Source organism: Candidatus Flexifilum breve, assembly GCF_016713355.1.
On the sequence record NZ_JADJPI010000007.1, the window covers coordinates 115,343 to 227,872 of the forward strand.

General features: G+C 60.4%; 111 protein-coding genes and 1 tRNA gene (1 of these 112 running past the window's edge). 55 read left to right on the forward strand and 57 right to left on the reverse strand.

Annotated features, from left to right (window positions below):
- Positions 1-107: 107 nt before the first annotated feature.
- The 3 genes from IPK17_RS05890 to IPK17_RS05900 form a co-directional block, all read right to left on the reverse strand.
- On the reverse strand, positions 108-1,895 hold the full coding sequence (locus IPK17_RS05890) for a glycoside hydrolase family 13 protein (protein ID WP_343416750.1): 1,788 nt from the start codon (positions 1,893-1,895) through the stop codon (positions 108-110).
- On the reverse strand, positions 1,892-3,046 hold the full coding sequence (gene galK / locus IPK17_RS05895) for a galactokinase (protein WP_343416751.1): 1,155 nt from the start codon (positions 3,044-3,046) through the stop codon (positions 1,892-1,894). The genes IPK17_RS05890 and galK overlap by 4 nt, the downstream gene beginning before the upstream one ends.
- Positions 3,047-3,142: 96 nt before the next feature.
- The gene (locus IPK17_RS05900; RefSeq protein WP_343416752.1) at positions 3,143-4,180 is read right to left on the reverse strand and encodes a UDP-glucose--hexose-1-phosphate uridylyltransferase; all 1,038 of its coding nucleotides are present in this window, start codon (positions 4,178-4,180) and stop codon (positions 3,143-3,145) included.
- 187 nt (positions 4,181-4,367) lie between these two features.
- Here IPK17_RS05900 and can point away from each other — a divergent pair, with 187 nt between their 5' ends.
- The 4 genes from can (at position 4,368) to IPK17_RS05920 (ending at position 7,701) form a co-directional block, all read left to right on the forward strand.
- On the forward strand, positions 4,368-5,015 hold the full coding sequence (can, locus tag IPK17_RS05905; protein WP_343416753.1) for a carbonate dehydratase: 648 nt from the start codon (positions 4,368-4,370) through the stop codon (positions 5,013-5,015).
- A 335-nt stretch (positions 5,016-5,350) separates the two neighbouring features.
- Positions 5,351-6,154 (forward strand): threonine/serine exporter family protein, encoded by an 804-nt coding sequence (locus tag IPK17_RS05910; protein ID WP_343416754.1) that lies wholly within the window; start codon positions 5,351-5,353, stop codon positions 6,152-6,154.
- The gene (locus IPK17_RS05915) at positions 6,151-6,618 is read left to right on the forward strand and encodes a threonine/serine exporter family protein (RefSeq protein WP_343416755.1); all 468 of its coding nucleotides are present in this window, start codon (positions 6,151-6,153) and stop codon (positions 6,616-6,618) included. The genes IPK17_RS05910 and IPK17_RS05915 overlap by 4 nt, the downstream gene beginning before the upstream one ends.
- A gap of 216 nt (positions 6,619-6,834) precedes the next feature.
- Positions 6,835-7,701, forward strand: a complete 867-nt coding sequence (locus tag IPK17_RS05920) for a hypothetical protein (RefSeq protein WP_343416756.1) — start codon at positions 6,835-6,837, stop codon at positions 7,699-7,701.
- Positions 7,702-7,790: 89 nt separating this feature from the next.
- Here IPK17_RS05920 and IPK17_RS05925 read toward each other — a convergent pair whose 3' ends face one another.
- Positions 7,791-9,239: an LCP family protein gene (locus IPK17_RS05925; RefSeq protein ID WP_343416757.1), complete on the reverse strand. Its 1,449-nt coding sequence runs from the start codon at positions 9,237-9,239 to the stop codon at positions 7,791-7,793.
- Positions 9,240-9,668: 429 nt separating this feature from the next.
- On the opposite strand from IPK17_RS05925, the gene msrA reads away from it, so the two are divergent.
- Positions 9,669-10,205: a peptide-methionine (S)-S-oxide reductase MsrA gene (gene msrA, locus IPK17_RS05930; RefSeq protein ID WP_343416758.1), complete on the forward strand. Its 537-nt coding sequence runs from the start codon at positions 9,669-9,671 to the stop codon at positions 10,203-10,205.
- A 174-nt stretch (positions 10,206-10,379) separates the two neighbouring features.
- Here the strand turns inward: msrA and IPK17_RS05935 are convergent, their stop codons facing one another.
- Positions 10,380-11,207: a DUF1295 domain-containing protein gene (locus IPK17_RS05935; protein WP_343416759.1), complete on the reverse strand. Its 828-nt coding sequence runs from the start codon at positions 11,205-11,207 to the stop codon at positions 10,380-10,382.
- A gap of 111 nt (positions 11,208-11,318) precedes the next feature.
- Positions 11,319-12,149, reverse strand: a complete 831-nt coding sequence (locus IPK17_RS05940; protein ID WP_343416760.1) for a DUF1295 domain-containing protein — start codon at positions 12,147-12,149, stop codon at positions 11,319-11,321.
- A gap of 149 nt (positions 12,150-12,298) precedes the next feature.
- Between IPK17_RS05940 and IPK17_RS05945 the strand changes: the two genes are divergently transcribed.
- The gene (locus IPK17_RS05945; RefSeq protein ID WP_343416761.1) at positions 12,299-13,699 is read left to right on the forward strand and encodes a LutB/LldF family L-lactate oxidation iron-sulfur protein; all 1,401 of its coding nucleotides are present in this window, start codon (positions 12,299-12,301) and stop codon (positions 13,697-13,699) included.
- Positions 13,700-13,800: 101 nt separating this feature from the next.
- Here the strand turns inward: IPK17_RS05945 and IPK17_RS05950 are convergent, their stop codons facing one another.
- From IPK17_RS05950 to IPK17_RS05970, 5 genes are all read right to left on the reverse strand, one after another.
- On the reverse strand, positions 13,801-14,343 hold the full coding sequence (locus IPK17_RS05950; RefSeq protein ID WP_343416762.1) for a hypothetical protein: 543 nt from the start codon (positions 14,341-14,343) through the stop codon (positions 13,801-13,803).
- Between the two features lie 152 nt (positions 14,344-14,495).
- Positions 14,496-14,906, reverse strand: a complete 411-nt coding sequence (locus IPK17_RS05955; protein WP_343416763.1) for an arsenate reductase ArsC — start codon at positions 14,904-14,906, stop codon at positions 14,496-14,498.
- 3 nt (positions 14,907-14,909) lie between these two features.
- Complete coding sequence (arsM, locus tag IPK17_RS05960; RefSeq protein WP_343416764.1) at positions 14,910-15,656, reverse strand: arsenite methyltransferase; 747 nt, start codon at positions 15,654-15,656, stop codon at positions 14,910-14,912.
- A gap of 233 nt (positions 15,657-15,889) precedes the next feature.
- Positions 15,890-16,456, reverse strand: a complete 567-nt coding sequence (gene sigZ / locus IPK17_RS05965) for an RNA polymerase sigma factor SigZ (RefSeq protein ID WP_343416765.1) — start codon at positions 16,454-16,456, stop codon at positions 15,890-15,892.
- A 15-nt stretch (positions 16,457-16,471) separates the two neighbouring features.
- On the reverse strand, positions 16,472-16,666 hold the full coding sequence (locus IPK17_RS05970) for a hypothetical protein (protein ID WP_343416766.1): 195 nt from the start codon (positions 16,664-16,666) through the stop codon (positions 16,472-16,474).
- Between the two features lie 150 nt (positions 16,667-16,816).
- Between IPK17_RS05970 and IPK17_RS05975 the strand changes: the two genes are divergently transcribed.
- The 9 genes from IPK17_RS05975 to IPK17_RS06015 all read left to right on the forward strand — a co-directional run bounded on the left by IPK17_RS05975 (position 16,817) and on the right by IPK17_RS06015 (position 25,615).
- Complete coding sequence (locus IPK17_RS05975; protein ID WP_343416767.1) at positions 16,817-17,221, forward strand: hypothetical protein; 405 nt, start codon at positions 16,817-16,819, stop codon at positions 17,219-17,221.
- 144 nt (positions 17,222-17,365) lie between these two features.
- On the forward strand, positions 17,366-18,055 hold the full coding sequence (locus IPK17_RS05980; RefSeq protein WP_343416768.1) for a LutC/YkgG family protein: 690 nt from the start codon (positions 17,366-17,368) through the stop codon (positions 18,053-18,055).
- 393 nt (positions 18,056-18,448) lie between these two features.
- Complete coding sequence (locus IPK17_RS05985) at positions 18,449-19,714, forward strand: MFS transporter (protein WP_343416769.1); 1,266 nt, start codon at positions 18,449-18,451, stop codon at positions 19,712-19,714.
- 136 nt (positions 19,715-19,850) lie between these two features.
- Positions 19,851-20,954: a hypothetical protein gene (locus IPK17_RS05990; protein WP_343416770.1), complete on the forward strand. Its 1,104-nt coding sequence runs from the start codon at positions 19,851-19,853 to the stop codon at positions 20,952-20,954.
- 113 nt (positions 20,955-21,067) lie between these two features.
- The gene (locus IPK17_RS05995; protein WP_343416771.1) at positions 21,068-21,631 is read left to right on the forward strand and encodes an elongation factor P; all 564 of its coding nucleotides are present in this window, start codon (positions 21,068-21,070) and stop codon (positions 21,629-21,631) included.
- Between the two features lie 100 nt (positions 21,632-21,731).
- Positions 21,732-22,217 (forward strand): maleylpyruvate isomerase N-terminal domain-containing protein, encoded by a 486-nt coding sequence (locus IPK17_RS06000; RefSeq protein WP_343416772.1) that lies wholly within the window; start codon positions 21,732-21,734, stop codon positions 22,215-22,217.
- Complete coding sequence (locus IPK17_RS06005; RefSeq protein ID WP_343416773.1) at positions 22,214-23,044, forward strand: UbiA family prenyltransferase; 831 nt, start codon at positions 22,214-22,216, stop codon at positions 23,042-23,044. The genes IPK17_RS06000 and IPK17_RS06005 overlap by 4 nt, the downstream gene beginning before the upstream one ends.
- A 92-nt stretch (positions 23,045-23,136) precedes the next feature.
- Complete coding sequence (locus IPK17_RS06010; RefSeq protein ID WP_343416774.1) at positions 23,137-24,108, forward strand: DNA topoisomerase IB; 972 nt, start codon at positions 23,137-23,139, stop codon at positions 24,106-24,108.
- 481 nt (positions 24,109-24,589) lie between these two features.
- Positions 24,590-25,615 (forward strand): fasciclin domain-containing protein, encoded by a 1,026-nt coding sequence (locus IPK17_RS06015; protein ID WP_343416775.1) that lies wholly within the window; start codon positions 24,590-24,592, stop codon positions 25,613-25,615.
- 103 nt (positions 25,616-25,718) lie between these two features.
- Here the strand turns inward: IPK17_RS06015 and IPK17_RS06020 are convergent, their stop codons facing one another.
- The 5 genes from IPK17_RS06020 to IPK17_RS06040 form a co-directional block, all read right to left on the reverse strand.
- A complete protein-coding gene (locus tag IPK17_RS06020) occupies positions 25,719-26,087 on the reverse strand; it encodes a hypothetical protein (protein ID WP_343416776.1) in 369 nt (122 codons plus the stop codon).
- Between the two features lie 20 nt (positions 26,088-26,107).
- Complete coding sequence (locus tag IPK17_RS06025) at positions 26,108-27,085, reverse strand: NAD(P)-dependent alcohol dehydrogenase (protein ID WP_343416777.1); 978 nt, start codon at positions 27,083-27,085, stop codon at positions 26,108-26,110.
- A 14-nt stretch (positions 27,086-27,099) separates the two neighbouring features.
- On the reverse strand, positions 27,100-28,047 hold the full coding sequence (locus tag IPK17_RS06030; protein ID WP_343416778.1) for an HAAS signaling domain-containing protein: 948 nt from the start codon (positions 28,045-28,047) through the stop codon (positions 27,100-27,102).
- Positions 28,040-28,387, reverse strand: a complete 348-nt coding sequence (locus tag IPK17_RS06035; RefSeq protein ID WP_343416779.1) for a PadR family transcriptional regulator — start codon at positions 28,385-28,387, stop codon at positions 28,040-28,042. Before IPK17_RS06035 ends, IPK17_RS06030 begins: the two co-directional genes overlap by 8 nt.
- Positions 28,388-28,775: 388 nt before the next feature.
- The gene (locus IPK17_RS06040) at positions 28,776-29,756 is read right to left on the reverse strand and encodes an Ldh family oxidoreductase (RefSeq protein ID WP_343416780.1); all 981 of its coding nucleotides are present in this window, start codon (positions 29,754-29,756) and stop codon (positions 28,776-28,778) included.
- A gap of 117 nt (positions 29,757-29,873) precedes the next feature.
- Here IPK17_RS06040 and IPK17_RS06045 point away from each other — a divergent pair, with 117 nt between their 5' ends.
- Both IPK17_RS06045 and IPK17_RS06050 read left to right on the forward strand, forming a co-directional pair.
- Positions 29,874-30,200 (forward strand): nitroreductase/quinone reductase family protein, encoded by a 327-nt coding sequence (locus IPK17_RS06045; protein ID WP_343416781.1) that lies wholly within the window; start codon positions 29,874-29,876, stop codon positions 30,198-30,200.
- 66 nt (positions 30,201-30,266) lie between these two features.
- Complete coding sequence (locus IPK17_RS06050) at positions 30,267-30,980, forward strand: SDR family NAD(P)-dependent oxidoreductase (protein ID WP_343416782.1); 714 nt, start codon at positions 30,267-30,269, stop codon at positions 30,978-30,980.
- A 269-nt stretch (positions 30,981-31,249) separates the two neighbouring features.
- On the opposite strand, the gene IPK17_RS06055 is transcribed toward IPK17_RS06050, so the two are convergent.
- Positions 31,250-31,657, reverse strand: coding sequence for a thermonuclease family protein (locus tag IPK17_RS06055; protein ID WP_343416783.1), 408 nt, complete (start codon positions 31,655-31,657; stop codon positions 31,250-31,252).
- A gap of 214 nt (positions 31,658-31,871) precedes the next feature.
- On the opposite strand from IPK17_RS06055, the gene IPK17_RS06060 reads away from it, so the two are divergent.
- Positions 31,872-32,450, forward strand: a complete 579-nt coding sequence (locus tag IPK17_RS06060; protein WP_343416784.1) for a TetR/AcrR family transcriptional regulator — start codon at positions 31,872-31,874, stop codon at positions 32,448-32,450.
- On the opposite strand, the gene IPK17_RS06065 is transcribed toward IPK17_RS06060, so the two are convergent.
- Positions 32,447-32,692: a DUF7669 domain-containing protein gene (locus IPK17_RS06065; protein WP_343416785.1), complete on the reverse strand. Its 246-nt coding sequence runs from the start codon at positions 32,690-32,692 to the stop codon at positions 32,447-32,449. The two genes, IPK17_RS06060 and IPK17_RS06065, sit on opposite strands and share 4 nt — an antisense overlap.
- Positions 32,693-32,902: 210 nt before the next feature.
- Here IPK17_RS06065 and IPK17_RS06070 point away from each other — a divergent pair, with 210 nt between their 5' ends.
- The 6 genes from IPK17_RS06070 to IPK17_RS06095 all read left to right on the forward strand — a co-directional run bounded on the left by IPK17_RS06070 (position 32,903) and on the right by IPK17_RS06095 (position 37,914).
- On the forward strand, positions 32,903-33,448 hold the full coding sequence (locus IPK17_RS06070; RefSeq protein ID WP_343416786.1) for a YceI family protein: 546 nt from the start codon (positions 32,903-32,905) through the stop codon (positions 33,446-33,448).
- Positions 33,449-33,820: 372 nt separating this feature from the next.
- Positions 33,821-34,561, forward strand: a complete 741-nt coding sequence (locus IPK17_RS06075; protein WP_343416787.1) for an SAM-dependent methyltransferase — start codon at positions 33,821-33,823, stop codon at positions 34,559-34,561.
- An 89-nt stretch (positions 34,562-34,650) separates the two neighbouring features.
- A complete protein-coding gene (locus IPK17_RS06080; protein WP_343416788.1) occupies positions 34,651-35,460 on the forward strand; it encodes a class I SAM-dependent methyltransferase in 810 nt (269 codons plus the stop codon).
- On the forward strand, positions 35,450-36,562 hold the full coding sequence (locus IPK17_RS06085; protein ID WP_343416789.1) for a sortase: 1,113 nt from the start codon (positions 35,450-35,452) through the stop codon (positions 36,560-36,562). The genes IPK17_RS06080 and IPK17_RS06085 overlap by 11 nt, the downstream gene beginning before the upstream one ends.
- A 33-nt stretch (positions 36,563-36,595) precedes the next feature.
- Complete coding sequence (locus IPK17_RS06090) at positions 36,596-36,961, forward strand: hypothetical protein (RefSeq protein ID WP_343416790.1); 366 nt, start codon at positions 36,596-36,598, stop codon at positions 36,959-36,961.
- 11 nt (positions 36,962-36,972) lie between these two features.
- Positions 36,973-37,914 carry a PfkB family carbohydrate kinase gene (locus IPK17_RS06095; RefSeq protein WP_343416791.1) on the forward strand — a complete coding sequence of 314 codons (942 nt, stop codon included), beginning with the start codon at positions 36,973-36,975 and terminating at the stop codon, positions 37,912-37,914.
- 270 nt (positions 37,915-38,184) lie between these two features.
- Here the strand turns inward: IPK17_RS06095 and IPK17_RS06100 are convergent, their stop codons facing one another.
- Positions 38,185-38,589 carry a hypothetical protein gene (locus IPK17_RS06100; protein ID WP_343416792.1) on the reverse strand — a complete coding sequence of 135 codons (405 nt, stop codon included), beginning with the start codon at positions 38,587-38,589 and terminating at the stop codon, positions 38,185-38,187.
- A 153-nt stretch (positions 38,590-38,742) separates the two neighbouring features.
- Positions 38,743-39,315 carry a GNAT family N-acetyltransferase gene (locus IPK17_RS06105; protein ID WP_343416793.1) on the reverse strand — a complete coding sequence of 191 codons (573 nt, stop codon included), beginning with the start codon at positions 39,313-39,315 and terminating at the stop codon, positions 38,743-38,745.
- Between the two features lie 347 nt (positions 39,316-39,662).
- Between IPK17_RS06105 and IPK17_RS06110 the strand changes: the two genes are divergently transcribed.
- Complete coding sequence (locus IPK17_RS06110; RefSeq protein ID WP_343416794.1) at positions 39,663-41,117, forward strand: hypothetical protein; 1,455 nt, start codon at positions 39,663-39,665, stop codon at positions 41,115-41,117.
- Here the strand turns inward: IPK17_RS06110 and IPK17_RS06115 are convergent, their stop codons facing one another.
- From IPK17_RS06115 to IPK17_RS06135, 5 genes are all read right to left on the reverse strand, one after another.
- Complete coding sequence (locus IPK17_RS06115; RefSeq protein ID WP_343416795.1) at positions 41,118-41,948, reverse strand: maleylpyruvate isomerase family mycothiol-dependent enzyme; 831 nt, start codon at positions 41,946-41,948, stop codon at positions 41,118-41,120.
- Between the two features lie 73 nt (positions 41,949-42,021).
- Positions 42,022-42,900: an EamA family transporter gene (locus IPK17_RS06120; protein ID WP_343416796.1), complete on the reverse strand. Its 879-nt coding sequence runs from the start codon at positions 42,898-42,900 to the stop codon at positions 42,022-42,024.
- Between the two features lie 37 nt (positions 42,901-42,937).
- Positions 42,938-43,023: transfer RNA gene (locus IPK17_RS06125), tRNA-Ser, on the reverse strand.
- Between the two features lie 15 nt (positions 43,024-43,038).
- The gene (locus IPK17_RS06130; RefSeq protein ID WP_343416797.1) at positions 43,039-43,437 is read right to left on the reverse strand and encodes a glutaredoxin family protein; all 399 of its coding nucleotides are present in this window, start codon (positions 43,435-43,437) and stop codon (positions 43,039-43,041) included.
- A 382-nt stretch (positions 43,438-43,819) separates the two neighbouring features.
- Positions 43,820-44,569: an N-acetylmuramoyl-L-alanine amidase family protein gene (locus IPK17_RS06135; RefSeq protein WP_343416798.1), complete on the reverse strand. Its 750-nt coding sequence runs from the start codon at positions 44,567-44,569 to the stop codon at positions 43,820-43,822.
- A gap of 77 nt (positions 44,570-44,646) precedes the next feature.
- Between IPK17_RS06135 and IPK17_RS06140 the strand changes: the two genes are divergently transcribed.
- Positions 44,647-44,901 (forward strand): hypothetical protein, encoded by a 255-nt coding sequence (locus IPK17_RS06140; protein WP_343416799.1) that lies wholly within the window; start codon positions 44,647-44,649, stop codon positions 44,899-44,901.
- Between the two features lie 166 nt (positions 44,902-45,067).
- Here the strand turns inward: IPK17_RS06140 and IPK17_RS06145 are convergent, their stop codons facing one another.
- Both IPK17_RS06145 and IPK17_RS06150 read right to left on the reverse strand, forming a co-directional pair.
- Complete coding sequence (locus IPK17_RS06145; RefSeq protein ID WP_343416800.1) at positions 45,068-45,553, reverse strand: nitroreductase family deazaflavin-dependent oxidoreductase; 486 nt, start codon at positions 45,551-45,553, stop codon at positions 45,068-45,070.
- Between the two features lie 304 nt (positions 45,554-45,857).
- Positions 45,858-47,753, reverse strand: a complete 1,896-nt coding sequence (locus tag IPK17_RS06150; protein WP_343416801.1) for a hypothetical protein — start codon at positions 47,751-47,753, stop codon at positions 45,858-45,860.
- A gap of 255 nt (positions 47,754-48,008) precedes the next feature.
- Between IPK17_RS06150 and IPK17_RS06155 the strand changes: the two genes are divergently transcribed.
- Complete coding sequence (locus IPK17_RS06155) at positions 48,009-49,187, forward strand: S1C family serine protease (RefSeq protein WP_343416802.1); 1,179 nt, start codon at positions 48,009-48,011, stop codon at positions 49,185-49,187.
- 176 nt (positions 49,188-49,363) lie between these two features.
- Here the strand turns inward: IPK17_RS06155 and IPK17_RS06160 are convergent, their stop codons facing one another.
- Complete coding sequence (locus tag IPK17_RS06160; RefSeq protein WP_502748551.1) at positions 49,364-51,868, reverse strand: ATP-dependent Clp protease ATP-binding subunit; 2,505 nt, start codon at positions 51,866-51,868, stop codon at positions 49,364-49,366.
- A 240-nt stretch (positions 51,869-52,108) separates the two neighbouring features.
- A complete protein-coding gene (locus tag IPK17_RS06165) occupies positions 52,109-53,458 on the reverse strand; it encodes a 30S ribosomal protein S1 (RefSeq protein WP_343416804.1) in 1,350 nt (449 codons plus the stop codon).
- 180 nt (positions 53,459-53,638) lie between these two features.
- On the opposite strand from IPK17_RS06165, the gene IPK17_RS06170 reads away from it, so the two are divergent.
- On the forward strand, positions 53,639-54,460 hold the full coding sequence (locus tag IPK17_RS06170; protein ID WP_343416805.1) for an MBL fold metallo-hydrolase: 822 nt from the start codon (positions 53,639-53,641) through the stop codon (positions 54,458-54,460).
- Positions 54,461-54,626: 166 nt separating this feature from the next.
- Positions 54,627-55,394: a metallophosphoesterase family protein gene (locus IPK17_RS06175; RefSeq protein WP_343416806.1), complete on the forward strand. Its 768-nt coding sequence runs from the start codon at positions 54,627-54,629 to the stop codon at positions 55,392-55,394.
- Positions 55,395-55,614: 220 nt separating this feature from the next.
- Here IPK17_RS06175 and IPK17_RS06180 read toward each other — a convergent pair whose 3' ends face one another.
- The 4 genes from IPK17_RS06180 to IPK17_RS06195 all read right to left on the reverse strand — a co-directional run bounded on the left by IPK17_RS06180 (position 55,615) and on the right by IPK17_RS06195 (position 60,489).
- Positions 55,615-56,454, reverse strand: coding sequence for an ester cyclase (locus IPK17_RS06180; RefSeq protein WP_343416807.1), 840 nt, complete (start codon positions 56,452-56,454; stop codon positions 55,615-55,617).
- 18 nt (positions 56,455-56,472) lie between these two features.
- A complete protein-coding gene (locus IPK17_RS06185; RefSeq protein WP_343416808.1) occupies positions 56,473-56,913 on the reverse strand; it encodes an ester cyclase in 441 nt (146 codons plus the stop codon).
- Between the two features lie 17 nt (positions 56,914-56,930).
- On the reverse strand, positions 56,931-57,452 hold the full coding sequence (locus tag IPK17_RS06190) for an ester cyclase (protein WP_343416809.1): 522 nt from the start codon (positions 57,450-57,452) through the stop codon (positions 56,931-56,933).
- A 559-nt stretch (positions 57,453-58,011) separates the two neighbouring features.
- Positions 58,012-60,489 (reverse strand): ATP-dependent Clp protease ATP-binding subunit, encoded by a 2,478-nt coding sequence (locus IPK17_RS06195; RefSeq protein WP_343417289.1) that lies wholly within the window; start codon positions 60,487-60,489, stop codon positions 58,012-58,014.
- 264 nt (positions 60,490-60,753) lie between these two features.
- On the opposite strand from IPK17_RS06195, the gene IPK17_RS06200 reads away from it, so the two are divergent.
- Positions 60,754-61,593 carry a hypothetical protein gene (locus tag IPK17_RS06200; RefSeq protein WP_343416810.1) on the forward strand — a complete coding sequence of 280 codons (840 nt, stop codon included), beginning with the start codon at positions 60,754-60,756 and terminating at the stop codon, positions 61,591-61,593.
- 44 nt (positions 61,594-61,637) lie between these two features.
- Here IPK17_RS06200 and IPK17_RS06205 read toward each other — a convergent pair whose 3' ends face one another.
- Positions 61,638-62,921, reverse strand: coding sequence for a hypothetical protein (locus IPK17_RS06205; RefSeq protein WP_343416811.1), 1,284 nt, complete (start codon positions 62,919-62,921; stop codon positions 61,638-61,640).
- Between the two features lie 2 nt (positions 62,922-62,923).
- Positions 62,924-64,261, reverse strand: a complete 1,338-nt coding sequence (locus IPK17_RS06210) for a hypothetical protein (protein WP_343416812.1) — start codon at positions 64,259-64,261, stop codon at positions 62,924-62,926.
- A 243-nt stretch (positions 64,262-64,504) separates the two neighbouring features.
- Between IPK17_RS06210 and IPK17_RS06215 the strand changes: the two genes are divergently transcribed.
- Entirely contained in the window at positions 64,505-65,569 is a 1,065-nt protein-coding gene (locus IPK17_RS06215) for a hypothetical protein (RefSeq protein ID WP_343416813.1), read from the forward strand.
- Positions 65,570-65,787: 218 nt separating this feature from the next.
- On the opposite strand, the gene IPK17_RS06220 is transcribed toward IPK17_RS06215, so the two are convergent.
- Positions 65,788-67,359 carry an amidohydrolase gene (locus IPK17_RS06220; RefSeq protein WP_343416814.1) on the reverse strand — a complete coding sequence of 524 codons (1,572 nt, stop codon included), beginning with the start codon at positions 67,357-67,359 and terminating at the stop codon, positions 65,788-65,790.
- A gap of 158 nt (positions 67,360-67,517) precedes the next feature.
- On the reverse strand, positions 67,518-69,317 hold the full coding sequence (gene metG / locus IPK17_RS06225; RefSeq protein WP_343416815.1) for a methionine--tRNA ligase: 1,800 nt from the start codon (positions 69,315-69,317) through the stop codon (positions 67,518-67,520).
- Between the two features lie 319 nt (positions 69,318-69,636).
- Between metG and IPK17_RS06230 the strand changes: the two genes are divergently transcribed.
- The 3 genes from IPK17_RS06230 to IPK17_RS06240 are packed head-to-tail and all read left to right on the forward strand — an operon-like array spanning position 69,637 to position 71,570.
- Positions 69,637-70,014 carry a hypothetical protein gene (locus IPK17_RS06230; protein ID WP_343416816.1) on the forward strand — a complete coding sequence of 126 codons (378 nt, stop codon included), beginning with the start codon at positions 69,637-69,639 and terminating at the stop codon, positions 70,012-70,014.
- Positions 70,015-70,041: 27 nt separating this feature from the next.
- A complete protein-coding gene (locus IPK17_RS06235; protein WP_343416817.1) occupies positions 70,042-70,791 on the forward strand; it encodes a tyrosine-protein phosphatase in 750 nt (249 codons plus the stop codon).
- Positions 70,788-71,570 (forward strand): class I SAM-dependent methyltransferase, encoded by a 783-nt coding sequence (locus IPK17_RS06240; RefSeq protein WP_343416818.1) that lies wholly within the window; start codon positions 70,788-70,790, stop codon positions 71,568-71,570. Before IPK17_RS06235 ends, IPK17_RS06240 begins: the two co-directional genes overlap by 4 nt.
- 269 nt (positions 71,571-71,839) lie before the next feature.
- Here IPK17_RS06240 and IPK17_RS06245 read toward each other — a convergent pair whose 3' ends face one another.
- The 3 genes from IPK17_RS06245 to IPK17_RS06255 all read right to left on the reverse strand — a co-directional run bounded on the left by IPK17_RS06245 (position 71,840) and on the right by IPK17_RS06255 (position 77,585).
- Positions 71,840-72,403: a hypothetical protein gene (locus IPK17_RS06245; protein ID WP_343416819.1), complete on the reverse strand. Its 564-nt coding sequence runs from the start codon at positions 72,401-72,403 to the stop codon at positions 71,840-71,842.
- Between the two features lie 25 nt (positions 72,404-72,428).
- On the reverse strand, positions 72,429-75,485 hold the full coding sequence (locus IPK17_RS06250) for a serine/threonine-protein kinase (protein ID WP_343416820.1): 3,057 nt from the start codon (positions 75,483-75,485) through the stop codon (positions 72,429-72,431).
- A 111-nt stretch (positions 75,486-75,596) separates the two neighbouring features.
- Complete coding sequence (locus IPK17_RS06255) at positions 75,597-77,585, reverse strand: PAS domain S-box protein (RefSeq protein ID WP_343416821.1); 1,989 nt, start codon at positions 77,583-77,585, stop codon at positions 75,597-75,599.
- A gap of 772 nt (positions 77,586-78,357) precedes the next feature.
- Between IPK17_RS06255 and IPK17_RS06260 the strand changes: the two genes are divergently transcribed.
- On the forward strand, positions 78,358-78,771 hold the full coding sequence (locus tag IPK17_RS06260; protein ID WP_343416822.1) for a BON domain-containing protein: 414 nt from the start codon (positions 78,358-78,360) through the stop codon (positions 78,769-78,771).
- A 65-nt stretch (positions 78,772-78,836) separates the two neighbouring features.
- Here the strand turns inward: IPK17_RS06260 and IPK17_RS06265 are convergent, their stop codons facing one another.
- Positions 78,837-79,478: a hypothetical protein gene (locus IPK17_RS06265; RefSeq protein WP_343416823.1), complete on the reverse strand. Its 642-nt coding sequence runs from the start codon at positions 79,476-79,478 to the stop codon at positions 78,837-78,839.
- A 70-nt stretch (positions 79,479-79,548) separates the two neighbouring features.
- Positions 79,549-80,304 (reverse strand): polyprenol monophosphomannose synthase, encoded by a 756-nt coding sequence (locus IPK17_RS06270; protein WP_343416824.1) that lies wholly within the window; start codon positions 80,302-80,304, stop codon positions 79,549-79,551.
- Between the two features lie 231 nt (positions 80,305-80,535).
- On the opposite strand from IPK17_RS06270, the gene IPK17_RS06275 reads away from it, so the two are divergent.
- Positions 80,536-81,765: an MFS transporter gene (locus IPK17_RS06275; RefSeq protein ID WP_343416825.1), complete on the forward strand. Its 1,230-nt coding sequence runs from the start codon at positions 80,536-80,538 to the stop codon at positions 81,763-81,765.
- Positions 81,766-82,147: 382 nt separating this feature from the next.
- The gene (locus IPK17_RS06280; protein WP_343416826.1) at positions 82,148-82,480 is read left to right on the forward strand and encodes a type II toxin-antitoxin system VapC family toxin; all 333 of its coding nucleotides are present in this window, start codon (positions 82,148-82,150) and stop codon (positions 82,478-82,480) included.
- A gap of 50 nt (positions 82,481-82,530) precedes the next feature.
- Here IPK17_RS06280 and iolB read toward each other — a convergent pair whose 3' ends face one another.
- The 4 genes from iolB to IPK17_RS06300 all read right to left on the reverse strand — a co-directional run bounded on the left by iolB (position 82,531) and on the right by IPK17_RS06300 (position 85,419).
- Complete coding sequence (gene iolB, locus IPK17_RS06285; RefSeq protein WP_343416827.1) at positions 82,531-83,418, reverse strand: 5-deoxy-glucuronate isomerase; 888 nt, start codon at positions 83,416-83,418, stop codon at positions 82,531-82,533.
- Between the two features lie 3 nt (positions 83,419-83,421).
- Positions 83,422-84,234, reverse strand: a complete 813-nt coding sequence (locus IPK17_RS06290; protein ID WP_343416828.1) for a sugar phosphate isomerase/epimerase family protein — start codon at positions 84,232-84,234, stop codon at positions 83,422-83,424.
- Positions 84,235-84,308: 74 nt separating this feature from the next.
- Positions 84,309-84,785: a GNAT family N-acetyltransferase gene (locus tag IPK17_RS06295; protein ID WP_343416829.1), complete on the reverse strand. Its 477-nt coding sequence runs from the start codon at positions 84,783-84,785 to the stop codon at positions 84,309-84,311.
- Position 84,786: 1 nt separating this feature from the next.
- The gene (locus IPK17_RS06300; RefSeq protein WP_343416830.1) at positions 84,787-85,419 is read right to left on the reverse strand and encodes an NUDIX hydrolase; all 633 of its coding nucleotides are present in this window, start codon (positions 85,417-85,419) and stop codon (positions 84,787-84,789) included.
- A gap of 440 nt (positions 85,420-85,859) precedes the next feature.
- On the opposite strand from IPK17_RS06300, the gene IPK17_RS06305 reads away from it, so the two are divergent.
- Positions 85,860-87,116, forward strand: a complete 1,257-nt coding sequence (locus IPK17_RS06305; protein WP_343416831.1) for an MFS transporter — start codon at positions 85,860-85,862, stop codon at positions 87,114-87,116.
- Positions 87,117-87,256: 140 nt separating this feature from the next.
- Here IPK17_RS06305 and IPK17_RS06310 read toward each other — a convergent pair whose 3' ends face one another.
- Positions 87,257-87,475 (reverse strand): hypothetical protein, encoded by a 219-nt coding sequence (locus IPK17_RS06310; protein ID WP_343416832.1) that lies wholly within the window; start codon positions 87,473-87,475, stop codon positions 87,257-87,259.
- Between the two features lie 137 nt (positions 87,476-87,612).
- Here IPK17_RS06310 and IPK17_RS06315 point away from each other — a divergent pair, with 137 nt between their 5' ends.
- From IPK17_RS06315 to dusB, 3 genes are all read left to right on the forward strand, one after another.
- Positions 87,613-88,596 (forward strand): MBL fold metallo-hydrolase, encoded by a 984-nt coding sequence (locus tag IPK17_RS06315; RefSeq protein WP_343416833.1) that lies wholly within the window; start codon positions 87,613-87,615, stop codon positions 88,594-88,596.
- Between the two features lie 2 nt (positions 88,597-88,598).
- Positions 88,599-89,111, forward strand: coding sequence for a hypothetical protein (locus IPK17_RS06320; protein WP_343416834.1), 513 nt, complete (start codon positions 88,599-88,601; stop codon positions 89,109-89,111).
- A 106-nt stretch (positions 89,112-89,217) separates the two neighbouring features.
- Positions 89,218-90,240 carry a tRNA dihydrouridine synthase DusB gene (gene dusB / locus IPK17_RS06325; RefSeq protein ID WP_343416835.1) on the forward strand — a complete coding sequence of 341 codons (1,023 nt, stop codon included), beginning with the start codon at positions 89,218-89,220 and terminating at the stop codon, positions 90,238-90,240.
- Between the two features lie 479 nt (positions 90,241-90,719).
- Here the strand turns inward: dusB and IPK17_RS06330 are convergent, their stop codons facing one another.
- Positions 90,720-91,328, reverse strand: a complete 609-nt coding sequence (locus IPK17_RS06330) for a DoxX family protein (RefSeq protein ID WP_343416836.1) — start codon at positions 91,326-91,328, stop codon at positions 90,720-90,722.
- 263 nt (positions 91,329-91,591) lie between these two features.
- On the opposite strand from IPK17_RS06330, the gene IPK17_RS06335 reads away from it, so the two are divergent.
- Entirely contained in the window at positions 91,592-92,053 is a 462-nt protein-coding gene (locus IPK17_RS06335; RefSeq protein ID WP_343416837.1) for a DoxX family protein, read from the forward strand.
- 129 nt (positions 92,054-92,182) lie between these two features.
- On the opposite strand, the gene IPK17_RS06340 is transcribed toward IPK17_RS06335, so the two are convergent.
- Together IPK17_RS06340 and IPK17_RS06345 are read right to left on the reverse strand one after the other, a co-directional pair.
- Positions 92,183-92,839 (reverse strand): response regulator, encoded by a 657-nt coding sequence (locus IPK17_RS06340; protein WP_343416838.1) that lies wholly within the window; start codon positions 92,837-92,839, stop codon positions 92,183-92,185.
- Positions 92,836-94,281, reverse strand: coding sequence for a HAMP domain-containing sensor histidine kinase (locus tag IPK17_RS06345; RefSeq protein ID WP_343416839.1), 1,446 nt, complete (start codon positions 94,279-94,281; stop codon positions 92,836-92,838). The genes IPK17_RS06340 and IPK17_RS06345 overlap by 4 nt, the downstream gene beginning before the upstream one ends.
- A 95-nt stretch (positions 94,282-94,376) precedes the next feature.
- On the opposite strand from IPK17_RS06345, the gene IPK17_RS06350 reads away from it, so the two are divergent.
- Positions 94,377-94,916, forward strand: coding sequence for a DinB family protein (locus tag IPK17_RS06350; RefSeq protein ID WP_343416840.1), 540 nt, complete (start codon positions 94,377-94,379; stop codon positions 94,914-94,916).
- Between the two features lie 389 nt (positions 94,917-95,305).
- Here IPK17_RS06350 and pepF read toward each other — a convergent pair whose 3' ends face one another.
- Positions 95,306-97,102 (reverse strand): oligoendopeptidase F, encoded by a 1,797-nt coding sequence (gene pepF, locus IPK17_RS06355; RefSeq protein WP_343416841.1) that lies wholly within the window; start codon positions 97,100-97,102, stop codon positions 95,306-95,308.
- Positions 97,103-97,268: 166 nt separating this feature from the next.
- On the opposite strand from pepF, the gene IPK17_RS06360 reads away from it, so the two are divergent.
- Genes IPK17_RS06360 through IPK17_RS06370 form a run of 3 tightly spaced genes read left to right on the forward strand, consistent with a single transcriptional unit; the run spans position 97,269 to position 98,732 of the window.
- Positions 97,269-98,057 (forward strand): AAA family ATPase, encoded by a 789-nt coding sequence (locus tag IPK17_RS06360; RefSeq protein WP_343416842.1) that lies wholly within the window; start codon positions 97,269-97,271, stop codon positions 98,055-98,057.
- Between the two features lie 26 nt (positions 98,058-98,083).
- The gene (locus tag IPK17_RS06365) at positions 98,084-98,596 is read left to right on the forward strand and encodes a hypothetical protein (RefSeq protein ID WP_343416843.1); all 513 of its coding nucleotides are present in this window, start codon (positions 98,084-98,086) and stop codon (positions 98,594-98,596) included.
- A gap of 1 nt (position 98,597) precedes the next feature.
- Positions 98,598-98,732: a hypothetical protein gene (locus IPK17_RS06370; RefSeq protein ID WP_343416844.1), complete on the forward strand. Its 135-nt coding sequence runs from the start codon at positions 98,598-98,600 to the stop codon at positions 98,730-98,732.
- Positions 98,733-98,739: 7 nt separating this feature from the next.
- Here IPK17_RS06370 and IPK17_RS06375 read toward each other — a convergent pair whose 3' ends face one another.
- Positions 98,740-99,051, reverse strand: coding sequence for a hypothetical protein (locus IPK17_RS06375; RefSeq protein ID WP_343416845.1), 312 nt, complete (start codon positions 99,049-99,051; stop codon positions 98,740-98,742).
- 363 nt (positions 99,052-99,414) lie between these two features.
- On the opposite strand from IPK17_RS06375, the gene IPK17_RS06380 reads away from it, so the two are divergent.
- The 4 genes from IPK17_RS06380 to IPK17_RS06395 all read left to right on the forward strand — a co-directional run bounded on the left by IPK17_RS06380 (position 99,415) and on the right by IPK17_RS06395 (position 101,560).
- Entirely contained in the window at positions 99,415-99,882 is a 468-nt protein-coding gene (locus tag IPK17_RS06380; protein WP_343416846.1) for a hypothetical protein, read from the forward strand.
- 126 nt (positions 99,883-100,008) lie between these two features.
- On the forward strand, positions 100,009-100,488 hold the full coding sequence (locus IPK17_RS06385) for a hypothetical protein (protein ID WP_343416847.1): 480 nt from the start codon (positions 100,009-100,011) through the stop codon (positions 100,486-100,488).
- A 270-nt stretch (positions 100,489-100,758) separates the two neighbouring features.
- Positions 100,759-101,049 carry a methyltransferase domain-containing protein gene (locus IPK17_RS06390; protein WP_343416848.1) on the forward strand — a complete coding sequence of 97 codons (291 nt, stop codon included), beginning with the start codon at positions 100,759-100,761 and terminating at the stop codon, positions 101,047-101,049.
- A gap of 73 nt (positions 101,050-101,122) precedes the next feature.
- Positions 101,123-101,560, forward strand: coding sequence for a class I SAM-dependent methyltransferase (locus tag IPK17_RS06395; protein WP_343416849.1), 438 nt, complete (start codon positions 101,123-101,125; stop codon positions 101,558-101,560).
- Between the two features lie 68 nt (positions 101,561-101,628).
- Here the strand turns inward: IPK17_RS06395 and IPK17_RS06400 are convergent, their stop codons facing one another.
- From IPK17_RS06400 to IPK17_RS06410, 3 genes are all read right to left on the reverse strand, one after another.
- Entirely contained in the window at positions 101,629-102,249 is a 621-nt protein-coding gene (locus tag IPK17_RS06400; protein WP_343416850.1) for a hypothetical protein, read from the reverse strand.
- Between the two features lie 2 nt (positions 102,250-102,251).
- Entirely contained in the window at positions 102,252-102,515 is a 264-nt protein-coding gene (locus IPK17_RS06405; protein ID WP_343416851.1) for a hypothetical protein, read from the reverse strand.
- Between the two features lie 459 nt (positions 102,516-102,974).
- Positions 102,975-103,499, reverse strand: a complete 525-nt coding sequence (locus IPK17_RS06410) for a hypothetical protein (RefSeq protein ID WP_343416852.1) — start codon at positions 103,497-103,499, stop codon at positions 102,975-102,977.
- A 48-nt stretch (positions 103,500-103,547) separates the two neighbouring features.
- Here IPK17_RS06410 and IPK17_RS06415 point away from each other — a divergent pair, with 48 nt between their 5' ends.
- Positions 103,548-103,922, forward strand: a complete 375-nt coding sequence (locus tag IPK17_RS06415) for a TfoX/Sxy family protein (RefSeq protein ID WP_343416853.1) — start codon at positions 103,548-103,550, stop codon at positions 103,920-103,922.
- A 174-nt stretch (positions 103,923-104,096) separates the two neighbouring features.
- Here the strand turns inward: IPK17_RS06415 and IPK17_RS06420 are convergent, their stop codons facing one another.
- Positions 104,097-104,879 (reverse strand): hypothetical protein, encoded by a 783-nt coding sequence (locus IPK17_RS06420; RefSeq protein ID WP_343416854.1) that lies wholly within the window; start codon positions 104,877-104,879, stop codon positions 104,097-104,099.
- A gap of 251 nt (positions 104,880-105,130) precedes the next feature.
- Here IPK17_RS06420 and murJ point away from each other — a divergent pair, with 251 nt between their 5' ends.
- Complete coding sequence (murJ, locus tag IPK17_RS06425; RefSeq protein ID WP_343416855.1) at positions 105,131-106,795, forward strand: murein biosynthesis integral membrane protein MurJ; 1,665 nt, start codon at positions 105,131-105,133, stop codon at positions 106,793-106,795.
- A gap of 585 nt (positions 106,796-107,380) precedes the next feature.
- On the opposite strand, the gene IPK17_RS06430 is transcribed toward murJ, so the two are convergent.
- Positions 107,381-108,496 carry a TolB family protein gene (locus IPK17_RS06430; RefSeq protein WP_343416856.1) on the reverse strand — a complete coding sequence of 372 codons (1,116 nt, stop codon included), beginning with the start codon at positions 108,494-108,496 and terminating at the stop codon, positions 107,381-107,383.
- Positions 108,497-108,758: 262 nt separating this feature from the next.
- On the opposite strand from IPK17_RS06430, the gene IPK17_RS06435 reads away from it, so the two are divergent.
- The 3 genes from IPK17_RS06435 to IPK17_RS06445 all read left to right on the forward strand — a co-directional run.
- On the forward strand, positions 108,759-110,465 hold the full coding sequence (locus IPK17_RS06435) for a peptide ABC transporter substrate-binding protein (RefSeq protein WP_343416857.1): 1,707 nt from the start codon (positions 108,759-108,761) through the stop codon (positions 110,463-110,465).
- A gap of 134 nt (positions 110,466-110,599) precedes the next feature.
- Entirely contained in the window at positions 110,600-111,613 is a 1,014-nt protein-coding gene (locus IPK17_RS06440) for an ABC transporter permease (protein ID WP_343416858.1), read from the forward strand.
- A 15-nt stretch (positions 111,614-111,628) separates the two neighbouring features.
- On the forward strand, positions 111,629-112,530 hold the 5' portion of the coding sequence (locus IPK17_RS06445) for an ABC transporter permease (protein WP_343416859.1). The gene runs 187 nt beyond the window's last position; the window shows 902 of its 1,089 coding nt (coding positions 1-902); it begins with the start codon at positions 111,629-111,631; its stop codon lies off the right edge, out of view.

Below are 112,530 nucleotides of genomic sequence, written 5' to 3' on the forward strand. Positions count from 1 at the left end.
GAGAACAACGCCGGCCCCCCCAAAGAATTTGCCCCTCCAGAGATCACGGAGAACGCGGAGAACTGACCATCTTTTGCCTCTGCGTTCTTGCGTCCTCTGTGGTTATGTTACGCTTTGACAAACCACGCGCATGAGCGCGGCGCGATCTGCGCGGTGAGCTGATCGCCGCTGACCGTGGCGGGCGTGCCGTTGAGCACATCCGTCCACGCGCCGCCGCCGACCGTGAGCGCGACGGTCGCCGCCGCGTCGCTGGCGTTGAACGCGCAGTAGACCGTCTCGCCCTGATAGGTGCGGGCGAAGGCGTACACGCGCTGCGCATCGTCGATCACCAGCGCTTCAAAGTCGCCATAGCGCAGCGGCGCAAGATCCCGCCGCGTGTGAATCGCGTGCTTAAAGTCGCCGATCAATTCGTGGTTGAGGTTATCCCACGGCATGCAGCGTCGGCCATCTTCCGCGTAATCGCCTTCCAGACCCGTCTCGCCGCCGTAGTAGATCATCGGCGCGCCGGGATAGCTCAACTGGAAGGCCAGCACCTGCTTAACGCGGCGCACATCCCCGCCCGCCACCGTCAGAATCCGGTTACTGTCGTGCGAATCGACCTGATTCATCTGCGCTTTGAGCGCGGGCGGCGGGGTATCACGGCGCAGCACGGCGAGGCGATCATCGACTTCCGACGGCGTGAGCATATCTTCCGCGAGGAAGCCGCGCGCCGCCCACGTGAAGCGATAGTTCATGGTGGCGTTGAAGGTGTCGCCGAGCAGGTAGTGTGTCGAATCCAGCCAGAGCTCGGAGACGGTGTACGCGCCGGGGCGCGTCTGCTCCACGCGCTTGCGGAAGCGCCGCCAGAACTCGTCGCTGTTGTCGAAGGCCACATCGCAGCGCCAGCCATCGATACCTGCGCGCAGCCAGTAGGCAGTCACGCCTTCCGGCCCGCAGAAGAACTCTTCGACTTCCGGGCATTCGACAAATTCCGGCATGAAGCCGAGGCCGATCCAACCGCGGTACTTGGTCGGATGCTCTTCAAAGTCGAACCAACGGTAGTAGGGCGACTGCTTCGAGGCATACGCGCCGCCGCCGAACTTGTCGGTGATGTCAAAGTACAGGCTGTCCGACGAGCAGTGATTGAACACCGCGTCGAGCACGATTTTGAGGTCGCGCCCGTGCGCCTCGCTGAGCAGTTCGCGGAAGTCGTCCAGCGTGCCGAGCATCGGGTCGATCTTGAAGTAGTCGATGGCGTCGTAGCGGTGATTGGTGGGCGCGTCGAAGATCGGCGTGAAGTAGATCGTGTCGATGCCCAATTCAGCGATGTAGTCGAGCTTCTGGATCACGCCGCGCAGGTCGCCGCCGTAGAAATCGCGTCCGAGCGGCGGATGCTCCGGGCGGTCGCCCCACTGGTGAAAATGCGGCTCGTGACCGTACACGCCTTTCATCAGGTGATCGGTCGACGGGTCGCCGTTGGCAAAGCGATCCGGGAAAATCTGGTAGATGACCATGCCCTGCGTCCAATCGGCGGGCATGGCGAGCGGGTCATAGACCGCGATTTTGAACGGGAGCTGCGTCCATTCGCCGTAGATCGCCGTGTTGCGCCCTTCGATCTGGCGGATTTCCAGCAGGGGCGGCGTCGGCTGGGGCGCGTGGAACTGAAACATATAGGTGACAATCGTCGGCTCACTCGGCAGCTTGATCTGCGCGCGCCACGTCCCTGGCGTCTCCGTCGCATCCAGCAGCAGGTGCCATGACAGTTCCCGCCGCGTGTCCGTCAAATAGACTTCCGGCTGATATTCCGAGTCTTCGAGGATCAGATCGACGATTGCGCCGAGCGGCTGCGCCGTGGGCGGCAGATGGAACGCCCCTTCCGGACGCAGTTTACGCGCTGCCTGATAGCTCGGATTCATGCGCTCACCTCTGGACTAATCGACGCGCCGTCGGTGGCCGTCGAGACGTAGATCGCGGGCGTGCGCGACTGGCGCTTCTCATATTCCGCCGTCACGGCGCTGGCAAAGGCTTCCGCTTCGCTCAACTTGACGAGCGCGACCGCGCACCCGCCAAAGCCGCCGCCGGTCATCCGCGCGCCGTAGCACGCGGGCTGCGCCTGCGCGATCTCCACGATCACGTTGAGCGCGTTGTTGGTCACTTCGAAGTCGTCGCGCAGGCTGGCATGGCTGGCGTTCATCAGCAGGCCGAGCTGGACCGCATCACCCGCCCGCATGACGTCTGCTGCTTCCAACGTGCGCGCGTTTTCGGTCACGACGTGCTTGGCGCGGCGGTAGACCACATCTTCGAGCAGATCCTTGACCGCTTCGATCTGCGCCGGGTTAACATCACGCAGGGCGGGCACATTGAAGAACTTGGCCGCCGTCTCGCACTGTTCACGGCGCACGTTGTATTCCGAGCCGATCAGTTCGCGGCGCGTCATCGTATCCATAATCACGACGGCGGTTTCCGGCGGCAGCGGCACGGGCGTGAGCGTCAACCAACGGCAGTCGATGAGCAGCGCGTTGTCTTCCACGCCGCCCGCCGAAATCGTCTGATCCATGATGCCGGAATTGACGCCGATCCACTCGTTTTCGGTCTTCTGCCCCATCTTGGCTGCTTCAACGGGCTGCCACGCAATGCCGGAGGTGTGGCCGAAGGCGCGCGCCGCGGCCATTTCGACCGCCGCCGACGAGGACAAGCCTGCGCCGATGGGGACATCGCCCGCGATCACGCCGTCCCAGCCTTTAAGCGTCAGGCCCGCTTCCTGCATCGACCACGCCACACCCTTGATGTACTCCGCCCACTGGCTGTGGCGGCCTTTGACCATCTCCAGCACGGAGAATTCGGCGACCTCATCCATGTCGCATGAGTAGACCACCACGTACGGATCGAGGCGCGGGCGCAGCGCGATCCACACCGCGCGGTTGATCGCCATCGGCATGACAAAGCCGTCGTTATAGTCGGTGTGCTCGCCGATCAGATTGACGCGACCCGGCGCGCGCGCGACGATGGTCGGCGCTTCGCCAAAGCGGTGCTGAAATTCGGTGATAACTTGTTCACGTAAAGACATCAGAAAACTCCTTCAGTGACGAGTAATGAGTAACGAGTTACGAGAAAGAGCGACAGAATCAGTCCGGCACAAACTTGTGCTTCGACTCGTCACTCATTACTCATTACTTTTATAGTGCACTTCAGACAGCGCCCGCAGCCGATCAGCGGCTTGTTCGGGCGTCAGGTCACGCTGCGACTCCGCCAGCAGTTCGAAGCCGACCATGAATTTGCGCACCGTCGCCGAACGCAGCAGCGGCGGGTAGAAGTGCGCGTGGAGCTGCCAGTAATCAAAATTCCCGGCGGTCGTCGGCGCGCCGTGCCAGCCCATCGAATAGGGGAACGGCGTTTCGAACAGGTTGTCGTAGCGCGTGAGCAGCCGCTTGAGCGCGTCTGCCAGCCCGTCACGCTGCCCGTCGGTCAGGTCGGGCAGGCGCAGCACATGCTGCCGCGGGATCAGGATCGTCTCAAACGGCCAGATCGCCCAGTAGGGGACGAGCGCGACCCACTCATCATTCTCCACGACGACGCGCGTGCCGCGTTCGCTTTCCAGCTTCACGTAATCGACCAGCAGCACCGAACCGTTCTGCTCCGTGTAGGCGCGCTGGCTGCGATCTTCGGCGGCGGGTTCGTTGGGCAGGAAGCTGCACGCCCACACCTGACCATGCGGGTGCGGGTTGGACGCGCCCATCGCCGCGCCCTTGTTCTCGAAAATTTGTACCCACGGATACGTGCGTCCCAGGTCGGTGATCTGCTCGCCCCACATGTCGACCACGCGGCGAATCGCCGGGCGATCCATCTGCGCGAGGGTCAAATCATGGCGCGGCGAGAAGCAGATCACGCGGGAGGTGCCGCTCGCGCCGCTCGCCTTGAGCAGCGGATGCTCGGAGTCAGCTTCCGGCGTGTTTTCCAGCAGCGCCGCAAAGTCGTTGGTGAACACGAAGGTGGTCTCATACGGCGGGTTGTGTTCGCCGTTCGCGCGTTCGTTGCCGGGGCACAGGTAACATTTCGGGTCGTACGCGGGGCGGTTGTCGTCAGGCAGCCGCTCCACCTGCCCTTGCCACGGGCGCTTGGTGCGATGCGGCGAGACGAGAACCCACTCGCCCGTCAGCGGGTTCAAGCGCCGGTGCGGATGTTCGATCGGATCAAACTGCATTCGAATACCGTCCTGATGATCAACAGCAGGTTACGGCGCAAGATTGTACGCCATGTGATCCCAACGTTCAAATGATAGCGGTTTCACATCCGCCGCTGCCCCGCCGAGTGGATTACGATTCTCTAAGAAAATCGCCGGGTGGAGGCCTGAAGTCGCTACAATCGTCGTAAAGCACTTGGAGAACAAAATGCGGACGCTGAAACAGCTCTTTGACAACAACCGGACGTGGGTCAAGCAGATGACGACGGCTGACCCGGAATTTTTCGCGCGTCTCGCCGCGCAGCAAGCGCCCGATTATTTGTGGATCGGCTGTTCGGACAGCCGCGTGCCCGCCAACCAGATCATCGGCCTGCTGCCCGGCGAAGTCTTCGTGCATCGCAACATCGCCAACCAGATCATTCACACCGATCTCAACTGCCTGTCGGTCATCCAGTACGCGGTGGAAGTGCTCAAGGTCAAGCACATCATCGTGTGCGGGCATTACGGCTGCGGCGGGGTGCGCGCGGCCATGCAAAACCGCGAGTTCGGCCTGATCGACAACTGGCTGCGGCATCTCAAAGATGTGTACCAACGGCACAATGACACGCTGTGCACGATCAGTGATGACCAGCAGTGTTTTGATCGCTTCTGCGAACTCAACGTGATCGAACAGGTGCGCCATGTCTGCCATACGACCATCGTGCAGGGCGCCTGGCGGCGCGGGCAGGATCTACATGTGCACGGCTGGATTTACGGTGTGGGGGATGGCCTGCTCAAAGATTTGCACGTCACAGTGACGAGCGCCGACGAGGTCGACGCGCTGTATCGCATGGCGGTCGCCGAAGCGGCGGGGTAGAGCCACGTAGGCAGTAGGGGCGCACCTGTGTGTGCGCCCGCAAATGGGCAGCCCCTACATGGAAACTCTCGAGCACATAGCTCAGTAGATTCTTTGCAGTGGTAAAAGACAACCCCACCCCCGTCCTCAACCAAAAAGAGACGAGGGAAGCAAACCCCGCTCGCTTACGCGCGGTGGCGTGATTCATCGGCCTACCGAGCCGGAATCACGCCGATTCACTGACAAATGTACCGGATTCACAGTAAACGATTTCTCATTCTTCGGCTAAACCCCTATTCAGATCCAGACCTCTCACGGTACACTGGGGACGTGTTTTTATGTGGGGATAGGAACGAATGGACCAAGAGGCTGATCGAAAAAGCCGCCCCTTAGATCACGAGACGCTCCGGGATGTGATCGACCTCTCGTTGTGGGCGGGACAGATGCTCTTACAGCACGGCGCGGATACATCTCGCGTCGAAAGCGTTGTACACCTGATCGGCACGTCGCTCGGGGCGACGTGGCTCGACATTCTCGTTTCCCCAAATGCCCTGATCGTAACGACGATCAGCGGGGAAGAATTCCGCACCAAGGTGCGGCGCGTGGTGACGCTGGGCGTCAACCTGAGTATCGTTTGTGCGATAAATGACCTTGCCTATCGCATTAGTTGGGGCGAGGTCGACCGTGTTGGAGCGCGCGCGGAACTGCTGCGCATCAGCGCCATGCGCTCAAACTACAATCGGTGGGTGGTGGTCGGCATGGTGGGGTTAGCCTGTGCCGGACTCAGCCGCTTGTTCGGCTCCGATTTGGCCGTGTTTGCCGTGACCTTTCTGTCGGCTGGGGCGGCGATGTACGTGCGGCAGGAAATGAGCCGCCAGCATTTCAATTCGTTCATGATCGTCGTCGTGACCGCCTTCGTCGCCGGGTTAGGCGCCAGCACCGCCACGATCTTCCACCTCAGCCCCAGCCCGCAGATCGCGCTGGCGGCCTCGGTCCTGCTGCTCGTCCCCGGCGTCCACCTGATCAATTCACTGCGTGACATGATCAACGGGCACATGGTCACCGGGTTGGTGCGGGGGTTTACGGGCGCGGTGATCTCGATGTGTATCGCGCTTGGGCTGCTGCTGGCGATGCAGTTGATGGGGGTCAGCGGACTATGAACCTGTGGACTGTGCTGCAAGACTTCTTCTGGTCAGGCGTGGTCGCGGTCGGCTTTGCCGTGCTGTTCAACGTGCCGCGCAAAACCTTGATCGCGTGCTTCGTCTGCGGCGCGTGTGGCCATGCGCTGCGCACCCTGTTGATGCAGCTCGGCGTATCGATTGCCCCGGCGACGCTCGCGGGCGCGGCGACCGTCGGGCTGATGAGCGATCTGTTCGCGCGGCGGCTGGAAACGCCGTCGCTGGTCTTTGGCATTTGCGGCGCGGTGCCGATGGTGCCGGGGTCGTTCGCCTACCGCGCCATGCTCGGCGTGATCCGTCTGGCGACGACCGCGCCCGCGAGCACCGAACCGATCCTCATGGAAACGGCTGTCAACTTCGTCAACACGGGCTTGATCCTCGCGGCGCTCGCGCTCGGCATCACCATGCCGATGCTGCTGTTCCGCCGTCCAAAACCGGTGGTGTAACTTTGAATGCGGCGGCAAACCTGAAATTCATCCAGATTTGCCGCCGCCACCGTCTCGGTAATTGACTTTTCCCTCGACTTCTTCTATCTTCAGCCTACTTCTTAACCAATCAAACCTTACATTCTGTTGGGATCTAGGGGCAACCGAGCCTTAGTTTTTGCGCGTCGCTCACTGCTGCTTGCATTCCTGACCTATCTCACGTCTAAGGCTTACCGTATGAAGAACTGGTTCCTGCCCTTAGTGGCGGTAGCGCTGCTGTTTGCTGCCCTGTTGATTCCGTCGAGCGTCGTTCCAGCGCTGCAGTTGTCCACTGATACGCCGACGCCCACTTTCACGTTTACGGCGACCGATACACCTGAATATTCACCAACGCCGTCGAACACGCCGAGCAATACGCCTTCCAATACCCCAAGCAATACGCCGAGCAACACGCCGTCGAATACGCCGAGCAATACCCCTTCCAATACGCCGTCGAATACCCCAAGCAACACGCCGTCGAATACACCCAGCAACACACCTTCGAATACGAATACGCCGAGCAATACCCCTTCCAATACGCCGTCGAATACCCCAAGCAACACGCCATCCAACACGCCGAGCGCAACAGCGACGTTCACAGCCTCGCCTGCTCCTACGTCCATCCCGCCGCAGCCGACCGCGCTCCCGACGAGCACGGCGCTTCCGGTGAACAACGTGGGGTGCGCCGACCTCGACCTCGCCACGGGTGGAGCGCTTCTGTGCAGCGCGGAGGCTGAAAACGCGCAGTTCGATGTGCTCATTGTGAATGGCATGCTGACCGATCCCACGGTGCAGCTCGGTTCGCTGGCGCGCTTGATCCGCTTTATCCAGAGTGCGGTTTGGCTGTCTGCCACGCTGCGCGATGGCACTCAGACGACTCAGCTCGACGAACCCGTGCGCGTGTGCCTGCGCGGGACGGGCATTCTGGTGCAGTTGAGCACGGTGACCACCCCGCGCTGGCCGCGTCTGCTGACGACGCTGCCCGACAGCCCCGCGGGGTACGTGTGCGCGCTCACCCCGGAAGGCGGATTGATCGCGTTGATTGCGCCGCGTCGGCTGCGCTAATCGGCGGCGCTGTGGTGCCACAAACAAAAACGGGGCGCTCCAATCATTGGAGCGCCCCGTTTTGCTGTATCGCGCAAGCTGAAGCGACGTTACTGTCCGCTCAGCAGTGGTTGAATGTCTGAGCCGACCACGACCATCACGTCGGCTGAGGTCAGGCCATCGGACGACACCTGAATGCGATCTTCGGGCAGGCCGAGGAGCTGTGCCAGATAGCGCGCGGTGTACGGGTTACCCGTGTAGTCGCGGATGACGGTCACGGCGCTGTCATCCGGTTCCGGCATGTTGCCCACCGCGCTGATCGTCACGCTGCGGCTGGTCAGCCAATCGCGCGTTTGCGTGGCCAGCCCCTGCGTCGTCGTGTTGTTGTACACGACGATGTTGGCGGCTTCAGCGTTCGCCCGGTCGCGCAAATCGGACGTATTGAGCGTCTGGTTTTCGCCAAACACTTCCTGCAGCAGCCCGCGGAACGCGGAGTAGTTGAGGATGAGCACCTGATCGCCGTTGGGGTTGGTCTGCGGCGTGGTGTAGAACTGGTTGATCACCGCGGAGCGAATATTCTCCCGCGGGATGTCCTGCGCCAGCGACGCCAGCGCGAACAGTTCTTCCTGCGACAGGTTGGTGACGTAGCTGTCAGAGAGTTCCGTCCACAGTTCCGGCACATGCACGATCAGGTTGGCGATGCCGCCCGCGCTCATCACCGTGTCGCGCAGCGATTTGATCACTTCCTGCTGGCGCGCGGCGCGGTCAAAGTCGGAGTTCTGCGTGTGGCGCGTACGCGCATACTGGAGCAAGCGCGTCGCGTCGAGCGTCTGGCAGCCCGCCGGGAAGGTCACGTGAATGAAACCATAGCCCGCGTCGGGATACGTCGGGTCATCGATGGCCTGCGTCGGGCACACTTCGACACCGCTCGGCGCGACGAGATCGACCACGGTCGTGAACACATCAAAATTGACGCGGATGTACTTGTCCACGTCGATGCCGAGGTTTTCGGTGACGGTGCGCGCCGCCAGCGCTGGACCGCCGCCGGGGTAGCCGTCACGGTCGCCGATATCGTTGGCTGTGTTGATGCGGCTCGGCTGATAGCCGGGGATTTGGACCCAAAGGTCACGCGGAATGGAGAGCATGCCGACGGTTTTGCGCACCGGGTCAACGCTCACGATCATCATTGTATCGGTGCGGAACGTCCCGGTTTCGCCGCGCCGCTGGTCGATGCCCATCAACAGAATGTTGAAACGCCGGGGATCATTCCATTCATACTCGGCCAGCACATCGACCGTGGCCGTGGGTGCGATGCTCGTGGGCGCCAGGGTCGCGCCGGGGCGCGGGGTGACGGTTGGCAGCGAGTAGGGCGTTGCCGTGGGCGGCAGCGGCGTCGGCTGCGCGCGCAGGAAATCGGTGAATGACACCAGTTCGATGCCACTCTCGCCAAGGTCGATGGCGGCCTGCCGCGCCGCTAAATAGGAAACGCCGGAGCAGAGCGCCGTGCCAATGACGAACACGATCACGCCGACGATGAATAACCAACTGGGAATACGCATAGCGAACACCTATGACAACTGCTTGTGCGTCGCCATTATAGCCGACGATCAGCGCGGCTTGAATGACGCTTTCCCTACGGGCAGAAACTGCAAGCGCTGTAACGTGAAAAGGCTTGAACCACAGAGAACACAGAGGAGCAGCGCAAAAAGAGCGTGAACCGCAGAGAGCGCGAAGAGCGCAGAGGAAGCGACGAGGTACACCATCCAGTCGAGGCTGGTAGGAGCGCACCTACCTGTGCGCTCGAAATTGGGCAGACACACGTCTGCCCCTACACACCGCCTTTCGGCGCTTGCTCTGCGATGGCGAAAGATGATCGCACGCTTAGAAAATCGCACTTTCTCCGGGTTCTCGGCGCTCTAGGTGGTTAGGTTTCTGCATCTGATTCCGTCTATACTCTGTAACCCCTTAGACAACCAAGAGGTGAAAACATGGCCAAGGAAATCGCGACGCTGGGCGGCGGGTGTTTTTGGTGCACGGAAGCGGTCTACGACGACTTGAACGGCGTGACCGATGTGGTCTCCGGCTATTCGGGCGGTTGGGTCAAGAACCCATCGTATGAGCAGGTGTGCGATAAGACGACCGGGCATGCCGAAGTCGTGCAGGTGACCTTCGACAACAGCGTGATCAGCTTCAAGGACATCCTCAAGGTGTTCTTCACGGTGCATGATCCCACGACCCTAAATCGTCAGGGCAATGATGTCGGCCCGCAGTACCGCTCGGCGATCTTTTACCATTCGCCGGAGCAGCAGGCGACCGCCGCGCAGGTGATCGCCGAGGTCAACGCAGAGCGGCTGTGGCCGAGTCCGATTGTGACCGAAGTCACCGAATTCAAGGAGTTCTTCCCCGCCGAGGCGTATCATCAGGAGTTTTTCGCGCGTAACCCGTATCAGGGCTACTGCCGCGTCGTGGTCGCGCCGAAGGTGGCGAAGTTCCGCAAGCAGTTCATGGCGCAGTTGAAGAAGTAAGACAGCCTCGTCCCGAACCCTCTCCCCCATGCAAGCGGGGAGAGGGGAGAAACGGCGAGTCTTCTGTCTCCCATCCCTGAATTCGGAGGCGGGGGGTCGGGGGTGGGGTAAGCAGCAGCGAACGCGCAGAAGCGCGTTCCTATCGCCCTTCGGTTGCCTCTTTTTGAGGCGAGCTTACTCGATGTACACGCGGACGTTTTCCAGCGTGTACACCGGGATGAACGGGAACAGCACGGGCACGCTCGTGATGTACTGCTGGTACTCCGGCAGGTGTCCGTAGCGCTGCGCCTGACCTTTTTCCAACCGCTTGGTCGAGCCCATCATGATCAAGGTGATGCACGCGAGACCGATCAGGCTGATGACCCACTGCAAAATACCGTTATAGATCGCTAAGCCGATCACCCAACTGCCGAGCCACACCATGATCTCGCCGAGGTAGTTGGGGCAGCGCACGAGGCGATACAACCCGACATTGCAAAACTTCCCCGGTGACTGGAGCTTGAACGCCGACTTCTGCTGATCCGCAACCGATTCGATGACCAGCCCGCCGTACAACACGATCACGCCGAGCCACGCGATCACCGCGCTCAGCCCGGTCGGCTGAGCCGGAGCGGTCAGCATGAATAATGACGGTGAGAACATCGCCACATACAGCACCGAGACGCTGACCCAGATGAAGCACTTCACCATGAGCGGCAGTGACTGCGCTCTGGCGACCTGATCGTTGACGCTGGTCGGCATCTTGGCGGTCGCTTCGCGGCGCACAAGATAAATGCCGAGGCGCAGGCTCCACAGGAGCAGCGCGATATTTTGCAGCCCGGCGATCAGCGTGAGTTGGTTGCGATACACGAGCACGGTAACGATCACCATGCCGGTGATGGCGAAGGCGTAACCGACGCTGATGAACCACACGGTTTTGCGTAAACCAACACTGGCAATCACCAGTGAAAGCACAATGAGCGCGAGAATGAGAGGGGAGATCGGCGAGAAGAGCTGTTCCAAAACACAAAGTCCTTTATAGTGACGACGATGAAGGCTACCGTTTAGTATAGTGACAACGGCGGCTGGATTGCGTAAACGTAAGGTTGCCGCCGCTGTCGCGCACCGCGCACCCTAGTCGATGGCGACGCGCACTTTTTCCAGTGTGTAGACCGGAATGAACGGGAACAGCACCGGGACACGGCGGGTGTAAGCCTGATATTCGGCTAGGTGACCGTAGCGGGCGTTCTGACCTTTTTCCAACCGCTTGGTCGACCCCATCATGATCATGACGAGCAGAACCAAGCCGACCGTGCTCAGCGCCCACTGGATGATCCCCGAATAGATCGATGCGCCGACCACCCACAGACCGATCCACACCATGATTTCGCCGAGATAGTTGGGGCAGCGCACCAGACGATATAAGCCGACATTGCAGAACTGCCCCGGCGACTTCAGCTTGAAAGCGGATTTCAGCTCGTCGGCGACCCATTCCATGAGCAGACCGCCCACCTGAATGGCGATGCCGATCCACGCGACGACGAGGGCGAAGCCCGTGGGCTGCGCGGGCGCAGTCAGCGTGAAGAGCGACGGCGAGAACATCGCCACGTAGAGCAGCGACGAGCTGATCCAAATAGCCGCCTTCACGAAGATCGGCAGCTTGTTAATGCGCGCATTTTGTTCGGCGACCTGTGCCTGATACGCGGTCTGCCCTTCGCGGCGGATGACGAAGAACCCGAGGCGCAAACTCCACACCAGCAGCACCGCATTTTGCAGCAGCGTGACCAGCGTGAGCTGTTCGCGGAAAATGAGGACGACAGCCCCGATCATCGCTGTGATCGAAAAGACATAGCCAATGCTGATAAACCAGACGGTTTTGCGAAAGCCGATGCTCGAAATCGCCAGCGCGAGCAGGAACAAGACGACGATAACCGGGGAGATGGGGGCGAAAAGCTGCTCTAGCACGTCAAATCCTTTGCCTGTCTAATAATTAGGCATTCTACCTATCTTTGTCTAGAAAGGTAGAAGTCCTATGCAAATTCTCATAAATCGTTGCGGCGCGGTAGAACGCGGTACAATTAAGCGAAACACAGGTTGCCGAGAGATGAACAGGTATGGAACTCACCGCGAATAAGTTCAACGAGCAGGCCGTCATTGCGCTGGAAGATATCACCCTGCAAACCGCGCTCGACCGCGGGACGGGCAACGCCGACGGCCGCCGCCGCGCCGTGATGAGCGAACTAGACCACGCCCAATTGCTGCGCCAGCAGGGGCGCGGGTCGCGGCTGCGCGCGCTGCATGATTTACCTGAACTGCTGGAACAGCTCGAACAGAACGTAACGGCGAAAGGCGGGCATGTGCTTTGGGCAGCCGATGGGCCGGAAGCGAACCAGCACATTCTGGAGATCTGCCAGCGGCACAACCTCAAGCGCGGTGTGAAGAGCAAGAGCATGGCAACCGAAGAGATCAACCTGCTGCCGTTCCTCACTGAACACAACATCGAGATGATCGAGACCGACCTCGGCGAATACATCGTGCAGATCGCGGAAGATCACCCGAGCCACATCATCATGCCTGTGATGCACAAGACCAAAGAGCAGATCCGCGACCTGTTCATGGAAAAGCTTGATATGCCGCATACTGACGAAGCCGCGGCGATGACGGCCTTCATCCGCCAGCACCTGCGCCATAAGTACATCGAAGCGGATTTTGGCATGAGCGGCGGCAACTTCATGATCGCGGAGACGGGCACGGTCGTGATCGTCACGAATGAAGGCAACGGTCGCCTCTCGACGGGCGTCCCCAAAGTGCATATCGCGGTCGTGGGCATTGAGAAAGTGCTGCCCACGTGGGAAGACTTCGGTACATTGATTCAGCTTTTGCCGCGCAGCGCGACCGGGCAGCGGCTGAGCGTGTACGTCAACGGCTTCAACGGGCCAGCGCCCGAAGCGGAGAACGACGGGCCGGAACACTTCTACCTGATTCTGCTCGATAACGGGCGCAGCAATATCTATGCCAGCGAATACACGGAAGCGCTCGCCTGCATTCGCTGCGGCGCGTGCCTCAACGCCTGCCCGGTCTACCAGAATGTGGGTGGTCACAGCTACGGGTGGGTGTATCCGGGACCCATTGGTGCAATCGTCACGCCGCTGCTCAAGGGCATCGAGAACGCGTCACCGCTGCCCTTTGCCAGCAGCTTATGCGGCGCGTGTAAGCAGGCCTGCCCGGTCGATATCAACATCCCGGATATGCTGCTCATGCTGCGGCGTGACCTCGAACACGTGCAGGATCCGCTGTGGAAGATCGCCATGAAGGCGTATGGCTTCGGCTTCAGCAAGCCGAGCCTGTTTGAGTTGGGCGGTAAGATCGCGAACTTCGGGAGCCGCTTCGTCGATCCGAACAGCGCGCCGCTGCCGTATCCGCTCAGCGGGTGGACGCAAAACCGCGAGTTTCCACCCTTCGCCGAGCAGTCGTTCCACGACTGGTGGCGGGAGCATCGTCAGAACAAAAGCTAAATTGGAGTTGGTTACATGTGAAAACATGTCAATTGGTTTGAGCGTTTGGAGAAGGGCGGGCGCGGGAGAGAGGTCGCGTCCGCCCGGACAACAAGGTGAAACTAGTTCCACGTAATGTCGATGACGGTTTGATCGCCACCGCCGTCATCAAGACGCGGGGACTGCGGATTGTAGAACACTTTGAAATGCGTGCCGGCGGGTAGCCAGCGCTTCGCCATCCCGTAGGCGAGACCCCACGTCATATCATCAGGATACAGGTGCGTGTGAATCGTGCGATAGTGCGTGTCGCTGATCTTCTCAGTGACCACGCCGCCGATATTCCCATGGCGGTGCTGGAGGTGATACAGATCATTCCAGCCCATCAAAATGACGGACAGCGGAACCTTTTCCAGTTCCGGCGGCACCAACATTTGATGCGTGACCGCCATGCCAATGGCGACGAGATTCCCCATACCGCCGTCACCGCTGCCAATTTCACGCAGGATGCTGATGAAATCGTGGGCGGAATACCACTGGTCCGGCACAATGGTGTTGAGGTTGTACTTGTCCAGATACGGCTGAATATCCTCGCGCTGGATGTTTTCAACAATGGAGCTCATCGCTGCACCGACTACTTGCGTTTCGGGATCAATCGGCGGACGCATAGTTCTAACCTCTCGCATTGGGATAGCATTGAGCTATCAAGTTATATCAGTATTCATCTTATTTTTACGCCAATTGTCAAGCTAGATCGTTGAGATTTGTATGTTTCTGTGAAGATGTCTTGGGTGCAGGATGAGCAGGGGAAATTCTGAAGCTAGTCCAACCAGCGCTTGAAAGCAGCCTCTAGATCGTCACGCACGCGGATGAATGACGCCAGAATCTTAGCGTCGTCACCCTCGACCGCCGCCGGATCAGGGAAGCTCCAGTGAATCCGCTCGGGTTTACCGGGGAACACCGGGCAGGTTTCCGCGGCGTTGTCGCAGACCGTGATCACATAGTCGAACGGTTCGCTCAGGTATTCGTTGAGATGTTTGGAGCGGTGGCCGCGGATGTCGAGGCCGCGCGCCTGCATCGCACGGATCGCGTACGGGTTGACGACTGAGGGTTTGGATCCGGCGCTGAAAACCTCCATGCGCTCACCGGCGAGATGGCGGAGGAGACCCTCCGCCATCTGGGAACGCGCGGAATTAGCGGTGCAGAGAATCAAGACGCGCGTCTGGGTCATCGACTAAGCGCTCGGCTTCTTCGCGGTGATGCGCGCGCTGTAGATGCGCGGCATGCCCGGCTGAATTTGAATGATGCCTTCCGCATCGGACTTATCGACGAGCGTGATATCCGTGAAACCCGCTTCGGCCATCATGCCCGTGTACAGTTTCGCATCAATCGCCCCCGTCACGCATTCCGCCCACTGCGCCGCATCCGCGCGCAGCTCTTCACTAAAATCGCCTTCGGTGACGATGTCGCTGATCGAGATGCGCCCGCCCGGCTTGAGCACGCGCACCGCTTCACGGAAGACGGCGGCTTTGTCCGGCGACAGGTTGATCACGCAGTTGGACATGATTACGTCGACCGTATTGCTCTCCACGGGCAGCGCTTCGATCTGCCCCTGCCGGAATTCGACGTTGGCCGCGCCCATCTTCGCCTTATTCGCATTGGCTTTGGCGAGCATGGCGGGCGTCATGTCCACGCCGATAACGTGTCCGGTCGGGCCGACCTGCCGGGACGACAGAAAGCAGTCGATCCCCGCGCCGCTGCCGAGATCGAGCACGGTTTCGCCCGCTTGCAGCCCGGCAATCGTCACCGGATCACCGCAGCCGAGCGACAAATTGACCGCATCGGCGGGCAGGCCTTCCAGCAGTTCGACGTTATACAGGCGCGGCTCGCAGCAGTTGGAGTCGCCGCAGCACGAGGTCTGCGTGCCGTTGGCAATCGCGCCGTACCGTTCCTTAACGACGTCGTGAATCGGGGTAGTCATTGTTCTTGATCCTCTCTGATTGTCCAGATAATGCAGGTTCAAGGTTGAACCCCGCTTCCCTCTGACTCTACCCGGTTGGGACGGCGTGTCTGCTGTCTCCCCTCCTTGAATTCGGGGAGGGGCTGGGGGTGGGGTCGGAATTCCGCAGAATTGGTAAACCAGCATCGTCCGGGCGAAAAATTCACCGTACATCCTGATAGACGGAGTGACCGTCCAAAAGGATGCAAACTGCTTCAGCAGGCTGCATCCGCACAGCACTGACAGCGCGGATAGTAGTCGATCACCTTGCCCTGCCGATCAAACTGGAAGTGACAGCAGGCCAACAGCAGTTCGCGCAGCATCTTCTTGCCGCGCTGCACGCGGGATTTGGCGGCGGGCAGCGAAATCCCCAGCCGCTCCGCCATGTGCTGCTGCGTCAGGCCGTGGTACTCGGTGAGCAGGATCGCTTCACGGTAGTCCACCGGCAGCAGTTCGATCATGTGCATGACGCTCTGACTCAGCCGCGCGACGATCTCCTCGCGGTCGTCATCGTCGTCGGCCTCGGGAATCGGGATCAGGTCGCTGATCTCCGTCTGCGGCTTTTCCGCGCGGTAGTAGTCGTTGATCACGTTGCGCGCAATCTGATAGACCCACGATTCCATGCGGGCGGGGTCGCGCAGTGCAGCGACTTGCGTATGCACTTTCAGATACACCTCTTGCAGCAGATCATCCGCGGTCGGCACATCCGGCACGCGGCGACGAATGAACTGCAGCAGCGTCGGGTTGAGCGTATTCCACACGGTTTCGACCACTTCATCCATGACATCACCTTCAAATTAACAGGGCGTCGGGCAGTCGCGCAGCGTCGGCGCGGCGGGAGTGCGCGGCTTTTCCCATTGTAGACGGAACGGCAGTCTGAAGTGTAGCGCCAGTCGGCGGGTGGTTTGGACGCTGCGCGCCAGCCGCTGGTGTTCCGCTTCGCGCAGCAGTTCCGCCTGACGAATGTTGGCCGTATACAGGTCAATCTGCATGGTAAATGTCCTTGTTCATCGAACATGCATAGATATAGACGGCTGAGGAGCGCAAAAGGATGCAAATTGGTCACATAGGAAACGTATGAGAGACGGCTTCTATAACATTTCAAATGACATTAAAATGGAGGAAAAGTCAGGAGCGAGATCATGCCCGAAGAGATTCACGAACGGTTGACAGCGGACACCCCGCGCGATCAACGCAATCTGTTTTTGTGGGGCTGGCTGGCACTCGTGGTGCTCTACAACCTGTTTGTGATCATCAGCCTGCTCGGGCGCGGCGGCGACCCCAACCTCGGCTATGTGACGCCCGACCTACCCACCTCGAACGCCGGCATCGTCATCGGCGTGATCGGGCGCGGGGCGATCATCCTGTTTTCCCTGCTGCTGGCCTTCGGCTATAAGCTCGGCTGGTACGGGCTGATCGGCGCGTATGTGGTCGCGCTGGTGGGCAGCCTCGCGGCAGGCTGGAACATCGGCGCGCTGCTGGAAACCGGGCTGGTCTTGTTCGTGGTGTGGCTGCTCATTCGCGGCGCGTGGCAGCGGCTGAAGTGAAGCCCAAGCCCATAGCATTTAGCGATTAGCCATTAGCCAGCGCCCGGTCACTCACGTTATACTATGCTCAGATGTTGACCTGTTTGCTCTCAAGGTTGCGTCTTTCGCTAAAAGCTAATGGCTAATCGCTTAAAGGCTGATCTCATGTCCAGCTCCCGCGACCAGATTCTCGGCAAACTCCGCGCCGTTCGCCGTCCGTTTGAGGATGCGCCGCCGCGCCCCAAGACTTATCTGCCCGTCACGCTGCAAGACGACACCTCCCCTGCCGCGCTGCTGGAACGCTTCACGCGTGAGCTGACCAACCTCAAAGGCGACGTGTTCCCGGTCACCGGGGAGGCCGCCGCGTGCGATCAGGTTATGAAGCTGCTGCAAGCGCAGTCGACGACGCGCTTGCTGGCGTGGGATTTCGCGCACATTCCGGTCGCTGGCCTCGAAGCCGCGATTCGCGACGCGGGCATCGAGATTATCCAGCCGAACGCACACGGCGCTGACCGTGATGAACTGCTGGCGCAGTGTGTCAACGCGCAGGCTGGTTTGACCGGGGCGGATGCCGCCGCCGCGACGACCGGGACGCTCATCTTCACGACCGCGCCGGGACGCGGACGCATCCCGACGGTGCTCGCGCCTGTGCATATCGCCGTGATCGCGCTCGATCAGATCGTGCCGCGCATCGAAAGCTGGATCGCCGCGCAGCGCCAGAGCGGTCTACCCGGTTTTACCCAGAGCGCCAACTTCTGCTTCATCAGCGGCCCCAGCCGCACGGGCGACATCGAAATGGAGCTGATCCTCGGTGTGCATGGCCCCGGCAAAGTGCAGGTCGTGGTGATACAGTAGAGCGCCAGCCAAACCGCTTAGGACGAGGCATGCCTCGTCCCTACACAAATGCACCTCTCTGTCTCCCCTCCCTGAATTCGGGGCGGGGTCGGCATACGATCATCTCTCCGGCAAATGCCCCACACGCCTCCGTCATGTGCCGTGTTGACGCGGTTGCCCGATTACCCTAGAATGCATCATGTCGGACATATATTCTCAAAGTGAGATTTGCCCCTATGACAACTGCTGCCGCCACCTCACGCCTGATGTTCACGGGTGTTTGAGCCGCGCCGAGCTTTCGTCGCCAACTGAAAGCCTCTGACGAGCGGTCGACTCAGTTTTGACGCGCCTCCACACCCCCGCGTTTTTGTAACACTCAATCCATTCACAACCTAAATCAGGGGTGTTGACTCCATGAAGAAATTGGATGCCTTTCGGGTGCATCTGTGGTATTCCGGCTTGGGCAGCTTCGGCGGCACGCTCGTGTGGACGGCCATGATGGTCTATCAGGTGCAGATCGTCGGCCTGACGCCGCTCCAGCTCGTCCTCGTCGGCACGACGATGGAAGTGACCGCGTTCCTCTTTGAAATTCCTACGGGGATTGTGGCGGATGTGTACAGCCGCCGCCTGTCGACCATCATCGGCGTGTTTTTGATCGGCGTGGCCTATCTGGTCGAAGTCTCGGTGCCCACGTTCGCGGCGCTCATCATCGGCAACATCATCTGGAGCATCGGCTACACGTTCACCAGCGGCGCGTATCAGGCGTGGCTCGTGGACGAAGTCGGGCAGGAGCGGGCGGGCGCGGCCTTCATCCGCGGCGGGCAGGTGGGGCGCATCGCTGGTCTGCTCGGCATTCCGACAGCGGTCGCGCTCGGCACGATTTACCTCGGCCTCCCGGTGATCGTCGGCGGCTTGATTCACATCGTCGCGGCGGTCTATCTGGTGCTGTTCATGCCGGAGACGGGCTTCACCCCCACCCCCGCGCCAGATCGCAATACCTTCCAGAAGATGGGCGATACGTTCAGCGCGGGCTTGAAGGTCATTCGTGGCCGTCCCAAGCTGATGAGCATCCTCGCGGTCGGGCTGTTCTTCGGTCTGTTCAGCGAGGCGTGGGATCGCCTATGGCAGGCGCATCTTATCCGCAATTTCAACATCGCCGGGGTGTTTGGCCTGCCGACCATCTGGATCTTCGGCATCATGGACATATTCCTCATGGTGATCGGCTTCACGGGGCTGGAGATCATGCGGCGGCGGCTGGACACCAATAACCCGGTCAAGCTGACACGCGCGGTCTTCTGGCTGACGGCAGTCATGGTCGTTGGCATCATCGCCTACGGGTTGTCGCCCGTGCTCGGCGTCGCGCTGATCGCGTGGCTGGGCTTCATGATCGCCCGTGACCTGATCGGCGCGCCGCTCGACACGTGGACCAATCAGCACATCGACTCGAACGTGCGCGCGACGGTGCTCTCCATGCGCAGCCAGACGGATGCCATCGGGCAGATCGTCGGCGGTCCGCCGCTCGGCTTGATCGGGCAGCAGAGCGTGCGCCTGGCGTTCATCGCCAGCGGCGCGGTGCTGTCTCCCGCGCTGCTCATCCTCAACTGGGTGCGCGAACGCGAAAAACGCGGCGCACTGATCGCCGAGGCGGAAGTCGTCGAGGTCACGCCGGAAAGCAATTAGCACCCTCGCGCTCAAATTTTAACCTCACCCCGTTTCGCTGCGCTCAACTGCCCCTCTCCCCCCGGAGAGGGACGGCTTGCGCAGCAAGCAGGGTGAGGTTATACCTTGAGGTTGGGAGATGCCGGGCGAGGACACCATGACCAAGGACACAGCGAAGGTTCGCTTTATCGTGGCAGAATTCATGCCCGTGTTCCACCGTATGCCGGAAGTGCGCGATCCCCGCCCCGTGAAGCTGACGGGGGATGATTTTCGCCAGCGTCGGCAAGCACTCGCGGACGGTGATTTCACTTACTACATTGAGGACAAATACACGAAACTGGCACCAAGAGGCCTTTGGGGGCTGCTTGACTCCCCCCGTGGTGTGACCTGGGATTTTCATCATGCCCACAGCCGGGGCGCGCAGACCGGATACATCAAAGTCTTTGACTGGGACGGTCACTGGCTGCGCCTGAGCATGAGCGACCGCTGGTCGCGCATCCTCGCGGCACTGGAACTAGGACGGGATGCGGGGACGGGCGGCTACCTCATCATGCCCGCGCATGACGCCGTCTACACCCGCGACCTGCTGCTGCGGCTGGTGGCATTCAGCCAGGAGCACGCCCAGAATGGTTTGCCCGCCGCCGTCAGCCCGTTCACCTTCTACAAGCATTCGCCCCTCGCGGACGCAGACATTCCTGCCGATATCATCGATCTGGTGAACGCGGCCTTCAACCGCGATCCCGCCTTTCGGTTGCAGCTCGAACGCGGCGCAGCGCAGGGTTATTGGGGCAAAATGGGCTTGATTCCGTTTGAGATGTGCGGCGAACTGCTCCAAACGGTCGACACGGGCATCTGGGAGGATGATCTCGAACTCGACCGGGCGATCACCGCGCTTGGCTATGCGTCGCGCACGCTGTGGATCGACGACCCGGCGCAGTATCGACAGGCGCTGTTCGTGGTCGATGAAGCGGGTGTGCGCCACATCATTGCCCGCCACCTGCATTATTCCCTGCGCACGGGCGGCAGTGCGCTCACGCAGCCGCTCACCGATATGGCGCGCTACTGGCGGATCGTCAACCCGCGCTTGGGGGTGGCCGCTGCGCGAGCGGAGCGGATCATCGACGAGGAATACGCCAAGATGATGCAGCGCGTCGCGCAGTATGGCGCGTCGTGGGTGGATTGGGGCGACTACCGCTACGTCGCCCGTCCGTATGATCCACATGTCGAAGTGTGGGAGAATTCGCGCAATGCGTACGAGTGACCACTGCCGATGAAAATAGGGGAATTGATCTGAAAATTTCACTGAGGAAATCTTGGAAAGGGTCTGCTACAATGGCGGCATCTTGCTTACATGGGTAGGTTCTAAGGAAACGTATGATCGTTGCTGGTGATCTCAAGAAGGGGACAACCCTGCGTATCGAAGGCACGCTGTACCGCGTGACCAATCTCGTTTACAACAAGCCGGGGCGTGGCACCGCGTCAATGCAGACCACGCTGGTCGATATTGCATCGGGCGCCACCCGCCAGCGCATTTTCCCGATTGATGACAAGCTCGACGATATCTATGTTGAGTCGGAAGAAGCTGAACTCCTCTATCGCGACGGCGATTTCCTGCACTTCATGAACACGGGCACGTACGAACAGTATGAAGTCAACCTCAGCCTGTTCGGCGACGATGTTTACTTCCTGCGCGACGGCATGAAGCTGGAACTGCGCGTCTACGAAGGCCATCCCATCGACTACGTGCTGCCTACCACGCTGACTTACGAAGTCGTGGATGCCGAAGCGGCGGTCGTCGGCGATACGGCGGGCGCGGTGCAGAAGAAAGTCAAGACGGACACCGGTCTGTCACTGCAAGTGCCGATCTTCATCAAGGTGGGCGAAATCATCAAGGTCGACACCCGCGACGGTTCGTACATCGGTCGCGTCAACGAGTAAGACACCCTACCAACCACAGGGTGAGGTTGTCGCTGTTCAGCCGTAAGGATGATTCACTCCTTGCGGCTTTTTGTTAGAATCGGGCACAAAGGAACCCGTCATGCTCGAAGCAGTCGAAGCGATCATCAAGGAACTTGACGAAGGGCGCGCCGCGATGCGCGCGGTCATCCCCCAGTTTGATCGGGAACGCCAGATTTACCCCGGTTGGACGATCAAGCACATGCTGGCCCACATCACCGGCTGGGACGAAGCGGCGCGCACGTCGCTGGAAGCGCATTTGCGCCATGACGAAGCCATGATCCCCGCGTATCGCGGCATCAACGAATACAACGAAGAATCGGTACGCACGCGCGGCGAGCTCCCCTATGAACTGGTACTGCGCGAGTTCGAACTGGAACGCGACCGTCTCAAGGCACTGCTCGCTCAGGTGGACACGGAACGCTGGGAAGCGAACATGCTTCTGCCGTGGGGTGGGTACGCGCCCCCTGTCAATCTGATCCGCGTGTGGCAGCGTCACGAAAGCGGTCATGCCGCCGAATTGGCCGAACTCGCGGCGCGCAAAGGCGATATCGTCTCCGGAACATGATTCGCAAGCTGCCCAATCTCCTCACCGCTCATATGGATGCGTGGGGGACAACCTTCATCATCGGCTTGATGTGCCTGCTGCTGCACGGCGCGTCGGCGTGGGGGCTGGTGCTCACGGTGACAGTCGGTTACTGGTTCGGCTTCGCCGTCAACGACTACTTCGATGCTCCGGTGGATCGCCTTGATCCCGACAAAGCGGCGCGCGGCTACTTCACGACCGTGCAGGTGCCGCCGCTCCTCGCGCTGGCCGTCGCCACGCTGATCGTCGCGCTCGCGCTGCCCGTCTTCCTGAGCTACGGCATGCGCGGGATCGTCGTGTTCGCGGTCGCGCTGCTCATCGTGTGGGCGTATTCCGCACCGCCGCTGCGCCTCAAGAGCGTGCCGGGCTTCGATGTGCTGACGCATGCGCTGTTCGTGCAGACTTTCCCCTATGTGCTGATCATGGTACTGCTCGGCCTGCCGTGGACGCCGCTCGATATCGTCATGATCGCGGGCTTTCTGCTGGCGTCGACCTCAGCACAGTTGGAGCAGCAGGTGCGCGACTACGACACCGACCGCCTGAGCGAACGCAACTTCACGATCTGGATCGGACGCGAACGCTCGGCGTTTCTCATGCGGTTGCTCACCCTAGTGCTGCTCGTCGTGGTCAGCCTGCATGTGCTCAACGGTGTGATTCCAACCTATCTTGCGCCGTTCGGGTTGGTGTGCGTCCCCTTGCTGCTGCATCGCTTCGTGCGCCGCCCTGATCAGCCGCGCTCAGAATGGCTGTTCCGCGCCACGGTCATAGTCGCGTTGAGCTACGCCGCGCTCCTGCTGATCTTCCGCTAGGGAATTCGCCATCTGTTCATGTGCCGCTAAACATTCCGTTTTACCTTACAGTTATGGTGACAAAAACGGAAATTCCCCACGAATTGCGTTATGTGAACGCTGACGAACCCGGCATCCGCCGTAAGCGGGCGGGCAAAGGGTTCACGTATCTCGCCCCGGACGGCAGCCGCATCACCGATCCCGACGTCCTCAACCGGATCAAGAGCCTCGGCGTTCCCCCCGCCTATCGCGAGGTGTGGATCTGCCTGACACCGGACGGTCACATCCAGGCAACCGGACGCGACGAGAAAGGCCGCAAGCAGTACCGCTATCATCCGCGCTGGAACGAAATCCGCGACCAGACCAAGTTCGACCGCATGATCGCGTTTGGCGAGGCGCTGCCGACGATCCGCGAGCGCGTGCAGCAGGATCTCGCGCTGCCGGGCATGCCGCGTGAGAAGATTCTCGCAACGGTGGTGGAACTGCTCGGCACGACCTTCATCCGCATCGGCAACGAGGAATACGCGCGCCACAACGAGTCGTTCGGCCTGACGACCATGCAGGATGAGCATGTCGCCGTCGAAGGCTCGAAAGTGCATTTCGAGTTTCGCGGCAAGAGCGGCAAAGAGCATGTGATCGACCTGAAAGATCGGCGGTTAGCCACAATCATCAAGAAGTCGCAGGATTTGCCGGGTGAACATCTCTTTCAGTATAAGGACGCGGACGGCACCGTGCGCGCTATCACATCGAGCGATGTGAATGCCTACTTGCGCGAGATCACCGGGCAGGACTTCACGGCGAAAGACTTCCGCACGTGGGGCGGCACGACGCTGGCGCTGCTGGCGCTCACGGGGATTGATCCCGCCGAAAACAAAGGCGCGCTCCGCAAAAATCTCAGTGCAATGGTCAAAGAGGTGTCCAGTCAGCTTGGCAACACGACGACCGTGTGCCGCAAATACTACATCCATCCACGGGTGCTGGAAGCGTACGGTGAGGGTAAGCTCGCGCCGTTCGCCGGGGAGGTGCCGCCCGGTCTGCGCCCGGCAGAGGCGGCGCTGCTCACGCTGCTGCGCGAGACGAGTTGAGGTGCGGAATACGGACATTGGCGGCGTGCCGTGTGGGCGTCCCTGCAATCTTCGCGATGCTAGAACTGGCCTATCATGAAGGGTATTTGAGCGAGGGATCGGACACAACGGACGCGATAATGAGAGTATCCAACAACGGGATCATCTGTCGGGACGAGGCATGCCTCGTCCTGCGCTTTTAGAGAAGGAATCGAGGATAAGGCCTGAACGTGTTGAAAAATGTCAAATTCCGACCCCACCTCCGGCCGCTCCCTGAGTTCAGAGGAGGGGTGGATAGTCGATTTTCCTGACAACACTCCACCCCGACTGTAACGCCGTAATCTAAACCTTTATGAATTTCATGAAACTACAATCTTTGATTTATTCGTAACTACGTGTTCGCTCACTTACGCCTCATCTCCCCCCCGTAACTTTAATCCCGTAGCGTCAAACCACACGCTGCATTGACAGTTGGCTTAGTGGAATTTGGAGCAGAGTTCGTATGAAGAAGTTGTTCACCGTTTTCGCGTTGTTCGCTGTATTGGCCCTTAGTGTTATCCCTGCTTTTGCTCAAGATGAACCCGGCACGATTGCTGACATCGTGGTCGCCAGCACCGAAGCTGAAACGCCTGAATTCACCGTGCTGCTGGCCGCCGTCGCCGCCGCTGACCCGATGTTCCTTGAAGCCCTCTCCTCCGAAGGCTCCTGGACGGTCTTCGCGCCGACCGATGCCGCTTTCACCGCCCTGCTCGAAGAACTGGGCCTGACCGCTGAAGAACTGCTGGCGAACACCGACCTGTTGAACGCCGTGCTGGCGTACCATGTCGTGCCCGGCGCGTTTGATGCCGCCTCGGTCGTGGCGCTCGATGGCGCGGTGATCGGTACGCTGCTGCCCGAAATGCCGCTGGCGATTAGCGTCGACGGTGAATCGGTCATGGTCAATGCTTCGACGGTGGTGGCCGCCGATGTGATGGCTTCGAATGGTATCGTCCACGTGATCGACGCAGTGCTCGTTCCGGCGCTCGATGGCATGGAAGAACCGATGGAAATGATGGAAGAACCCACGCTGAGCATCGCCGAAACTGTGGTCGCTTCGACCGAAGCTGATGCCCCGCAGTTCACCGTGCTGCTGGCGGCTGTCGCTGCGGCTGACCCGAGCATCCTCGAAATGCTGACCAATGGTGGCCCGTACACCGTGTTCGCCCCGACCGACGAAGCGTTCGCCGCTCTGCTCGAAGCGCTGGGCACGACCGCGGAAGAACTGCTGGCCAACACCGAACTGCTGAACACCGTCCTCGCCTACCATGTTATCCCCGGTGAATTCTCGGCGGCGACCGTCGTGGCCGCGGCTGGTGCGAGCGAAGAAGGCGTCAACGTGGCGACCCTGCTCCCCGGCACGACCGTGAACGTCTCGCTGGATGGCGAATCCGTCATGGTCAACGATGCGACCGTGGTGGCGACCGATGTCTACGCGACGAACGGCGTCATCCACGTCATCGACGCGGTCCTGCTGCCGCCGATGGAATAAGCTCTCCAACAAACCCTCTAGCGGATAACGTCGGGGCGCGGCAAGCTGCGCCCCGACGTTTCTGTTTGGGCTGATGGAGCGGAGAGCTGCGGCCGCGGCTCGGTCACTCCGCCCAATTCCACGCGTAGATCACGGTCATGACGTTGAAAATCAGCCCGACGGCGATCAGGAACTTGTCATAAAGCGACGGATACGTCGGCAGGGCGACGAGATTGAACAGGAACAGCACCACTGCCGCGCCGATAGTCAGCGGGCGCAGCCCGGGCTGCGGCAGAAGCAGCGTGAGCACCAGCATGACAATCGGCACGAGCATGAAAATGGCGATCCCCAGCCACATTACCTGCGTGACCTGCACCCCCTCGATCTCGCCCGCCTTGAAGTCGCCCGCGAAGATGCGCAGCACGTCGCCGAGCAAATACGTGAGCATGAGCGCGATCCACAACCCACCCAGCAGCACTCGTATATCGACCATGAGCTTCCCTTTTCGCAGTGTCATGCGCCCTCTGGCGCTACCTGAATGATGATTTTGCCCCGCGTTTTACCCGTGAGGTAGTAACGGATGGCCTCTGCCGACTGGCTCAGCGGGTAGCAGCGGTCGATGACGACCCTGACCGCACCCGACTCCATCAGACTCCCCAGATAGTCGAGATCCTTGTTCGGCTTGACGTTGAGCGCGGCCATCTTGTGCCCACCCCCGACTAGCGCGCCGAACAACAGCGCCGCAAACACCTGCTTGAGCGATCCGCCCGTCGTCACGTAGCGCCCGCCCGGTTTCAGCGCGCGCTTGTAATCCGCGAGCGAGCGATAGCCCGCCGTCGAGAGGATCAGGTCGTACTGCTGACCATTCCGCGCGAAATCCTCGCGGGTGTAGTCGATCACGTGGTCGGCGCCAAGCGTCCGCACGAGGTCGATGTTGCGCGGGCTGACCACGGCAGTGACCTCCGCGCCGAAGTACTTGGCGAGCTGTACCGCGAACGTGCCAATCCCGCCGGACGCGCCGACGATCAGCACGTGTTCCCCGGCTTGCAGCCCACCGAGGTCACGCAGAGCCTGCAAGGCGACCAGACCCGCTTCCGGCGCGGCGGCAGCCTCTTCAAAACTCAGCTTGGCGGGCTTGAGTGTCAGCGCACTTTCCGGGACGGCGACTAGTTCGGCATACGTGCCGTAACCATGCCCCGCTAAGTCGCCGAAGACTGCGTCGCCAAGGCGAAAGCGCGTCACCGCGCTGCCAACCGCGATCACCCTTCCAGCGAGGTCGTTGCCGGGCGTCTTGATTTTGGGCGTGGTCGGCCCGCCGACCATCAGCCGACCGAGGAAGGGCTGACCGGTCACCAGCAGCCCGGTGCTAAAGTTGACCGAAGTCGCCACCACCTTGACGAGTACTTCATTAGCTTTCGGCGTCGGGGCGGCCACATCGCGGAGCTGGATCACGTCCGGCGCTCCGTAGGCCGGAATTTGAATCGCTTTCATGATTAACGAACCTTTCAACGTCTGTCATTGACGAAAGTCAGCGGCCGGTCGTCACGCGTTTTCCACAGCGCGATCAACCGCCCACTGTGATTGACGAGAATGCCGATGGCATAGCCCGCGGCGAGAATTTCGGACAGGGGCAGCGGCGTGCGTCCCCCGAGCAGTGGTTGATAGAAGACAAAGTACAGGCAGATCGAGCCGAACGCTTCGATCAGCGTTTCGATCAGCCACAGCCACGCGCTCCACTGGTTGCGCCACAGCACCAGCAGATGCAGGCCGATCAGCGCGACGCCGACGACGATGAACAGCACCATCCACACCGACGGCACCGGGATCACGTCGCCGGGATTCGTCAGGTCGAAGCGCAGCGTCAGCCCGCCGACACGTAAGAAGTAGAGCCACACCAGCATCACGACCACGCCCGCGGCGAGGCTGAACGCGGTATCACGCCGCTCGACCGTGCGCGGATCGTTGACCGCGGGCAGCGTCAGCGGGTCAAAGGCCGCGCCGCCCGACAGATCCAGCCCTGAGCGCTGCACGAGTGCGAACAACAGCACCACCGCGCCCGAGAAGATCAGCGCGGCCTGTACGGTGGCCCACAGCGTTTCCAGCAACCAGTTGATCAGCGGCGTGTCGGTCGGCGCAATCATGCGCCCGAAGAGGCCGAGAAACACGAGAATTAGCGGGATGATCAACCACCCATAGCGCAGCACTTCGATCAGCATGGGATAGAGATCCGGGCCGATGAGGTACTGCGGTTCACGATAGGACGCGGCCATCTGGCGCGGGCTGCCGAGTTCACGCAGCACAGCGGCAACTTGCTCGGCCGTCGGTTCTGCCGGATAGCGGTCGTCGAGTTGATCCTGAATCTGCGAGCGCAGTTCGGCGGTGATGTCGGCGCGCGTCTGAGCGGGCAGGTAACGCCCAACCTGATGCAGATAGCGGTCAATGAGTTCAGTCATGAGCTTCCCCTCCTAACATGCGCTGCATCACGCTCACGGTGGCGAACCACTCGGCTGTCAGCGTGCTGAGCACGCCCCGCCCCGCGTCGCTGATCCGGTAGTACTTGCGTGGGCGCGGGTCTTCGACTTCCCAATCGCTGTGCAGCAGGCCTTGCTGTTCCAAGCGGCGCAGCAGCGGGTACAGCGTGCCTTCTTCGATCTCCAGCCCCTGTTCGGCGAGACGCTGAATGAGGCTGTAGCCATAACGGGCGGTGTCGAGCTGCGCCAGCACCGCGAGAACGATGATCCCGCGCCGGAGCTCTTGCCGCAGCTTATCGATCTGCTCTTCGGTTTCGGACATGAGGTGTATACCTTACAGTACTGTGTGTCACACAGTAAATAGCATACTGTATAGCGCACAGTATTGTCAAGGGTGTGCGGATTGGTGAGCGTGTACGAGAGAATGTGGACTAGTTGCGCAAACCATCCTTCTCTCCCTAGAGAAGGACTTGGCACTTGCCCCTCGCCTTCTGGTTGATGGAGGGACAGTTTTAACAATCGCGGGAATGGTAGGGACGCCCAACGGGGCGTCCGCCGGATTGGGGGCGAAACGGACGCGCTGTTGCGCGTCCCTACACAACACATTTTCCCTCAAACGAGCGCCTTAATGGTTCCCATGTTACAAGTGTCCTCCCCTCCCTGAATTCGGGGAGGGGCGGGGGTGGGGTCATGAATAGCGGTCGCGCGGTCTACCCCGCGACCGCCACGAGCGCTGACCACAGCGCGTCGTCGATCTCGACCATGCCCGTCTGCTCGATCTGCGCGAGAATGCGGTTGCCGCGTTCGCCGGGGATGAGGATGTCCTCGACTCCGGGCAGACGCTTCGCCGCTTTCACCCGCTCGATCAACTGGCTCGTGCGCTCCTCGAACGTGTCACCATCGACCAGCAGTTCGGGATCGATGACGAGTACGAGGTTGCCCCAGTCGGTCTTCTTGCCGTTGGCATCTTTGGTCGTGCTGACCAGCGCCCCGGTGAGCACCTCGACCATCAGCGAGAGCGCCGCGCCTTTGTAGCCGCCAAATGTGCGGATCGCGCCGAGCAGCGCCGCCGCCGCGTCCGTGGTCGGCTGACCGTTCGCATCATAGGCCACGCCCTCGGGGATCGATCTCCCGGCGGTTTTCGCCTCCACGATGCCAAAACGGGCAATCGCCGAGGTCGCCATGTCGAACACGATGGGCTGTCCGGTCGTCGGGATAGCAATCGCTAGCGGATTCGTGCCGAACAGCGGCTCATACGAACCATGCATAGCGACATATTCGCCGGAACCGGAGAACACGAACGCGATGAAACCCGCTTGCGCGGCGCGGCTGGCGTAATAGCCAATCGCCCCCGTCGAGGTGTTGGTCTGGTTCGTGCCGACGATCCCGATTCCATGTTCGCGCGCCTTGTCGATGGCGATATCGACCGCCCGGGTCAACGCGACCATGCCTGCGTTCCAGCCGCCGTCGAGCAGCGCGGAGAGTTTGGTCTCGCGCGTGATCTGGATGGGGCGTGCGTTGGCGCTGCGCGGCATGCCCGCGCCGATCAGCTTGACGATGCCCTGATTGTTGCCGCGGAGCTGCGCGTAGAGCAGCACGTCGAGAATGATGTGCGCCTCATCCGCCGGATAGCCGCTGTTGGTGAGGACGGTGAGCGTGACCGCTTTCAAGTCGTCAAGGCGAACCTGCATGATTTTTCTCCCTAGGCAGTAGATAGCTCACAGTGTACCGCGCGCAACGTAAAAGCCGATCCCGGTTGACTATGCTATGATTTGCATCAGTAATTATTTCCGGAAAGATGAGCCTTAATGAGTGACCAACCCACGCAGAAAAACGACTTTATCTACGTGACGACGATTGGCCGCCGCACAGGCAACCCGCATACTATCGAAATCTGGTACGTGGAGCACAACGGCGCATATTATATCTGCTCGGAAGGGCGCAGTAACGCCGATTTCGTCAAGAACATCCGCCACAACCCGGCGGTGACCTATGGCTTTGGCGGGTGGGATGCTCCGCACTCCCCGGCGACCGGGCGCATCGTCGAAGAGACCGACCTCTCGGTCGTGCTGGCGCGCCTATTCGATGCCAGATACCACTGGAGCGATGGCCTGTTCGTGGAGATCAAGCCGTAACATCTGGCGGCATTCGCGGCCTCGTTATACAGTAGCATGACCAATCACACACAAATGAGGAGTCCCATGACAGGCGAATTCGCAGGCAAAGTCGTCGTCGTCACTGGCGCGGCGGGTAACTTGGGCAGCGCGGTCGTGCGCGCGGCGGCGGCTGAAGGCGCGCGCGTGGTGCTGGTAGAGCGGTCACCGGACAAAGCCGAGAAGCTCGCGGCGGAGATCGGCGGCGAAACGCTGACCGTGCTCGCCGATCTTGGCGTGGCCGCGTCCGTCGATCAACTGATCGAAACGGTGGTGGCGCGCTTTGGACAAATCGATGTGCTGGCGCACACCGTCGGCGGCTTCGAATCGGGCGCGACCGTGCATGGCTCCGACTACGACGCGATGGAGCGCATGCTCAACCTCAACCTGCGCCCGGTCTACATCACGTGTGGCAAGGTGGCGCAGCATATGATTGACAAAGGCATCGCCGGGCGCATCGTCGTGGTGCTGGCGCGCGGCGGCTTGAAAGGCTTCGCGGGCGGGTCGGCGTACACGGCGAGCAAGGCCGCCGCGCAGCGCGTGGTCGAAAGCCTGGCGGCGGAAGTGCGCGACAAAGGCATCCACGTCAACGCGATTATGCCGAGCACCATCGACACGCCGCCCAACCGCGCGTCGATGCCCAACGCCGATTTCAGCAAGTGGGTCACGCCGGAAGAGGCGGCGCAGGCGATTCTCTTCCTCGCGTCGGAGCGCGGCAGTGCCTTCTACGGCACGAGTCTAGAAGTCTACGGGCGGGCGTAGGTACGCCTCACCCCTCAATCCCCTCTCCCGTGGGAGAGGGGAAGCCAACTACCTGCTTTTGCCCCTCTCCCACGGAGAGGTTTTTGTAGGGACAAGGCATGCCTTGTCCTCACTATCCTTCTCTAGAAATTAGGACGAGGCATGCCTCGTCCCTACGGGTGATAACCTTATTATGCACCCACCAAATCACGTCCCTACGAAAACACCTTCGGTTTAACGAGTTTGCTGTCTCCCCTCCCCGAATTCGGGCTGGGGGTGAGGTTAGATCGTTACCGGACGTCGCTGCCATCGTCGAAAATCCCGGTGGGGTGGCAGCCGATGTTACTGCGCGCCGCCTGCGTTTCGAGCTGATGGAATTGATCGGCGTTCGCCGTATCCGGCGGGTATTCGACCGCTTCTGCCCAGCCATCCTGCACTAACTGCGCGTTGACGAATACATTCCCCACGTACACATAACGCAGCAAGCGCCCAAAGCGATCGGTGTTGCTGCTGTCGCGCACTAGGGTGACCGTCTGCCCGGCAACGAGATTGGCGTTGGCGTCGGTCGCGTCGTCATAGCACGACTCGTCGCTCTCCGGCGTATTCACGCCGATATAGCGCACGCGGTAGCCGACGCCGTTGATGTCCACATCGATGGTATCGCCATCGATGATGTCGGTGACGCGCGGTCTCGCCACCGCCGATCACCGTGCTGCCACCGCTGTTCCCACTACCGCCGGACTCCAGTTCCATGGTGCAAGCGGCTAACAGGAGTGAGACGGTCAAAAGGAGGATTTGTATCCTGCTTCTGGATGATCTTTGACGCCCGGCTGCCTTGGTTGGCATGTTACATCCTTGACAATTCCCCGTATACTGATGATATAGCACTGAGTTTACCCTTTGGTGAGGTCTATGGACGAGATTCAGATCCTCGCTGAGCCGCGCCCCACGCGCGCGGATGCCGTCAAAAACCGTGAGCTGCTCATTTTGGCAGCACGTGACCTGATCGCCGAAAAAGGCGTGGAAGCGGTCACGACGGCGATGGTCGCGGCGCGAGCCGGGGTCGGTAAAGGCACGCTCTACCGCCATTTTCCTAATGGCATGAGCGAAGTATGTCAGGCGCTGCTCGACGAATGTCAGCGCCATTTGCAGGATCGGGCGCTCCGCCGCTTTCGCGCGGGCGGTGACCCGGTCGATCACCTGGTGTGGTTCATGGAAGAAGCCCTGCGCTTCGTCGATGAACGCCGCCCCATGCTGGGCACCATGGAAGGCGTCCCCGGCCTTGCGCATCCCGCGCACTGGTGGTGGATGCAGACGATCCGCGGCCTGCTCGGTCAGATTAACCCGCAGCTTGACCTCGATTACGCGGCGGACGCGCTCTACGTCATGCTCGACCCACGCACTGTGCAGTTCCAGCGCGAGACGCGCGGTTACAGCCTCGAACGCATGGTCACCGCGCTGATCGAAGTAGTCTACAAGCTGGTCGACTAGCCGCCGATCAAGCGGTACACGCCGTCGGCCGTCCGCTCAAAATCATCGTGCGTCTTGCTGTGATGCTTGGCGGCGTTGATGGTCATCAGACCGGTCGTGATGTGCGTGCGGATCGTGTTTTCCTTGTAGGTTGTCCCGTGGGCGCGCATGTATTCCACAACTTCATGCGCGGTGAACTCATTCACACCCTTCTGGCGGATGAGCGCGCGCACGGCCTCTAAAATGTCATCCCGACAGGTCATAGAGTCAGCCTCACTCGCTGCATAGACGAACTTACCGCCCGATTGTAGCGGCTCAGCCCGCAATCTGCACTTCAGCGATTAGAAAACGGACTATAGTCCGTTTTCTAATCATCCTCTTATATACATTCGCCAACTCCTGTGCTATAGTTCTCGACATATCCGGACTACAGTCCGTTTCGAATTTAAGCATACTCATCAGGAGATGAACCTGTGGCTACATGGAATTTCGACCCGACGCACACCTATGCCAGCTTTTCCGCCCGTCACATGATGGTGACGACCGTTCGTGGTCGTTTTGACGCCGCCCCCACGGGCACGCTCGTGTTCGACCCGGCCAACCCCGCTGCGACCGTCGTGGAAGCGACCATCGACGCCTCCAGCGTGCACACCGGCCTCGCCGACCGTGACGGTCACCTGAAGAGCCCCGACTTCCTCGATGTCGCCAACTACCCGAACATCGTCTTCAAGAGCACCCGCGTTGATGTGACCAGCGACAGCACCGCCAAGCTGCACGGCGACCTGACGATCCGCAACGTCACCCGCCCGGTCGTGCTCGACGTGGAATTCCTCGGCCTGACCAATGACCCGTGGGGCGGCAAGCGCGCGGGCTTCAGCGCCGAAGCCAAGATCAACCGCGAAGACTGGGGCCTGACGTGGAATATGGCCATCGAAGCGGGTGGCGTGCTCGTCGGCAAGGACATCAAGCTGAACCTCGACGTCGAAGCGATCCTCGTCCCCGAAACCGCTCAGGCGTAAGCTGTACCACAACCTGACCTGAATCAGGACGATATATGCCGGTAGCTACGTAGAAGAGCGTTATCCTATCAGCCTCACCCTCAATCCCTCTCCCAAGGGGGGACTTCACGGGGGGGTTTCCCTCCGTTCGGAGAGGGGCAGGGGTGAGGCCAAAAACAGAGACTTCACGGTCTTCACGCACTTACCCATGCCCACTTTGGCAGCCATCAATGCCGCTCACAAACCTCACCTCCCCCCCGGGTGAGGTTTTTATTTTGGCTGCTGACCGCCTGAATGTGCCAAGTATCACCCATTTCTCGTGACGGGTCAGGCCGACTCTCCAACGCTAACTTGGTATAATTCTGGTTCATTACAGGTCACAAAGGAACGCTCATGTCCTTACGTTTTCATGAAATTGGCGAAGGCAGCCATCGCATCCTCAACCCCATCAACGATGAACAGCTCATGCTCCTCGGGGAGATCTGCCAGTTGACGCCTGCGCAGCGCCAGCTTGACCTCGCCTGTGGCAAAGGCGAAATGATCGCCCGCTGGGCACAGCGTTGGGGCATCTCGGCGGTTGGCGTGGATCTCAGTCACGTATTCACTGCCGCGGCGCGCGACCGCATCAGCGAGCTGGGCGTGTCCGACCGCGTGACCATTGTGCAGGGTGACGCGGGCGCGTATGCGGCAGAAGCACACGCCTTTGACGTTGTGAGCTGCATTGGCGCGACATGGATCGGCGGCGGCTTGATCGGCACGCTGAATCTGATGCGTCAGGCTGCCAAACCGGATGCACTGCTGCTGGTCGGTGAGCCGTACTGGAACGAAACGCCGCCGCCGGAAGCCTGCGCCGCGCTCGGCGTTGGTCCGGACGATTTCGCCACTCTGATCGGCACGCTGGATCGGTTTGAAGGGGCAGGCTTCGAACTCGTCGAGATGGTGCTGGCCACCCTCGAAGGCTGGGATCGCTACTACGCGCCGCAGTGGTGGAATCTCGACGCATGGCTGCGGGCGAACCCGGACGACCCGGAATACGCCGAGGGGCGCAAGTTCCTCGATCAGCAGCGGCGCAGCCATCTCGCCTATGGACGGCGCTACCTCAACTGGGGGATTTTCGTACTCCGCCAGCGCTAGCCCGGTGGGCGGATTAGACAATTGGCGTGGGGTGAGGTGTCGGCTATAATCGCACTTAAAGTCATGCGATTAGGAATCGATCACGCACGTTGGACAAGCAAAAAGCGCCCGTTTCATCCACCCTCTATACTGAAGAATATTTCCGGACCGCCTGCGAAGGCTACGACGAATTCAACACCAGCGAAGGCGAACAGCTCTCGCGCCGCCTCGCCTCGGCCTTCTCACTGGCGGAAGTCCGACCGGGGATGCAAATCCTCGATGTAGGCTGTGGGCGCGGCGAAATTCTGCGCCACGCCGCGCAGCTCGGCGCGGATGCCTACGGCATCGACTATGCCGAAGTCGCCGTCAACATGTCCAAGCAGGTGATCGAACCGCTCAACGGCGTGACCCCCGGCAAAACAGCCGTCTATCTGGCTGACGCGAAGAATCTCCCATTTGCCACCGCCAGCTTTGACCGCGTGCTCATGTTCGATGTGGTCGAACACCTGCACCCGTGGGAACTGGACGCCGCGCTCGCCGAAGTGCATCGTGTGCTCAAGCCGGATGGCCTGTTCATCGTGCATACCGCGCCCAACATCTGGTATGACCGCTACGCCTACCCGGTCGTGCGTTTTGTGCGCACGCTCATGGGACAGGGCGCGAACTACCCTAAAAATCCGCGTAATTTCCTCGTGTCCGTCAATGAACACGTACACGTCAACGAGCAGTCGATGGTGAGTTTGGGGCGCACGCTGCGCCGCATCGGCTTCCGCGGCAAGGTGTGGCTGGAAAGCCCGCCACAGCATGGCGGCGAAAGCCCGGTGATCGATTCGCTGCGCGGGGCGCTCTTCAAAACCCCGCCGTTCCGCTGGTTCTTTGAACGCGAAGTGTTCGCGGTCGTCTCGAAACATGCGCGATAAACGTCCCGTTGATGAGCTGAGTATCGAAGAATTAGAGCGCATCCTCGCGATCAAAAAGCGCGAGGAACGCCAGAAACGCCTGTCGCGGATGCAGCGCGAAGGCCGCATGGTCGAGGCGGACGCCGTCGAAGCCGCGCCCGTCCCGCAGCAGCAGCCCGCACCCCAGCCGCTTGATCCGGTCGAAGCCGCGCTCGCCCAGCTCACGCAGGGCGGTTATATCGAAGACGCGCCCTTGATCGCCGCGCCCGAAGCGCGTCCCGCACCGATCCAGATCGTGCCGCCCGAAGCGCATACGCCGCGCGTGGTCGAACGCCCCGCCGCGCCCGCCTTCGACGATGGCGACACCCCTCCACCGCCCAAACCGCGGAATAAACGCAAACAGCGCCGCGTGCTCGATGTTCTGCTCATGGTGGTCGAAATCGCGGCAGTGCTCGGCATCGTCGTGATCGCCGTCAACCTGTTCGGAGCGATTCAGACATTAGAACGCGAGACCTCGGCAGCGCAGGCGCTCGCCGATGAACAGCGCCGCCTGACGATCCCGACCATCGCGCCGACGCCGACCGTGCGCCTCGAAAATGTGGTGCTGCCCGGCGGTCACATCTTTGTGAACGGCGTGCCGCAGTTCAATTACAGTGAAGTCCCGTCGCACCTTGTACCGCTGGTCGAAAGCCAGTGGGTGCAGCCACCCATCAGCCGCCCGCCGCGCACCAGCGAAACCGCGCTGAGCATCGTCATCCCGCGTATCGACATCAACGGCAGCGTCGTGCAGGGCGTCGACCTCGACGCGCTCAAGCAGGGTGTCGGGCAGCTCCCCAACGCCATCAACCCCGGCGACGATACCGGCAACGTGGTGTTTGCCGCGCACAATGACATCTACGGGCAGTTGTTCCGCCGTCTGGACGAACTGCAAATCGGCGATGAATTTACGGTGCAGACGGAGACGCGCATCCACACCTACCGCGTCACCGAAACGCGCATCGTCGACCCGAACGATGTGAGCGTGCTGGAGAATCGGCAGGGCGCGACCGCCACGCTGATCTCCTGCTACCCCTATCAGGTCAACACGCAGCGCATTGTCGTTTTTGCCGATCGAATCAGCTAGAATAGACCGCGCTATCAGGCTAGGAGTCCGCAAGTGACCAACAAATCGAATAAATCGCGTTCCAGCCGTGAACAGGCGGCCAAGATGCGTTCCGCCTACACCAATCCGTATAAGACCGTGTCGTCCGCTCAGCGGCGCATTCAGCAGGAAGTGCAGCAGGAGCGCGCCGAAGGTGGCGAATGGCGCGAACGGCGCAATGCCGAACGGCGCCAGAAGAACGCGGGCGAAATGCCCCAGTCGGTGGTGGAAGCGGCGCTACGCAACCCGACCATCGTCGTCACGGAAGCCCAACTCCGCGAACAGTACCAGCATGTGATGCGCGATGTGCGCAGCATGTTCGTGCTGGCTGGCGCGTTGGTCGTCGTCCTCGTCGCCTTATCCGTGGTACTCCCCAAATAGGACAGTCTGCCATGAGCGTCGCCTCCTTTGGAGAACTGTTAATTGACTTTGTCGCTCTGGAAAGCGGCGTGACCGTGGGCGAAGCCTCCGGATTTGTCAAAGCCCCCGGCGGCGCCCCTGCAAATGTCGCGGTTGGCGTGGCCAAGCTCGGCCAACCGAGCGCCTTTCTCGGGCAGGTGGGCGATGATCCATTCGGGCACTTCCTCGAAGGCGTGCTGCGCGCCGAAGGCGTCAACACCAGCGGCATGACCTTCTCGGCGGCGGCACGCACGGCGCTGGCGTTTGTCTCGCTGCGCGCGGATGGGGAACGCTCGTTCATGTTTTACCGCAACCCGAGCGCGGACATGCTCATGACGCCCGCGGATGTCGCCTACCGTGTAATTGACACGGTCAAGGTGTTTCACTACGGCTCGATCACCATGATTGGCGAGCCGAGCCGCTCGGCGACGCTGGCGGCGATCCAGCACGCGCAGAAGAACGGCGCGTTCATCTCCTACGATCCCAATTTGCGTATGTCGCTGTGGCCGGACGCCGACACCGCCCGCGCGGGCTTGATCGCCGGGCTGGACGGCGCGCATCTGGTCAAGGTGAGCGAAGAAGAACTCGAATTCCTGACGGGCGGCCAGGTGGTCGACCCGCTGTGGCGCGACGGCATGCGCTTGATCGCGGTCACGCGCGGCGCGGCGGGCGTCAGCCTCTACACGCGCGACGGCGTGAGCATCGACGTGGCGGGCTTCAAGGTCAACGCGGTCGATACGACGGGCGCGGGCGACGGTTTCGTCGCGGGCTTACTCGTCGGTCTGCTGGAACAGGGCTTCCCGATGGATGCCGATTCGCTGGCACGCATCGCGCGCTTCGCCAATGCGGTCGGCGCGATCACGACGACGGGCAAAGGCGCGATTCCGTCACTGCCGACGCGCGCGCAGGTCGAGGCGTTCCTCGCCGCGCAGTAGACAATCATCTCAATGAATGCAAAAGGGCGCAGATGTGCGCCCTTTTTGATTCGGAAATCCAAAACATGAACGTACCGCACCCCAGCCAGAATCTCTAGCCTCACCCCTAAATCCCCTCTCCCAAGGGCGAGGGGACTTGAAAACGCTGCCTGTCACCCCTCTCCTAAAGGAGAGGGGCTGGGGGTGAGGTTGGACTCATTTTGCGAGAGAAACAAAAAGGACAAGGCATGCCTTGTCCCTACAAGCGCGTCTTTTCCGAGGAAGACCGGATTACGACATCGCGACCGACGGCGTGAGCGCGGCGCGCAGCTCGGCGTCGATAGACTGCGCGGCAGCATAATCGCCATTCGCGGAGTAGACGCGCGCTATCGCGCCTTTGAAATCGACCCAGCGGGTGCGGTTGTCCCACGCCAAGGCGTGTTCGACCCCTTCTTCGAGGATGGCGAGGCCGTCCTCCGTGCGCCCGGTGACCAGATGCAGCTGCGCTTCGATGCCGAGAATGTGCAGTTCGAGGTCGCGGTTGCCGAGTTCACGCGCCTGAGCGCGGTACTGCTGAATCACCAGAGCGTCCATCTCAAAATCGATGTCGGCCTGATTGAGCATGCGCAGGCGCAGTTGGTCGGCGCGCTGCTGCAAAATCACCGTGCGGAAATTTTTCGAGGAGCTGCCAGGCATAATGCCTCCTGCTGCTGATAAGGACAATTATCAGCATACCTGACACTCGGTCCTCGCTTTGAATAACACTTCGTCAATCCTGTAAATTTATCCCCAATTTTTGCGAAGCCGCCCCTGTGTGAATTTCGTTGAAGACGAGCCGGCGAACGCCGTTTACTTCACATAATCGGCGCCCAGCAGTCCGTAGATCAGGCTGTCGTGGAATTGGCCGTCGGGTTCCAGCGAGAAGGCGCGCCGCCGACCATCCAAGCGGAAGCCAAGGCGTTCCAGTACGCGCACTGACCGCTCGTTACCATCGACGACATGCGCTTCGATGCGGTTCAGATTCAAGTTAGCAAAGCCCCAATCGAGGATCGCCTTGAGGCCTTCGTAAGCATAGCCCTTGCCCCAGTGCGCGTGGGCGAGATCGTAGCCGAGGTCGAGGCGGCGGTTGTGCTGATCCCAGTAGTTCAGCCCGAACAGGCCGATCAGCTTGTCCTGACCGTGTTCGGTGACCGCCCACTGGATGCCGTATTTGTTGGGAAAGATGATCGTGCGCAGGTCGTCAACCAACTTTTCCGCTTCGTCGATGCTTTGCATCGGCTCGCCGTTGTAGTGCTGCACTTCGGGATCGCTGCGCAGCGCTAAAACCGCCTCGACGTCGGTCGGCTCGACCTCGCGCAGCACAAGGCGCGGTGTGGTCAGCCTGGGGAACGCCGAGAAATCGAACAGGTCAGTGGTGGTCATCGATTAATTAAACCCTTTATTGTAAGTATGGCATCAGTATGCGGGATAAATGCACGTTTGACAATGGATTTCCCCCCAGTATCTTGAGGGCGAATTTGTGCGTACCCCACCTATACTGAAAACAAGGTCAGCTAGCGATCCAGCAGTTACCTAAACGCAAGATTGCGCAGCTATCGTTCGCATTCGACCCCACCCTCGGCCCCTCCCCGAATTCAGGGAGGGGAGACCGATTGCCCGCTCCCCACTGGCGTGGGAGCGGGGCTAGGGGGTGAGAGAGTACGCGAATAGGTACTATCCCTAACTGACGTTGAAACCATGATTGGCTCATTCGCCTCAAGGATGCCGCTATGCCTGAAAAAGCCTGTCCCCGCTGCCAGCAGCCCATGCGCCTCGACACGCAGTCCGGGTTCTGGGTGTGCCCGAATAAGCACCGCGTCCCCGAAACGCTCGACGAAGCGCAGACGCGCATGAAGGCCAAAGGCGAACGCCCCAGCGTCACGCTCACCTACCGCGGCAAGCTGGAAGCGCGTACCAAGTCGGTGTTTGAGACCGCGCACGACTATCTGTGGCAGGGTGACCCGACGCGCGCGGTGCAAATCTTCAAGCAGGCGGTGGATTTGCAGCCCGATTTCGTCGATGCCTACCTGTGGCTGGCCAAGCTCACGGATGATCCCACGCAGAAACGGCACTATCTCGACGATGTGCTGGCGCGCGATCCCGGTCACATTGAGGCGCTGCGGCTGCTCATGGTGCTCAATGGGGAAATGACGCCCGAAGAGGCCGAGCGCTCCATTCAGGCGGCGGATCCGCGCCGCCAGCAAGCCGAGGGCGCGGTTAAGGCAACCACGCAAACGCTGATCTGCCCAGTGTGCGGCGGCGGCCTGACGGTCGATGAGACGAGCGGGCGCGTGGTGTGCAAATTCTGCGGCTATCTTGCGCCGCTGGAAAAGCGCAGCGACCGCGAAGGTGGCACGCTCGGTGTGGCGCTGCTCAAGCGGCGGGCACAGGCGGTGCAGTGGGTGATCGGCGAACGGCTGCTGCGCTGCAAACAGTGCGGCACCGAACGGACGATCCCGGCGGGGCGGTTGTCGCACGTGTGCCCCTTCTGCGGGGCGAACGCCGTGATCGAAAGCGACGCGCTCAAGACGGTGGAAAAGCCGGATACGCTGCTGCCGTTCGTCGTGACCGAGGATCAGGCGAAGCTGGCGATCCGCGAACGCCTCAACAAGCTGGATCAGCGCATGGCGGGGCTGCTCGACGACAACCGCGTCGCCCACGCCGTGATCGAAGGGCTGTTCGTGCCGCTGTGGGTCTTCGACGCGCTGGTCAATGTCTCGCAGACCACCACCGATCAGCGCATGCCCAACAGCCGCGATCAAGTGCGCACGTTCAAGCCCTACGAGAATATCCAGTTTCAGGATGGCATGGTCGGCGTGCCCGTGTTCGGCATGAAGCAGCCGACAATCCTCAAGCAGATCAGCGAATACGAGCTGAGTTCAGCGCAAGCCTACGACCCCAAGCTGCTGGCGCGCACCCCGGCGGCGCTCTACGACATCGACTTCGACGCCGCCTCGCTGACGGCGCGCAGCCACATCACGCAGACGATGCGCGACCGCTACGAGCGCGGCAGCGGCCAATCAGTCGAGGTGAAGGTGTACGCGAATGTGCTGCAAATGACGTTCATGCTCATGCTCGTCCCGGTGTGGATCGCGACGCTGTACGAGCGCGACGGCGAAGTGCGCGCGGCGGTGGTCAATGGGCAGACGGGCGCGGTCGCGTTAGGGGACTCGCGCAAGCCGTGATCACGCGATGATGGCGATAGCCGTCTCCATGACGCGTCCCAAACGCTGATCACCCTCGACGTGCAGCCCCGCGCTGATGGCCGCGGGATCGAGTCCTTTGGTGAACAGCTTCCAGGCGGTGTCGGCATCGAGCGTGACGACGCTGGTCGGTACCAGATCGGTCTGCGTATACAAGCGCCAGCGATCCGCTTCGCGTACGAGCTGCCAGGTGCCGCCGCCTGTCCCGGTGATCACCACCTGGACGAGCGTCCCGTCTGGCGCGGTGGTCGCCGCATAGGTGCGCGGCAGGCAGTGAATGAAGGTGCTCAATACGGCGTGGAAAAAGCGTTCATCTTTGAGGCTGGTCACGCCGACCGCCTCGCAAATGTGCTGGTGATGCATCCAGTACTCGGTGAGTTCGCGCGCAATGTGTAAGCCCATCGGATCCTGATCATTGCCCGTCCAGCCGATGGGGCCAGCAGGCGCTGCCGGATCAACCGAGGCGGCATATTCCGCCCACTGCGCGCCGAGAAAATCGAGCAGCGACAGCAGCACCGGACGGCTCATGCGCCGGGTCGCCTCGACCCACACGCCATTCCGCTCATTGATGAAACTGATTAAATCGGCAAAGGTGTTAAAGTGGCGGCGCGGATTATCTGCATCCCGCAAGCCGGAGAGCAAACCTACATCGTCGCCGAGGATGTGCAGCGCGACATCGCGCACGGACCACCCCGCGCACGCCGTCGGCGCGCTCCATTGGTCAGCGCTGAGGCTGTTCAGTACGCGCAGCAGTTCCGCGCGCATGAGGGGAAAGAGATGCGCCGTCGAGGGCGCTTCCACGGGAATCCGCATGGGCTTCTGTCCCTTTCGCTGAGCAAGTCGAGCTGAGTATTAAATCAGTCTCCGCGCATGAGATCAAGCGGCGTTATCCGAGCGCCAGCGCCATGACGCCCGCCAGCATGATGCCAATGCCGCCGAAGCGCCGCCGCGAGACCTCTTCGCCGAGGAAGCTGATGCCGAGCAGCGCGCCCATCAGAATGCTGGTTTGGCGCAGCGGCGCGAGCACGCTCACCGCGCTGAAGGTCAAGGCGATCAGGAACAGGATGTAGGAGAGCGAATCGAGGATGGAGATGCTGAGCACCGCGCCGCGGTGTTCACGCCATGATGCCTTAACCGTGCTCCAGCTTTTCACGGCGGCGGGCGCGAGCAGGATCATCTGCGCGACGTTGCCGCCCCATGTGAGCAGAATCGGCGACAGCATGATCGAACTGACCGCGATTTTGTCCCACAGCGTATAGGCGGCAATCGACAAGCCGCACAGCAGTGCGTAGGCGATGGCGGCGCGGTTATCACGCCGGAATAAAGTCAGCGGGTTGCCCGTCAAAATCAGCACGCCGATGCTGACCAGCAGCGCGCCCACCAACTGCGCCCCGCTCGGCGTTTCGCCCAGCAGCACAATCGCGCCGATCACTGATAAGGCCGGGCCAGATCCGCGTGCCAGCGGGTAGACCAGCGACAACCCGCCCGTGCTGTAGCCACGCTGCAGCAGGAAATAGTAGGCAATGTGCAGCAGCACCGAGCCGACGAACGCTAACAGCGCATCCGGCGCAAAGATTGGCTGCTGCACGACCATGATCACGATGACGAGGGGCAGGTAGATGACGGAAGCGAGCGTGCTGAACAGCCAGATCGAAGACATGCCGCCGCCGATACGCTTGGCGAGGAAGTTCCACGTAGCGTGCATGATGGCGGACGTGAGCACGAGCCCGAGGGCTAAGCCGATAATAAGATTTTTCCCGCACACGCAAAAATAAAAACACGCCTGTGCGCGGCGTGTGAAGCGGAGAGGGCGGGATTCGAACCCGCGAAGGTGTTACCCCTTACACGCTTTCCAAGCGTGCGCACTAAACCACTATGCGACCTCTCCAAGCGATTCGCGCGATTACAACAGAGCGCCCCGCCCTTGAGTATAGCGGATTTTACCCTCGCAGCACGCGCTAGTGAGCGCGTCGGCAGGGATGAAGCCGTGCTTATGCAGCCACGTTTCCAACTCCTGAAAACTCGGCTCGGTGATCATGATGCCGCGGTCAATGCCACGCGGACTCGCGCCTTTGGCGAGCGGCGCGGGCGTCTCCGGCGGCAGAATGTCGCCCGGTTCCGCGACGATGATCGTCGGGACGGAGAGGAAGCCCGTCCAGTCGAGCACGCGCTGGCGGGCATCGGCGTCCTTGTCGATGAACACTTCGCGGTAGTCGAGCGCATGCTCGTTGAGGACGCGCTTGGCCGTGGTCACGAACGGGCACGGCGAGGTGCGCAGATACATCACGATTTCTTTGGCCATCAGAACGAACTCCAGTGTCCAGACCGCTAACGATACATGAAACGCATTGCTCTGCCCGGCAAGTGTTTGCACATGCGGGGCTTGTTCGTCGGGGAGCACGAGTTGTGCGGCCCTACATCCTATATTCGACGATTTACCGGACACAGCACTAAAGCAAGATTCCGAGTGTCTGGTAGCTCCGCAGAATAGCGTGAAGTCTGTTTGGGGGCAGCGGACGCAATGAATTGCGTCCCTACACAAAGACAATCTTCTCGTAGGGACGCGATTTATCGCGTCCGCAAAATCCCAAAACCGACCTGTAACCTATTTTCACAGTGTTCTACGCACTTTGCCCCTACTTAGGCGAAAAGCAGGCATCTAGTAAACCGCATCTGATCTGGCCTCATACGGGCGGGCTGAGGTAGCACAGCACGCCGTCGGTGATGCCGCGCGCCATATCTTCCTGACGATTCACCAACAGATCCCGATCCGCCAGCATGAAACCGAGTTCGATGATCGCGGCGGGCGTGAGCGGGTGAATTTCGCGGAACGAATGGTAATCGGTCATGTCGATGGTGACGCCCGTGCGCCGCTGGAGCTGCGTCGAGGCGGCATACGTCCCGGCGATACATTCGACCAACGCGTCGTCATTGCCGCGCGCCGAAATCCGCGCCGCCGCCGCCGCGATCAGATAGCCGGAGACCGTTTCAATGCCCCACGATTGGCAGGTGTTGGCGTGAATCGAGACGAGCGCCGCCGCCTGATAATTTTGCAGGCGCGGATCGAACTCGTCGAGCAGATCGACGGTGTAGCCGAGGCCGCGCAGCGAATCGACCACGCGCTGCGCCACCGCGAAGTTAATTTCGGCTTCGGTCAGGCCATCGGGACACACCGCGCCGGGGTCGTCCTCCGGCCCGCGATGACCGGACACGATGCCGATGCGCATCGCCCAGTTGGGCGTGGGTTGGGACGTCGGGACGATGGTCGGCACGGCCTGCGTCGCCATTACGATGCTCAGTTCGGCGCGCACACCATCGGCGATGAAGCCATTCGGCGTCCACCACGTGAAGATCGTCGCCATTAACCCGGCGGCGACCACCACCACGATGATCGAGCGCAGAAAGCCGCCCACCATACTCAAGCGGCGACGCACGCGCTTCTGACCACGCTGTGAGCGGCGCGGCGATCCGTTGCCGTCCCCCTTGCCGCTGCCCTTGTTGGGCGGCGGTGGTGCTCCACCCCGTCTGGGTGGGCGCAGTCGGGGCCGCTTCCACCCCTGCCGGCGGCGCCGCGTCGACCGGGGGCGCGGGCGGCAGATCATTCGGGTCGGGCGTCGGTTCGACGCGCGGCACGGGCGCATTCGCCTTGGCCGCGGTGCGGCGCATCATTTCCATGAATGTCACCGAAGCGGGAACATTTTCATCTTCGTTTTCGGGTGGACGCTTGTTCAGCCAGTCTTTGAACTGCGCGTCGTCGTCGCGGTAATCTGACATGTGTATCCAGAAGCTAGCGTTTACTGCCTACAGTGTACCGTAGAACATGGGGTTCTGGTGCTATGGGGTTGCACTGCATTTAGCCGTAAGGTCGATTTCCGAGAATTGACTTGAGCGCCGCGCAGATCGCCCATTTCTCGGGTTCCTGAAATCCGCTTTTACGCCTCGGTGATAGGAGTGAGCACGATGATCGGGATTTCACGCGTGGTGCGGGCTTCATAATCGGTAAAGTACGGGTACATGGCGGAGAGACTTTGCCACAGCCGCTGGCGTTCGGCGGGTAAGGCTAAGGCGGCGCGCACCTTCAACCGCTGATTCAGCACTTGCAGCTCAGCTTCTGGATGGGCTTGTAAGTTCAACCACCAGATCGGATCGCGGTCGCTGCCCGAATAGGCGGCGGCGATCACATAGCGGTCTTGATCCTGAACGTAAATCAGCGGGGTGGTGAAGAGTTTGCCGGTCTTGCGTCCACGGACGGTGAGCAGCATGGTGGGATATTGGGCCATCTGGGCTTTCCCACCCGTGACGCGGTAGAGGAACACATGCATCCGGGAGCCGAAACGGACCAGCGGACGCATCGACGGGTGGCGCAGCAGACCTGACAGCGATAGGAAAATGGCGGATTTAGTCTGTACCGTGCTCATGTGCCCGCTCTCCCGAAACCATAGCGTTGACCTATATGCAGTGTAACGCCAGTTCAGGGGGATGGTGGTTTTTCTCGCTGAAGCTTCATTTTTTGATGCTTGATCGGTCGCAGACATGAGAGAGCGTCGCCAACCAGTGGGAGGGGCAAGTCCCTCCCTACAAATGCCAGCCATGTTTTGAACTAGAAGTAGGTTTTCGAAAGTCTTCGTGTAGGGGCAGACCTATGTGTCTGCCCATTTTCGGGCGCACACATAGGTGCGCCCCTACATCCATGCTTGGCGTTCTTTCGAGTACCTACTTTAGCTACGGGCTGCTCTCTACGACTTGGTACACCTGCGCCCCGTCCTGATCAAACACCAGTTCGAGGTACGGTGCGTCAGCGACCGCCGACTGCATCGGGAACTCGGCGGTGAAGGGCGCGCGCCAGCGGTACATCGTTTCGATGCTGTTCGGATCGGTGAGAATCTGCGGCACGATCACATAGTCGACGCCGGACTCCCGCAGCAGATCGGCGTTGGCCGGGTCGGCGGGGTTGTCCCAGAAGGCGCGCAGTCGTTCCTGCTCCGCGATGATCGCGTCCATGCCCTGAAAGAACGGCTGTGGGCGGAAGTAAATGCTGTTGCGTTCCGCAATCACCGGCACCCAGTCGGCTTCGTGCGGCGCGGGGTGATTGAGCACGATGGCGTCTTCCGGCGTATTGGTGCGCAGCCAGTTCATCGCGGCGACATCGGCGTGCGACGAGAACGCGCCGAAGAAGTTGATCTGATCCTTGCTGATTTCGACCAACTGCGGGGTGAGCATGCCGCCGATCAGCAGCACGACGCAGGCGGCGGCCAGTGCTATAGGCGCGACGCGATGCAGCGTCACGCCGAAGCGCTGCTCAAAGAACCGATCCCACACCCACAGCAGCGCAATGCCGCCGAGGATTGTGTACGGGATGATCGGCGCATGCCACGCGATGCTGAAGGGGTAGTCGTAGCGCAGCACGGGCGCGAGCAGCCCGCCGAGCAGCGACGGCAAAATCCCCGTGGTCGAAAAGTCGAGCGCAAGGACGAGCCAGCCGACCGCGAGGAGCGCCGCCGTGTTGCGCTGGCGCAAACCGATCACCGCGCCCAGCAGCGCAATCGGCACGATGATCACGCCGTGATAGACGATCATCACCGTCCAGTACGACGGATCGCGGTGGAACGGCGAGACGATCTCCGTGCCGAGCAGCGGCAGCACCGTGCTCAGCCATGGCAGCACGGCGATCAGCGCGATGAACGGCACGCCGAGCGCGATCACCAGCCACGCGCGAAGGGTGGGGCGCGGTTTACCGAGCCACATAGTCGCCAGCCACGGCGCGAAGCCGAGGCCGAGGATGATGGTCGTGTCCGGGTGGCTGAGCACGACCGCGCCCAGCATCAACCCGCCGAAGATCGCATCGACTGTGTAGTGGTGTTTGAGATAGCGCAGCATGAAGATCAGGAAGGCGAAGGCGAACACCAATCCGAGCAGCGTCGTGAAATGCGAATCCATGTAGGCGGTCAGCGTGCCCACGCCGATCAGCATGGCGAGCGCCATCGCGCGCCCGAGCCGCTTGTCCTGCAGTTCCGAGCCGAAGTCATACGCCAGCCAGATCAGGATGAAGGCCAGCACGGCGGCAATGCCAAACTGCACGTTATTCATCGTCTGCAAGAGCTGACCGGAGAGGTACGCCGAGAGCAGCGATAGCCCCGGCGAATACAGATAACTCACTTCCGGGTGGAACGGCGCAAGCGTCTGGAAGCTGCCGCCGAGCCGTGCTATGAGCGCCAGATAGCCGAAGCCCTGCGCGTCGGTGTCGAGCGGGACGGGCAAAATCAGCGCGGGGATGACGAAGATCAACGCGGCCAGCGCGAACAGCAGCAAATCGCGTCCACTCGTCCAACCTTGATCGGCGTCCAGCAGTTCTTCGCCGCGCTGTTCGGCGCGCTTTTGCCCGTAGGAGAGCGTGCCAAACAGGAAGATACTTGTGACGAGGGCGAACAGAATGTAGTTGATGACGAGGGTGTCCCACCCGAACAGCATCGACCAGACGACCGAGCCGCCCATGACCAGACCAAGGCCGAGCGCGGCGGCCAGACCGATACGCGGCTGCGAGGTGGGCAGCGCGGGCGACAGCATCGCCCCCGTACCAATGATCACCGCGCCGAAAATGAAGATGACAAACAGAGGCATAGAGGAAAAGCTCCGGAGTTAAAAGTTAAAAGTTAAAAGTGGAAAGTAGGATCGGCTTGTATTTTACTTTCGACTTTCGACTTTCGACTTTTAACTGGTTGTGAGTATACCGAGAGGAAATGTAAAATTCGAGTTTACACTCATCTGACATCCAGCTAATTGTTGTCTTAGAATCCCCTCATTCGTGCGTTCTAAAATACAGATTGCAGCGTAAGATTCAGACACGCTGAGATGAATTGAAGGGGCGCTTTAGCTATGTCCAAGCGAATTGGCACATTTCTCGTCATTGCGATGCTGGTCGTCGCCGCGTTTTACGTCGGTACGGCGGTCACCACGACCTCCGCGCAGACCACCTTTGTTAGTTTCCCGGTCGTGACGCCACAGCCGGTTCTGTTTCCGGAAAGCGTCACGCAAGAAGAAGTCGTCCTCTCGCAGTTGTACCAGTCGGTGACGCCGTCAGTCGTGTCGATCAATGTGACGGCGCGGCACCCCAGCGTGCAGGGCAATTCCGGCCTCGGCGATGAGATCATCGAAGGCACGGGCACCGGCTTCGTGATCGACACCGAAGGGCACATCGTCACCAACGCGCACGTTGTCGAAGGCGCGACGCGGGTAGAAGTCAACTTCATCGACGGCACGATTGTGCGCGGTGAAGTCGTCGGCATCGACCTCGATCCCGACCTCGCCGTCGTCCAAATCAACCTCCCGGCGGAACAGCTCCGCCCGCTCTCGTTCGCCAATTCGGACGCGCTGTTCATCGGTCAGGAAGTGGTCGCCATCGGCAGCCCCTTCAACCAGCCGTGGACGATGACGACGGGCATCATCAGCGCGTTGGGGCGGCGCATTGAAGGCCTCAACCAGTATCAGATCGGCTCGGTGATCCAGACGGATGCCGCGATCAACCCCGGCAACAGCGGCGGCCCGCTGCTCAACCTCGACGGGCAGGTGATCGGCGTGAACGCGCAGATTCTGAGCCAGTCGCGCAGCAATTCCGGCGTCGGCTTCGCTATCCCGTCCAACTTGACGCAGCGGGTCGCGCAGACGCTCATCAGCAGTGGCTCGGTGCAGTACAGCTACCTCGGCATCGGCGGGCAGGACATCAACCTCGGCTACATTGAGGCGCTCAACCTGCCGAACAACGCGCGCGGCGTCGTCGTGACCAGCGCCGATCCGGCTGGACCGGCGGGGCAGGCGGGCCTGCAGAACCCGCCGCGCAGCGCGACGATTGACGAAAACGGCGTGATCCAGCCGACGAACGTCGACATCATCACGGCGCTGGACGGCACGCCGATCACGGGCATGAGCTCGCTGGTGTCGTACCTCGCCGCCTACACGCAGCCCGGTCAAACCGTGCAGATGACGATTGTCCGCAATGGCAGCGAAGAGCTGACGCTCCCGGTCACGCTGGGCGCGCGTCCGAGCAGCAACCCGTAAGTTAACCTCACCCCCTCTCAAGAAACAAACCGGGCGGAGATATGATCTCCGCCCGGTTGTTATAAGTTCCCTCGCCGCTCGGAGAGGGGTCGGGGCTGTAGGCTAAGAATCAAAAAGGACTGAGGGTGAGCCAACCAGCTCAGTCCTCAGTCCTTTCATCTCAGTCCTGCTTGGCGTTACACGCTCGGCGCTTCGAGCTCCGTCGTTTCGCCTTCGCCTTCTTCTTCGGCGGCTTCCAGCACCAGTTCGCCGTCCTTCGCCGTCACGCGGATCATGCTCGCGACCTTGAATTTGCCGCCGAGAATGCCATCGGAGAGTTCGTCTTCGACTGCATTCTGGATCAAGCGGCGCAGCGGGCGTGCCCCGAATTCAGGGTCGTAACCCTTTTCCGCCAGCCATTCGCGGCCTTCTTCGGTGATGTCCAGCGTCATCGCGTGTTCGACCAGGCGTTCCTTGACCTTCGCCAGTTCGAGATCGACGATCTGCTTGATCTCGGCGCGGCTCAGCGCGCGGAACACGACCGTCGCGTCGACGCGGTTCAGGAATTCCGGACGGAACATGCGGCGCAGTTGTTCGGTGACATTCTTGCGCATGTCGTCGTAGCTCTGCTTGTCGTCCACCGTCTCATTGCGCGGCGTGTTGAAGCCGAGCGTCGTGCCCTTCTTGATCAGGTCCGCGCCCACGTTGCTGGTCATGACGATGATGGCGTTGCGGAAGTCCACGCGGCGACCGCGCGCATCCGTCAGGGTGCCCTCTTCCATGATCTGCAGCAGCATGTTGAACGTTTCCGGGTGCGCCTTTTCGATTTCGTCAAACACGACGATGCTGTAGGGGCGGCGGCGGATGGCTTCGGTCAGTTGACCGGCGTCTTCGTAGCCGACGTATCCCGGAGGCGCACCGACGAGGCGGGCGACCGAGTGGCGTTCCATGAATTCGCTCATGTCGAGCTGAATGAGGGCGTCTTCGCTGCCGAACAGGAATTCCGCCAGCGTCTTGGTCAGTTCCGTCTTACCGACACCCGTCGGCCCGAGGAACATGAATGAGCCGATGGGGCGGCGCGGGTCTTTGAGACCAGCGCGGGCGCGGCGCACCGCCTTGCTGATGGCGATGATCGCTTCTTCCTGCCCGACGATGCGGTTGTGCAGCGCCGCTTCCATCTGCATCAGGCGTTCGCTTTCTTCGCCCGCGATGCGCATGGTGGGGATGCCCGTCCACATCGACACGACTTCGGCGATATCTTCACCGCCAAGGCGCGGCTGCTGCGTCTCTTCGTTCCAGTTGGACTTGAAGGCCGCCAGCGTTTCCTGCAGCGTTTCCCGCTGCGTGCGCAGGCGTTCGATCTCGTCGTTGAACGCGCCTTCTTCTTCGATCAGCTTCAGGTCGTCTTCGACATGGCTGAGTTCCTGTTCCGCGCGGCGCACCTGCGCGGCTTCCGGACTCTTGTACATGCGCAGACGGGCGGACGCTTCGTCGATCAGGTCAATCGCCTTATCGGGGAGGAAGCGATCCGGGATATAGCGGGCGGACAGGTTCGCGGCGATCTCAATCGCTTCGTCGGTGATTTCGACGTTGTGATGATCCTGATACGCGCCCTTGATGCCCTGCAGAATTTCAATCGTTTCTTCAATCGTGGGTTCGTTCACGATAATCGGCTGGAAACGGCGTTCCAGCGCGGCATCGCTTTCGATGTGCTTGCGGTATTCGTCGAGCGTGGTCGCGCCGATGCATTGCAGTTCACCGCGCGCCAACGCCGGCTTGAGGATGTTCGCCGCATCCACGCTGCTGCCCGCGGAACCCGCGCCCACCAGCATGTGCACTTCGTCAATAAACAGAATGCTGTCGGAAGATTTCAACTCTTCGATCACGCGCTTGAGGCGTTCCTCAAACTGACCGCGATACATGGTGCCCGCGACGAGCGACCCGACATCCAACTGCAGCACGCGCTTATTCAGCAGCGGCTTCGGCGTTTCGCCGTTGACGATGCGCTGCGCGAGGCCTTCCACAATCGCCGTCTTACCGACACCCGGTTCACCGATGAGCGCCGGATTGTTCTTACGACGACGGCTGAGCACCTGAATCACACGTTCGATTTCGGTCTCACGCCCCACCACCGGGTCGAGCTTGCCTTCCTGCGCCAAAGCAGTCAGGTCGGTGGCAAGCTGGTCGACCAGCGGCGTTTTGCCGCTCTGCCGCTCAGGACGCCGCGGCTGTCGGGGTTCTTCTGGGTTGGGCTGATTGGATTGCACAGGACTCTCCTGTAATACGCGGCGCGTTTGGCGACGCACCTCTTCTGGACTAACGCCCAGACGCTTCAAAATATCAATCGCTACGCCTTCGGTCAAACGAACCAGCCCGAGGAGTAAGTGTTCAGTCCCAATGTAGTGATGCCCCATCCGGCGGGCTTCATCGACCGCGAGCTCAAGGACGCGCTTCGTTCCCGGCGATAATTCCGGCTGGACAGTGCCAGTGCGCGTTGTGGCGCGAGTCATGCGTTCAACCAACTCTTCGACTCGCCGCTGCTCCAGACCCAGCTCACGCAGAACGCGACCAGCCACCCCGCCTTCTTCGCGGATCAGCCCGAGCAGGAGGTGCTCGGTGCCGATGTAATTGTGCTGGAGCCGTTCGGCTTCTTCTTGAGCCAAGCTGAGTACGCGCCGCGCTCGCTGGGTAAAGCGTTCCATTTTGTTCGGCACGGTTCTTCTACCTCCGTTGCCAGTAGAGCCTTAATCTCTCCGGCGCTGTCTAACCCTTAGAACGGCAAAATTGCCAGCCCCTCTACCGCTGATTTCCTCATAGTATACCATAGTCCGTTGGAGAAATATAAACGCTAAAACGCCGCGTAATGAATGTTCCCTTAAAATACGCGGCGTAGAAGAGACGCTGTCTTACAGCGTCGGTTATAGTGTTGTAATGTGGAGCGGTTAGCTCTCGTCGCCACCGAACGATGTCGCCCAGTCTTGATCGAGATACTCAGCCGAGTTCACGCGCTTGAGGCTGAGGCCTAAGCGGCGGTTCTTCACGTCGATTTTGACCACGCGCAGGGTCAGCTTGTCGTTCTCGTTGACCACTTCACGCGGGTGATTCACGCGCTTGTCCGACAGTTCGCTGATGTGGATGAGGCCTTCGATCTCCGGCACGTCGACGAGCTGAGCGAACGCGCCGAACTTGGTCAGCTTGGTGACCATGCCCTGCACGAGCTGCCCGACTTCGTAGCGGGTCGCGACCGTATCCCATGGGTCAGACGCCTGCCGCTTCATGCTCAGGCCGATGCGCTTGTGGTCGGTGTCGATGCTGATGACTTCGACCTTCACATCCTGCCCCACCTGCAAAACTTCGCGCGGGTGCGTCACATGCTGCCACGACAGCTCGGTCAGGTGCACCAGACCTTCCGCCCCGCCGATGTCGACGAACGCGCCGAAATCTTCCAGGCTGACGACCTTGCCGTCGCGCACTTCGCCGACGGTGAGCTGCGAGATCAGGTTTTCCTTGCGGCGTTCGCGGCTTTCGCGCGAGGCCGAGCGTTCGGAGAGGATCAGGCGGTTGCGCGCGCGGTCCACTTCCATCACCTTGACAAGGATCGGCTCGTTGACCATGCCGCTCCATTGTTCTTCGGGCGTCTGGTCGCCGAGCACACGGCGGCGGTCGGCGCTCATCTGGCTCTGCGGCACGAAGCCGCGCAGACGCCCAAAGCGAACGATCAGCCCACCCTTGTTGTACCCGGCGATGCGTGTTTCGTAGACTTCCTGATTCTGGCGGAATTCTTCGGCACGCTGCCAATCCATTTCTTCCGCGGCGCGGTTCAACGAGAGGATGACGTGACCATCACGTCCCTGCGGGTTGACCACGTAGACATTCAGCTTTTCGCCGACGCGCAGCGATTCCAGCGTGCGCTTGTTGAGCCGTTCCAGCTCATCGGCGAGAATGACTCCATCGTTCGGCGTACCCACGTCCACAAGAATCTGCGTCGGAGAAGTCGATTTAATCACCCCTTCGACGAGATCGCCTCGTTTCAGTTGGCTTGATCCCACAGCAGGGGTAGAAGAAGTCGTCTCCACAGGAGTCTCAGTCGCTGGTACGTCGGAGGCGCTGACAGCGTCGTCGGATGCGGCAGGCGCATCGATTTCGCTAGCAGGCGCTTCTGGCGCGGCAGGAACCGCGAGTCCCTCAACTGGAGTCGTTGTTTCTTCGTTATTCGACTCTGATGGCTGCTCTACCGAAGCCCCCGACTGCACTTCTTCGGTATTCTCCAGCCCTGACTGATTCAAAGACATGACGTCTTGCTCTCCGCAGGTAAGTGGGTACGCTAGGGATTATACAATATTGCGAAAGGAAATCAACAAGTCCCTAATTGTTCTCCTCCGATAAGTGAGCAATAACACATCTACGCGATGACAGCCACGACAAAACTTTCGCTACAATTAACGCGTCGGCCTTAAGCATAAGGATACGCCATGACCAATCCTCCATTTATTTTTCACATTGGCGCGGTTCGCGGCCAGATTTTCACCGATGGGGTCGGCGTGAGCGCGCCCGAAGTCGCCGCCGCGCGCTACCCGGATCATGTGGAGCAGATGCGCACGGAGATTGGCGACGCGCCCGTGTCCGGCAGTCGCAATGTGCTGCTGCTGGACAGCGGCAATGAGCGCATTTTGATCGACACGGGCGAAGGCAAGTTCAACGCAAGCGCGCCGGGTCTGCTCATCCCGGCGCTGCATGAACACGGTGTCGCACCCGAGTCGATCACCACGGTGATCCTCACCCACTTCCATATGGATCACATTGGCGGGCTGTTGACCGAAGAGGGCACGCCGACTTTCCCCAACGCCCGCTTGATCGCTGCGCAAGCCGAACATGATCACTGGCTGAATGAGGCGACGCTCGCGGCGCTGCCCGCCGACCGCGCAGCCTTTATCCGCAGCGCCTTCGCCGCCTATCCGCGCGTGGAACTGGTCACGCCGCCAGCAGAAGTGTTACCGGGCATGACGCTGTTTCCCGCTTACGGGCATTCGCCGGGGCAGTGCGCCGTGCTGATCGAGTCACAGGGGGAACGTCTGCTGCATATCGCGGATAGCTGGCACATCCCCGCGCAGTTGAATCTGCCGGAAGCGCGCATCAAGTTCGACGCCGTGCCGGAACAGGCAATTGCGTCGCGCCGCGCGCTGATGGAGCGCGCGGAGCAGGAAAATCTGCTTACGCTCGGCTATCATTTCGAGTTTCCCGGCCTCGGTCACGTGCTCCGCGCGGGGAAGCGGCGCGTGTGGATCATTAAATGAAGTGCTAAAAGTAGGTTCTCGAAAGAAATCCACGAACGAATGTAGGGGCGCACCTGTGTGTGCGCCCAAAACCGGGCAGACACATAGGTCTACCCCTACACGATGATTTTCGAGAAGGTGCGTTAACCAGCTTACTCCCTGAAATTACAAATGTTCGTAACACGAAATGAGGTTTCAAATCGACAAAATCGCGTTGATTTCCGATGTCCACGGGAATATGCCCGCGCTCGACATTGTCCTCGCGGATATTAAGCGGCGCGGCATTGACTTGATCTACAACCTCGGCGATCTGGTGGGCAAAGGCCCCTCCTCGCCGGCAACGCTCGACCTCTGCCGCGAAGTCTGTCAGGTGATCGTGCGCGGCAACTGGGACGATGCGATCGTCAAAAACGAAGAGTCGCCCGCCGCGGCGTGGTATCGGGCGCAGTTGGGCGCAGAGCGGCTGGCCTACCTGCGCGACCTGCCCAACAGCTACGATTTTCGCTTGAGCGGCAAACACGTTCGCCTGTATCACGCCTCCGCGCAGAGCGAACACCATCGCGTCCATCCAAATTCTGGTGACGCGGAGCTGCAAGCCATGTTCGACAATACGCCGTTTACGGGCTTGGATCAGCCGCTGCCCGATGTGGCAGGTTACGGCGACATTCACGGCGCTTACCTGCTCCCGGTCGAGATTGGCGACACGACCAAAACGCTGTTCAATGTCGGCAGTGTCGGCAATCCGCTCGATTGTACGCTGGCGACCTACGTCATCCTCACCGGCATGCTCGACAGCGCCGCGCCCGCTCCGCTGTGCATCGATTTCGTGCGCCTGCCTTACGACATCGATGCGGCGATTGCGCAGTCGAACCAGACGCAGCAGCCAGATTTTGACGCGTACAACGAAGAGCTGCGGACAGGCATCTACCGCCATGCACGGAAAAAGTCGAGCTGAGCGTCGAAGCGGCGGGGATGGCGTTTGTCTAACCTCCCTAAATCCCCTCCGGGGGGGGGATAAGACTGTTTGTCTCCCCTCCAGGCAGGGGCAATGCGGTTCGGGTCCCTCTCCCAGGGGCGGCCAGCCAGCAGGGTGAGATTGGATGTTTCGGGGGTGAGGTTAGAATCAAACAGGACGAGGCTTGCCTCGTCCCTACAACCGTTACCCTGCGCCGCGATCAGCCGCCGACGCCCATTTGCTGCATCAACGCCAGCATGTCGAAGTTGATCCAGCCTTCGGTCACTTTGCCATTCGCCGCTTTGAAGACGCGCGTGCCCGTCCAGTAGATCTTCTTGTTCGTCGGCGGAATGCCCATGAAATTGCCGTTGTGTGTCCCTTCGATGACGCCGCGCCCGACGACGGTGTCGCCTTCCGCGATCAAGTCGGAGAACGTGAACCACACATCCGGGAAGGCGTCGGAGAAGGCGCGGTAGGCGTCCTTCAAGCCGGGGATGCCGGGCTTCTGACCGGGGATCGGGTTGTGATCGATGAAGCCGGGATCGACGAATTCGTCGAAGGCGTCGTAGTTCTGCATGTTCACTTCGTAGACGTAGCGGGCGACGACCGCGCGCATTTCATCGAGTGAACCGGGTTCGGCGGGCTTGGTGATCTGCTCGCGCAGACCGCCGAGATCCGGCGCGCCCCAGTGTTCGATGATCTTGTTATCCTGCACGCGGAAGAACCCGAAGGATGTCCACACGACCTTGCGCCCGGTGGGCGGCACGCCCATAAACGGCCGTCCGAGGTGCTGCGCCGTCCCGGTGACGCGGGTGGCGACCCAGTCGCCCTCATCGACCATCGATTCGATCACGAAATGCACATCGGGGAACGCGCCGCGGAACATCTTCGGAATCTGCGCGACCTGTTCGAAGATCGTGCCCGTGTGCGGGATGCCGGGAGGCGCGGAATGATCGACATAATCCGGGTGATACAGTTCGGGGATGATGTCCAGATTCCCCTTGTTGATCACTTCTTCGACAAACCGGCGGTACACCTGTTTTTTCATTGATTCAGCCATTTTCGTCCTCTTTCTCGCCTAGTGTCCGCCGGGGACATGCCCCAACTGCATCATCATGCCGACCATATCGACCAGACCCCAGCGCTCCACGATCTTGCCGTTGGCGAGGCGGAATTCGCTGATTTCGGTCACGCTGAACGATTTGCCCGTCGCAGGCAGGTTGAACAGCGTACCGCTCTGCGTACCCGTGATGCGCGCGAGGATGGTCACGCGGTCATCTTCGGCGACGATCTGAATTGGTTCGCTGTGATAATTTGGCATGGCGGAGCGCAGCGCCTTAGCCGCCTGCACCATTGCGTCGCGTCCCTGCGCGGGGACATCCCACGCGCGCCGCGTCGGGTGATCGATGAAATCAGGCGCGACCGCCTGATTGATGAAGTCGAGATTGCCCTTGTTCCATACTTCATCCTGCGTTTGCAGAACCAGCGCTTTGTTGCGTTGTTCGAGTTCGGTAGCCATTGTCTGTCCTTGTCTGCCTAACTGCCGGGCATCTTGATCACGCCGAATTGCATGAGCAGGGCGAGCGTATCGCAGTCCTGCCACGCTTCCTTGATACGGCCATCTGCGTTGAAAACGAAAATGCACACGGCCGTGTACGTCACGGGCGCGCCCGATGGCGGCGCCATTCCGCGGTAGTTGCCGAGATGCGTCCCCCGGTTGACCATGCGCACGGCGACCCGGTCAAACTGCGCGATCACCGACTGAAAATCCAGAACGAGATCGGCCATCGCCACGGTCAACGTTTCAAAGTACTCCACCAGCGCATTCGTGCCGGGAAACGTCATCCCGCCGTCGTGAAACACAAAATCGTGGCTAAACAGTTTCTTGGCGTCTTCAAAGAGTTCCTGATTGATGAGGTTTTGCAGTTGGAGGATCGTGTTACGGTTGCGCTCGCGAATCTCCTCGTCCGAGAGCTTGGGCATATCGGCGTGAGCTGTGCGCCACATCTGATCGGCCTGCTCATCCCGAGCAGAGTTACTCGCAGTCGGTTGGGACATGGGGGTATCCTCTCGTCATAGAACTGCGGAACAGAATTGCCCGCACAGGCGACCAACGACGCAGTGCTCGACCGTTTGGGAACGGTTGAGGCGGCGCCAGTCGATCAATTGCATGCACGGATTGCTTGAAATATAGGGCAAATAAAATATTCAGGCAACCTACCAAAGGCGGAGATACGGTTTGTCTATTGACGGGATCAGCGGGTCAGCAAGAAGGACAGGGTCAATGTCCTGTCCTTTGCGTTGGTTAGAGCTATTTTGGTTGCGCCCAAAGGGAACTATCATGCGTAGGGGAGGGGCTCGAGGGTGTTCAAGAAGCTTTCGTACAGCCTTTCCACTCGCCAGGGACGCAATGAATTGCGTCCCTACGAAGACGGGTTCGGCTGGGCAGGCGCTGTTGGCTCCCCTCCCTGAATTCGGGGGTGGGGTCGGAATCCGACCTTTTTCAACACCCTCGTACCTCGTCCACTAACGGGAGGGGCAAGCCCCTCCCCTACTCCCTCAGATTGGACTTTCGTCCCGCGCCACGCTTGCGTGGGAGCGGGTATGGGGATGAAGTTTAGTCAATCACCGTGTTCTGGCGGATCTGCTGGAGATAGTCGGTGCTGGCGTTTTCGTGCCGTTCGAACACCAACTGCCCCCCCACCTCATCGATCACGATCAGGTCGCCGCTGCGCGCTTCACCACGCAGGAGCTGCGCGCTGAGCTCGTTTTCCAGATAGCGCTGCAAGGCACGGCGCAGCGGGCGCGCCCCGAACTGCGGATCGTAGCCCTTCCGCGCCAGCCACATGCGCGCCGGTTCGGTGAGGTGCACGGCGAGACCGCGTTCGCTCAGCCGTTCCGCGATTTCGCGCATCTGCAGGTCGACGATGTGTTCGACCTGTTCCAGACTCAGCGGCTCAAAGATGATCACTTCGTCGATACGGTTGAGGAATTCCGGACGGAACGTGTCGCGCATCGCCTTTTCGATCTTCTGGTGATCGGCAATCGCCTGTTCGTCGGTCGCCTGCACGAAACCGAGCGCGCCGCCGCGCTTGGCAAATTCTGTGCCCAGGTTGCTGGTCATGATGATCACCGTGTTGCTGAAATCGACCACGCGCCCCTGACCATCGGTCAAGCGGCCATCTTCGAGGATTTGCAGCAGCGCGTTCCACACTTCCGGGTGCGCCTTTTCGATTTCGTCGAACAGGATGACGCGGTACGGGCGACGGCGCACGGCTTCGGTGAGCTGACCGCCTTCTTCGTAGCCGACGTATCCCGGCGGCGCGCCGAACAGGCGGCTCACCGTGTGTTGTTCGCGGTATTCGCTCATGTCAATGCGCACGAGCGCGTCTTCGTCGTCGAACAGGAATTCCGCCAGCGTCTTCGCCAGCTCGGTTTTACCGACGCCGGACGAGCCGAGGAAGATGAACGAGCCGATCGGGCGACGCGGATCTTTCAGGCCGCTGCGCGAGCGCCGGATCGCATGGGCAATTGCGCTGACCGCGCCTTCCTGCCCGATGATCCGCTTGTGCATGGCTTCTTCCATCCGCAGCAGCTTCTCGCCTTCGGTCTCCAGCACCTGATTGACGGGGATGCCCGTCCACTGGGCGACGACCGCGGCGATATCGTCGGCGCTCACGACTTCGTCAATCGTGTTTTCGCGCTGCCACATGATCTTCTCGCGGTCGAATTCATCCTGAAGCTGCAAGCGGCGCATCTTGTATTCGGCGGCGCGTTCGTATTCGCGCGCCATGCCCGCCGCTTCTTCGTCCGCCGTCAGCCGCTGAATGGCCGCCTGCATTTCCTTGAGGCGGGGCGGCATCGAATAGAGCGCGACGCGCAGTTTCGCCGCCGCTTCATCCAGTAGATCGATGGCCTTGTCGGGCAAACGCCGATCCGCCACATAGCGATCCGCCAACCGCGCCGCCGCGATCACCGCGTCATCGCTGATGGTGACCTTGTGGTGCGCTTCATAGCGGTCGCGCAGACCGAACAGCATGTCGATGGTATCTTCCACGTTCGGTTCTTCGACGTAGACGGGCGCGAAACGCCGATCCAGCGCCGAATCTTTTTCGATGTGCTGACGATATTCGTCCAGCGTGGTCGCGCCCACGCAGCGGAGTTCACCGCGCGCCAGCGCCGGTTTCATCATGTTGCCCGCGTCGAGCGCGCCTTGCGCCGCGCCTGCGCCGACGACCTGATGCAGTTCGTCGATGAAGAGGATGATCTCGCCTTCCGCGCGCTGCACTTCTTCGATAGTCGCCTTGAGGCGTTCCTCGAATTCACCGCGGAAGCGGCTGCCCGCCAGCATCGCGCCAAGGTCAAGGCTGATGACCTTCTTGCCTTGCAGCAGTTCCGGCACATCCGCTTCGGCGATCTTCTGCGCCAGGCCTTCGACGATGGCCGTCTTACCGACGCCCGCCTCACCGATCAAGACCGGGTTGTTCTTGGTGCGGCGGCACAGAATTTGAATCACGCGCAGGATTTCGGCATCACGCCCGATCACCGGGTCGAGTTTGCCTTCAATCGCCATGCGGGTGAGGTCACGGCTGTATTTTTCGAGCGTGCGATAGCGGCTTTCCGCCTGCGGGTCGGTCACGCGCTGACCGCCGCGCACATCCTTGATCGCTTCATACACGCGTTCTTTGGTGACGCCCACATCCGCCAGAATCTTGGCGACCGCCGTGTTGCGTTCGCTGAGGATGGCGAGGAAGATGTGTTCCGTCGAAATGTACTCATCTTTCAGGCGATTGGCTTCTTCGTTGGCCGTGTCGATAATCCGCTTGACGCGCGGAGTGATGAACACCTGACCCGTACCGCCACCGTAGATCGCGGCTTTGGGGCTGGCCAGCAGAATTTCATCGAGGCGGCGACGCATGGCGTCCACATCGACCGACAGCCGTTCGAAGAGCTGCGGGATCACGCCGTCGGCCTGTTCGAGCAAAGCCAGCAGGATATGCTCGGTATCGACCTGATTATGTCCGTAACGCTGCAAAATTTCGTAAGCGCGGGCGGCGGCGTCTTGCGCGCGTTCGGTGAATCGTTCAAAACGCATCATGGCGGGTTTACCCTGTTTCTACAACTGTCTATCCTCATTGTACGAGGATTCACGATCATTTGCCGTCTTTTGACATGGCATGTTGAGCGTACAGTATAGCCATGCCGCGTAAAAATCACGTTGGCACACCGTTAGAAGTTGCAGGCAGTGGTCTATAACAAGTGGGAAATGATCCGAAAGCTGGCGGGAGAGTGCATCAGCGCTAATTATAAATTCTGGTAAGATTTATAAGAGCGTATGGCATACAGAGCGGAGGATAAATTGAAAACGCAGATTTCGAGGTCGATCAAAGCTCACTCAACAACTCTTTTTGCCAGTGCTTTACTTTTCCTGCTGCTTGTTCTGACACTTCAAGTATCAGCCGGCACGGTCCCGAATGATTACTTTTATTTGATAAGTGGTATAAGCGCACAATGCGTACCTGACGATCCGGGAAACGTCCATATCGAGGTCGAGTGGGTTTTGGTCGATGTCTATGTGCCGACGGGCGTAGTCATGGTTGGTGTTTTTTCCAATGATACGTCGAATACGGTTGTCTCTTCCATACTCTCAGCTCAGGGTGCTCCAGGAGCTGGAGCACGCAGCACTTTGATCGAAAATGCCGCTTCAAACAGCGGCCCGCTTCCGGTGAGTTGGAACCTGCTCATCAGTTTAACTCTGGAAGGAACCTTACTCGGTTATTCAGAAGTGACGGCAACATGCCTGGGCGATCCTTCTTCTCCACATATCGCGATCAGAAATACGTTTGGACCTGAGGCTACTGAGGAACCGGGCGCCACAGAGCCAGTCGAGCCGGAGACTACAGAGACAATCAGGCCGCTTCCTGTCGGCACGCCTGCTTTTTCAGGGCCGCCGCTGCCGATCAATCGGAACCTTGTTCTCATGACGAGTGATTCTGATGTGTATTCGGAACCGAATGGTCTTCCGACGGGAGCGTCCGTCCATCGCTGCCAGACCGCTTTCGTGGTCGAAACTAGCGAAGATGGTGAGTGGTATCGTCTCTATGTGATGGGCGGTTGGATTCCGGCCATCAACACGCGTGATGTAGCGGAGGACTATGGTCAGTCCGGCAGCGAAGTGATCGATCCGTCCTGCCAGTAACTTGTGCGACTGCCTAACCGGAGGTTTAAAACCTCCGGTTGGTATTACTCCCGCATAATGCGTGCGCGGCGCAAATCCTCTTCGCTGCGTTCCAGCAGCTTTTCCAGCATGTCGAAAATTTCGGCGGTGTCGCGGGACGCGAGGCGAATACGCCCGCGCATAGCCTCGCGCAGTTCGTCCAGCATCACCCACGGGTCGTCTTTGGGCGCGCGCACCAGATGATTGACCGACAGGCCGCCCAACACCAGCGGCAAATAAATGTACACGAGATCGCTGTCACCTTGCCCAGCCAGCCATTTGAGGAAGCGCTCCGCATAATGGATGCGTTCGGTACGGTCGCCGAGGTTGACACGCACCCGTGACCGGATGATCGTGAAGCCGAACAGAATGGCATCGTAAATCAGCGCATCAAACAGGTACTCGACGGCCACTTCGCCCGGGTCTTTGCGCGCGACGGTTTCGTCGACGGCCAGCGTCTGGCACAGCGTCTGAAACCAGCGTTGATCCTCAATGCGATAGTTCGGGTCGGTGTCTGACTGATCCTCGAAGGTATACACCAGCATTTTGGCAATCGCGCGCGATTCGCCGGGATGCAGTGGCAAACCATGCGCGGCGTACAGCTCATCAACGGCGTGAAAGAGCGAGATATACACATCGCGCGGCACAAACGTCTGGGCGATCACGCGGGCGGCGTCGATCTTTTCGAGCAGATGCTGGCGTTCTTCGTTCAACTGCTGGCGCGTCCACAGCGGTTCGTAGGTCGGTTTGAGCGCTTGCGTCACATTGGGTAGGCGCTTCGAGTCGATGCTGAACGACACGGTGAGTTTGCCGTCGTCGAGCACATGCTCGGGGAACTGAATATCGCGCAGCACTTGCAGCTTGAACGGCGACACAGCCAGCACGGAGGGCGGCGCGCCGCGCGTCGGCGGGCGGACGAGCTGGCCATTTTTAGCCGCTTTCGCCTTCAGCGAGACTTTGATCTCGACCTCCTCGGCGGGCTGCGACGGCATGATCGGCGCGAGCGGCATGCGCACGACGCCCGTTTCGCCGGGGGTCATGTGCAGCGTGACGCTCTTCTTGGGGATCGAAAACGCGACGGGTTTGCCGTTCGGGTCACGGGTGGGTAAATCCAGCGTAATGCGCACTTCCGCGCCCTGATCGATCATGTTCTGGACGATGGCCACGACTTCGATCGGTTGGTTGATATAGGCGCGCTTGGGGAAAATGCCCACCGCCGCTTGCACCGGGTCCAGCGTAATGCGGGTGTGCCCCGCAATCGCGCCCAGCACATCCGGATAGGGAGGTTCAAAGTGCAGTCGTTTGTCCATAATCAGCTCAACTTTATCCCGTATTTCTGACCGGTGCGCGACAAAATATCCACGCTCATGATGAAGATCGGATCATCTTCCGCGCACTCGCCCATGCGAATTTCCAGCGCGTGGCTCAGCGCCTTAAACAGCTCCGACGGATCTTCGTTCGGCATCATCACCACATCGGAGACGATCATCCCGCCCATGACCAGCGGCAAATACAGCAGGCTGAAGTCGATACTCTGCTTGGACTTCAGTTTTTCCAGCAGCTTTTCGCGGTAGTTGGCGCGTTCGTCGGGCGCGCCGACATCTTCGCCAGTGTCTTTCTCGATCAGCTCAAAGGCATGGTCAATAGCATCGCGCAGCAGGTCGTCGAAGATGTACTTGGTGATGATCGGCACGGCTGCTTCGGCAGCGCGCGCATCTTTCTCAATGTAACTAATGTAGGCGCGCGTCCAATTAGGGATATAGGGCTTGGACCCCCATGTAAAGGGGTCGCGGGCGATCAGCGCGTCCACGTTGTACACCCCGGCGGCGATGTGCCCATGCCCGGTGTGACGCGGTGAGGCGTATTCGAGAATCAGCGTGAGCAGCTTGGCGATCAACCCGACTTCGGCGGGCTTGGCCGCGTACCCGGTCGCCTGAAAGCGGGCGGTCGTCGCCTGCAGGAGCGGTTCATAGAGCGTGGTGCGCTTCAACTGCGGCAGCGTCTTGATCTGCAAGAGGCTGCCATAACGGTGCAGCAGGTAGCGATCATCCGTATAGTCGGAGACTTTGCACACGCTCACCCAGCCGGATTTCGTGTCGTCGACCGCTTCGCCGAGCTTGCCGGGCGCGAGATCAAACGTGAGGTCAAACGTGTGGCTCAGGCGCTTGTGGGCGCTGAAGTTGAGCGCGCGCAGTCCCATGATGCGCTCTTTGAGCGCGCCGGGGACGAACTGCGTTTCGACCGCGCCGCCGCCCTGTTCGGCACGCAGGCGCTGCGGCTTACCGAGCGGTTTCACTTCAACGTCGGCGCTGAGTTTGTAGCCTTGGGCGGGCGCGGTGTTCGCTTCGGTCATGATCGGCACAGCAATATAGCCGACTTCGGCGGGTTTGACGGCAGCGACTACGCGCCCCGCCTTCGCCGTGAAGCGCGCCTTCTGCTTGCGCGCATCGAGGTCGGGCAGTGTGATCGAGACGGTCACGTCAAGGTCAGTATCAGTCGCATTCTGTACGGCGATAATCAGTTCAAACGGGCGACCAGCACGCGGCGCAGCGGGACGGGTGGCCAGCGCGACCTGGGCGGGGCCGATGTTCGCCCGCGCGCCCTTCGTGATCGCGCCGAGAATATCAGGATAATTCACCGTAGCAGCCATAACCTACTTCTGCCTCGTTCACCTTAGATCGTAGTATATCCGCATTTACAGTTTACGCCGTCCGATCGAATTGTCCTGTTGAGATATTTATGGATCTACGGGAAAGGGGGAGCCGACCGGGCGCGCGGGCAATCGGATCTGCGCAAGGGTTTGATTGGACAACGCTTCCACTGCGCTGACCCGACGTTATGCAAATATCAGCTAAACTAAGAACAGCGCGATCTTCACCTAAGGAGACCTTCGATGCACTTCAAATCACACCATCGGCTGCTGTTCTTTGTGCTTCTCCTGAGCGTCCTCTCGATTATTCCGGCTGCCGCGCAGAGCGGCGACTGCCTGCCCACCCAGTTCAGCGCGGACGACTACTATCCAATGGCGATTGTCACACCCGGCGATTCGAATAATGTCCGCGCCGAACCCTCTCCCTCCGGCGAACTGCTCGGTCAGATCGCAGCGGGTGCAGGGATGCTTATTGAAGAAGATGATCCGGTTTGCGCAAATGGTTATCTTTGGCGGCGGGTAACCACTCCTTATATCAGTGGCTGGACAGTTGAAGCCAACGCCGACGGCTATTTTATCGTACCGTACGTTAGCAGTGATCCAGTTGTCCTCGTGGAGCCAGCCACCGACAGCGATACTTTGGTCGAAACCCACGGCGTGACATTCACGATCCCGGCGACTCTGCCGTTCATTCAAGTCACTTCGGAGGTTGTCCCGTTTAGCTTGTACCGCCAAACCGAATATCCGAGTGCGCTCGAATTTATCCTCTACCGCTCGGCTGATGAACCACAGCCCATCGTCGCACGCATCGACGTTTATAACCTCGGTGCCAGCCGTGATTACAGCCCCAATGCCGATTGGCTGGAAACGACGCTCATCGATCAGCCCCCGGTAGCCGAAGCGATTCGTGAATATGGCGGTTTTCCGCCGTCGCCACACACGTTCAGAGGTGCACCCGCTTATGTTCCGTTTGGCAGCGGAAATGGGCTGCGCTTCGTCACAGCGTTTACGCAAGATGATGTGATTTTTACGCCGGATGGTCCCTTTAACGTCGTCTACGAGGGGGTCACCAGCGACAGCGCTTACCGAGTTCGCATCCGATTCCCCGTGCAGATACCAGCCAGCGCGCTCCCAGCCGACCCGATCCGGGGAAAAGAGGATGCCTACGCCATTTATTTGCGCATGCTCGAAGGCAATCTTTCGGCGCTGCCCACCAGTGCGTTCACGCCGGATCTCGCGCTGTACGATGCGCTGTTCAGCTCGATTACGATCACCAACCCGGACGCGCTCGCCGCCGCGCTGCCATAGTTGAGCTGAGAAACGATAATTCGATCCAAGGCAGTCAATGTAGGGGAGGGGCTTGCCCCATTGGCGAGTTAACCGCATGCAATTTACGCAATAATCGGGGATATCGGCTGTAGGGGCGACCCTATGTGGTCGCCCGTGAACGGAGGGAGGGGACACTGCCCCTCCCCTACGATCAAGTTACGCGGCTTTAGGCACGGGGCGTGCGGGGTGAGGTCGATTTACCGCTCGTACACCAGCCGTCCACCGACATAGGTCTGCTCAACCACGAGGTTGGGCAGATCGGCGGGCGGCGTGATCAGCGGATCACCACTTAAGATCACCATATCCGCCCATTTGCCGCGGGTCAGACTGCCACGGTTGGCCTCGTCGCCGCTGGCAATGGCGCCGCCCATCGTATAGGCGTACAGCGCCTCATATGCGCTGATTCCCTGCTCGCGGGTGAACGGCTGATCGGACGCGTCGCAGCGATCCAGCGCGGCCTTCATGCCGAGCAGCGGATTATCATCCGGCACGACGGGCGCGTCCGAACTCAGCGCCACGGGCAGTCCGGTGTCGATCATGTCGCGGATGGGGAACACTCCCGGCAGCAGCGCGTCGGGGATATAGCGGCGGTAGTTCGCGCCGAGCGCGTACAGGAACACGCTCTGCGGCACGGCCATCGTGCCAATCGCCTGCATACGCTGCAAATGTCCCGGCGCGGGCAGCGCGACATGTTCAATGCGGTGCCGCAGCCCCGGTTTGCGGCGGTGCAGTTCTTCGTACACGCTGATCACCTGCTCCAGCGCCACATCGCCGATGGCATGGGTCGCGATGCGGAAGCCCGCCGCGTGCGCTTCCCACGCCAAGTCGAGCAGTTCCTCATCTTCAAAGCGCAGCACACCTTGATTGCCCGTCTCTTTGTATGGTGTGCTGATCGCGGCGGTCGCGCCGCTCAAGCCGCCATCGGCGAAAAACTTCACGCAGTCGATGCGGAGCGTATCGCTCACATATTGTTCCGGCAGCGGGTAGGTGATTTTCTCCACGCCATCCGGTCGGCGGATGGGCAGACCATTGACGCGTACCGGCAGATCGCCCGCGGCTTCGAGCTGGCGATACACGCGCACATGCGCGGGCGTGAGCAGCGGATCGGTCGCGCTGGTGATGCCGAGCCGCAGTTGGTGATACATGGCTTCACGGATGCCGCGTCCCATGATTTCGTCTTCAATGTCGGGCATGGCGCGGGTGATCAGCCCCATCGCCGTTTCCTGCACCAACCCGGTCGGTTCGCCCTGCTCGTCGCGGACGATCACGCCGCCGGGGGGATTGGGCGTAGCGCGGTCGATGCCCGCCAGCTTGAGCGCCAGCGAATTGGCGACGATCATGTGCCCGCAGGTGCGCGTGAGCGCCAGCGGGTGGTTCGGGCTGGCCTGATCCAGATCGTAGCGGGTGAGGTGGCGGCGTTCGGGGAGCTGCGCCTCGTTATAGCCGCGCCCCGTGATCCACGTGCCGGGGGGCAGTTTGGCGGCACGTTCGGCAAACCCCACGATGATGGCGGGGATATTCGGCGCGGCCGCGCCGCGCGCGTCCACTTGAATCGTCAGCAGCAGGCCGAGCTTCCAGATGTGCACATGGGCGTCGTTGAAACCGGGGATGAGCGTGCGTCCGTCGAGATCAACGCGGCGAATTTGCGTGTAAGTCGGCATGTGGGCGAAGTCGCCCGCATACACGATCAGCCCACGATCATCCACGACGACGACATCGGCGGATTTGCCATCCATGGTGTGGATGGTGCCATTGTAGAACAGCAGCATAGACGAGTTTCCTAACATGATGAAAATCTCGCCTCTTAGTTTAAGCCACTCTCTACCGCGTGACAACGGGAGTGGTATGCACAGCAGGGCGACAGTTCACAGTGCTGGTCGTTTTGACTCTGCACTGTGAACTGTCAACTGTGAACTGATAACTTCGCCTAGACGACGATCTCGCTCTCTTCGCGCGGCGCGCCGAGGTAGCCGCGTTCCTGTTCGATGATCTCCGGTTCCAGCTTAACGTACAGCGCCTTGGGTTCGCGCAGTGCCTGACCGGGGGCAAGCGTTTGCTTCGCCCACGTGCCGATAGCGTTGGTGCCGTCGTAGACCAGCCCCTTGTGATTGCGCGTCGCTTCCGCGTATTCGACGATGTTGAGATCGCCGAAGATCTGGCCGTCAAAGCCGAGATACTCACGCACCGTCTGCGCGCTGAACGGCAGGAAGGGCGCGAGCAGCGTGTTCAGGTTGTTGATCACGTTGAGAATCGTGTAGACCGAGCGCGCCGCGTCTGCCGCATCTTCCTTAATCGTCATCCACGGCTTGCGCGTGTCGAGATAGCCGTTGGCGTCGCGCACCAGCCCCATCGCCGTGCTGAGCGCTTCTTTGAGCTTGACCGCCTCGATCAGCCCGCCGACTTCGTCGAAGCCCGCCTCAACTTTGGCGATGATCTGCTTGTCCTCAAACGTGAGTTCGTCGTAGGTCGGCACTTGGCCGGCAAAGCGCTTGTAGGCGAAGCTCAACATGCGGTTGACGAGGTTGCCCCACGCCGCCAGCAGTTCCGCGTTCACGCGGCTGAAGAAGCCATCCCACGCATAATCGCTGTCTTTGGTTTCGGGGAACATCGCCGCGATGTAGTAACGCACGGCATCCGCCTGATAGCGGTCGAGGATGTCCGGCAGCCAGATTGCCCAGTTGCGGCTCTTGGAGAACTGCTTGCCTTCGATGTTCATGAACTCGTTGGCGGGCACGTCATACGGCAGGCTGAGCGGTGTCTCACTCCCCGCGTTGTAGATCCCGTCGATGCCGAGCAGTTCCGCCGGCCAGATCACCGTGTGGAAGGGGATGTTGTCTTTGCCGATGAAGTTGTAGATTTCGGCTTCCGGGTTGTACCACCAGTCTTTCCACGCGTCGGGCTGACCCGTGTTCTTCGCCCACTCGATGCTGGCGCTGAAGTAGCCGATCACCGCTTCGAACCACACATACAGGCGCTTGTTATCCCACCCTTCCAGCGGCACTTTGACGCCCCAGTCGATGTCGCGCGTGATCGGGCGACCGCGCAAGCCTTCCGCGATGAAGTTGCGGCTGAAGCTGACGACGTTGGCGCGCCAATGCGGCTCGTGCTTGTCGAGATATTCCAGCAGTTGATCGCTGAATTTGCTCAGATCGAGGAAATAGTGCTCGGTTTCGCGGATCGTCAGGCGTTCTTCCGGGTGATTCTTGCTGCGCGGGTTGATCAACTGTGTGGCGTCGAGCAGGTTGCCGCAGTTGTCGCATTGATCGCCGCGCGCGTCGGCATAGTGGCAGATATAACACTCGCCTTCGACATAGCGGTCGGGCAGGAAGCGCTTTTCGATTTCACTGTAGAGCAGCTTCTGCGTCTCTTTATAGAGATAGCCGCGTTCCAGCAGCACCGTGAAGATGTCCTGCGACACCTGATGGTGATTTTCCGTATCGGTGTGCGTGAACAGATCGTAGCTGATGCCGATTTTCTGCTGGGTGAGCAGGAAGCGTTCGTGATAATGCTCGAAGATCGAGCGGGCGGTGACGCCGCGCTTATCCGCTTCCACGCTGATCGGCGTGCCGTGGCTGTCCGAACCGGACACCATCAGCACGCGGTTGCCCTTCAGGCGGTGATAGCGCGCGAAAATATCGGCGGGGAGATACGCGCCCGCCAGGTGACCAACGTGGAGATCGCCGTTGGCATACGGCCAAGCGACGGAGACATGGATGGTTTTGGGCATGAAAACCTCAGCTTTTAGCGATTAGCTTTTAGCGATGAGCCAAAGCAAAACAAATAACCATGACGAAATTGCTCCCTATTGTAGATGAGCCAACGGCTAACCGCTAACGGCTATCCGCTCCAAATAAAAAACCGCCTGCCCGAACGGACAGACGGTTTGCACACCCTCTAAGAGTCGCCGCGCGCTAGGCACGACAAAAACGCCAACGTCCGTCCGGTGAGGAAAGGCGCGGCATTCGCATCGTGGGGTAAACGCGGTTCGTGTTCATGTGATTCAGTATAGGTATAATCGACCTAGCGAGTCAAGGGGAGAACGATCCATGTTGAATCCGGCGCGCAGCATCCTCATTTTTGGCTTCTATGTGATCGGCCTTGGGCTCTCGCTCTTCTTCACGCCCAACGTGGCCGCGGCGCTACTTGGTTTTCCCGCTACTGTGGAAATCTGGGCGAACGCGCTCGGCGCGCTGGCAATCGCGCTCGGTTTGTACTACGTCAAAGCCGCGCGCGATCACAATGTCGAATTGTTCCGCACGAGCGTGTGGGTGCGCACGCTGTTCTTCGCGCTGTTCGGGATTGCCATCCTCACGCACCCGGGCTACAACGCGCTGTTGGTGATCGCCGCCGGCGATCTGCTGGGCGCGGTCTGGACGTGGCTGGCGCTGCGTCAATCAGCTCCGAAGCCGGGTACAATCTTGTAGGTGATTTCAAGGGGAGAACAGGCAGTTATGGCGTATCAGCTCAACATTGACGGGGTCTATAACGTGCGCGATCTCGGCGGCTATCCGACCGTGGATGGCGGCGTGACGCGGCGCGGTGTATTTGTGCGGTCGGGACTAGTGTCGAATGTGCCGGAGTCCGGGCAGCAGCAGTTCATCGACTACGGCGTGCGCGCCATCATTGACCTGCGCAGCGAAGACGAACTTCTGATGGCGCCCAACAGCTTCGCCACCTCGAACCGTGTGCAGTTTCACAGCCTGCCGCTGGTCAACCGGGCACAGTTCCACAGCGAGCACTGGAAAACCAACGTGATCGCGTTTTACCCGACCGTCCAGCACTTTTACGCGCAGCATCTGGCATACTGCCCCGACTCGTTTCGCACCATCATCAGCGCGTTGATCGACAGCCCGGAAGCCACCGTGTTTCACTGCTTCGCGGGCAAAGACCGCACGGGCATGACGGCGGCGCTGCTGTTGGGCGCGGTCGGCGTGGCGGACGAGTTGATCGCCGAAGATTTCGCGCTCACGGACGCTGGGCTGGCGCAGGTTGTGCCCGTGTGGCGCAAAAACGCGCTGAAAAGCGGCGAAGACATGGACGCCTTTGAGCGCGGCGTCGTCACGAAAGCCGAGGCGATGCTGGAACTGATGCGCCATATCGGGCAGACGTATGGCGGCGCAAGCGGGTATCTGCGCTCGGTGGGCATCACCGATGAGCAGATCGCGCGGCTGCGCGCCCGCTTTGTCGAGTACCTGCGATGAGCGACGCGAACCACATCACCAGCAGTTACAACCGCGTGAGCGGCGGCTACAACGGGCGCTACGAGCAGAATCCGCTCCCCGGCGTGGCGGCGACCCTGCGCGATCTCGTGGCGCAGACCGGCGCGCGGCGCGTGCTCGAAGTTGGCTGTGGAACCGGGCATTGGCTGGAAACGCTCGCGCCGGATCTCGACCTGATTGTCGGCCTTGATCCGTCCACGGGCATGCTGACACAAGCGCAAGCGCGACCCGGGCAAATCGATCTGGTGCAAGGGCGCGACGATGCGCTCCCGTTCGCGGACGGCAGCTTCGACTTGGTGTATGTGGTCAACGCGCTGCATCACTTCAACGATAAACCGGGCTTTCCGGCGGCGGTCAAACGGCTGCTGCGACCGGGCGGCGCGCTGGCGCTCATCGGGCATGATGTGCCGTCGGCGCTCGGGCATTGGACAATCTACGAGTATTTCCCCGAGACCATTGACCTTGACCGCGCCCGTTATCCGCTGTGGTCAGATGTGCAAGCGTGGATGACGGCGGCGGGGTACAGCGTTCAGCCGTTGGGCGTCGCGGAACAGATTCATAAGGAATATCGCGGGCGCACTGTCCTCAGCGATCACTTCATGCAGCGCGGTGGCACCTCGCAGCTCTTCCTGCTGACCGACGCGCAGTATCAGGCGGGCATCGACCGTATCACGCGAGCGATCGAAGAAGCGGAGTCCCGCAGCGAAGAAGCCATCTTCCGCACGGACATTCAACTCTACGTGGCAGTCGGTCGGGTGTGACCCCAAACTTGCCTAGGGAGCCCCCCCCGCCCGGCCACCCCCCTTTTTCCCCGGGGGGGGGGGGGGGGGGGCGCCTGCCGCCCCCCCCCGCCCCCAGCCCCCCCTTTCGGCCTCTGTGGGGGGGCAAGTTCGGCGCGGATGGCGGCGTACACATCGTCGACCGTGAGCGCCGCGCCGAGCGTCAAGCCCGCTGAACCGCGTAATCCTCCGTGCTGACTTCACCGCGCACCGAGTCGAGCATCAGGCGCGTCATGCGGCGCACATCCGGTTCAAGTGCCGACTGTGCCAGCGTGACCACGATCCACTCCCGACATAACTGGTTCGATGGATAGAATTACTTTACTTTTCGGCAGGTAATAGACAACAATTTCTGGTTCTCGATACGTAATCGACTGAAGTGTTTCGAACAAAGGACGTTCTATTGAAAACCATTGATTGCCGATCAGCAATGTATAACTATGACCTCCTCGGTAGTGATAGCTGGTAAGGCGAATGCTACCGTCTATGGACATCACCTTATTTATCTCAATATCGACTCTGATATTTCGAGGAAGCCGCGAGATGTAGAAAACTGGGGGCAATACTATTGCTTGTACTACGATCAGTTTCAGCAACCAATTCAAGATCGAGTCGCCAAACGATAACATCCAAACCCCTATCGCGGTTTCAAGGGCGATGACTAAGATGATTATCAACTGGCTTTCACTAGCGATAGATTGCTGTGCCGCTAATATCTGTCTTTCGGACATTTGCCCACGCCGATTCAACAATAGGTCGTTCTGATTGAATCCGATGATACGACTGAGATCACTATCATTCTCGACTTGATACATGATGACTTACCCAACCTTAGCCCCATTATGCGGGCAGGAGCTCGGCGCGGATGGCGGCGTACACATCATCGACCGTGAGCGCAGCGCCGAGCGTCAGCCCAACCGCGTAATCCTCCGCGCTGAGTTCACTCTGCACCGCGTCGAGCATCAGCCGGGTCATACGACGCACGTCGGGTTCCAGCGCGGGCTGTGTCAGCGCGACGGCCATCCACGCGACGGCGGTCACGCGCTCGTCCAGCAGGCGCTTGAGCATCGCCGCGAGGAAAATCGCCCCGGTCTGAATATGCAGGATGTGATAATCCTGCGCGATCTTCACCGTGCGCGCAAAGTGGATCAGCGCGTTTTCGAGGTCGCCCGCCTGAATATAGTTGAACGTCCGGTTGGACTGCGCCAGCGCCACCACCCACGTATTGCCGATCTCGCGCGCTAGCGCTTCGGCTTGCGCGAAGTACGCGCGCGACTGCTCGTAGTTCTGGATGAGCATGTTGACCACGCCGAGATTGTTGTAATCCAGCGCGATGCGGTTGGCGCTGCCCAGCGCCAAACTCTTGGCGAGGCAAATCTCCGAGAGTTCGATGACTTTGAGGATGTTCCCCTGCGCGAAATGCGCGGTCAACTGCGCGCGGAGCGCTTCATACTCGCTGATGGCGTCGCCGCCCTGCTGCAGCTTGACCGCCTGCTCCAGCAGCGTGAGCGCTTCGCTGAACGCTTCCTGCTGCAATTTCATCAGGGCGCGGGCGGTCAAGGCGCGCGCTTGCCCGGTCGGGTAGTCGTTGACCTGCGCTAATTCCAGCGCCTGCACCAGCAGCGCCTCGGCGTTCTCCGGGTTGCCGCAGCGCCGCATGGCATCCGCCAGCGTAACCATCGCCTCAATCCGCCGTTCAACGGGAATTTGCGGGAGCGCGAGCAAATGCGTGTACAGCGTCAGCACGTCCTCAAACTGGCCGATGGTGTGGTAGAGCTTGCCCAACTGCTCGACCGCACCGACCGTGCGCGGATCATCGTCCGGCAGCAGAAACAGCGCTCGCTCATAGTACGTGCGCGCCGCGGTGAACTGATTCAGGCGGATGGCCTGCTGACCCGCCGCCAGCGTGTAATGCAGTTCCTGTGTTTCGTCGTGCGCCGCCGCCCAGTGCCGCGCGAGGATCGCATCGTACAGTTGATCGTGCGCGAAGGCCTGTTCCAACGCGCGGGCAGCTTCCGCATGGAGCTGACTCAGTTCGTCGGGATCGGTCAGATGCAGGATGCCCTCGCGGATGCGGTCATGCGCGAACTGCAAGCGGCCATCGGCGATTTCGAGGATCGCCGATTCCAGCCCGTAATCGATCCAGCGGAAGTCCGCCGGGGTGAGCAGTTCCGGGTGGATTTCGCGTCCGATGACCGCTGCCAAGCGCAGCGCCCGGTGATATTCGACCGGGACACGCGCCAAACGCCGTTCCGCGACCGACAGCACGCCCTGCGAAAGCAGTTCGTCGGAGAGTTCCAACTGGCCGATGTTGTCTAAGCGCCCGGCATCTTCCGCCAGCGTGCGCAGCAAATCGACGATGAAGAACGCATTGCCTTCCGTCTGGTTGAGCAAAAACTGGATCAGCGTCGGGGTGGTGTCTGCCAGCATATATTCGGCGAGCGTTTGCACCTCGTCGGCGGCAAGGCGCGCCAGATGCACCGTCTGCATGCCGGGGAACCGTTCGGGCAGGCGCGGCGCTTCATCGCTGCGATACGTGCCGATCACCACGATGGGATACTGTGCCTCCAGCCCGATCAGCGGTTCGATCAGGTCGTACGTATCATCTGCCCAGTGCAAATCTTCGAGGATGATGAGAAGCGGGGTCTCCTGCCGCCGCACAAGATCGACGAGCGTGTGCTTGAGGCGCGTTTCCATCAGCACGGGGTCGAGTTCCGGCGCGGGCGGCACCTCGCGGTCGAGCAGCCGCCCGATGTTGGGCAGAATCGGCAGAATCACGCTCGCTTCCAGCGGCGACACTTCACAGCCGAGCACGAGACTCGGCAGCACGTCGCGCAGCACCTGACACGGCAGGCCGCCGCCTTCGACGGCTTGGCCTCGCAGCACGGTGAGTCCTTTGACCAGCGCCTGGATGCGCACTTCCTCAATCAGGCGAGATTTGCCGACGCCCGCCTCGCCGCCCACCAACCACGCCGATCCGGTCGCGGCATTGAGCGCGGCGTTGAGCGTCGCGAGTTCGGCGGTGCGCCCGACGAACTTGGCCGCGCCCAAAAAGCTCTCACGAATGCCGCGCGTCTCTTCCGGCAGCGGGATATCGACGGCGGTGCACAAGGCCAGCATGGCTTCGGCGGCGCTGCCGTAGCGATCCGCCGGGTCTTTCGCCAGCATCCGACCGATCACCGTGGCGAGCGCGCCGTGCTGGACGAGCGGCGACAGATCCGGCGGCATGGCGATCACCTGCCGGAGAAAGGCGGTCGCGCGGCGCACATCAAAGGGCAGTTTGCCCGTCAGCAACTCATAGGCGATCACGCCGACGCTGTACAGGTCGGACGCGGGCGACACCGGGTCGGAGGTGAGCGCTTCCGGCGGCATGTAGGCCAGCGTGCCGGAGACTTCTTCGCCGGTCGCGCCTTCCTGCGACAACCCGAAATCGACCAAGCGGAGCTGACCAGCGGCGTCGACGAGCGCGTTATCCGGCTTGAGATCGCGGTGCAGAATGTTGCGGCGGTGCAGGTAGACGAGCGCTTGCAGCATGTCGAGGATGAGCGAGACCTTGCCGATCAGGTCGCGGCTTTTGCCCGCCTCGTAGACGGTGCACGCGTCCTCGATCAGCGTCATGACGTAGTAGGGCTGTCCCTGCTCGTCGAAGCCGTAGTCCGAGACGCGGATGATGTTGGGATGCCGCAGCGAGGCCAGCAAATGGAATTCGCGCGCGAGGGCGACGCACACCGTCACATTGCCGGCATTGGCCCCGAGATTCACGCGCTTGATCGCCACCTGCTGCCCGGTCATGCGGTCGTAGGCACGGTAGACCGTCCCCATGCCCCCCGCACCGAGCTGATTGAGCACCCGATACCGGTGATCCAGCACCGACTCCGGCCGTTCTCTTACCGCCATTAGTTCCACTTCGATGTGACTTCGACTAGCTTCTATTGTATGCGGTCTTTGCTGCGCACACATTGAGCCTTTTGGGCAGCTCAGTTCGCTAGCGTCAGCCCACAGCGAGGATCAGCGCTGGCGGGGAAGACTCACTGTAAAGGTCGTCCCACAGCCAACCGCGCTCGTTACAGCGATGGTGCCGCCGTGCGCTTCGACCGCCTGCTTGGCGATGCTCATGCCCAGCCCCGTGCCGCCGATGCTGCCGACGTTGCCCGCGCGGTGGAACGGCTCAAACAGGCGTTTGAGGTCGTCGGGCGGAATGCCGATCCCCTGATCCTCAACCACCAGCGTAATGGCGTCCTCATCGTAGCGCAGGCGCAGCTCGACGGGCTGCGGCGCGGCGGAATATTTGAGCGCATTGGTCAGCAGGTTGCTGATCGCCTGCCGCAGCAGCCGCGGGTCGAACTGGGTGCTCATGGTCTGCACCGAGCAGTCACAGCGGATGCGCCCCGTATACGCGGTCTGACTCTCAAGCTCGTCAATCAATTCGTGGCACAGGGCAACGAGATCGCCACTGACCGGGCGAAACTCCACGCCGCCGGCCTGAAAGCGCGACAGCAACAGCACGTCTTCCATAATTGCGTGCAAAAAGCCGACCTGCTGGCGAATCCGTTCGAGGCGTTCGGTGATCTTCTCGTCCGTCATCCGCTGGCGGTACAAGAGGAGCGATTCGGTGGTCGCGAGAATGGCCGCCAACGGGGTGCGAAATTCGTGCGATGCGAGCGAGATGAAGCGCGCTTTGAGATTGATCAGTTCCTTTTCCTGATCCAACATCTGTTGGCGCACGGCTTCCGCCTCCTTCAGTGTGGTGATATCGCGGCTGATCGCTTCATAGCGGATCGGCTGCTGTGCGGCATCACGGATGAGCCAGGCGCGCGTGTTGATCCAGCGGATCGTGCCATCCGGTCGCACGAGACGGTATTCCATCTCCACGGTGCCTTCAGAGAGCATGCGCGCCTGCCCGGCACGGATAATCGGCAGATCGTCAGGATAGGCCATTGTCAGCCGTAGTTCGAAATTCTCCTGAAACTCCTGTAACGTCCGCCCCATTTGCCGCTCGCCCGCCGGGTTGACGTACGTCATGCGCCCACTCGGCAGTTCGACGGAAAAGATCGCATCCTCAAGGGTGTCGAACAGGCTGCGCAGTCGCCGTTCGCTCGTTTCCAGTGCGGCGCGAACTTCCCGGATTTCGGTGACATCGCGACCGATGACATCGTAGCGCGTCGGGCGACCGTCCGCATCGCGGTTCAGCCACGCCCGGAAGTTGACCCACCGAATGGCGCCGTTCGACTGCAGGACGCGATATTCGGATTCGGCGGTACCCTCGGCCAGCAGCCGCGTGTGCAGGGCGCGCGCGCTTTCGAGATCGTCGGGATGCACCAGCGCCAGACGCTGTTCGAAATCGGCCTGAAACTCCTGTAACGTCCGCCCCATCAGCCGCTCACCAGCCGGGTTAATGTACGTCAAGCGGCTGCTCGGCAGTTCGACGGAGAAGATCGCATCCTGCACCGTGTTGAAAACGCTGTGCAGTTGCTGGGCGCTGGCTTCGAGTGCGGCGCGCATCTGCTTCTTTTCCGTAATATCGTGCGCGATCACCGAGATGCCGAGAATCTTGCCATCCGCCGCGCGGATCGGCGAAAAGGTGAGCGACACATCGACGGCATGGCCATCTTTATGTCGACGCACCGTTTCAAAGCTCGCGATACGTTCTCCGACTGCCACCCGCTGATCCATGCGGGCGACGGCGGCATACTCGTCCGGAGGCAGGATCTGCTTAATCGATTGCCCCATGATCTCAGCGGCACTGTACCCGAGCAGCTTCTCCGCGGCTGGATTCCAACTCGTGATGATCCCATCTACAGTTTTAGTGAAAATGGCGTCCTGTGACGACTGCACAAGAGCGGCGAGGAACGCCGCATCGGTCTGTTGAATGGAGGGTTGGGAGGCCCTCGTACCCGGTGCCGTCATAAGCCGTTCTACCAGCGCTCGGAGCTGCTCAAACGCGGCGGCATCGCGACTCAGGTCGCGCAGCATTTGCAGATCGATTTCTGAGATCATGGCGAACATTCCGCAGTGACAAAAATCGTGTTTCCTTTAATAGTATCGCAACCTTGAAAGCATATTCGTTGTCTTTTGGTTACCAAAAAGTAATTTCTGCATCCAAAATCAACTCTCACTGATGAGCATTCCGGCGCATGGCAGGCCGAGACTGGGGTAATTGCATAGCCTTTCCCACTCCCTAAGGGACGAGGCATGCCTCGTCCTCCTGTGCCAACACGGCGGTAACCTTACTTGCTAAAGCGCTCTTTTGCTTTCACGCATCACAAGCTTTTTGTCCAATCCAGAGAAAAAACAGGACGAGGCATGCCTCGTCCCTACACGTTCTCGGCGAAGAAAACCTGTACACGATAGGAAGCATGAAAAGCCTACCCCTGTTAGTTTCCCACTCCAAGGGGTTCCAGACCGAACAGGTCTAACCTTGGGGACCATTAAGGTGCTGGTTTGAAGGGAAGTTGGGACGCCCCATTAGTCTTGTCCGCAAATCAGATTTTTTACCCCATCCCAGCTCCTCCCCGAATTCAGGGAGGAGAGCCAACAGCGCCTGCCAAGCCGAATACATCTTCGTAGGGACGCAATGCATTGCATCCGGTCACGAAAGGAAAGGCATTAAGGGATGCTTTTTAAACACCCTCATGCTGCGTCCCCACCCTTTTCTTCTCCGCGGTCTCTGCGGTTTTCGAGAGTGTGTTCGTACGCGGATTTGGTTTTTCGCGGGCGTTGGGGCAAAATTACCCGTCTAAATGCCCTGCAATGGAAGGATCAAACCGCGATGTCTGAACCGCAAGTAGTTTCCACCCCTCGTCCCGATATCGACATTCGCCAAGATGTGTATAACCTCATCCAGCATTATCCGCCGCTGGCCGCCGATCAGCACCAGATTCACGTGCTCGTCACCGACGGCGTCGTGACCGTGGCGGGGCATGTCAAGTCACAGCCGAGCCGGCGCTATCTGCTCGACGCCATTCCGAAGCTGGCGGGCGTCAAAACCGTGAATGGGACGGCGCTGTACGATGAAGACGCGCTGCGCCGTGAAATCGGCAAGGTGACGCCGACGGGCGTGCAGGTCAATGTGCGCTATGGCAGCGTGATTCTCACCGGGACTCTGCCGCCCGATATGACCGAAGACCTGTTCGCGCAGTTGACGTCCATTCCCGGCGTCGAAAAAGTCGTCACCAAATTTTAGCGTTTTAGGAACCATCGCGGTCGCAAATGAGCTGGAGGCAGCAGGACGGTGCACCCGTCCTGTTTTTATTTCTCGCTGGTGGTGGCGTATTCCCGGTGCACGCGCGCGTCGGCAGGGTCGGGGTAGCCGTGATCGCTGACCAGCGTTTTGAGGTCGACTTCGGGCATGTTGTCGAGGCCGACGACGAGGTTCGCCAGCACGATATCGAGCACGAGCAGCAGCCGCCCAAAGTTGCTGAACTGTCCGGGCAGCGCGCTGATCAGCACGGCGAAGACGCGCTCGCGCAGCTCATCGTCGACGATGCCGCTGCCGGGAAACCCGCCTAACCAGCTCTCCTGATATGCACCGATCCGCAGCGTGTCCTCGCGCAGTGTCATCAACTGACCAATCGCCGCGCGCTGATCTTGCGCGTCGACCAGGCGCCCGCCCGTGCGATAGGGCAGATTAGGTATCTGCTGGTAGATTTCGCCCGGTTTTGCACCTTCGACCAGTTTGCCGAACGGATGCGTCAGCAGCCCTAAGCCGCTCAGTGTGGCGCGCACGGCTTGGCGATAGTAGCGTTCGCGTCCACCCTGCCCGGCGCAGCGATCTAACCGCCAGATGAGCGAGAGCAGATCGCCAAAGTCCAACCGCTGGCGCGGCGGATCGTTCGGGGCGTAGGCGCTGGTGAGCTGGTTAATGCGTGACTGTTCAAACCGGGACTGCATGCTGGCTCTCTATGGGCGGCGTGGAGTGCTATTCCCATCACTGTTCCGCCCCAACTCGGGTTGTCGAGCTTTAGGAATAGACCTGTGTCCGCCGATCAGCGGGCTTGAGCGCGCGATGGCGCATCATCACCTGCCACACACGCAGTGCCGCTTCGAGCTGAATGCGAATATCCATTTTGGACTCTCCGTGCTGGCGATCCGGGAAGTAGATCGGGATCTCGGCGACTTTGAAGCCCAAACGGCAGGCGACATAGGCCATTTCGACCTGAAACACATAGCCGTTGGAGCGCACCCGTTCCAGATCCAGCCCGATCAGCGTGGCGCGCTGCCAGATGCGGTAGCCCGCCGTCGCATCGTAGACCGGAATATTGAGCAGCAGGCGCGTATACACACGGTTGGCGAACCAGCTCAACAGCTTGCGGTAGAAGCTCCAGTTTTCGTCGACGCCGCCGCCGGGGGCGAAGCGCGACGCGATCACAAAGTCGTAGCCGCTTTCCAGCTTGGCGATCAGTTGCGCGATGTACTTGGGCTGATGCGAGAAATCGGCGTCCATCTGGATGATGTAGTCTGCGCCGAGCTGGAGCGCTTGTTTGAAACCGGCGATATACGCCGGGCCGAGGCCGCCTTTTTCGTAGCGATGCAGCACATTCACCCGCCCACGATACTGCTCGGCAAGCTGATCCGCGATTTGCCCCGTGCCGTCCGGCGAATTGTCGTCGACGATTAACACGTTGAGGTACGCGGGGAGGTGCATCAGCGCCTCGGTGATGGCGGTGATATTCTCTTTTTCGTTGTAGGTGGGGATGACCACCATGACTTTCGGCATAAATATCGTTCCTGTGCTCGTGACTGCACCCTGAATGAAAGCCTGATGAGTCTAGGTTAAGCCCGGTTTGCCCGCAAGTCCAAAAACATTTGCCTTACACATCTATTCTTCGGAAAACCTTTATGCTTGAGGGGGTCTATGACCAATGCAGTCCAAGCACTACCCCTGCGTAGGCCAGCCAGACTATCATTAATGAGAATGTTGTTCAACTAATCAACCCCGGTGTTTCGCATGTTCAAATGGGATAAGCGTCTCTGGACGCTGTTTGCGATCGTGTTCGCCAATTTTCTGGGGGGGACGATCGTCTTGCCCTCGCTGCCGCTCTACGCTCAGCGGCACTTCACCGCCTCCCCCGAAGCCATCTCCTTGATGCTGGCCTCGTATTTCATCGCCCAGTTCCTCGCCGCGCCGTTCATCGGTCGGCTGTCGGACCGCTATGGTCGTCTGCCGGTGCTGGTCATCAGCCAGTTCGGGACGTTCCTCAGCTTCGTGATGCTCGGCGCAGCGACCAGCATTCCTATGCTGTTTGCGGCGCGTATCCTTGACGGCGTGACGGGCGGCAACGTGATCGTCGCGCAGGCGTACGTCACCGACATCACCACGCGTGAGGAACGCACGCGCGGCCTCGGCGTGATCTTCGCGGCGTTTGGCCTCGGCTACATTCTCGGCCCAGCGCTCGGCGGGTTGGTCTCGGCTTTCTTCAGCGATCACGCCACGTTCTTCGTCGGCGCGGCGATTTCGCTGTTCACGACGATCCTCACGTGGGTTGTGCTGGACGAATCGCTCACGCCCGAACGCCGCGCCCGCATCACCGCCGACCGCGCGGGTCGCCGCCCGTTCAACCTGCGCGACGCGTGGGCCAATGTGCCGCTGCGCTGGATTCTGCTCATCGGCTTCGGCGCGCAGTTGAGCATCGCCTTACTCCAATCATCGATTGCGCTGTTCAGCGAGGCCGAACTGTTCAAAGGCGCGTCTGAGCAGACGGTCAGTCTCGGCGTCGGCTTGATGCTGATGGGGATCGGCTTCGGACAGTTCATCACACAGTTGGCGCTCCTGCGTCCTGCTGTAGAACGCTTCGGGGAACAGCGGTTGGTAATCGTCGGCGCGTTCTTCCGCGGGTTGGGCATGTTCCTGATCGTGCTGCTGGGGTCGCCGCTGCTGGTCGGCTCGATGGCGCTGACGATGATCGCGCTCTCCTCCGGCTTGATGATGCCCTCGCTGCAAGCCCTCGCCACCTCGTGCGCTTCGGACGGGGACAGCGGCGCGGTGCTCGGCATCTACGGCTCCTCGACCAGTCTCGGCATCATCGTCGGGACGGCGCTCGGCGGGCAGTTGTTCGGCGCGGCTCACCCGCTGCCGTTCATCGTTGCAGGTTTCATTTTGTGGCTGCTCATGGTGCCCGCCGTCATGCTCTCACGCATCCCGACGCTCTCATTCCGCCCCGCCAAACAACCCGTATAATAGAGGGAGTGAGGATGAGGGAGGATACCCGAGGTGATCAGGTTCTGGAGCGCAAGTTGATCCGACAAGGAAAGTTTTCACCGCTTCCACAACAGTTAGTTGGCGAAGAACACAGCAGGCGATAAACAAGCGCTGCAATAAGATATTACGCCCAGGAAAAACGGTGTTGAGTTTCGAGAACGCGGATACCTTATCTGCCTACCGCTTGATCGACTCCAGCGCACGCTGATCGAAGATTTTTCTCCTGGGAGTCGCCTAGGACTGGTATGACGACGAGGGGCGCTAAGGTCTTTGTCGATACCAATGTTTTGCTCTGGCAACCTTATCGGATAACCCCTCCATGCCACACCCAAGAGCTCGTTATGGACTCAACAGCAAACGCTTGAATGAATTGTGGATCAGCCGCCAAGTCATCCGTGAGTTTCTTGCTCAAGTCACGCGACCTCAGGCGTATCAGCCGCATCCGCTGACAGTAGACGAAGTTGCCGGGTATATCCGAGGATTTCCGCGGGCTTTTCGCATTGCTGACGAAACAGCACGCGTTACTCTTCAATTGCTGGCGCTGCTGCGCGAATTTCCAACCGGTGGGAAACAGGTTCACGATGCTAACATCGTTGCCACCATGCTGGTCAACGATCTTGACACCCTACTCACGCAAAATGTCGATGATTTCGCCCGGTTTTCCTCCAAGATCACCATCATCCCCCTGACATAAAACAGGCCGAGCAACTGCTCGGCCTGTTTGTTTCCCTGTGTTCGCTGCGGCTACGCTTCTTTTTCCATCTCCGGCGACACAATCGGCAGGCGCGGATCGATCCCCTGCCACTGGGCTTTGACCCAGGCATAAGCTGGATCATCGCTGTTGGCCAGCGACTGCGCCGACCCCGCGAGGAAGTTCAGATAGTAGGTCGTGTAACCGTGTGCGCTGACGACCGGGTGATAGCCTTCGGGCACGAGCACCGCGTCATGATTCTGCGCCATCACCACCGCGTCGATGCTGCGGTTGTCCGTGTACACGCGCTGATACGCGTAACCTTCCGGCTTATCCAGCTTGTAGAAGTAAATCTCTTCGAGGTCAGCTTCCAGCACTTTGCCCGCGGCATCAACGCGATGCACGTCGTGTTTGTGCGGCGGGTAGCTCGACCAGTTGCCACCGGGCGTATACACCTCGACGCACACCAAGCGCTGGCAGTCGAAGCCCGGCGGGATGATGCTGTTGATCTGGCGGGAGGCGTTGTCGCCGCCGCGGAGTTCGATGGCGCTGTCGGCGGGTGTGATCAGCCGCGCCGGGTGATCCTCGTCGGTTTCCACCCAGCACGACGCCACTTCGAAGCCGTCCGTCAGCGCGGTGATTTCAAAGTCGGTGTTGCGCGAGAGATACAGCGCGTAGGGCATGCCCGAAAACACGTTAGGCCGCCGCCCTACGCGCTCGAAAGTGCCCGCACTCGTCTTGATGCTGCACACGCCGCCGAGGATGACATGCACGAACTCGTAGTCGCTGGTGCTGCCCTTGTAAGTCATGCCTTTGTTCAGGCGGCGCGCGGTCATGTGCAGATACTGCCATTCGGCGCGCTGCGGCGTGACGTGCGCGAACACGCCCGTGTCGCCGTCATCATCGGAGCGAATCAGCAGGTTTTCAGCCGTGTAATGCATGGTTCACCATCCTCGTTGACGTAAATAAGCGAGACTGTGAGCGAGATCATCCGGGGGATACGCCGCGGGCGTGGTGGACATGTACGGTTCGCCGCCGCCCAGCGTGACCCAACCCTCATAGTGCATGGTTTGCAGCGCTGCACCAACCGCCGTGAAGTCGAGCGATCCCTGTCCCGGCAGCCGCCGCTCGGAGTCGGCAGTGTGGACATAACCGATCATGCCCGCATGGGCGGTCAGCGCATCGACCAGGCTGCTCTCTTCCAGCGCCATATGCGCGATATCCGCGGCGACGTGCACGTTGGGGTGATCGTGCAGACGGTGCAGGATATCCGCCGCCTGGTCGAGCCGCCGGATCAAGCGCGTCGCGTGGCGGCTGACGGGTTGAATGTAGAACTTGACGCCCATCGCCATCGAATAATCTTCGAGCGTGCGCATATGCGTGTAGAACAACCCGGTCGCCAGCTCGTAAGCGGTCATGTACGGCGACAGATCCGGGATGGCGGTCGTGCCATCCCCCGGAATGCAGATCACGCCGGACGCGCCCACATCCGCCGCGCAGCAAATCGCCTCGCGGATTTCCTGTAAACCGCGTTCGCGCTCGGCTTCGTCCGGCGCGAGGATCGCGTGTTCCCCTTTCAAGTAGACCGCGGAGATCGGCAGCTCCGCCGCGATCATCGCCTCGACGAGTTCGTCCATACGCGTGCTGAGGCCGCGTGACCACACCTCGACGCCGTCAAAGCCGAGCGCCTTCGCCTGCTGAAACTTCTCCGCCACGCTCCCACCGGAGAGCGCCGTCTCTTGAAGGGCAAATCTCATAGTAATCTTTCTACGTACGTATGAGCCATTGGCCGTTAGCTCTTAGCCGTTAGCTATAAGCTAAAAGCTAACGGCTAATCGCTGTTCGTTAGCTGCTTTTCCATATACACAACTTCGGTGTTGCCGCGCGGGTGCTTGATGATTTCGGCGATCTCGTAGCCCTGCTTACGGTACATCTCGATGTTTTGCGGGAGCAGCATGCGCACGACGAGCCGCAGCCGCGTGATCCCGCGCTGGCGGGCGATCTGCTCCATATGCTCGAGCATAGCGCGCGCCGCGCCGCGTCCGCGAAAGGCGGGCAGCACCGACACGCGCCCGATGTACAGGTAGCCTTCCGGTTCGATGCGCCAACGCCCCGACCCAATGGCCTCGTCATCCAGCCACGCGATCACCGCGCCGCCGTGCTGCATTTCGTTGATGACATCTTCGACAGTTTCGATGTGCGCGCCGGAGGGCGGTTCGAGCACGCCCCGATATTCCTCAAAGGCGTCGAGCATGATGCGGTGAACGATGGACGCCTGATCCACTGTTGCATCCGTAATCGTGATCATCTCAATCAAAATCCGTGGGTAACTCGGGTTGGCGTAAGTGCGCGAAAAACCGGCTGATCTGGTCAGCGGTGACGCGCGCCGTCGAAAGTTCCGGCAGTTCGTCTTCGCCAAAGAAGCCGACCTCGCCCGTCTCCACATTGCGCGGATCCGGTTCGCGCAGGTCGCTGAGGAGTTCGCACCGGAAAAAGGCTTTGTAGGCGTGATATTGGTAGGGCGGGTGCGCATGCTGATTGCGATCATACAGCGCCAGCAGCTTGACGGCGCGCGCGTGATAGCCCGTCTCTTCGTAGATTTCGCGCGCGACGGAGACGCCCGCGCTCTCGCCAATATCCGCCCAACCGCCGGGCAGTGTCCAGCGGTAGTTATCCAGCTTTTCCTGCACCAGCAGGATTTTATCGTCTTGGAACACGACGCCGCGCACATCGATCTTCGGGGTGGTATGCCCCTTATCGATCTGCAGCAAAGGCTTGATTTCATCCAGGGCGGTGTCGCTGCCCGCCGCCAGCATCTCCGCCGCGATCTGCATCACATCTTCGTAGCGCAAGCGGTCGAACGGTTGCGCATCGTAGTGCAGCCCGGTCTGCGCAATCGATTGTAGGCGCTGCGCCCAATCTAACCATTGAGGAATCGACATAGACCTCTCCTGAATCGTCCAGACTATAGCACCCCATTGACCTTTTTCGCGAGTCACGCCTATACTGCTGCGCAGACAGATGTGCCGAACCTAATTCATCAATGCCTATGCGGTCGCAATAATGATCGTGTCCCCCTCACCCCCAACCCCTCTCCCACGCAAGCGGGGAGAGGGAGACGTTGCGAATGATGTTTGATCCCCTCCCTGAATTCGGGGAGGGGACGGGGGTGGGGTGAGATCAGCCGCTACGAATGGCGTCCGCGGTGGAACAGTAGGTGAGGCCGGATCAAGCATCTGGGAAATGGGGTTTGCCATGAGCGCGATCGTCAGCTTGTAAGCAGATAGGGATGTTCTCGACCGGAGAAGCGTCACGGACTGTCCGTTGAGGCTTGTTTCGCGTTTCCTGCTTACAGTTGTACTGCTCATGGAGTGTTTTCCACATGAATCGTCTGTTGACCGGGTTGTGGCGTCACCCGGATTTCCTCAAGTTGTGGGTCGGTCAATCGATCTCCGAATTCGGCACGCGCATCTCGCGCACTGCCATCCCCTTGATCGCCGTCATTCTATTCGGCGCATCGCCCGCGCAAATGGGCGTGCTGACCGCGCTCGGCTCCGCGCCCGTGCTCCTGTTCGGCTTGTTCGCGGGCGTGTGGGTAGATCGCCTGCCGCGCCGCCCGGTGATGATCGCGATGGATCTTGGACGTTTGCTGCTGCTGTTGAGCATCCCTTTCACGGCGCTGACCGGGACGCTCAGTATGGCGCTGCTGTACATCGTCGTGCCGCTGCAAGGCATCATGAGCCTCATCTTCTACACGGCCTATCACGCCTATCTGCCCTCGCTCATCAACCGCGCCGATCTGGTTGAAGGCAACAGCAAATTAGCGACGACCGAGTCGCTGGCCGAAATCGGCGGGCCATCGGTCGCGGGGCTGCTCATCCAGTGGATCAGCGCGCCGCTCTCGGTAGTCTTCGATGCGATCTCCTACCTGTTTTCGAGCATCAGCTTTCTGCTCATCCGCCAGCCCGAGCCACCGCGCACGGAACGCCCGGCGGGCAGCTCCGCGCTGACCGAGATCCGCGAAGGCTTGGCGGTGATCGCGGGCAATCCCATTTTGCGCGTGCTGATCATCAGCGTGGGCGTGCGCACGTTCTTCGGCAATTTTTACGGCGCGCTGTATGACATCTACGCGATTCGCGATCTCGGCCTGACGCCCGCTGTGCTCGGCCTCGTGGTGAGCGCGGGCGGCATCGGCGCGTTGATCGGTTCGCTGCTGGCCGACCGTGTGCAGAAACGACTCGGCTTGGGGCGCACCATCACGGTGATGCTGCTCATCAGCGGCCTCAACAACCTGCTGATTCCGCTGGCGGCGTATGCCGGGACGTTGGCACCGGTCGTCATGATCGTTGCGCAGATCATCGGCGATGGCGCGATGCTCATCTTCTTCATCAACGACACGTCGCTGCGGCAGATCATCGTGCCGGATCGCCTGCTCGGGCGCACGAACGCGACATTCGGCTTTCTCGCGCAGGGGATCGCCCCGGTCGGCGCGCTGGTGGCGGGGACGGTGGCGGCGAGCATCGGCGCGCAGCCCGTATTGTGGCTGGCGGGGTTCGGCATTCTGGGGATCGCCGTATGGGTCTCTCGCTCGGCGGTGCGCCAACTGGAACACTACGGCGAGGTGCAAACGGTCGAGTAGTGGGGCGACGAGTTAGCTGTTACCCCACACCGGAGACCTTCGCTTGACAAGCGTCGAGGCGACCAGATGGCCGCCTCGACTGTGGACGAAATACGACAGGTGACGTACATCAGGCGCGCACCACCGCGCCTGCCCGTTGGCTAAGGTTTATACGCGCGGCGCACCGTGAGCTGACCGCCCTTGGCGCGTGCCTTCAACCGCTGTCCGCCGTTAATCATCAAATCCGCGAGTAAGTTCAGCAGGCGATCGCCCATCGTTTCGCGTTCGATCTCCTTGAAAAGCTGTTGTATCCGCGCCTTACGCAGCAGTTCTTGCTTGCGCTGTTCCAGGAGGAGCATATCACGCTCGGTGTGCAGCATCTTTTCTATCTCCATCAACTTGCTCTATCCCTATATGCGTAAAAGGGCGCATTTTGTTCAAAACTCATTTAGAATTGGCGCACCTTCCCCTACTTTCTCGGGGGTAGAGATCCATCCGTGCTCAAAGAGGTGGTGCTATGCAACTGCCCGAGGCGGTGACACCGGTCGCCGCAGGTATTTATCAGGTGCAAATTCCGCTGCCGTTCGCGCTGCGCATCGTCAACTGCTACCTGTTGGAAGACGCTGGTCGCTGGACGGTCGTCGATACCGGGCTGCATCGCCCCGACGCCGAAGCGATCTGGCGGACGGCGTTCGACGCGCTGCACATCGAGCCGGGGGACATCACGCAGATCGTGCTGACGCACATGCACCCGGATCACTACGGCATGGCGGGCTGGTTTCAGGCGCTGACCGGCGCGCCCGTCCGCATGAGCGCCCGCGAAGCCGAAAGCGCGCTCGTGACATGGGTGTACGCCGACCCGCGCTATGCCTTAATCGATGCGCAGATGCATAAAGGCGGCGTCCCGCAGGACATTATCAATCTCGTGAACGAAGGCATCGAGTCCACGCGCCAGATGACCTTCCCGCACCCCAAGCACATTGAACACATGGCCTATGGTTCGACGGTGCGCATGGGTGGGCGCGACTTCAAAGCGATCCACGCGCCGGGACACAGCGACGGTCTGATCATGTTCTATGATGAAGCCGACAAGCTCATCCTCTCCGGCGATCACGTGCTCATGAAAATCACGCCGAACATCGGCTTATGGGTGGATACCGAGCCACAGCCGCTCGGGCGCTTTATGGGGTCGCTGCGCGCGCTCCAGCATCTCGATGTCAAGCTGGCGCTGCCGGGACACAAAGCGCTCATCACCGATTGGGGCGGGCGCATCGGCGAATTACTGCACCACCACGACGAACGTCTCGCCAAGACGCTGGACGCGGTCAAAGGCGGTGCGGTCGCGTTTGATGTGGCGCGCGCGCTGTTCAACTTTGAGCGGCTGTCCGCGCATGAGATGCGTTTCGCGCTGGTCGAAACGCTGGCACACCTCGAATATCTGGTTGGTATTGGCGCTGTCCAGCAAACGGACGGCGCAGCATGGCGGTTTGAACAGGGGTAACTGTGAGTCTGCAAGCACCTGACTTAATGACGGCGCTCGGCTTCAACGCCGACGATTTGGCGGCGAACCGCGCGGGTTCGCTCAGCACGGGGCAGGCCGCCCGTTTGCGGAAGAACTGGCGGCGGCAGTTGACCGTGAGCATCATCCTCGTGATTGTGCTCATGTTCGTGGCGACGACGCTGCTGTTCCTCGGTCAGCGCAATGACTCCGGCGCGCTGACGTTCGTCGGCATGGCGATCACGGTCATCAACGGGGTAATCGTCGGCGTGGGCGCGCAAAGCTACCTGCGCCTGAGCGGTGATCTGCGCGTGGGCAGCGTGATCGCGACGAGCGGTGTGGTCAAGCGCGTGGTGCGGGTCGCCTCCGGGCGCGCCACCAGCTATGTGATCCGCGTGGGCGACGGCGGTGACGTCAACGTGAGCAAGGTCGTGTTCAATGCTTTCGAGGAAGGCCAGCGCTACACGCTCTATCGCGCCGCCGCGTCGAAGGCACTGCTCTCCGCGGAATCTCTGTAGGATTTGAGCAGCTAGGCCGATCAACTCCGGTGGGTTGATCCGCGATTGACACCCCCCGGCGAATCCACAATAATGAGATTTCCGTAGAGTACATGTAACGAGACGAATGTTAGCGACCCCTCAAATCCAATTGCGACCGATGGAGATCGGCGGCGTGGTGATCGACACGCCGCTCACGCTCGCGCCGATGGCCGGGCAAACCAACGCGGGTTTACGCCGCATGGTGCGCCATTTTGGCGACTGCGGCCTGGTGTGCACCGAACTCCTCAGCAGCGAAGCGATCAGCCGCCGCGTGCCGCGCTCCTACGCCATGTTCGATTGGAAGCCGGACGAAAACCCGTTCGCCGTGCAGTTGTTCGGCGCCGATACGGGCGTCATGGCGGACGCGGCGCAAATGGTCGAACAGGATGGCGCGGCGATGGTCGACATCAACATGGGCTGCTGGGTACCGAAGATCGCCAAGGGTGGCGCGGGCGCGGCGCTCTTACGCGATGTGGTCACGGCGACGCGCGTGGTCGATGCGGTGGTGAAGGCGGTCAAAGTCCCGGTCACGGTGAAGATTCGCGCTGGTTGGGACGAAAACACGCGCACGGCGGTCGAGTTTGCGCGCGCAGCGGAAAGCGTCGGCGTCAAAGCGATTGCCGTGCATGCGCGCCTCGCCGTGCAGGGCTTCACGGGTGAACCGGATTGGAACGTGATCCGGCAGGTGAAAGAGGCGGTCAGCGTCCCGGTGATCGGCAACGGCGACGTGGTCACGCCGCAGGATGCCGCCCGCATGTTCAACGAGACGGGCTGCGACGGCGTGATGATTGGGCGCGGTGCGCTCGGTCGCCCGTGGGTTTTCAAGCAGGTGGCGCACTATCTGCGTACGGGTGAAATGCTGCCCGAACCCACGCCCATCGAACGTATGGAAATGACGCTCATGCATGCGCGCCTGACGCTGGATCATACGCGCTTCCGCGAAGCGGTCGCCGTGCGCGAACTGCGCGGTCAGCTCACCAAGTACCACTTTGGCGTCCCCGGCGCGGCGGCGCTGCGCGAAAAGCTCGTGCACATTAATACCATGGCGGATCTCGAAGCGATTCTGCTCCCCGCGCTGGACGCTCAGCGCGAATGGGAAGCAAAGTAACTGTAGACCTCACCCCCGGCCCCTCTCCGAAAAGAGGAGAGGAGTCAAACACAGTGTACAAGTCTCTTCTCCAAATCTAAGCGGGCGATACTGGATTTTCAGGCTGAATCTGTAGGGGTGAGAGACTTGAGGGGGTTTAAAAAGCATCCCTTAAAGCCTTTTCCATCGTCAGCGGACGCAATGATGTTTAACAACGGGGATATTGGGGGGGGGGGGGGCCCTGTGGGGGGTCGCCCATGAACGGGGGGGCACTACGCCGGACCCCCGTATTCATAAGTTAAACGCATCATTGCGTCCCTACGAAGACGTATTCGGCTGGGCAAGCGCTGTTGGCTCCCCTCCCTGAATTCGGGGAGGGGTCGGCGGACGCGCCGTTGCGCGTCCCTACAAGAACGTATTCGGGATAGGGTCGGGTAACGCAAATGAAAACGGGCGCTCATGTGAGCGCCCGTTTTGCTGCCTTCCCCTCCGGTTGTCGCCTAGTCACCTAGACCGGGGGCGGGATTAAATTCAGAAGCTTCGGCACTCTTGTTCTTGCGGCGGCTCCACGGCGTGCCCACCAGCGGGAGCAGGAAGTAGTCGGCACCGAGGTAACCAGCGGTCTTCCAGGCGAGGATGAGCGTGATGGCGCCGATGAGCAGCAGACCGTTCGTGCTGGCCGACCCCGCCATGATGAAGTTCCAGTTCATGAGCGCGGCGAACACCGCGGCGATCCCGACGAACGCGCCGACGATCAGACCGATACCCACCAGCATTTCACCGAACACGATCAACTTCGCGAACCAGGTATAGGCGCCCGTGTCCAGCATGCCCTGCAGGAAGTCACGATACCAGCCAAACGCGATAGCAGGCTTGCCCGTTTCCGGAATGGCGACCGCATTCGTCCAGTAGCCTTGCAGCGCCGCGCCCGTTTCCATCCACGCCGGGTTGCTGAACTTGCCCAGTCCCGACTGCAGCCAGCTCAGACCGATGAGCACGCGGATGATGGTGAAGACCGGGGCGAGCCGGGTATCGCTGAACAGGAACTTGGCGAACGGCGGGTCTTCGATGATGCGACCGGACTTGCGAATGCTGAGTAGGTTTGTCATTTGAACACCTCGTTGTGTGTGTATTTGTTTTCGTTTGATGTCCTTATGATAGGCCGGGTCGCATTTTCGGTGTAGCAGGTAAAGCCCGCATCTTGTGTCGGGGAAAGTGCGCATTTTGCTGTCAGGGAAAACCTGACAGTTTGAGGCGATCTGCACGTTATAGTGTGTATTTTCACAATGCGCTCACCTCGCCCTCAGCGAGCGGCGCTAGGCTCAGGCACGGTGGTCGTTTATTCGTCAAGCTGCAAGGGAAAAACTGGTCGATGGCAAGCAAAAACCCCGTTCTCACCGTGAGTAAACCGAGTCTCATGCAAACGCTGTTACGCCTGCTGCTGGGCGCCGCGCTGCTGTTCGCGGGCATCAGCCACCTGACCTTTGCGCGCGCGGAATTTCTCGCGCAGGTACCGCCGTGGCTGCCGCTCGACGGCGACTTCGTCGTGGTTGCGTCCGGCATCGTGGAAATCGTGCTCGGCCTCGCCCTGATTTATCCGGGCAAGTATCGCGTGTGGGTCGGCTGGATCGCGGCGGCCTTCTTCGTGGCGGTGTTTCCGGGGAACATCTCGCAGTACGTCAACGGGATCGATGGCTTCGGTCTCAACACCGACGAAGCGCGCCTGACGCGGCTGTTCTTCCAGCCGGTGCTGCTGATCTGGGCGCTCTGGTCGACAGGCGCGTGGCAAGCGTGGTGGGCGCGGCAGACGCAGAAATCGCTGTCGGCGCGGTAAATCAACCTCACCCTGCTTGCTGCGCAAGCCGTCCCTCTCCGTGGGGAGAGGGACACAACCTGCCGTGCCCTTGCCCCTCGCCCTCTGGAGAGGGGCGGTTGAGCGCAGCGAAACGGGGTGAGGTTGTCCTTACTCCAACAAGCCCTTTTCCAACGCCGCCTTGACCAACTGCGCGCGCGTTTGAAAATTGAGCTTCTCCATGCCGCGCGTGCGGTAGGTCTCCACCGTTTTCACGCTTAAAAACAACTCGCTGGCAATCTCCGCGTTGGTGTAGCCTAACGCGACCAAACGCAGCACATCGCGCTCGCGATCGGAGAGCGTCGCCCACGGGTCGGCTTCCGGCGCGGGTTTCGCCGCCTGCTGATCGATCTTTTGCAGCAGTTTCTGCGTCATGGCGGAATGCACGTAAGTTTCGCCGCGGAGCACCGTGCGCAGCGCCGTGATCAGGTCGCTGTCCACGGCTTTCTTGAGGATGTAGCCGGACGCGCCCGTGCGCAGCGCCTCCTGCAGGTAACTCACATCGTCGTGCATGGTGAGAATCAGGATGCGGCTGTCCGGCGCCTCCTTGCGGATCGCGGGCAGGGCGTCCAACCCGTCGAGCTCCGGCATGTTCAGGTCGAGCAGAATGAGGTTGGGCTGTAGTTCACGCGCTTTGGCGATGGCCTCTTTGCCCGTGCCCGCTTCACCCACGACCTTGAAATCCGGCTGGCTTTCGACCAGCAGCCGTAGGCCGGACCGTAAAATGGCGTGATCATCCGCCAGCAGAATTGTCGTGCTGTCGCTCATGCGCTCGTCTCTTTCGCTTCCGTGAGCGGAATCTCGATGAACAAACTGGTGCCTTGCCCCGGTTGGGATTCGATCACGAGTTTACCGTTCAGCAGCGCGACGCGCTCGCGCATACCCTGCAACCCGAGGCTCTTCTGACTGTAGGTGACGGTTTCCGCGTCAAAGCCGACGCCGTTATCTTCGAGGATGACACGCACGGACGCGGAGCGCTGTTCCAGCAGAATGCTGGCGTTCTGCGCTTGGGCGTGCCGCGCGATGTTGGTCAACCCTTCCTGTATCACGCGGTAGAGCGTGGTCTCAATCTCAATGGGTAGGCGTTCCGCGAGGTTGCGAAAGACGAAATCGACCTGAATGGCGTAGCGTGTCTGGTAGTCGCCGATGTAGCGCTGGAGCGCCGCCGCCAGCCCGAGATCGTCGAGCACGCTCGGTCGGAGCTGCCACGCCAGCGCGTGCACTTCGTCGAGCGTGCCGTTGACCGTCTTGCGAATCTCCGCGAGGCGGGCTTTCGCCGTCGCCGGATCGCTCGCTTCTTCCAGATGCCGCAGTCCGACGAGCAGCGAGGTCAGCGACTGACTGGTGCTGTCGTGCAGTTCACGGGCGATGCGTTTGCGCTCATCCTCCTGCGCGGTGATCACCCGGCGGATATAGCTGGCGCGCAGATTTTCACGCTCGGCGCGTTCGCGTTCAGCCTGCGCGAGCGAGCGCGTCATGGCGTTGAACGCTTCGGACAGGTCGCCGATCTCGTCGTTCGCCCAGCGCGGCACCTGCACACTGAAATCCCCTTTGGCGATAGTGCGCGTCGCATCGAGCAAGCTGAGCAGCGGGCGCGTCAAAATCCATGTGAGGAAGAAGGCCGCCACAAACCCGACCGCCACCATCACCAGCGTGAGCGAGATGATCTGCGTCGTCACGACCAGCACAATCTGTTCGATGTTGTCTTCGGCGAGCCCGATGCGGAACTCGCCGCCGCTTTGCGGGAGCGGCATCGTAATATCGATCACGTCGCCCTGCGCGGTTTTGAGATGGCGCACCTGCGGCTCGGAAAACGGTACTGTCGGGCGAATCACCTCCGGGGTGAGCGCGTCGGCATCACTGGCGGCGATCAGATCGCCATTCTCATCGGTGACGAACATGTAATCGACGAGCGTATTGTGCCCGTTGCCGGAATAATGTTCCTGCAGACCCTCCAGCACATCGGTGACCATGTCCGCGTCGCAGCACAACCGCGCGTCATCGACGCGCCCGCCGACGAACTGCGCGAGGTCGATGCCCTGCGCCTGCAGCGCCGCTTCGAGCGTGCCATACAGCGCCTGCCGCATCTGCACCATGACGAACAGCCCGAGCAGCACAATGACGCCTAACACAATGCCCAGCACCTTGACGCGCACACTCGCCGCGCCAACGATGCCCCAAAAACGCTGAAACCAGCGGGACTCCCACACGTTGAATCGATTGCCTCACCATTTTTTGAGATATCCATGATACTAACATAAATGCCCGGGTCACAGCGCGTGCCCTAACTAGTACGAGGATGAGAATGCCTGAAACAAAAGATCAGCTCGCCGCACAACCGTTAGCGGGTTACGCCGCACCGTTGGCTACCGCGCTTTGGCGCTTGCAAGATGCCCGCGCACGGACGCTCAAGGCGCTGCAAACGATAAGCGAAGCGGAGGTTGACTGGTTGGCTCCCGGCCTGCAAAACCGGATTGGCACGCTGCTGTATCACATTGCGGCGATTGAAATTGATTGGCTGCACGAAGAGATCTTGCAGCAGCCGTGGACGGCGGAAATCGAGGCGTTGTTTCCGTACCCGGTGCGCGACGCCGACGGACAATTACATCCGGTGCTCCAGATTCCGTTAAGCGCGCATCTGGAACATTTGGAGCACACCCGCGCGTATTTTCTGAAAAGCCTGCAAGCGGTGACGGAGGCTGATTATCGGCGGTTGCGCCAACTGCCACGCTATGACGTGTCGCCAGAGTGGATTATGCATCATCTGGCACAGCACGAGGCGGAGCATCGCGGGGAAATCCTGACGATTCGCACCTTGTATCAAGCCGCGCTGCGTGAAGTTTGATCCAAGCGTAGAGACAGACGTAGGAGCGAGGCATGGCGGTTGCTCCGCAGCATAGCGTGAAAATGGGTTACAAGTCGGTTTTGGAATTCTGCGGATGCGATAAATCGCGTCCGCTGCTTCTATAAAACGACTTCCACTTATTCTACGTGGCTACTGCCCCTCACCCCTTCTCCCACGCAAGTGGGGAGAAGGGGTGAAAAGCACGTTTGTCCCTCTCACCGTTGACGTGGGAGAGGGACGGCTTGCACAGCAAGCAGGGTGAGGGGTGTGATCAAACGCCTGTTTAGACACCCTCTTTATCGCGTCCCTACGAAAGCAAATTTGGCTTGGCAAACAATGCTGACTCCCCTCTCCTCGTTTCGGAGAGGGGTTGGGGGTGAGGTTGATCTTTAGAACAGCGATTCCAGCCGTTCGATGACCTGTTCGAGCACACCGAACGTCTCTTCGACGGCCTGCGGCGTGGTCATATCGACGCCCGCCACCTTGAGCGCGTCGAGTGGATACAGCGCGTTGCCCGTCGCGAGGAATTCGAGGTACTTCTCCGCCGCGCCCGCATCGCCGTTGAGGATGCGCGCCGCCAGCGCGTGCGCCGCCGAAATCCCGGTCGCGTATTGGAAGGTGTAGTACGGCACGTACAGGTGACCGAACTGCGCCCAGGTGATGCCCACGCGCTCGCGGTCGACGTGGACTTCGTCGCCGTAGCCTTCCGCGAACAGATCGGCCATGAGCGCGCTCAATGCTTCGGCGGTCAGCCCTTCGCCGCGCTCGACGCGCTGATGCACTTCCAGTTCAAAGCGCGAGAGCGTCGGCATGATGAAGAAGTAGCGGTGAATGTTGTTCATCGTCTCGTCGATGAGCGCGAGCTGGAAGTCGCGGTCGGTGTTGGTCTGCAGCAGATGCGCGCGCACCATCGCCTGATTGAAGTTCGACGCGGTTTCCGCCACGAACATCGAGTAATCGGTGTAGGCGAACGGCTGATTCTGCCACGTGTAGTACGAGTGCATCGAATGACCGAGCTCGTGCGCCAGCGTGCTCATCGCGCGCAGATCGCCATTGAAACTCATGTTGATGAACGGATGCGTCCCCTGCCAGCCAAACGAGAACGCGCCTTCCGTCTTGCCCTGATTCGGCTGGAAGTCCACCCAGCGCTGTTCAAGGCAGCCGCGCCGCAGCGTGCTCACGTAATCCTCGCCGAGCGGCGCCATGCCCGCGCAAATCATGTCGACGGCCTGCTGAAAGTCGATCTTCGGGCTGTGCTGCGTGAGCGGTGCCCAGATGTCATACGGGTGCAATTGATCAACGCCGAGCGCCTTCTTACGGGCGCGCCAGTAGCGATGCCACGTCGGGATGTGCTTCTTGTATGTCTCCACCAGGTTGTGGAACACGTTCGTCGGCAGGTTGTACTGGAACAACTGCGCTTCGAGCACACTGTCGAAGCGGCGAGCGCGCATGTAGAACACATCGCGCTTCATCGCACCGGACAAGCCCGCCGCCAGAGCGTTCTTCACGCCGATGAAGCCATCCGCGTAGTTTTCCCACGCTGTGCGCCGCACTTCGCGGTCGGTACTGTAGAGCAGACTGCCCTCGGTGCCGTGGGTGAGCGGCAGTTCCTCGCCGCTGCTGCTGCGCGCCGGTGCGAACTTAAGGTCGGCGTTGATGAGCGCGTCCGGCGAGTTGGCGAACGCGTTGAACGGGTCGCTGATCAGGCCGAGCAGTTCTTCGACTTCCCCCGAGCGCACATGTTCCTGCTGGCGGAACAGGTCGTCGATCATCTGCTGGTAGGCCTGCAAGCGCGGCTCGGTTTGCAGCCATTCGTTGAGCTTGACCTGCCCGATGGTCAGCAGTTCCGGGCTGGCGAAGGCGAACGCCGCCTGCCAGCGCCCCATCATGCCGTAGGCCATATCGGCCATCTCGTTAGCCGCTTGATCCGTCTTGTCGACGGCGTTCTCCATCAGCGCGTAGACGAAGACCTGCCCCACTGCCAGCGCCACATCTTCCGAATAGCTCAGCCAGCTCACCAGCGTGGACGGGCTGTCGCCGAGATGCCCCTTGAAGCGGTCAGCTTCGGCGAGGCGGCTGATGACGCGGTCAAACGCGGCGCGCCACTCATCGGGCGTCGCGAACAGACTTTCCCGGTTGTAACGGTCGTCCGGTGAAATTGCACTGCGGAGAGGTACGGTGCTCATGTGTCTCTTCCCATGTGGCATTTGAAATTTTTAAAACGATAACCGAGATTGAAAAGCCTGTCAACCAGCCGCCCCGGTCCAGCGGACAGCTTGGCACGTTGAGAGGGGCAATCCGCATGTACACTAGAGCAAGGTATACGAGGCGAACACGATCCACCTGCGATCCATGAATATTGGCAGCACCCTCAACGAGACGGGGTTCCCGTTCAGCGTGCCGAGCTTGCGCGCGTTGAGCGAGATGACCTTCGATTCGGAGATTACGTTCTTCGTCGGCGAAAACGGCTCTGGCAAGTCGACGCTGCTCGAAGCGCTCGCCATCGCCGCCGGGTCGATCACGGTGGGCAGCGAGAGCGTCACCAGCGATCAGACGCTCACCGAGGTGCGCCGCTACGCGCGTAGCCTCAAGCTGGTGTGGAATCAGCGCACGAAGAAGGGTTTCTTCATGCGCTCGGAAGACTTCTTCGGCTACGTCAAGCATATGAACGCCGTCAAAGCGGAAATGCTGGCGGATTTGCAGGAAATCGAGAAGGAATACAAGGGGCGCTCGGCGACAGCGAAGGGATTAGCCTCGATGCCCTACGCGCGCGAACTCAGCGACATGCAGCAGCGCTACGGTGCAGGCTTAGACACCTATTCCCACGGCGAAAGCTTCTTCACGCTCTTCCGGTCGCGCTTTGTGCCGAACGGTCTCTACCTGCTCGACGAACCGGAAGCGCCGCTCTCACCCAGCCGCCAGTTGACGCTGCTGGCGCTGCTCAAGCAAATGGTCGATCAGGGCGGGCAGTTCATCATCGCCACGCATTCGCCCATCCTCATGGCCTACCCGAACGCCACTATCTGGAGCTTTGACGACGGCGGTCTGCGCCAGATCCGCTATGAAGACACCGAGCACTACACGATCACGCGCGGCTTTTTGAATCACCCTGAAAACTACCTCAAACACCTGATTGAGTAAGACCGCCAGTTCTAAGGATCGTTTCTATGGAAGCTAACCTTCGCAAAGCCTTATCGTTTTCGATCAGCGATCTTATGTCAAATCGTGCCGGTATACTCACAGATACGCAGAGAAGGGCACTGCGGGCAGAACGCGGCGATGTATTAATCATATACGGATCGTTCATAGCGGTTGTTACGTTAGTTTTGGGTGCTGCACTTTCCACCTTGGGTACTAAACCGTTGGATTTGCCCTATCCCGATATTAGACTCGCCTGTGTCATCGCGTTGATTGCTACAAGCTGCCATCTTTTCTATTTGGTTGGACGGCTCAATACTGATTTACAACGTGGGGTTGTACATGCTATTGAAGGCGTAGTCGCTACCGTCATTCCTTTTGCCGACGGACGACGACACTTTTTGGGGCGCGGTTATGTGCAGGTAAACCGAACAAAATTCTATTGTGCCCGCGATACGCTCCTAGCATTTGAGCGAAACGCCAAATATCGCCTCTACTACGCGCCGCGCTCCAAAGTGATCCTTTCTGCTGAAAAGGTCTAGCATGAGCGCGGATTGGAACAGCGACACGATGGGCGAGTTCGCCTTTGCACTCAAACTCGGCTTTGACGCCGACGATCTGCTGGCGAACCGCTCCGGCAAGTTGACTCCCCGGCAGCGGCATTCTGACACGCCTTAGCGTCTTTCTACTCTTGCCATAAATCGAAAACCGACTTGTACCTATCAGGATTTTTGACATAAGGCTCATAGTAGTTTTGATTTCTCAAGACGGATAACGTCAAAACTTCTTCAGAAGATAGTTGACGCCAGTCGGAACAAACGTCAGCAGGGTTGATGCCTATTCCGACTCTTTCGCCCAGTACGTCTGCGAAATCATGTCGAAGTTCATCATGACTCCTGCCATTTCCGCACCACACAACCGAAGACGGATAAACACTTTCCAAAGAGATGATGGTGTACCACTCACCATCTGCAATTCGTTGTAAAACCTGTTTCAAAGGATTTCATCTGCAATGCCACGAATGGGATATTGCAGAGAATGAAAGATAGCAATCACGATTTCGGGGTGAGTTTGACGGGAAATAAGGGAGTTTTAACTCATTCATGGACCGAACAAGGTACGCGCTCCGCCTTGAGCCGCTGTGGGGTAGATCAATATCGACGTAAAGCTCGCCCGTTTCCTCCAGCCAATCCTTCAATAAAGCTATGTTGTCAAGCGAAAGCAAATGTAAGTAATTCATACGATGCCCTGAACTAAGCGGAAAAGTGCATTTTATACTCTCAGCTCAATTATATGCTCCTGAACGGCAAGCGCTCGTATAATGGAGGCTATAGTCTTCTTAGAGTGACCAGCCTCCATCATGACCCAACAACTCGCTCAACTACTCGATTTCACGCAGCACGACCTGAACGCTAACCGGAGCGGTCGGCTCACCGAACGCCAGCGCGCCCACTTGCAGCTCCGGCGCGACGCCTCCAGCGCCCTCCTGAGCACGGGTGTCGGCGGCTTGATTGTCGTAGCGGCGGTCTGCGTGGGACTGGCGCAGGACATATCCAAACTCCACGTCGAACTGCTGTTCGTGATTCCGATCGCGTTCGTGCTCGCCTATATCATCCAATTATGGGTCAACTTCACCCGCGATCTGTCCGCCCGGCGCGTGGATGCTGTGAGCGGGTGTGCGACGGCTCAGCGGGCGCGCTTGCGCATCGGTCACAGCCGCTTCACGGTCGCTGATGAAACGGTCGCGACGGCCTTTCAGAGCGGCGCAGAGTATCGCGCCTACTATGCGCGGCGTTCCAAAATGCTACTCTCCGCGGAACCCATCTAGAATGTGTCAGCCGATTCGTGTCTGTCATTTTAACCTCCGGCCTCACCCCGTTTCGCTGCGCTCAACTGCCCCTCTCCCATGGGAGAGGGGCAAAGAACCGTCAGGTTCTTGGGGTGAGGCAGTCGTATGACCGTGACCTTTCCGCGCAAGCGCTTGCTGCGCGCGCACGGCAAAAGCGTCGTGTTCGTCAAAAACCCGCTGGAAAGCCCGCAGCATGTGCTCATGAAAGCCTATCTGTGGGCGCTCTATCTGCCCCAGTACCCCGATCTGTACGTTGAAACCAAGATCGGTGACAAGTACAAGCCGGATGTCGTCCAGCTCGCCGCCGACGGTCGCCCGATCTTCTGGGGCGAATCAGGACAGGTGAGCGTCAAGAAGATCGAGTCGCTGGTGCGGCGCTTCCCCGATACGCACTTCGCCATCGCCAAGTGGGAGACGAATCTCAAGCCGGTCGCGGCGATCATCGCCGAGGAACTGGCTGGTCGTCCCCGCGCCGCCCCGTTTGACCTCATCCGCTTCAACGCCGACAGCGCCGCCCGTTTCATCGACGGCGAGGGGAACGTGCGCCTCACCCATGCCGATCTCGAATGGCAGCGATTCCCCTAACCTAATCTGAGTTATGGATAAAGTTAGCGTCAAGCGCTTTGTCTCAAATTAACTTTTTCACCCCCAGCCCCCTCTCCCACGCAAGCAGCGCGAGGAGAAATCTGTCTCCCCTCTCCGAATTCGGGGAGGGGCCGGGGGTGGGGTCGGATGCGAATGGCAGCGTTTTATCTGATCTACCACCTTAGTACTAACAAACGATGTGGCTATCGCACATCTATTCAGAGTACGGTATCCTAAAGAAAGTAAATTCTGTCAAGAGGGTCACAGCCCATGACCAAAACCGCAACGCCTGCTGATTTGTACGAGCGGTACCTCGTCCCGGCGCTGTACGGCCCGGCGGCGCAGGAATTAAAGCGTGTCGCCCAACCGGAATGCGGGGATCGCGTGCTGGATGTTGCCTGTGGCACCGGGGTGATTCCGCGCACGTTTGCCCCCATCGTGGGCCGCTCTGGTGAAGTGACCGGCCTTGATGTGTCGCCGCCGATGCTGGCGGTGGCGCGTTCGATCCCAAGCCCAACGGCGCGGAGATCACGTTTGCTGAAGGCAACGCGCAGGGCATGACGTTTGTGAACGAGTCATTCGACCTCGTCACCTGCCAGCAGGGTTTGCAGTTCATGGGGATAAGCTGCGCGCCATGCGTGAGATGCACCGCATGCTCGTACCCGGTGGCCGCGCGGTCGTCAGCGTGAATCAGGGCTTTGCCCACAACCGCGTGTATGAGCAGTTCAACGCCGTGCTGCAAAAGCTGATGGGTATCCCGGCGCTGGCCTCGACCTTCAGCTTTGGTGACCCGCAGGCGCTCAAGCTGCTGTTCACGCAGGCGGGCTTCCACAATGTCGACGTGAAAAAAGTGACGGTCAACGTGCGCTTCCCCGATGAGCGCGCCTTCATCACCGCCACGATGATGGCGTCGCCGAGCGCGGTGCAGGCGTTTAAGGTGTTAGCGCCGGAAAAGCGCGCGGCTTTGGTCGCACCGCTGTACGACGAAATGCAGAAGATCTTCGCGTTCTACCGTCAGGACGAATATGTCGTCCTGCCCTTGGCGATGAATATCGGCAGCGGCGTCGCGTAAAACCGATCAAACGCAAGCTAGCAGAGGACGTCACTCAGGCGTCCTCTTTGATTCGCCTGCCGGTCGCGTCACGTGCCGTCGTCGCTCCGCCGACGTTTGAGCACTTCCCCGGCATACGGCCGCTCCTCCACAGCATCGGTATCCACTTCCTCATCCGTTTCGATGAACGGGTTGTCATCGCGCAGCCATTCCGCCGAGAGGATCATCTTCGTATTCGGCGCGTAGTAGATGCGATACGGATCGCCGTTTTTGAAGGCGAGGAACGCGCGCTTTTGCACATTGAATTTCCGACCGTCCACCTTCACCCGGTAGCTGGCGCTGTTCTGCGCGGGAGTCGTATCCAGTTCGACACGGCCTTCGGCGACCTGCACTCCCATCTTCAGGTCACGGGTGATGCGCACCGCCGGGAGTGCGCCGACGGCCAGCGCGAAGGCCATGAAGACCAGCATTGCCAGCAGGATCGGTCCCAGACTCGCCGTCGCGCCCACGGTGCCAATCAACAGGAAAAACGCCACCGTCACGCACAGCCCGCCGATCATGACTGCGCCAATGGTGCGGCGGCGGTGCAGCGCAGCCACCTGTGTCTTGCTCAGGCGGCCAGCAGCGTTCATGGCGAGATCATCGTCGGTGAATTTGAGCGCCGCGGCTAACACCTCTTCGTACTTCTTGAGTTTGACCTCTTTAGGCATGCTCACCTCATCTGTCTAGACAATGGCTGGTCATCGAGCGCGCTGATCGCCTGCGCCGCGTCGTCGCCGCGCTCCACAAACGGATCGTCGTCGCGCAGCCATTCGGCGGACAGAATCGTGTGGCTGTGCGGTGTGTAGTAAAGGCGATACGGATCGCCATTCTTGAAGGCGAGGAAACCGTCGTGCTGCACCTTGAATTTGCGCCCGTCCAACCACACAAAATAGTTGCCGCTGCCGTCTTCGGCGGGGCATGGTATCCAGCTCAATGCGCCCTTCGACCGCCTCGACGCTCGCCTGCAAATCGTGGTTCAGCCGCTGGATTGACCGCGTGCCGTTACCTAGCGACTACCATAAACAGGACGATGAAAGCGAGCATGGGCCCGGTGGCGAGGGTCACGGCGACCATGACGAACAGAGCGAGCGCAACCACAAATGCGCACATCAACGTGATCCGCCAGATCTGCCGGGTTTGTCTGCTGCTGGTTTTAGCGCTCTCAGCTTGCCCCACACTCAAGCTTCCGGCGGGTTGACGGTGAGATCGTCTGCGGTGAAATTGAGCGCCGCCATCAACACGTCTTCGTACTTTTTGACTTTGCTGTCGGTCGACATCTTCGCTCCTTACCGTCTACCCGCCTGCCGTTTACCCTCAGGGCCGCTAGAAGATTCTGATGCGATCGCTGACTCGGTGTAGGCATCCATGGGCGGCGCGCGGCGCTCGTCCGCGTCTATGAAGGGGTCATCGTCACGCAGCCAGTCCACTGACAGGATGGTTTGGGAATGTGGCGCGTAGTAGATGCGGTACGGATCACCATTCTTAAACGCGAGGAAAGCGGGCTTTTGACTTTGAATTTTCGATCATCCAGTTTCACAAAATAGGCGGTGCCGTTCTCCGCTGAGCGCACCTCCAGTTCAATGCGCCCTTCAGCGGACTGAACGCCGGCCTGCAAGTCGCTGTTCAACTGCCACGGGGCAACCCGACCAATCCAGAAGACGAGCAGGCTGAACAACAGGGCGAGAAACAGCATCGGGCCGACGGAACGGGGCGCTGTGACCATCATCAGCCCGATAAAGGCGAAGACGATGGCATACAGGCCAGCAATCACGGCCTGCACATTCCGCCGCTGTTGGAAATCCAGCACCTGATGCGGACTGAGGGCTCCGACCTCGTTGGTTGCAAGATCCTCTTCACTGAAAGCGAGGGCCGTCATCAACACATCTTCGTACTTCTTGAGTTTGCTGTCTTTCGGCATGATCCCCCCTACAATGATCATCTATAGATGATACGTTAGGAGCAGACCATGGTTGCATCAAAATACCGTCAAATCCAAGCACAATTTGAAGCGTGGGTCGGGCAGATCCCTGACATCCAGCCGGATCTCATCTACAAAGACATGTTCGGCGGCGTGCTCATCTATACGGCAGGCAAACCGTTCGCCGTGTTCATTGACGATTACGTCGCGCTCAAGCTGCCTGATGAACAGCGCGCGGAAATTCTCAAAGAGGCGGCGGCTAACGACCCCGGCTATAACCCCGACACCCCCGTCAGCAAGAACTATGTCAAGCTGCCGCCGAGCATCGTCAGCGCGGACGAGAAGGTCACCTACTGGATCGAGGACAGCATCCGCTATGTGCAAACGCTGATGCCGAAGAAGAGGAAGAAAAGAAAGAATTGAACCACAGAGAACACAGAGAGCACAGAGGGAGAAGACCAAAAGATCCCTAACCGCAGAGAGCGCAAAGAGCGCAGAGAGAAAGATTTCATTCTTCGCGTTCTCTGCGTCCTCTGCGGTTAACAATGTTTTTGTCTCTACCCTCTGTGTTCTCTGTGCTCTCTGTGGTTAATAGTTTTACGGGGCGGCGAGGGCGTCACGGGTGATGCCCGGCAATTGCAGCGCGACCGCATAGTAGTTGCTGTTGTCTTCGGTGTAGAGCAGACTGGTCGGCAGGGTGCGCCGCGCCGTCCACAGCGACAGAATTGCCTCCCCGTTAACCCAGCGCGCGGGCGCGCCGTTCGCCGCGGCCAGGCCAAAGCCCATCCGCGCCCCGTCCCACTGGCTGATCGGCGCTTGCGGGTTATATGGTCGTGGTTGCACCGAGACCCAACCGCCCGCTGGTTGATAGAGGATCGGCGCGTCGCCGAGCCGCTTGCACATGGTCAGCACGCGGATGAACAACTGCGAATCCCACCCGCTGAACGAATCCGTCCGGTGTGTGAGGCCGTTCACGGTGAGATCAACGCTCTGGAAGACGGGCGCGGCGGTCGGCGAGCCGAACACGGAGTCGATGCTCCAGTTGAAGGTGTAAATCCCTTCGTCGACCGTCAGATAGCGGATGAACTCGCGCAGTTCGGCGTCCGTCACTGCATCATAGAGGACTTCAAAGTGAAAACCGCCCAACTCATTGAGCCACACCACGCGGTTATCCCCGAAGATCGTGCACTGGGGGATATCGTCGAGCGCGCCGAACGCATCTTCGCCGCCGAGCACATCGGCGCGAAAGACGACCGCGTTCGGGCTGCGATCCCAGGTGATGATGGAGGGATCGACGGTGGGAGGGAGATTGGGCGTGGTCGGCGCACCACACGCCGCCAAAGCCAGTGCCAGCAGCACAACGATCAGCCGCAAACGCATACGGGGTCCTTTAGGCTGAAATCAAGTCACGTCTAGGTTGGGGCTGCGTCTACGGTGCCCAGACCGCCCATCTTCACATAGAGGATACAGCATGTGGGTCGGAGCGGATACATAATAAATCACTACACCCGTAACAATCCTCTATCTCTGACCTCATTGTAGTGGCAACCGCCCCGCGCCGAGCATGGGATTTTTGTAGTGGCGGGCTTATGTTATGCTTAGGGAGTTGTTTAACTAGCAACTGGAAGCGCATGGCAGAAACATCGATCGACCGCCTGAGCGAAGCCGCCGACGCCGTGACCCAAACCGAAACGGAAACGCGCGCGGGGGTGGCCAAGGCGACGGGCATTCTGGCGCTCGGCAACGTGGGCAGCCGCGTTTTAGGGCTGGCGCGCGAGATTGTCCTCACCAACTTATTCGGTGCCTCCCGGGCGATGGACGCGTTCAATTACGCGATTATCGTCCCCAAAACCCTGTACGATCTCTTGATCGCGGGTCACGTCAACAGTGCGATCATCCCCGTCTTGAGCGAAGTCGTCACCCGTGACGGCCAAAAAGCCTTGTGGCAGTTAGTGAGCATCCTCGTCAGCCTCGTCGCGCTGATCATCGCCGCGCTGGTGCTGCTGCTGGAAGTGTTCGCTCCGCAGGTGATCATCGTCGTGAGCGGCGGTTCGGATCCCGCCACGCAGGCGCTCGCCGCCGATGTGCTGCGCTCCGTCTCGCCCGCGCTTATCTTCCTGAGTTTATTCGCCGTGTTGAGCGGCACGCTCTACGCGCTGCGCGAATTCACGCTGCCCGCGCTGGCGGGCATCCTGTTCAACGCCTCGATTGTCTTCGGCACGCTGATTTTCGCGCCGCCGCTGCAAGCTGTGCTGCGTTCCTCGGGCATCGGTTGGCTGATGACGCGCCCCGCGGAAGGCATTCGCGCTGCGGCCTACGGTTGGCTGATCGGCGCGTTGGTGCAGTTCCTGCTCCAACTGCCGGGGATGCGCGGCGTGCAGTTCCGCATCAATTTCAACTGGCGGCATCCCGCCGTCAAGCAGATCGCGCTGCTCTACGCCCCGGTGATGTTTTCGCTGGTGCTGGATACGTTCGTGCGCACCTTCAGCTACAACCTCGCCAGTCAAACGGGGGTGGGCAGCGTCAGTTACATGAACTGGGCGACCACGCTGATCCAGTTTCCGCAGGGCTTGGTCGCGACCGCTATCAGCATCGCGATTCTGCCGACACTCGCCCGCCAATCGGTGCTAACCGAGGATCTGGGCTTCAAGAATACGCTCGGCCTTGGTTTGCGGCTGGCGATCACGCTGATTCTGCCCGCGACGCTCGGCCTGTTTGTGCTGGGCACGCCGATTGTGCGTCTGCTGTTCGAACACGGCGCATTCACCGCCGCCGATACACAGATCACCGTGCATGCGCTGCGCCTGTACCTGATCGGTCTGCCGTTTGCCGCCATTGATCTGCTGCTGGTGTACGCTTTCTACGCGCAGCAGGACACGCTTACGCCCGCGGTGATCGGCTTTGGGAGTCTGGTGTGGTACATGCTGGTCGCCGTGCTGCTGCTGCCCACCTTTGGCCTGTTCAGCCTGATGATCGCTGACAGCGCCAAGCACATCATGCACGCGCTGGTATCCGCGTTCATCCTGTGGCGGCGCTTGAAAGGTTTCGGCGATCAGCGGTTGTTCCGCACGCTGCTCAAAACCGGGGCCGCGGCCCTGCTCATGAGCGCGGTCGCTCTCGTCATCGAACCGTTCGGGGAACGGATGATCGGGACATCCGGCGCCATCCGCGAGGCCGTGCTCGTGATTGCGGCGGGCGGGGTCAGCGGTGCGGTGTTCCTCGGGGCGGCCTTCGTGCTGCGGATCGAAGAACTGTCATGGCTGTGGGCGTCGGTGCGGCGGCGTCTGCGCTCGTAACTACAGCGGGCACCAAATGCTCCGATCTGTCTCCCCTCTCCACCCGGAGAGGCGCCGCTGACAGGGGTAGGTTTTCAATTGTAGGGACGAGGCATGCCTCGTCCTCGTGTGCCAACCCGGCCGTAACCCGATTTGCTAAAGCGAGCTTTTGCGTTCACGGAACACAGGCTTTTTGTCCAATCCGGAGGAAAACAGGACGAGGCATGAGCCTATTTCACAATTGGTGAAAATACCCAACCTCACCCTGCTTGCTCCGCAAGCCGTCCCTCTCCGTGGGGAGAGGGACACCACCAACCCGCCTTGCCCTTGCCCCTCGCCCTTTGGAGAGGGGCGGTTGAGCGCAGCGAAACGGGGTGAGGTTAGACAAAATGCCGATTCTGAAATGAGCTCATGCCTCGTCCCTACAGGGGTTTTGGCGAAAGAACTCCGCGTTCCAGTGGGAAACATTAAAAACCCACCCCTGACAAGAGAGGGGCCGGGGGTGAGGTTAAAAACCGCGGACGCGCCGTTGCGCGTCCCTACGAAAACTGTTTCGGCTGGCGAATACTGTTGGCTCCCCGCCCTGAATTCGGGGAGGGGGCATTTTTACGGCAGGTCTATCGTCCATTCGGTCGCGCCCCACAACACCGCGCCGACCTCGAATACGTCGTCGGTTTCGCCCGTGTTCGGGATTTCGGTGATCGCCTCATTCCGCCAGATCGCCGCGCCGTTGAAGGTCGGGTAGCCGATGAAGGCCAGCGCCTGACCGTCGGGTGACAGCGTCACGCGGGCGGGCGCGCCCGTGAAGGCCATCGTCGTATTCAGCACTTCCCAGAACATGCCCATATCCGGCGTGATGTCGAAGCGCACGCGCAGCGATGACTCGCCTGCCGCGCGGCTGACCAGATGCGGCACATCGGGGAAGGGCACGCCGACGCCCGTCTGCGTATCGAGGATCGTCCAGCGCCCGGAGGCGTAGAACAAGCCCGCGTAAGTCTGGTTTGCGCCCTGTACCGCGTAAAAGTCGAGCACATAGTCGTCGGTGACCGCTCCGATGCGCGGTGCGGCGATCATCGTGCCCGCCTCGCTGACCATCAGGTAGCTCTGCTCGCCCGCCGCATCGGCGGACAGGTTGATGATGAACACGCCTTCACCCCAGCGGATTTCCGGCGAGCGCCCCTGTGTGATCGGCGTGTTGATCGCCGGGAGCAGCACGGTCGTGGTCGCAGCGGCCAAGTCGTAGATCATCAGGCGCGGCACCTCGACGCCGAAGTCGAACTCCGTCCACGCGAGACGCGTGCCATCCGGCGACCACGCAGGCGCCGAGCGGACAATCGCCTTGTCGGCGATGCCGGCTACAAACAGCGAGGCATCGGCAGGTTGGGCCGCGATCGTGCTCATTGCGCCGCTCACTAAGTCGAGGATGACGATATCAGAAGGGAGGTCGATCTCGGCGATTTCGCCCTCCGCCTGCACGCGATCCAGCGCTTCAAGGCCCAGCGGCGATGCCTGACGGTAGGCGATGCGCGCGCCGTCGGGCGCGATGACCGGATTTGAGACAGTACCCGTCGCGGTCAGCGGCTCGGTCGTCAGGGCGTCGGGATCGAGGCGGTACAGGTCGCCGCGCACCCACAAATAGGCGGGAGACGCAGCCTGCTGCGCGCTCAGACCGCTGGCCAACAGGGCGGTGAATATCAAGAGCAAACCGATTTTTTTCAGCATCGCTTAACCGTCCTCAAAAGAGACGCTCGGTGGAGCGTCCAGAAGCTGCTCCATTCTAATGTACGTTGACGCTAGAAATCAAAGACACAACTTTGAACCACTGGACTGGGTCGGGGGTAAATGTGTGTAGAACATCCAAGCATGCCTGAGCGATCTTGCGACGTACCCCGTCTCGTGTTAAGTTCTAGGCAGCAATTTTAATGCCGCGTTAGGAATTGGCGGATGTGCTGATCCGCTCCCACAAAATTTTCTAGGAGGATGTATGCAGAAGTTCACTCGTTTGACTGCTCTGCTGCTGTTGGTCGCGATGCTGTTCGCGGTCGTCGGTGGTGCGGCGGCGCAAGATGGCCCCAAGATTCTCGTGACCGGTCGCCAGATGGGTTCCAGTGATATTCCGACGCTCGATCCCGCGCTGGCCGAAGACGTTCCGTCGGTTCAGGTAATCACTGAACTCTTCCCAAGCCTGCTGCGCTTGCACGAAGAAACCGTTGAAGTTCAGAATGGTCTGGCAAGCTACAGCGTGTCGGAAGATGGTCTGACCTACACCTTCAACATTCTGCCGAACATCTCTTGGGTTCGTTACAACGCCGACTCGGGCGCGGTCGAACAGGTGACCGATGACAGCGGCGCGCCGCTGTACGTCACCGCGCAGGACTTCGCCTATGGCATGCTCCGCACCCTCGATCCCGTGACCGCCGCGCCGTACCAGCTCGTCTGGGCGCCGTGGGTGGCCGGTGGCGTGGAATTCGCCGGTTCCGGTGAAGCCAGCGCCGAAGACCAGCAGGCGCTGCGTGATGCCGTTGGCATCGTCGTCGTTGACGATTGGACGCTCGAAGTGACCGTCCCGCAGGTCGCCGCCCCGACCCCGCTGATCTACGCGCAGTGGTTCGCGATTGCGCAGCCGCAGGCCGTCGTCGAAGAATTCGGCGATTTCTGGATTGACCCCGAAAACATCGTGACTTATGGTCCGTTCGCGCTCAAGGAATGGGTGCGTGGTGACGGCGGCAGCCTGACCATGATCAAGAATCCGTTCTGGGAAGGCACGCCGGAAATTCCCGCCCCCGCGCTCGACGAAGTGCAGTTCCGCTTCCTCGACGAAACCGTTCAGCTCACCGAGTTCGAAGCGGGCAACCTGCAGGTTTCGGAAGCCCCCGCCGCCTCGATTGATCGCATCAACAGCGACCCGGCCCTGAGCGCCGCGCTGCACGTTGCGCCCGGCACTTGCACCTACTACTACGGCTTCAACACGCTCGTCGCGCCGTTTGACGATGCCCGCGCGCGCCGCGCCTTCTCGATGGCGATTGACCGTCAGGCGATTGTCGACAACGTGACCCGCGAAGGTCAGATCCCCGCCTCGCTGTTCGCGCTGCCGAGCCTCGTGGCTGCGCCGACCAGCGAAGCATTCCCGGATCTCGGCATCAAGACCGATGTCGAAGCTGCCCGCGCCCTGTGGGATGAATATCTGGCCGACGTTGGCGCAACCGCCGACTCGTTCCAGATCAGCATCTATCACAATGACAGCGCTCTCCATGCGTCGGTCGCGCAGGCCGTGCAGCAGATGTGGGCGGAAAACCTCGGTGTGAACGCGCAGATCACGACGGCGGACTTCGCCACGTATCTCGATCAGCGTGGCAACTACCCGGTCTACCGGGCGGCGTGGTGCTTCGACTATCCGGACGCGCACAACTTCTATTATGATGTGCCGTTCCACAGCGATCTGATCGAAGAAAACGACACGCACTGGGCGAATGAAGAATTCGACAGCCTCATCGATCAGGCCTTCCTGCTGACCGACAACACAGAACGTGCTGCCCTGTACGCGCAGGCGGACAACATCCTCGTCAACACGGACGCGGCGATTGCCCCGATCTACTACTATGTGACGAACGATCTGACCGCTTCGAACGTCGTCCGCACGTACTCAAACATCACCCGCGAATACTACGAAAAGTGGGATCTGACGGACTAAGCTCGTCCATCAGCTCGCATCTATGTTGTAGGGGCAAGGCATGCCTTGCCCCTACGCATTAGACGTACCGGGAGCTTTTTCAGGGGGGACATGACGGCTGTGCATGTCCCTCATGCTCAGTAAAGGGTAGCACTATGGCACGCTTTGTAGCGCAGCGGTTTTTGTGGTTGATCTTGGTGCTGTTCGTCGTCTCGGCGATCACGTTTGGGCTGATGCGCTTGGTGCCGGGGGGGCCGTTCGCCACCGAACGCGGCGTCCCGGACACAATCCTCCGTGCCTTGGAAGAAAAATACAATCTGACGGGGACGCTGCCGGAGCAGTATCTCAAATGGATTGGCGACATCGTCCTCCCACGCGTCACCGACGAGACCTTTCGCCCGTCCGCCGTCAACGATTATTTGATCAATATCCGCCTCGACTTTATCCGACCTGATACTGATTTTCGCTGGATGAATTTTGGCCCATCGCTGCGCATCCGCAGCCGCACGGTGAATAATATTTTTGAGGAAAACCTGCCGATTTCGCTCCAGCTCGGCACGGCGGCGCTCATGGTGGCGATGGCGATTGGCATTCCGGCGGGCATCATCGCCGCGCTGAATCGCAACACCATTTACGATTACGCGGGCATGGGCGTGGCGATCATCGGCGTGTCGATCCCGGTGATCATCATGGGGCCGCTGCTGCAATACTTATTTGGCGTCCAGTGGCACGTGCTGCCCGTCTCCGGGTGGGGCAAACCGGAGAACGTGATTTTGCCCGCGTTCGCGCTCGGTTTCGCGCAGTCGGCGCTGTTAGCCCGCCTGACCCGCGCCAGCCTGCTGCAAGTCATGAACGAAGACTATATCCGCACCGCCCGCGCCAAAGGCTTGAGCGAACGGATAGTCGTGCTGTTCCATGCGTTAAAAAACTCGCTGATCCCGGTCGTGACCGTGCTCGGCCCGCTGTTCGCCGCCCTGCTCACCGGGACGTTCGTCACCGAAACGATCTTCGGCATCCCCGGCATGGGGCGCTTCTTCGTCACCAGCGTCACCAACCGCGACTATCCCGTCATCATGGGCACGATTTTGCTCTACGCGGGCTTCTTGGTGCTTGCCAACATGGTTGTAGACATTCTCTATGCGTGGCTTGACCCGCGCATCCGTTATTAAGTCGAGAGGCATCCGATGGCTGTCGTACAACAGAGCAAGAATCAGGGTGTGGCCAAACTGGACAGCCGCCCGCAGGGTGAAAGCTTGTGGGTGGATGCGTGGCGCCGCTTGCGGCGCAATCGCATGGCGGTGCTGGGTCTCTTCATCATCATCGCGGCCCTGCTGGTCGCGGCGCTCGCGCCCGTCCTCGCCCCGAAAGCACCGGACAAGCAGGTGCTGGCGGATAACAATTCCGCGCCCCGCTGGGTGACGCAGTTGTTCCCCAGCATGCGCCCGCGTGATGAAGGCGGCTACGTGCCGATCAACGACGCCTACCCGATTGGCGCGGATGGTCTAGGGCGCGATCTGCTGAGCCGCATCATCTTTGGCACGCGCGTCTCGCTGGCGGTCGCGTTCATTGGCCCGCTCTCGGCCATGCTCGTCGGCATTCCCTTCGGCTTGGTGGCTGGCTACCTCGGCGGGCGCGCGGACAACATCATGATGCGCTTCGTCGACATCATGTACGCCTTCCCCACACTGCTGCTGATCATCTTGCTCATGGCGTTCTTCCGGTCGAGTACTGCGCAGAATGCGCCGGGCACATTTGCCTATGAACTCGGGCGCCTCGATGCGGCGATGGGCGGCATGCTGTTCATCGCGGTCGGCGTCGGTTTTACCTCATGGATGGGCTTGGCGCGCCTCGTGCGCGGGCAAATCCTCTCCGTGCGCGAAAAAGAATACATCGAAGCGGCGCGGTCAATGGGCGTGGGGACCCGCGGCATCATGTTCCGGCACATGCTGCCCAACATCCTCGGCCCGATCATCGTCGCGGAGACGCTGACCATCCCGACCTACATTTCGTATGAGGCGTTCCTGTCGTTCATCGGCTTGGGCGTGCAAGCGCCGACGCCGAGCTGGGGCGGCATGATCGCAGAGGG

Excerpts from the sequence above, each read along its gene's own strand:
- IPK17_RS06250 (WP_343416820.1), bottom strand. The coding sequence starts at position 75,485 with ATGGCGGTAAGAGAACGGCCGGAGTCGGTGCTGGATCACCGGTATCGG.
- IPK17_RS06045 (WP_343416781.1), top strand. The coding sequence starts at position 29,874 with ATGAGTGACCAACCCACGCAGAAAAACGACTTTATCTACGTGACGACG.
- IPK17_RS06385 (WP_343416847.1), top strand. The coding sequence starts at position 100,009 with ATGACCGTGACCTTTCCGCGCAAGCGCTTGCTGCGCGCGCACGGCAAA.
- IPK17_RS06440 (WP_343416858.1), top strand. The coding sequence starts at position 110,600 with ATGGCACGCTTTGTAGCGCAGCGGTTTTTGTGGTTGATCTTGGTGCTG.
- IPK17_RS05985 (WP_343416769.1), top strand. The coding sequence starts at position 18,449 with ATGAAGAAATTGGATGCCTTTCGGGTGCATCTGTGGTATTCCGGCTTG.
- IPK17_RS06330 (WP_343416836.1), bottom strand. The coding sequence starts at position 91,328 with ATGACAAACCTACTCAGCATTCGCAAGTCCGGTCGCATCATCGAAGAC.
- IPK17_RS05955 (WP_343416763.1), bottom strand. The coding sequence starts at position 14,906 with ATGACCCAGACGCGCGTCTTGATTCTCTGCACCGCTAATTCCGCGCGT.
- metG (WP_343416815.1), bottom strand. The coding sequence starts at position 69,317 with ATGCCCAAAACCATCCATGTCTCCGTCGCTTGGCCGTATGCCAACGGC.
- IPK17_RS06030 (WP_343416778.1), bottom strand. The coding sequence starts at position 28,047 with ATGACTGAACTCATTGACCGCTATCTGCATCAGGTTGGGCGTTACCTG.
- pepF (WP_343416841.1), bottom strand. The coding sequence starts at position 97,102 with ATGAGCACCGTACCTCTCCGCAGTGCAATTTCACCGGACGACCGTTAC.
- IPK17_RS06400 (WP_343416850.1), bottom strand. The coding sequence starts at position 102,249 with ATGCCTAAAGAGGTCAAACTCAAGAAGTACGAAGAGGTGTTAGCCGCG.
- IPK17_RS06060 (WP_343416784.1), top strand. The coding sequence starts at position 31,872 with ATGGACGAGATTCAGATCCTCGCTGAGCCGCGCCCCACGCGCGCGGAT.
- IPK17_RS06095 (WP_343416791.1), top strand. The coding sequence starts at position 36,973 with ATGAGCGTCGCCTCCTTTGGAGAACTGTTAATTGACTTTGTCGCTCTG.
- IPK17_RS05950 (WP_343416762.1), bottom strand. The coding sequence starts at position 14,343 with ATGCGTCCGCCGATTGATCCCGAAACGCAAGTAGTCGGTGCAGCGATG.
- IPK17_RS06160 (WP_502748551.1), bottom strand. The coding sequence starts at position 51,868 with ATGGAACGCTTTACCCAGCGAGCGCGGCGCGTACTCAGCTTGGCTCAA.
- IPK17_RS06015 (WP_343416775.1), top strand. The coding sequence starts at position 24,590 with ATGAAGAAGTTGTTCACCGTTTTCGCGTTGTTCGCTGTATTGGCCCTT.
- IPK17_RS06115 (WP_343416795.1), bottom strand. The coding sequence starts at position 41,948 with ATGCGGATTCCCGTGGAAGCGCCCTCGACGGCGCATCTCTTTCCCCTC.
- IPK17_RS05995 (WP_343416771.1), top strand. The coding sequence starts at position 21,068 with ATGATCGTTGCTGGTGATCTCAAGAAGGGGACAACCCTGCGTATCGAA.
- IPK17_RS06410 (WP_343416852.1), bottom strand. The coding sequence starts at position 103,499 with ATGCCGAAAGACAGCAAACTCAAGAAGTACGAAGATGTGTTGATGACG.
- iolB (WP_343416827.1), bottom strand. The coding sequence starts at position 83,418 with ATGCATTACACGGCTGAAAACCTGCTGATTCGCTCCGATGATGACGGC.
- IPK17_RS06335 (WP_343416837.1), top strand. The coding sequence starts at position 91,592 with ATGGCAAGCAAAAACCCCGTTCTCACCGTGAGTAAACCGAGTCTCATG.
- murJ (WP_343416855.1), top strand. The coding sequence starts at position 105,131 with ATGGCAGAAACATCGATCGACCGCCTGAGCGAAGCCGCCGACGCCGTG.
- IPK17_RS06195 (WP_343417289.1), bottom strand. The coding sequence starts at position 60,489 with ATGCGTTTTGAACGATTCACCGAACGCGCGCAAGACGCCGCCGCCCGC.
- IPK17_RS05925 (WP_343416757.1), bottom strand. The coding sequence starts at position 9,239 with ATGCGTATTCCCAGTTGGTTATTCATCGTCGGCGTGATCGTGTTCGTC.
- IPK17_RS05920 (WP_343416756.1), top strand. The coding sequence starts at position 6,835 with ATGAAGAACTGGTTCCTGCCCTTAGTGGCGGTAGCGCTGCTGTTTGCT.
- IPK17_RS06380 (WP_343416846.1), top strand. The coding sequence starts at position 99,415 with ATGACCCAACAACTCGCTCAACTACTCGATTTCACGCAGCACGACCTG.
- IPK17_RS06220 (WP_343416814.1), bottom strand. The coding sequence starts at position 67,359 with ATGCTGCTGTTCTACAATGGCACCATCCACACCATGGATGGCAAATCC.
- IPK17_RS06420 (WP_343416854.1), bottom strand. The coding sequence starts at position 104,879 with ATGCGTTTGCGGCTGATCGTTGTGCTGCTGGCACTGGCTTTGGCGGCG.
- IPK17_RS06005 (WP_343416773.1), top strand. The coding sequence starts at position 22,214 with ATGATTCGCAAGCTGCCCAATCTCCTCACCGCTCATATGGATGCGTGG.
- IPK17_RS06145 (WP_343416800.1), bottom strand. The coding sequence starts at position 45,553 with ATGAGCACGGTACAGACTAAATCCGCCATTTTCCTATCGCTGTCAGGT.
- IPK17_RS06185 (WP_343416808.1), bottom strand. The coding sequence starts at position 56,913 with ATGGCTACCGAACTCGAACAACGCAACAAAGCGCTGGTTCTGCAAACG.
- dusB (WP_343416835.1), top strand. The coding sequence starts at position 89,218 with ATGTTAGCGACCCCTCAAATCCAATTGCGACCGATGGAGATCGGCGGC.
- IPK17_RS06155 (WP_343416802.1), top strand. The coding sequence starts at position 48,009 with ATGTCCAAGCGAATTGGCACATTTCTCGTCATTGCGATGCTGGTCGTC.
- IPK17_RS06310 (WP_343416832.1), bottom strand. The coding sequence starts at position 87,475 with ATGCTGCACACCGAGCGTGATATGCTCCTCCTGGAACAGCGCAAGCAA.
- IPK17_RS06150 (WP_343416801.1), bottom strand. The coding sequence starts at position 47,753 with ATGCCTCTGTTTGTCATCTTCATTTTCGGCGCGGTGATCATTGGTACG.
- IPK17_RS06075 (WP_343416787.1), top strand. The coding sequence starts at position 33,821 with ATGTCCTTACGTTTTCATGAAATTGGCGAAGGCAGCCATCGCATCCTC.
- IPK17_RS06085 (WP_343416789.1), top strand. The coding sequence starts at position 35,450 with ATGCGCGATAAACGTCCCGTTGATGAGCTGAGTATCGAAGAATTAGAG.
- IPK17_RS06215 (WP_343416813.1), top strand. The coding sequence starts at position 64,505 with ATGCACTTCAAATCACACCATCGGCTGCTGTTCTTTGTGCTTCTCCTG.
- IPK17_RS06180 (WP_343416807.1), bottom strand. The coding sequence starts at position 56,454 with ATGGCTGAATCAATGAAAAAACAGGTGTACCGCCGGTTTGTCGAAGAA.
- IPK17_RS06210 (WP_343416812.1), bottom strand. The coding sequence starts at position 64,261 with ATGGCTGCTACGGTGAATTATCCTGATATTCTCGGCGCGATCACGAAG.
- IPK17_RS05900 (WP_343416752.1), bottom strand. The coding sequence starts at position 4,180 with ATGCAGTTTGATCCGATCGAACATCCGCACCGGCGCTTGAACCCGCTG.
- IPK17_RS06255 (WP_343416821.1), bottom strand. The coding sequence starts at position 77,585 with ATGATCTCAGAAATCGATCTGCAAATGCTGCGCGACCTGAGTCGCGAT.
- IPK17_RS06295 (WP_343416829.1), bottom strand. The coding sequence starts at position 84,785 with ATGATCACGATTACGGATGCAACAGTGGATCAGGCGTCCATCGTTCAC.
- IPK17_RS06235 (WP_343416817.1), top strand. The coding sequence starts at position 70,042 with ATGGCGTATCAGCTCAACATTGACGGGGTCTATAACGTGCGCGATCTC.
- IPK17_RS06275 (WP_343416825.1), top strand. The coding sequence starts at position 80,536 with ATGTTCAAATGGGATAAGCGTCTCTGGACGCTGTTTGCGATCGTGTTC.
- IPK17_RS06260 (WP_343416822.1), top strand. The coding sequence starts at position 78,358 with ATGTCTGAACCGCAAGTAGTTTCCACCCCTCGTCCCGATATCGACATT.
- IPK17_RS06300 (WP_343416830.1), bottom strand. The coding sequence starts at position 85,419 with ATGTCGATTCCTCAATGGTTAGATTGGGCGCAGCGCCTACAATCGATT.
- IPK17_RS06290 (WP_343416828.1), bottom strand. The coding sequence starts at position 84,234 with ATGAGATTTGCCCTTCAAGAGACGGCGCTCTCCGGTGGGAGCGTGGCG.
- IPK17_RS06205 (WP_343416811.1), bottom strand. The coding sequence starts at position 62,921 with ATGGACAAACGACTGCACTTTGAACCTCCCTATCCGGATGTGCTGGGC.
- IPK17_RS06110 (WP_343416794.1), top strand. The coding sequence starts at position 39,663 with ATGCCTGAAAAAGCCTGTCCCCGCTGCCAGCAGCCCATGCGCCTCGAC.
- IPK17_RS06165 (WP_343416804.1), bottom strand. The coding sequence starts at position 53,458 with ATGTCTTTGAATCAGTCAGGGCTGGAGAATACCGAAGAAGTGCAGTCG.
- IPK17_RS05910 (WP_343416754.1), top strand. The coding sequence starts at position 5,351 with ATGGACCAAGAGGCTGATCGAAAAAGCCGCCCCTTAGATCACGAGACG.
- can (WP_343416753.1), top strand. The coding sequence starts at position 4,368 with ATGCGGACGCTGAAACAGCTCTTTGACAACAACCGGACGTGGGTCAAG.
- IPK17_RS05990 (WP_343416770.1), top strand. The coding sequence starts at position 19,851 with ATGACCAAGGACACAGCGAAGGTTCGCTTTATCGTGGCAGAATTCATG.
- IPK17_RS06305 (WP_343416831.1), top strand. The coding sequence starts at position 85,860 with ATGAATCGTCTGTTGACCGGGTTGTGGCGTCACCCGGATTTCCTCAAG.
- IPK17_RS06415 (WP_343416853.1), top strand. The coding sequence starts at position 103,548 with ATGGTTGCATCAAAATACCGTCAAATCCAAGCACAATTTGAAGCGTGG.
- IPK17_RS06390 (WP_343416848.1), top strand. The coding sequence starts at position 100,759 with ATGACCAAAACCGCAACGCCTGCTGATTTGTACGAGCGGTACCTCGTC.
- IPK17_RS06270 (WP_343416824.1), bottom strand. The coding sequence starts at position 80,304 with ATGCCGAAAGTCATGGTGGTCATCCCCACCTACAACGAAAAAGAGAAT.
- IPK17_RS05945 (WP_343416761.1), top strand. The coding sequence starts at position 12,299 with ATGGAACTCACCGCGAATAAGTTCAACGAGCAGGCCGTCATTGCGCTG.
- IPK17_RS06430 (WP_343416856.1), bottom strand. The coding sequence starts at position 108,496 with ATGCTGAAAAAAATCGGTTTGCTCTTGATATTCACCGCCCTGTTGGCC.
- IPK17_RS06265 (WP_343416823.1), bottom strand. The coding sequence starts at position 79,478 with ATGCAGTCCCGGTTTGAACAGTCACGCATTAACCAGCTCACCAGCGCC.
- IPK17_RS06025 (WP_343416777.1), bottom strand. The coding sequence starts at position 27,085 with ATGAAAGCGATTCAAATTCCGGCCTACGGAGCGCCGGACGTGATCCAG.
- IPK17_RS05915 (WP_343416755.1), top strand. The coding sequence starts at position 6,151 with ATGAACCTGTGGACTGTGCTGCAAGACTTCTTCTGGTCAGGCGTGGTC.
- IPK17_RS06350 (WP_343416840.1), top strand. The coding sequence starts at position 94,377 with ATGCCTGAAACAAAAGATCAGCTCGCCGCACAACCGTTAGCGGGTTAC.
- IPK17_RS05980 (WP_343416768.1), top strand. The coding sequence starts at position 17,366 with ATGTCCAGCTCCCGCGACCAGATTCTCGGCAAACTCCGCGCCGTTCGC.
- IPK17_RS06040 (WP_343416780.1), bottom strand. The coding sequence starts at position 29,756 with ATGCAGGTTCGCCTTGACGACTTGAAAGCGGTCACGCTCACCGTCCTC.
- IPK17_RS06000 (WP_343416772.1), top strand. The coding sequence starts at position 21,732 with ATGCTCGAAGCAGTCGAAGCGATCATCAAGGAACTTGACGAAGGGCGC.
- IPK17_RS06170 (WP_343416805.1), top strand. The coding sequence starts at position 53,639 with ATGACCAATCCTCCATTTATTTTTCACATTGGCGCGGTTCGCGGCCAG.
- IPK17_RS06230 (WP_343416816.1), top strand. The coding sequence starts at position 69,637 with ATGTTGAATCCGGCGCGCAGCATCCTCATTTTTGGCTTCTATGTGATC.
- IPK17_RS06240 (WP_343416818.1), top strand. The coding sequence starts at position 70,788 with ATGAGCGACGCGAACCACATCACCAGCAGTTACAACCGCGTGAGCGGC.
- IPK17_RS05890 (WP_343416750.1), bottom strand. The coding sequence starts at position 1,895 with ATGAATCCGAGCTATCAGGCAGCGCGTAAACTGCGTCCGGAAGGGGCG.
- IPK17_RS06245 (WP_343416819.1), bottom strand. The coding sequence starts at position 72,403 with ATGTATCAAGTCGAGAATGATAGTGATCTCAGTCGTATCATCGGATTC.
- IPK17_RS06065 (WP_343416785.1), bottom strand. The coding sequence starts at position 32,692 with ATGACCTGTCGGGATGACATTTTAGAGGCCGTGCGCGCGCTCATCCGC.
- sigZ (WP_343416765.1), bottom strand. The coding sequence starts at position 16,456 with ATGGATGAAGTGGTCGAAACCGTGTGGAATACGCTCAACCCGACGCTG.
- IPK17_RS06020 (WP_343416776.1), bottom strand. The coding sequence starts at position 26,087 with ATGGTCGATATACGAGTGCTGCTGGGTGGGTTGTGGATCGCGCTCATG.
- IPK17_RS06340 (WP_343416838.1), bottom strand. The coding sequence starts at position 92,839 with ATGAGCGACAGCACGACAATTCTGCTGGCGGATGATCACGCCATTTTA.
- IPK17_RS06360 (WP_343416842.1), top strand. The coding sequence starts at position 97,269 with ATGAATATTGGCAGCACCCTCAACGAGACGGGGTTCCCGTTCAGCGTG.
- IPK17_RS05975 (WP_343416767.1), top strand. The coding sequence starts at position 16,817 with ATGCCCGAAGAGATTCACGAACGGTTGACAGCGGACACCCCGCGCGAT.
- IPK17_RS06175 (WP_343416806.1), top strand. The coding sequence starts at position 54,627 with ATGAGGTTTCAAATCGACAAAATCGCGTTGATTTCCGATGTCCACGGG.
- IPK17_RS06130 (WP_343416797.1), bottom strand. The coding sequence starts at position 43,437 with ATGGCCAAAGAAATCGTGATGTATCTGCGCACCTCGCCGTGCCCGTTC.
- IPK17_RS06365 (WP_343416843.1), top strand. The coding sequence starts at position 98,084 with ATGGAAGCTAACCTTCGCAAAGCCTTATCGTTTTCGATCAGCGATCTT.
- galK (WP_343416751.1), bottom strand. The coding sequence starts at position 3,046 with ATGTCTTTACGTGAACAAGTTATCACCGAATTTCAGCACCGCTTTGGC.
- IPK17_RS06105 (WP_343416793.1), bottom strand. The coding sequence starts at position 39,315 with ATGACCACCACTGACCTGTTCGATTTCTCGGCGTTCCCCAGGCTGACC.
- IPK17_RS06395 (WP_343416849.1), top strand. The coding sequence starts at position 101,123 with ATGCGTGAGATGCACCGCATGCTCGTACCCGGTGGCCGCGCGGTCGTC.
- IPK17_RS06100 (WP_343416792.1), bottom strand. The coding sequence starts at position 38,589 with ATGCCTGGCAGCTCCTCGAAAAATTTCCGCACGGTGATTTTGCAGCAG.
- arsM (WP_343416764.1), bottom strand. The coding sequence starts at position 15,656 with ATGACTACCCCGATTCACGACGTCGTTAAGGAACGGTACGGCGCGATT.
- IPK17_RS06190 (WP_343416809.1), bottom strand. The coding sequence starts at position 57,452 with ATGTCCCAACCGACTGCGAGTAACTCTGCTCGGGATGAGCAGGCCGAT.
- IPK17_RS06035 (WP_343416779.1), bottom strand. The coding sequence starts at position 28,387 with ATGTCCGAAACCGAAGAGCAGATCGATAAGCTGCGGCAAGAGCTCCGG.
- IPK17_RS06370 (WP_343416844.1), top strand. The coding sequence starts at position 98,598 with ATGAGCGCGGATTGGAACAGCGACACGATGGGCGAGTTCGCCTTTGCA.
- IPK17_RS06435 (WP_343416857.1), top strand. The coding sequence starts at position 108,759 with ATGCAGAAGTTCACTCGTTTGACTGCTCTGCTGCTGTTGGTCGCGATG.
- msrA (WP_343416758.1), top strand. The coding sequence starts at position 9,669 with ATGGCCAAGGAAATCGCGACGCTGGGCGGCGGGTGTTTTTGGTGCACG.
- IPK17_RS06315 (WP_343416833.1), top strand. The coding sequence starts at position 87,613 with ATGCAACTGCCCGAGGCGGTGACACCGGTCGCCGCAGGTATTTATCAG.
- IPK17_RS06050 (WP_343416782.1), top strand. The coding sequence starts at position 30,267 with ATGACAGGCGAATTCGCAGGCAAAGTCGTCGTCGTCACTGGCGCGGCG.
- IPK17_RS05970 (WP_343416766.1), bottom strand. The coding sequence starts at position 16,666 with ATGCAGATTGACCTGTATACGGCCAACATTCGTCAGGCGGAACTGCTG.